Source organism: Caulobacter sp. FW305-C-30-S16 (assembly GCF_058783025.1).
Map to the genome: position 1 here is coordinate 53,447 of NZ_JBYSYH010000005.1, position 100,323 is coordinate 153,769.

The window sequence follows — 100,323 nt, forward strand, 5'->3', positions numbered from 1 at the left end:
CCCGCCATGACGTCCGCGCCCGCGCCGCCGTCGAGCGAGTCGCTGCCGGGGCCGCCGTTGAGCGTGTCGATCCCGGCGCCGCCGCTGAGGATGTCGTTCTGGGTGTCGCCATTCAGGGTATCGTCATCGTCGCCGCCATTCAGGACATCGTCCCCGCCGCCGCCGTTCAGGGTGTCGTTTCCGGCCAGGCCATTGAGGGTGTTGGCGACGCTGTTGCCGGTGATGACGTTGGCCAGTTCGTTGCCGGTCCCGGTCAGGGTCCCGCCGTTGCCGAGCGTCAGGTTCTCGATGGCCGCCGCGAGGGTCCAGTTGATCCGGCTGATCACCAGGTCGACGCCGTCGCCGCCGGTCTCGTCGGTGATGTCGCCGGCGTTGTCGACGACATAGGTGTCGTTGCCCAGTCCGCCCCGCATCGTGTCTGCGCCGAGGCCGCCCTTGATGTAGTCGTCGCCGTCGCCGGCATCGATGACGTCATCGCCCTCGCCGCCGTCGATGGTGTCGTTCCCCGCGCCGGCGTCGACCGTGTCGGCGCCCGCCTGGGCGTTGATCGAATCGTTGCCGCCCGTCCCGGTAAGGGTGTCGTCGCCGGGCGAAGGGGTGGTCGAGCCGCTCTCCGCGGTCGGCTCGATCGGCACCACCAGCGAGGTCGAGTCCGTGCCGCCGGCGCCATCATCGGCCGCCAGCGTGACGGTCGCCGAGGCCGGCGGGGTGTCGGTGTCGGCCAGGAATATGACGGTGCTGGTCGCATCGGTGTTGAGCAGGGCGGCGATCTGCGCCGCGGTTCCGGTGAGCGTCACACTGGCCGTCCCCGAGCCGGAGACCGACGCGCCGCTGGTTCCGGCGGTGACCGTGAGCAGACCGTAGGTCGTCGACAGGGTGACGGTCAGAATGTCGCCGGCGTCGGGATCGGTGATGGTGAAGCCGGCGTTCTTCAGGTTCGCCGGAATCTGTTCGACAGCCGTCGGCGAGCCGAGGTTGAAGACCTGCGCCCGGACCGCCAGGTCCGAGTCGTCCGGAAGGGTCAGACTTTCGTCCCGCCAGGTGATCACGAATCCGCCGTTGGACAGGGCGGTGATCTCCGGGATGCTCTGATCGCCCGTCGTCAGCGTGTTGACGAGGATCTCCGTTCCCAGCGTCGATCCGTCAGCGTTGAAGACCTGCGCCCGGATGGCGGAGAAGCTCGTGTCGCCGCCGCTTGCGCTGTCGTCCTGCCAGGTGATCACAAACCGGCCGTTGGCCAGGGCGGTGACCTGTTGCGATTGCTGGTTGCCCGCCGTGGTCGTGTTGACGAGGATTTCGGTCCCTACCTTCGTCCCGTCGGACTGGAAGACCTGCGCATACACCGCGATGCCGGACTGATCCGGCCCGAACGCGCCGAAGTGCCCCCAGCTGACGACGAACCCGCCGTTTGAGAGGGCGGTGATCACCGGGGACGACTGGGTGCCGCCCGTCGTCGTGTTGACGAGGATCTCGCTTCCGCTGGCGGCGCCGGCGGCCGTGAAGACCTGCGCCCGGACGGCTCCGTTGCTCGTGTCCGGCGCCGTGTTGCTCGGGTCGTACCAGGTGACCACGAACCCGCCGCCGGAAAGGGCGGTAATCTGGGGCGAGGACTGATTGGCGGTGATCGCCGTATTGACGAGGATCTCGCCGCCGACCGTCGCGCCGCCCGCCGTAAACACCTGCGCCCGGACAGCGGAGCCGTCCGTATCGGGGGCTGTCCGGCTGGAGTCCTGCCAGGTGATCACGAACCCGCCGTTCTGCAGGGCGGTGATCTTGGGGAAGGTCTGGCTCAGCGCCGTGGCGGTGTTGACCAGGATTTCGGACCCGATCATCGCACCGGCGGCGCTGAACACCTGCGCCCTGACGGCGCCGCCGTCCGTGTCGGGGGCGGTGTTGCTGCCGTCGCGCCAGGTGACCACGAATCCGCCGCCGACGAGGGCGGTGATCTGGGGGATGCTCTGGCTGCCAGAGGTGGTCGAATTGACGAGAATTTCGCTCCCGACCGTCGCCCCGGCGGCGTCGAAGACCTGGGCCCGGATGGCCTGACCGCTGGTATCGCCGCCGGTGGCGCTGGCGTCCGTCCAGGTGATCACGAACCCGCCGTTGGTCAGGGCCTTGATCTGTTGGCTGTTCTGGGCGCCCGCCGTGGCGGTGTTGACGAGGATCTCGGTCCCGACCGTCTGCCCGCCGGCCGTAAAGACCTGCGCCCTGACAGCGTGGCCGCTGGCGTCGCCGCCGCTGCCGCTGCCGTCGGTCCAGGTGATGACGAACCCGCCGTTGGACAGGGTGGTGATCTTCGGCACGTACTGAATGCCTGTCGTGGCGGTGTTGACTAGGATTTCCCCGCCCGTCCGGACGACGACAGTCTCCACGTTCACGCTCGGCCCGCCCGTGCCGGCGAAGCGCTGGGGTTGCTCGCCGCCCTTCGGGTCCGAAATGAGCGCCCCGGCTGTGAAGGCGGCAGCGGGAGACAAGGCCCCGTCTGCAGGGAGCCCGGCGTTCAGACCGCGTCGGTCCGTGTCAGAGCCAATGACTGCAAAGGCGAAATCCGCCCCAAAATCCGCGCGACGCACAAGCCACTCCGATCCTGGGCGCAAGCGCCCGCAAAGCCTGATGCCGGGAACGGGGCGACGGGGCCCGCACGATCGCGCGCCCGATGTCCGCCCCCAGGCAAAGGACACTGCTTCAATTCTGGCTTGGCCTTCGACGACCTTGCAACATCGCCGACGCCGATTCAGCGATTGCTGTTACCCGAACTGTGGAATCCGCGGCCGCGGAAGGCGTGCGACCGATGCCGGCAGGCGTTGATGGATTGCCAACCGGCCTGTCGCCCCCTCAAATCCGGAGACGTCGTTCCGAAGGATCCCGTCCCGCATGACCCGCAAGCCCAACGTCATCATCATCATGGCCGACGATCTCGGCTACGGGGACCTCGGCTGCGACGGCGGGACGATCATCCGCACGCCGAACCTCGACCGGATGGCCGCGGAGGGGACGCGGTTCAGCGACTTCTACGCCAGCGCCAACCTTTGCACGCCGTCGCGGGCGGGCCTGCTGACGGGGCGCTATCCGGTGCGGATGAACCTTGCGCATGAGGTCATCCAGTCGCCCGAGGATCGCGGCCTGCCGCTCAGCGAGCTGACCATCCCCAAGGCGCTGAAGCCGCTCGGTTACGCCACCGCCCTGATCGGCAAGTGGCACCTCGGCCATCGCGGGCAGTACTGGCCGCCCAATGTGCACGGCTTCGATGTCTTCAAGGGCCTGCCCTACAGCCACGACATGCAGCCGCTGGCCTACTACGAGAAGGATGGCGAGGCGCCGCTGACCGAGAGCCCGGTCGACTTCCCCAAGCTGACCCAGACCTTCTTCGAGGAGACCCTGGCCTTCGCCGAAGCCAACCGCGACCGGCCGTTCTTCGCCCTGCTGGCCCTGACCGCGCCGCATGTGCCGCTGATCCGCAATGACGACGCGGCCTGGGACTCCCCCGCGGGCGCCTATGGCGATGTGGTCGAGGAGGTCGACCGCAACGTCGGCCTGCTGCTGGACCGGCTGAAGGCGCTGGGTCTGGACGACGACACCCTGGTGATCTTCACCTCGGACAACGGCCCCTGGTTCGAGGGCTCGTCCGGGCCGTTCCGCGACCGCAAGGGCGGGGCGGGCTTCGACGGCGGCTATCGCGTGCCGTTCATCCTGCGCCAGCCGGGAACCGTGCCCGCGGGCGTGGTCACCGACGCCATCGCCAGCAACCTCGACCTGCTGCCGACCCTGACGCGGCTGGCCGGCGGGACCCTCCCGGCGGATCTGGAGCTGGACGGCGCGGACATCGCCGACGTGATCCTGACCGGCGCCGCCTCGCCGCACGACCAGATCCTGCTGTTCGACAACACCAAGGTCGCGGCGATCCGCACCCCGGACTGGAAGTTCGTCACCCGGGTCAACACCCGCGTCTGGCACATCAATCTGGGGCGCTTCAACTACCCGCTGCTGTTCGATATCCGCCGCGATCCCGGCGAGAACTACAGCGTCGCCTCACTGCATCCTGATGTCGTCAGCGACCTGAAGGCCCGCCACAAGGCCGCGCGGGACAAGTACGAGACGATGGTCGACCTGTTCCCGCCCTGGGTCCGCCCCTCGATCGCCGACTGGCATCCGGACTAGGGCCTGCCCTCTACAGCACCCAGCCCCCGTTCACATCGCCGGCGCCGGTGTAGAGGTTCAACTGCGAGGCGGTGAGGTTGCCGTTGATCTCGACGATCAGGTCAGCCTTCTTGTCGCCGTCGACGTCGAGCGACAGGACGCTCCGTCCGCCGACAAACTTCAGGGTGGCCTGTCCGGCGACGCCGCTGAAGTAGCTGGCGAACTTGAAAGCCTGGTCGTTGGCCAGATTGACGTTGGCGTCGATGGCCGAAAGGTCGATCCCCTCGCCGGCGGCAAAGTTTACGTCGAGGATCTGGTCCTTGTCGGCAACCAGCCCGAACCCGGGCCCGGTGCGGCGGATGTCGGCGTTGGTGAACACGAATGTGTCGACGCCCGTCCCGCCGGTAAGGCGGTCCTGTCCCGCGCCGCCGGAGAGGCTGTCGTTGTCGGCCCCGCCGTCGAGGGCGTCGGCGCCGTTTCCGCCCAGCAGGCTGTCGTTGCCCGCCAGACCGTTCAGGATGTCCGCTCCGTCGCCGCCGTTGAGGACGTTCGCGCCGCCATTGCCGGTCAGGGTGTTGGCGAGCGTGTTCCCCGTCCCGTTGAGATCGTCCGACCCTGTCAGGGTCAGGCTTTCGACCTCGGCGGTCAGGCTGTAGCCGATGGAGGCGGATACCGTGTCGGTTCCGGCGCCCCCGCCTTCGGTGACCGTATCGCCGGCGTCGTCGACGACATAGCTGTCGTTGCCCGCCCCGCCGGACATGACGTCCGCGCCGGCGCCGCCGTCGAGCACGTCGCTTCCGGCCCCGCCGTTCAGCGTATCAGCGCCTGCGCCGCCGTTGAGCGTGTCGTTCTGGGTGTCCCCGTTCAGGGTGTCGGCATCGTCGCCGCCGTTGAGGACATCGTCGCCGCCGCCGCCGTTGAGCGTGTCATTGCCCGCCCCGCCGTTCAGGGTGTTGGCGACGCTGTTTCCGGTGATCACGTTGGCCAGGGCGTTGCCCGTGCCGCTGATCGTCCCGCCGTTGCCGAGGTTGAGGTTTTCGATCCCTGCCCCCAGGGTCCAGCTGATCCGGCTGATCACCAGATCGATGCCGTCGCCGCCGGTTTCGTCCGTCGTGTCGCCGGCGTCGTCGATGACATAGGTGTCGTTGCCGAGGCCGCCCAGCAGGGTGTCGGCGCCCAGCCCGCCCTTGAGGTAGTCGTCGCCGTCGCCGCCGTTGATGATGTCGTCGCCGGCGCCGCCGTCGATAAGGTCATTGCCGGCCCCGCCTGACGGCAGGGTGGCGACGAAAATGTCGCCCACGGCGTTGGTGTCGCCGGCGACAATGTTGGTCGCACCGGAGGCATAGGCGATCTTTGAAGCGTCCGCGGCGATATCCGTGGCGCCCACATCAGCGCCGGTCGGTTCGCTCCCGTCGTGGGTAAGGGACAGGCGGGTGATGGCGCCGGTGGTGAGGTTTTTCAGATAGATGTCATCGCGACCATTCGTGTCGCCGGCCACCAGGTTGGTCGCCGAACTGCGGAAGATGATCGAGCCGCCGTCGCTGGTGAACCGCGGGTTCTGCGACGAGCCGTCTGCCAGACCCCCGCCCGCGTCGGTCGAGACCAGCGTCACAACGCCGGTCGCCAGATCCACCACGAAGATGTCCTGCCGCCCGTTGGTGTCGCCGGCCACCAGATTTGACGCGTTGCTCTGGAACGCGACCTTTGTCCCGTCCGCCGAGATCACCGGGTTGACGGACAGGTTGTCGCCGATCGTTCCCCCGACGGACTTGGACACCAGGGTCATGGCGCCGGTGGTCAGGTTCTTTACGAAGATGTCGCTGGTGCCGTTGGTGTCCCCGGCGACCAGCGCGGAACTGAAGCTGGATATGACCGCGAGCGTACCGTCGGCCGAGAGGCCGCCGCCCTGGTTCGGCGTCGTACCGCCGACGTTTCCAAACGCCCCGGCCGCCGAGGTCGAGACCGCCGTGATCGCGCCGGTGACGAGGTCCTTCAGGAACACATCATTGGAGACATTGGAGTCGCCCGAGACCCAGTTGGTGGAGGCGCTCGCGAAGAGCACCTTCGTGCCGTCAGCGGAAAACGAGCCGGCGAAGCTGTTTCCGTTCCCCTGGGCGCTGGAGGAATCGATCGAAACCAGCGTCACGGCCCCGGTCACCAGATCCTTGATGAAGGTGTCGTTCACGCCATTGGCGTCACCGGCAACCAGGTTCGACGCCGAAGACGTGAACATCACCTTCGTGCCGTCGGGAGAGAAGACGGGCGTGCCGCTGTTTCCATTGCCCAGAGACCCGTCCGCGGCCGTGGAGATCAGCGTCACTGCGCCGGTGGCCAGATTGACGACGAAGATGTCGGTGACGCCGTTGGTGTCGCCCGCGACCAGATTGTTCGCCGCGCTCGAAAACACGACCATGGTCGCGTCGGGCGACAGTTTCGGACTCGTCGAGGCGCCATTCCCCTCGGCGCCGCTGCTGTCGGTCGATACGCGGGTCACGGTCAGGGAGCCGCCGCCGCCCCCGCCGCCGGTGTCGCCGGTCAGGGTGTCCGCGCCGTCGCCGCCACTGATGATGTCATCACCGCCGGTTCCCGTGAGGGTGTCGTCGCCCGTTGTGCCTGTGACCGTCGCCATGCCCGCCCCGTAACAAGGTTCGTTAAGACTTTGGTCAGCCCTCTCCCGGGCCGTCAAGCAGCGGCCTGTTCCCGCGCTCACCGACGCTCACCCCGGGTTGAATCCCGCGTCAGAACGGCGATCGGTGCGCGGAATGGGCGCAGGCCGGGCCGCGGCAGGCTGAAGGAGGATGCCAGGATTGCGCTGATCTCCGGCGCTACAGCGCCGCCGCGATCCTCAGCGCCTGGACCGTCTCGCGCACGTCATGCACCCGGACGGCCGCCACGCCGGCCCGGGCGCCCGCCAGCGCGGCAGCCAGCGAGCCTCCCAGGCGGTCGCCCGCGTCCGTCGCCGTCGGGTCCAGCGCGGCGATGAACCGTTTGCGGCTGGCGCCGAGCAACACGGGGAAGCCCAGCGCTACAAAGCGGGGCAGGGCGCGCAGCAGGGCGAGGTTGTGCTCCAGGGTCTTGCCGAAGCCGATGCCGGGGTCGAGCCACAGCCTGTCGCGCGCCACACCGGCGGCCAGGGCGACCTCGACGCGGGCCAGCAGGAAGGCCTCGACCTCGGCGACCACGTCGTCATAGCGGGGCGCGTCCTGCATCGTGCCGGGCTCGCCCAGCATGTGCATCAGCACCACCTCGCAGCCGAGCGCGGCGGCGACATCCGGCGCATCGGGGGCGCCGCGCAGGGCTGTCACGTCGTTCCAGAGCGTCGCCCCGGCCGCCACGGCCGCGCGGGCCACGGCGGGCTTGAAGGTGTCGATGGAGATCGGCGCGGCGCTCTCCGTCCGGATCGCCGTGATCAGGGGGATGACCCGCTCCAGCTCCTCGGCCTGCGGCACCGGCGTGGCGCCGGGCCGCGTGGACTCGCCGCCGATGTCGAGGATGTCGGCCCCCTCGGCGATCAGCCGGCGGGCATGGGCCAGCGCCGCGTCCGGCGCCACAAAGCGTCCACCGTCGGAGAAGCTGTCGGGGGTCGCGTTGACGATCCCCATGACGCGCGCCGTCGGCCCGGCCATGGCCGCCGCTCCCTTCAGGCTACCAGTCGATGAAGACAGCGAAGTCGGCCAGCATGTCGGTCCAGATGGCGAAGTCGTCGTTCAGCCCGGCCATCGTGCGGCCGGCGTCCAGATTGACGTCGAACTCGACATAGGGGTCCATCTCGTCGTCGAGATAGGTCTTCAGATAGCGGTGCTTCTTGTTCCACTCGTTGGCCTTCGCGAGCGTCATGCCGTCGCCGAGGTCAAAGCCGGACGAGAACTGCAGCGCCCGGCAGCGGTCGTTCTTGCAGTCGTAGAACAGCACCGTGAAATTGACCCCGCCCGAAGCGCTGCGGATCATCGGGTCACCGGTCTTGTCCCTGGAGAGCTCGGCCTTGTAGCCCGCACCCTGCAGCCAGGCGGCGACTTCCGGGCCGGTCATGCCGTCTTTGTTGATCAGGTCGCCTGCGGCCGCGCCTGTCCCGCCGGCGAGACTGAGAGTCACCGCGGCGGCGAGCGCCATGATTGTCGATTTCACCTGCAACACCTCTGCACCTCGCCTCGAAACGCGGGGTGGACGCTAGGCCCACTCCCGCGTCTCGCCAAGGGCGGAACGGCGCCGGCTCAGGCCGTCACGCCGCCGGGACGGGGCGACAGCGGCACCGAGGCGCTCGGACCGCTCGGGCGCTTCTGCTCGGGCTCGTCGCGGTTGGGCATCACGCCCTTGAGGACGTTGGTGATTTCCTCGCCGCTGAGGGTCTCGAACTCCAGCAGGGCCTTGGCGACCTTGTGCAGGTCTTCCAGCCGCTCGGTCAGGATCCGGCGAGCCTCGTCGAGGCCCTCCTGCACCAGACGCTTGACCTCGCTGTCGATCAGCCGGGCGGTCTCTTCCGAGACGTTCTGGGTGCGGGCGACCGAATGGCCGAGGAACACCTCTTCCTGGTTGTCGCCATAGGCCACGGTGCCGAGCTTGTCGGAGTAGCCCCACTGGGTGACCATCGCCCGGGCCAGACCCGTGGCGGCCTTGATGTCGCTGCTGGCGCCGGAGGTGATGTTCTCCTTGCCGAAGATCAGCTCCTCGGCGACGCGGCCGGCCATCATGATCGCCAGGCGGCTGGTCATCTGGGCGTATTTCATCGAGTAGCGGTCGCCTTCCGGCAGCTGCATGACCATGCCCAGCGCCCGGCCGCGCGGGACGATCGTCGCCTTGTGCACGGGGTCGGCGCTCGGGACGAGCATCGCCACCAGGGCGTGGCCGCCCTCGTGATAGGCGGTCAGCTTCTTCTCTTCCTCGTTCATCGCCATCGACCGGCGCTCGGCGCCCATCATGACCTTGTCCTTGGCCATCTCGAAGTCGTCGTGGGTGACCATGCGGCGGTTCTTGCGCGCGGCCAGCAGGGCGCCTTCGTTGACCAGGTTGGCGAGGTCCGCGCCGGAGAAGCCGGGGGTGCCGCGCGCCAGGGTGCGGACGTCGACGTCAGCGGCCAGCGGCACGTTGCGCATGTGCACGCGCAGGATCTTCTCGCGGCCGGTGACGTCGGGGTTGGGCACCACGACCTGGCGGTCGAAGCGGCCCGGACGCAGCAGGGCCGGGTCCAGCACGTCGGGACGGTTGGTCGCGGCGATCAGGATGATGCCTTCGTTGGCCTCGAAGCCGTCCATCTCGACCAGCAACTGGTTGAGGGTCTGTTCGCGCTCGTCGTTGCCGCCGCCCACGCCGGCGCCGCGATGGCGGCCGACGGCGTCGATTTCATCGATGAAGATGATGCAGGGCGCGTTCTTTTTGGCCTGTTCGAACATGTCGCGGACGCGGCTGGCGCCGACGCCGACGAACATTTCCACGAAGTCCGAGCCGGAAATGGTGAAGAAGGGCACGCCCGCCTCGCCGGCGATGGCGCGCGCGAGCAGCGTCTTGCCGGTGCCCGGAGGGCCCACCAGCAGCGCGCCTTTGGGGATCTTGCCGCCGAGACGCTGGAACTTGCTGGGATCCTTCAGGAAGTCGACGATCTCGGTCAGGTCGTCCTTGGCCTCCTCGACCCCGGCGACGTCCTCGAAGGTGATCTTGTTCTTGTTCTCGGTCAGCAGCCGGGCCTTGGACTTGCCAAAGCCCATGGCGCCCCGGGCGCCGCCCTGCATCTGGCGCATGAAGAACACCCAGACCGCGATCAGCAGCAGGATCGGGAAGGCCTGGATCAGGATGCTGACCAGCAGGTTCCGTTCGCCCGTCTTGAAGGTGATCTTGACGCCTCGCGCCTCCATCCGCTTGACCAGATCGGCGGAGTCGGTGGGGGCGACCACGGTGTAGGGCTTGCCCTCGGCGCCGGTGACCTCGACGTTCGCGCCGCGGAACACGGCCGATTTGACCGAGCCTGAGTCCACCTGGTTCAAAAGCGTGGAGTAGGCGACCTCGGTCGGCGCCGTCGCGCCGGTCGTCCCACCGGGCCGCACGACCATGCTCCAGACGCCGGCGGCGATAATGACGACGACCGCCCAGATGGCCAGGTTCCGCAGGTTCATTCGCTCAGACTTCCTGTTCTTACCAACCCCCTAGATAGGACGGCCGGGCCGGTTTCGCCACGCGCGCGATTCGTCACGGGGCAGGTTCGCTCTCTACGCGCCCTGTGGCCGCCTCGAAACGGGGCAATGCCAGCGCACGGACGCGCGTTGAAGACCGCTCTGCAAGGATCGGGCAACTCACGACGCCATCGGCGTCAAAAATCAGCGGCAGGGTCGGGCGGGCGGCCGGGGGCAGGGTCTTCAGCCGGCTTTGCTGCGACCGGGGCAGCCGCGAGGCCTCGCCGGCCAGCATCCGCACCTTCAGGCCGGGCCGGCTGGCGACCAGTTCGAACCGGCCGTCCCAGACGACAGCGCGGCCCGGCGGCAGGTCCATCGCCGGCGGCGGGCGGCGCGTGAACTCCCCGGCCTCGCGCATGACGCGGATCTCGGTCCAGTCGACGTCGATCCGCGCCCCGGCCAGGCTGGCGACGAACGGATCGCCGCGCCGCAGGCCGTCAATGATCCGCGACAGGCTCTCCCCGCGCGGCGGCCGGTCGGTGCCCGCGGCGCACAACGCTGCCGCGGCGATCTCGCGGGGCGAGGCGGTGCGAGGCAGCGTCAGTCCTCCCCACGATGTGGGGAGGGGGACCATGCGGAGCATGGTGGAGGGGTCGGCGGCGGTCTGTCCCGAGAGACCGGAATTCAGGAGGGGGCCGCTGGCGTTCGCGCCGCCCCCTCCACCGCTCTCCGAGCGGTCCCCCTCCCCTCTGCGAGGGGAGGATTGCAGATGCCGCGCGCGCGCCCTTGCAAACCGGACATCCTCATTCGCCGGGTCGTCGATCCAGGTCTCGCCGGCGCCCTGCAGAAAGTCCCGCAGCGCAGCGCGCGAAACGCCGAGCAGCGGCCGCAGGATGAACACGTCCCGTCCCTCGGGCCAGGCCGGGGAGGGCGCCCACTCCCGCGCATCCGGCACGGTCGAGCCGTCGGCGCGCATGGCGGCGGACTCGGTCAGGTCGTCGGCCGTATGGCCCATCAGCAGGACCTTCGCGCCGGCCTCGCGCGCCGCATCCGCCAGCAGGGCGTGGCGCGCGGCGCGGGCGGCGGCGGGCAGGCCGGTCGCGGGCTTCTCGCCGGTCCAGGCCAGGGCCTGGAAGGCGACGCCGAGCCGCTCGGCGGCCTCGCCGCAGAAGGCGGTCCAGTCGGCGCTGTCGGGGTTGAGGCCGTGATCAACCGTCAGGGCGATGACCGGCCGGCCGCGCGCCCTGGCCCAGGCCTTCACCATCAGCAGCAAGGCCAGCGAATCCCCGCCGCCCGACAACGCCACGGCCAGCGGCGCCGGCGAGGCGGGGCGCAGGCGGCGGTCGAGAACGGTGAAGACTGACGGAAGGGTCACGCCTCACCCTAGGCGATTGATCAGAGCTGTCCCATCGCCGGCGTCAGCCAGGGTCAGGTCAGGCGGCGCATTTCGCCTGACCGCGGACCGCCTGGGCGCGGGTCATGACCGTGGCGGGCGCCTTGGGATATTTGCGCGCCAGTTCATCAAGGGTCTGGCAGGCGTCGGCGGGCTTCTTCAGCGCCACCAGCGCCCGCGCCAGTTCCAGCGTGGCGTCGGGCGCCCAGCTGGTCTTCGGCCAGCCGCGGATTGCGCCGATGAAGGCACCGGCGGCGTCGGCGTTGGCGCCGCGCACCGACAGGGTCTTGCCCAGCCAGTAGCGGGCCTCGGGGCCCTTCTCGGTGTCGCCGTAGCGTTTCACGAACGCCTGGAAGGCCGTCTCGGCGGAATCGTAGTCGCCATCGAGCATGAACTTGCGCGCCCGGGCGAAGTCGCCGTCCGGATCGCCCGCGGCCTCCTGGGCGTCGTCTTCTTCCGACGCGACCGGCTGCTGACTGGCCACGGAGGCCTCGATCTGGGTGGCCCGCCCCTCGAGCGCGGCCAGGCGGTCGCCGAGGCTGCGATTGGCTGCATCGGACGCGGCCAGCGCCTTGCGCGCCTGCTGCAGTTCGTAGGTCAGGGTCTCGTTGGCCCCGTTCAGCCGGGTCAGGGTCTCCTCGAGATCCGAAACCCGGTCGGTCAGGGCCTGGATCTGGGAGTCCGTCTCGGCCGGCATGACCACGACCGGCTTGCCGCTGTCCCGGCCCTGGAAGACGATCGAGCGCAGCTCGCGGACGACCTTTTCCATCTTTTCGAGCCGCTTCACGGAGCGGTCGTCGAGCGGATCAGGCATCGGCGTCTGGGACCAGGCGGTCGCGGCCGCGAGCATAAGCGTCAGGGCGGAAGCGGCGGCGAGAAGGGTGTGTCGCGTCATGGCTCGATCGTGCGTCTGTTGCGGCGTCGAAATTACGGCGGGGGCCTTACAGGGGCCTTAAACGCAAGAAGGGGACCGCGGATCGCGGCCCCCTCCCGGCTTTACGCTGATCGGGGCTGCGTTACCGCGCGCCCTCGATGATGACCGTGTGGCCGTTGCGGTTACGCGCCCAGGCGTCTTCGTTGGAGCCCGGATCGACCGGCCGTTCCTTGCCCCACGACAGGGTGGTGATGCGGCTGGAGGCCACGCCGCGGCTGGCGAGGTAGTCGCGCACCGCGTTGGCGCGGCGGGCGCCGAGCGCCAGGTTGTACTCGCGGGTGCCGCGTTCGTCGCAGTTGCCTTCGATCCGCACCTTCACGTTCGGATACTGGCGCAGCCAGGCGGCCTGGGCGTCGAGCACCGGCATGGCGTCGGAGCGGACGTCATAGCTGTCGAGGTCGAAATAGACGAAGTCGCCGACGTTGATGACGAAGTCCTGCACCGATCCGGGGATCGGGCGGGTGTCGATCGGACCGGACGGTCCGGGGCCGCGCGGGCCGGCCGGGCCGGGGCCCGAGGGTCCGGGACCAGGTCCAGGGCCGGGGGCGGGCTTCGTGGCGCAAGCGGCCATCGAAGCGGTCGCGGCGACGATCAGCGCCAGTCTAACGGCGTGTTTGGCGTCGAAGCTCATGTGGCGTCCTCCTTAGGAGACGGATTGTTGCGCCAATAGTGACGCCAGATTGCGGACCAACGCGACTGAAAACTCTGACTGGACCTCACAATGGCGCCAGTCTGCGACTCAACAACAACAATCACCACTCAGTTGAGCAAGGGTGACCATGCGGGGTCCGAGCCGGACCCCTGGTACGGCGCCGGGCGCAGGATCCGGCCGGTGATGTCCACCGTCCACAAACGCGGCGCCCCGCCGGGGGTTTCCCGGAAGAACATCAGCACCCGGCCATTCGGCGCCCAGGTGGGGCCTTCATCGAGATAGCTGGAGGTCAGGATCCGCTCGTCGGAGCCGTCCGGGCGCATCACGCCGATGTGGAACTGGCCGCCGGCCTGTTTGGTGAAGGCGATGAAGTCGCCGTTCGGGCTCCAGACCGGGGTCATGTAGCGGCCCGAGCCGTAGGAGATGCGCCGCGCGCCGCCGCCGTTGGCGTCCATCACGTAAAGCTGCGGGCTGCCGCCGCGGTCGGAGTTGAACACGATCCGCCCGCCGTCCGGCGCGAAGCTCGGCGAGGTGTCGATGCCGGGGTCGGAGGTCAGCTTCACCTGCGACCGGGTCGCCAGATTCATCAGCCAGATGTCGCTGTTGCCGCCGCGCTCGACCGAGAAGGCGACCTTGTTGCCGTCGGGCGAAAAGCGCGGGGCGAAGACCATGCCCGGGAAGCGGCCCAGCGTCTCGGAGCGGGCCGTCTCGATGTTGAACAGATAGATGCTGGAGCCGGTCGGCCGCAGCGCCATGTAGGTGATTTCCTGGCTCGTCGGCGAGAAGCGCGGGGTCATCACCACGTAGCTGCCGTCGGTCAGGCTGGAGGGGTTGGCCCCGTCCTGGTCCATGATCATCAGCCGCTTGACGCGATTGCCGCGCGGGCCGCTCTCGGCGACGAACACCACGCGGGTGTCGAAATAGCCCTTCTCGCCGGTCAGTCGCTCATAGATCAGGTCGCTGATCTTGTGCGCCACCCGCCGCCAGTTCTCCGGCGTCGAGGTGAAGGTCTGGCCGGTCAACTGCTCGCCGGTGAACACGTCCCACAGGCGGAAATCGACGCGCAGCTTGCCGTCGGCCTCGACGGTGATCGCGCCGTTGACCAGCGTCTGGGCGTTGATCGCTTTCCAGCCGGCGAAGTCGGGCTGAATGCCGATGTCGAGATTGCGCTCGGGGAAGGCCGCGCCGTCGATCGGGGCGAACAGGCCGGAGCGTTCCAGGTTGCCGGTGATGACCTGGGCCATTTCCGCGCCGCGGCCCACGCCGGTGAATCCGGGTACGGCGATGGGCATCGGCCGCACGTCGCCCTGGTTGACGTCGATCTCGATATCCGCCCGCGCGAGGCCGGGCAGGGCCGCGGTCGCCACGAACAGGGCGAAGAGGGCGGCGAAGACAGCTTTGAGGGTCATCGAGGCTCTCCGGTCAGCGGCTTGCGCAGACCTGGTTGGCGTTGAAGTTGACGGTGATCTTCTCACCGAAGAGTTCCGGCGGGAAATTAGGGAAGGGTTCTGTCATTCGTATGGCGCGAATGGCGGCGTCCGATCCGGCCCGTGTCAGCGATCCCACGGGCGCGCCGGAGCCGGACGAGGTCGGGTCTGCCAGCAGGCGGCCGTTCGACGAGACGATGAAGCTGACCTTGATGTTCACGTCGGCGCCGCCCTCGACCAGGCAGTTGGGCGTCCAGCGGCGGCCCAGGTCGCTGCCCAGCGTCAGCAGGTAGCCCTTGGCGCCGGCCGATGGCCCCGCGCTCGTACCGACGGCCAGCGTGCGGTCCTTCTTGCCGGTTCCGCCGCCGCCGCCGGGCTGGGTCCGCGGCGGGCGTCTGGAGCCCTGCACGTCGGCCAGCAGGCGGTCGAAGTCGAGATCGGCCTTCGGCTTCTTCGACGGCGTCGGGGCCGGCTTGGGCGGCGTCTTCGTCGGCGGCGTCGGCTTGGGATCGGGCAGGGGCGGCGCGACCGGCTCAGGCTCGGGCAGCGGCTCCGGCAGGATCTCGCCCGCGGACACCTCCTCGGTATCGCCCTGTTCGGCGTCGCGGGCCTGCGGCGGGCCTTCGCTGACGATGGTGATCGGCACCCCGCCGCCCATCGATTCCGGCTTCTTGAAATACATCCCGAGGATCAGCACCAGCACCGCGGCGCCGACATGCAGCACCAGCGACGCGAGGAGCGCCGGCGACAGGTTGGTGCTGGTGTTGCGCCGGGCCATCCGCGATCAGGTCCGGCCTGGGGAGGAGGGGCTCCGCATCATTTCGCCGGAGGCTCTGACGGGGCGGCGGCGGTCGCGCCCGAACTCGGACCGCCGGTGTCGGTGATCAGGTTGATCTTGCTGAACCCGCCGGTCGACAGTGCCGCCATCACCCGGGCGACCACCTCGTAGGAGGCCTTGCCGTCCGCGCGGACATAGATCGGCTTGTCATAGCCGCCGCTGGCCATCGCCGCGAGGCGCGGCTTGAGGGCGCTGAACGGGATCGGGGTTTCTCCCACAAACAGCGCGCCGTCCGCCTTGATGGTCAGGGTGATCGGCTCGGACTGGTCCTGCATCGCGCCGGCCTCGGTCTTGGGCAGCTCGATGGACACCCCGCTGGTCAGCAGCGGGGCGCTGATCATGAAGATGATCAGCAGCACCAGCATCACGTCCACGAGGGGCGTGACGTTGATCTCGCTCAGAGCGCCGCGCCGGCCGCGTCCCCTGCGGGAGCGGCGCTTGCCGACGGCGCCGAAGGCGTCGTTCGCGGACAGGGCCATGGCTCAGATCTTCTCCGCCAGGCGACGCTGGATGGCGGTCGACAGGTCGTCGGCGAAGCTCTCCAGCCGGGCGGCGAACTTGCCCGCGTCGGTCGAGAACTTGTTGTAGGCGATGTAGGCCGGGATCGCGGCGGCGAGGCCGATGGCGGTGGCGAACAGCGCCTCGGCGATGGCCGGCGCCACGACGGCGAGGGAGGTGTTCTTCTCGATCGCGATGGCCTGGAAGGCGTGCATGATGCCCCAGACGGTGCCGAACAGGCCGACGAAGGGCGAGGCCGTGGCGACGATGGCCAGGCTGCCCAGGCCGTCTTCGACCTTCTGGCTCTCGCGGGCGATGTTGCTGTCCAGCACCCGGTCGATCCGCTGGATCAGCAGGGCGGTCTGGGTGTCGCCGATGGCGCCCCGGCTGCGGGCTTCCTTCCACTCGCGCAGGGCGGCGTTCAGCAGTTTGGGCAGGGGATGCTTGGAACCGGCGGCCTCCTGGCCGACCTCTTCCAGCGGGCGTCCGCCGCCGACCTTGTCTTCAAACCGGTTGGCCTCGGCGTTCAGGGCGCCAAAACGGAACAGCTTGTCGATGATCACGGCCCATGACCACAACGAGGCGAGGGCCAGCCCGATCATCACCAGCTTCACCACCCAGTCGGCGTTCGACCAAAGGGTGATAATGGAAAACGTGTCGGCAGAGATCGTCTGGGCGTCCATACGGTCGCATCCCCCGAAGGCTTGTCTGGCCGCAATCCACCGCGCGGCTTTGGTAAAACTATGGCGCAGGCCTTAACGGGCCTTAACCCTCATCCTTGCAAAACCAGGGCCGCAGCGCATCCACAAGTCCCGCGGGCGGCTTGCGCGGCTTTCCGTCGAGACTGATGCAGGCGGCCGACACCTGGGCGAGCGCGATGAGCGCCTCGCCGCGGACGATGCGCTGGGCGATCTGCAGGCGCGCGCCCTTCGCATGATCGTAGGTCGTGATCACCTGCAGCGCGTCGTCGATCTTCGCCGGACGTTTGAAGTCGATCTCCATCCGCGTGACCACGAACGCCGCCGGATCGTGCCGCTCCAGCAGGTCGGTGTGCGACACCCCGGCCAGCCGCAGGAAGTCGCTCCGTCCGCGCTCGAAATAGCGCACGTAGTTGGCGTGATAGACGACGCCGGTGAAGTCGGTGTCCTCGTAGTAGACCCGCACCGGCAGGATATGCTCCCGGCCTTCAAAGCGGCCTGCGGTCGGGGAGTCGGGCGTCGGGGTGGCGGAGGTCACGCTGCGTCCTTCGACACGCGCCTTTCAGGCGCTGCTCAGGATGACGTTGGTAGTGGATTGAAGGCGCGGCGTCATCCCGCCGCTCCCCCTCCGGAACCGGCGCCGCTGCGAACGGTTGGGTCTGTGACCGGAGAAATGTCCATGACTGCGTCGCCAGCCCCAGAATCCCCCAAAGTGATCCTGATCGTCGAGGATCAACTGCTCATCGCCATGTCGGTGCAGGGGGCGTTGGAGGACCACGGCTACCGGGTGCTGGAACTGGCGGTGCGCCACCAGCAGGCGCTCGACCTGGTGCGGGAGACCCGCCCTGACATGGCCCTGGTGAACATCGATCTGGCCGGTGACGACGACGGGGCGGCCCTGGCGTGGGATCTCAAGGCCATGGGCATTCCGGTGATCTTCATCAGCGGACAGGTCGCGGCCGTCCATGAGGCGCGCGACGCCGCCCTCGGCGCAATGTGCAAACCCTATGACGCGGCCGATATGGTTCGGGCGGTGGACTACATGTTCCGCCATCTGGCCGGCGACGAGTCGCGGCCGCCGCCGCTCAAACTGGACCTGTTCGACCGCGACCCGCTGGCGCCGGCGGCCTGAAGCGCGGTCAGCCCTCGTCGAACAGGCCCGGCGCGGCCTTCGGCGCCGGCGGCTCCTTCAGCCCCAGATGCAGATACGCCTTCCCGCAGGCGACCCGTCCGCGGGGCGTGCGCTGGATGAAGCCCTGCTGCAGCAGGAAGGGCTCGATCACGTCTTCGACCGCGTCCCGCGCCTCGGCGATGGCGTAGGCGAGGGTCTCCACCCCGGCCGGGCCGCCGCCGTAGTTCTCGATCAGGGCGCGCATGTAGCGGCGGTCGAGGCTGTCGAGGCCCGCCTCGTCCACCTCCAGCCGCGCCAGCGCCCGGGCCGCGTGGCCCTTGTCGATCAGGGCTGCGCCGTCGGCGGCGGCAAAGTCGCGGACGCGGCGCAGAAGCCGGCCGGCGACCCGCGGCGTGCCCCGCGCCCGGGCGGCGATCTCGCCGGCGCCGTCCTCGCTGAGCGGCGCGCCCATCTTGCGGGCCGCGCCCAGCAGCACCCGTTGCAGCTCGGCGGGCGTGTAGAACTCCAGCCGCAGCGGGATGCCGAACCGGTCGCGCAGGGGCGTGGCCAGCAAGCCGGCCCGGGTCGTCGCCGCGACCAGGGTGAAGGGCGCCAGATCGATGCGGATCGACCGCGCCGACGGCCCTTCGCCGATGATCAGGTCGAGGACGTGGTCCTCCATCGCTGGATAGAGGATCTCCTCCACATTGGCCGGCAGCCGATGGATCTCGTCGATGAACAGCACATCGCGCGGTTCGAGATTGGTCAGGATGGCGGCCAGGTCCCCGGCCTTGGCCAGCACCGGCCCGCTGGTGGCGCGGAAGCCGACGCCCAGTTCGCGGGCGACGATCTGAGCCAGGGTGGTCTTGCCCAGTCCCGGCGGACCGAACAGCAGCACATGGTCCAGCGCCTCGTTACGGTCCCGCGCCGCGTCGATGAACACCTTCAGGTTGGCCTTGGTCTGCTCCTGCCCGACGAACTCGGCGAGCGTCTGCGGGCGCAGGGCCTTGTCCGTGGCCTCGAACGGGGCGGCCTCGGCCGAGATGATCCGCTCGTCGGTCACCGTCCGATCTCCCGCAGCGCGGCCTTCACCAGCGCGCCGACGTCCGCCTCATCCCCGAGCTGGCCCACGGCATGCTCGACCGCGCGCCGCCCGACCGGCTCGGCGATGCCCAGCCCCATCAGCGCCGCCACGGCCTCGCCGCTCGCGCTGGCCTTGTGGACCTTCGGCGGTTCCGCCCCGCTAGCGGGGCCGCTGCTGACCAGTCCGTCGCCGAGCGGCTTGCCCTTCAGCTCCAGCACGATGCGCTGGGCCAGCTTGGGGCCGACGCCGTTGGCGCGGGCGACCAGCGCCTGGTCGCCGCGCTGCACCGCACCGGCCAGTTCGGCCGGCGGCAGCACGTCCAGCACCGCCATCGCCGCCTTGGGCCCGACGCCTTGGATCGCCTGCAGAAGCACGAACACGCTGCGCTCCTCACGGGTGGAGAAGCCATAGAGGCGCGGCCCCTGGGCCTCGCTCCACTGGTGTTCGACATGCACCACGGTCTCGTCGCCGACGGCCGGCAGCCGGCCGAGCGTTCTTGACCCGCAGCGCACGACATAGCCGACCCCGCCGACGTCGATCAGCGCCTCTTCCTCGCCGATCTCGGCGACGATCCCGCGCAGCCGGCCGATCATGCGGCCGCTCCGAGCCTGCGGGCGCGGCGATTGTGGGCGTGGGTGATGGCCACGGCCAGGGCGTCGGCGGCGTCCTGCGTCGGGCCGCCGGCGGTCGGCAACAGCCGGGCGATCATGAAGGCGACCTGGGTCTTGTCCGCAGCGCCGGTGCCGACGACGCACTTCTTGACCTCGCGGGCGGCGTATTCGGCGACCGCCAGGCCCGCCTTCGCCGGCGCGATCATCGCGGCCGCGCGGGCCTGTCCCAGCTTCAGCGTCGACTGCGGGTTGCTGTTGACGAAGGTTTCCTCGACGGCGGCCTCGTGGGGCGCGTGCGCGTCGATCACCGCCCCGATGCCGTCGAACAGGCTCAGAAGCCGCTCGGCCAGCGGGGCCTTGTCATCGGAGGTGATGACCCCGTGTGCGACCCAGGTCAGGCGCGAACCCTCAACCGCGATCACGCCCCAGCCGGTGCGCCGCAGGCCTGGATCGAGCCCGAGAATCCGAATCGCGTTCATCATGTGTTCTACCAATGTGGCCGAACCCTGAACGAACTGCAAAGACCGATGCTCCCCATCGGGGGAGCTGTCGGCGAAGCCGACTGAGGGGGTCACCCGAAATCTGAGCGGACCCCCTCCGTCTCGCCTGCGGCGAGCCACCTCCCCCGATGGGGAGGATCACGCGTTCCTCGGCTCGATCTCGAACTCGATGACCTTGTGGTCGGCGCGCAGTTCGGCGGCCAGGCGGTCGATGGCGCTGCGGTTCAGGGCGCTGACGGTGGCGCCGTGCTCGATGTACTGGCCCTTCTTCAAAAGACGCTCGCTGAGCGGCGCCGACTTCAGGCCGAGCGCCTTGAGCCGCTCGCGCAACTCCTCGGCGCCGGGCGCCGCGCCGCGGGCGTAACGGATGGTGACATCGGCCAGCGACTGCTGCGGCAGCCGCTGGTCGATCAGGCGGAAGCCGGCCAGGACCAGCAGGGCCAGCACGGTGCCGGTGACCGCCACCTGCCAGAATCCGATGCCGAACAGGATGCCGATGCAGGAGGTGGTCCAGACCGAAGCCGCCGTGGTCAGGCCGTGAACGTTGAAGCCGGTCCGGAAAATCACCCCGCCGCCGAGGAAGCCGACGCCGGTGAGGATGCCGTGGGCCATGCGGACAGGGTCGATGCGGATCACGTCCGCCGGCGTGCTGGGACCGATCCACGCCATCTGGTGATTGGCCGCGACCATCAGCAGCGCCGAGGTCAGGGCCAGCAGGCTGTGGGTGCGAAAGCCCGCCGGCTGACCGCGAAAGCCGCGTTCAAAGCCGATGCAGCCGCCCGCGACGAGCGCCCCGAGCAGGGGGAGAATGTACTGCGGATTCAAGGCGGTGTTCAGAAACTGGTCCATCAAAATCCTCCGAACCCGGAACAATGCTCTGATTGGGCGCGGATGCAAACCATCGGGGACATGTACCGCCTTCGGTACGTGTCCCGGCAAGGCGACAGCGGTAGGGTACACGTACCGAAGGCGGTACATGTCCCCTTGCGCGGCAAGGGCCGAACGGTGTGAAACTGCGCTTTCAGTCGAGGGGAACGAGTCATGCGGTTTTGGCGGAAGATGATGGCGGGCGCGGCCCTGGCGGCGGCGCTGCCCGGACTGGCCGGCGCGCAGCAGGCGACCCCCCGTCCCGACCAGCTGGCGTTCCGGGCGATCTACAAGGAGCTGGTGGAGATCAACACCACCCTGTCGGTGGGCAGTTGCACCCTGGCCGCCGAGGCGATGGCCGCGCGGCTCAGGGCGGCGGGCTATCCCGATAAGGACCTGCACATCATCGTCGATCCGTCCCGTCCGCGCGAAGGCAACCTGGTCGCGGTGCTGCCGGGCGCCGATCCGAAGGCGAAGGCCATCCTGATGCTGGCCCACATCGACGTGGTCGAGGCCAACCGCGCCGACTGGACGCGGGACCCCTTCACCCTGATCGAGGAGGACGGCTGGTTCTTCGCCCGCGGGTCCTCCGACGACAAGGCCCAGGCCTCGATCTGGGTCGACACCCTGATCCGCTTCAAGCAGGAAGGCTTCAAGCCCCGCCGGACGGTCAAGATGGCCCTGACCTGCGGCGAGGAGAGCGAAGGCGCGCTGAACGGCGCCGAGCTGCTGGTCACCAAATACCGCGACCTGATCGACGCCGAGTTCGCCCTCAACGAAGGCGCCGGCGGCCTGCTGGGCGATGACGGCAAGCCCGTGTCGCTGTCGATCCAGTCCGGCGAGAAGGTCTACCAGGACTTCACCCTGACCACGACCAATCCGGGCGGCCATTCGAGCCGGCCAGTGCCTGACAACGCCATCATTCACCTGGCCGGGGCGCTGGTGCGGATCGGCGGCTACACGTTCCCGGTCCAGTTGAACGAGACGACGCGCGCCTATTTCACGGCCATGGCGCCGCTGGTCGACGCCGAGACGGGCGCCGCCATGACGGCGATCGTCGCCGATCCGACCAACGCTGACGCGGCCGCGATCATCTCCCGAAACCCCACCTGGAACAGCATGCTGCGCACCACCTGCGTCGCCACCATGGCCAGCGCGGGACATGCGCCCAACGCCCTGCCGCAGCGGGCCGAGGCGAACGTGAACTGCCGCATCTTCCCGGGCGTGCCGGTGGAGTCGGTGCTGGCGCAACTGACCGCGCTGGCGGCGGATCCCAAGGTCTCGGTGGCCGCCGCCGCGACGACCCGCCTGACGCCGCCGCCGCCGCCGCTGACGGCCGCGCTGATGAAGCCGATCCGCGTCCAGGCCGACAAGCTGTGGCCTGGCGTGCCGATCGTGCCCTTCCAGTCGACCGGCGCGACCGACGGCAAGTATCTCAACAGCTACGGCATCCCGACCTACGGCCTGACGGGGATCTTCAGCGGAAACGAGAGCAACGGCGCGCACGGCCTGAACGAGCGGGTGCGGGTCAAGTCGCTCTATGATGCCCGCGACTTCCTCTACGGCCTGATGAAAACCTACGCTTCGGCGAAGTGAGGACCGCGATCATGATGTTCAGACGCGGATTTCTGGCGACCTCGCTCGCCCTCTGCCTCGGCGGCGCGGCGACAGCACAGGTGGCGACGCCGCCGGCGACGGTCCGGCCAGACCAGCTGGCGTTCCGGGCGATCTACAAGGAGCTGGTGGAGATCAACACCACCCTGTCGGTCGGCAGCTGCACCCGGGCCGCCGAGGCGATGGGCAAGCGGCTGACGGATGCCGGCTATCCCGCGTCCGATGTCCAGGTGGTGATCAACCCGGACCACCCGCGCGAGGGCAACCTCGTCGCCGTCCTGCGCGGCGCGGACCCGAAGGCCGGCGCCATGCTGCTGCTGGCGCACATCGATGTGGTGGAGGCCAATGCGGCGGACTGGACCCGCGACCCGTTCACCCTGATCGAGGAGAACGGCTACTTCTTCGCCCGGGGGACCTCGGACGACAAGGCGCAGGCGGCGATCTGGGTCGACAGCATGATCCGGCTCAGACAGGCCGGGTTCAAACCGCGTCGCGACATCAAGATGGCCCTGACCTGCGGCGAGGAGAGCGAGGGTTACAACGGCATCGAGGATCTGCTGGCCAACCACCGGCCGCTGGTCGACGCCGCCTTCGCGCTCAATGAGGGCGCCGATGGCCTGCTCGACGAGAACGACCGGCCGGTCGCGCTGGAGGTCCAGGGCGGCGAGAAGGTCTATCAGGACTTCACCCTGACCCTGACCAACCCCGGCGGCCATTCCAGCCGCCCGGTGCGCGACAACGCCCTCGACCGCCTGTCGGCCGCCCTGCTGAAAATCGCCGCCTACGCCTTCCCCGTGGCGCTGAATGACGCCACGCGCGGCTATTTCACCCGCATGACCTCGCTGGTCCCGGCCGAGAAGGGCGCGGCGATGCGGGCGCTCATCGCCAATCCCGACGACCCGGCGGCGCAGGCGGCGGTCGCGGCGGATCCGACCTGGAACGCCATGCTTCGCACCACCTGCGTGGCGACCATGGTCTCCGCCGGCCATGCGCCCAACGCCCTGCCGCAGAAGGCCACGGCGAACATCAATTGCCGTATCCTGCCCGGCGTGCCGGTCGAGGCGGTGCGTCAGCAACTGCTCGCTCTGGCCGCCGACCCCGGCATCGCCGTCACCCTCGCGCATGAGCCGAGCCAGGCCTCGCCGCCGCCGCCGTTGACGCCGTTCATCATGGGGCCGATCGAAAAGCGCGCCGCGGAGCTCTGGCCCGGCGTCCCGGTGGTGCCGATCCTGCTCGTCGGCGCGACCGACGGCGTCCACACCAACGCGGCGGGCATCCCGACCTACGGCGTCAGCGGCCTGTTCAGCAGTTCCGACGGCGACGGCATGCACGGCCTGAACGAGCGCGTCCGGGTCAAGTCGCTCTACGACAGCCGCGACTTCCTGTTCGCCCTGGTCAAGGACTACGCGACCGCAAAGGACGCCCCGACGACGATGGGCAAGAAGCCCGGCCTGATGGGACGCATGCTGGGCAAACTGAAGGGCTGAAGCGCGGGGACATGCGCGTCAGCGCGTGTCCCCTGCATCAACGCCCGTCGTCTCAGGGCTGGTGCGCCCACAGCCAGCCGGCGCGCACCTGGCCGAGGAACACCTGGCGATACTGGACGATTTCGGCCAGCGCCGCGGTCTGGTTGCCGGCCACCCGGCGATCGAGGCTGCGCTCGCGGGCGACCTGGCCCGAGAACTTCAGGCGCTCATAGGCCGCTTCGCCGCGCTCTTCGTTGATGTCCTGCAGACCGAGCAGCATGTTGACCATCAGGGCGGTCCGCGACCGGGCCAGTACGGGATCGGCCCGAAGTCGCTTGTCGGCGCTGCGGAGGTCCTCGAAGGCCTGCCGATAGGCCAGCCGGCCCTCCTGCGTCGTGCCGCCTGTCTCTGCGGCGCTCAGCGACATCTGGGCCAGCATCAGCATGTTCAGCAGAACGGCCGGGGCCGTGTCGCCCTGGACGACGGACCGTCGCAGCATGATGTCCCGCATCAGGGCCATCGACCTCGCGCGCTCGGCCGGGTCAGCCGACTTGAAGCCCGTCGTGGCCAGCAGTTCGCCCTGGGAGAAGGCCAGAAGGTCGTCGGGGCCGCGCAGCCGGACGAACGAGTCATAGACCTCGCGCCGGAGCGCCATGGCCTTGTCGAGGATCTCGAGATTGTCATAGGCCGTCGCCAGCTCACCCTTGGCGCGCAGCGTCCGGCTATGGTCAGGCCCGTAGTCGGCGTTGAAGCGGGGCATCAACGTCTCGCCGAGGTCCCGCGCTTCCGGATAGCGATGCTCCTCGATCAGCAGGCTCAGCTGAAAGCCGGCGGACAGCAGCTCCTCGGCCTTGTCGGCGCGCGGTCCCGGCGGCGCGGCGATCTGGCGGCGGATCGTCAGGGCGTCGCTCATCAGACCCGCGCCCTGGCTGGCTTCCACCAGCAGGTCGCCCGTCTGGCGGGTCGGCACGGCCGTCGGCCCCATGAGCTTGATCATGCCCTGGTAGGCGGCCGTCAGATGGGGCACGGCCTCCTCGTACTGGCCGGCCATGCTCAGGGCCACGCCATAGCCGCCGCGGACGACGATGACGACGGGATCATCCGGGCCCCGGGGCGCGGCCAGCCGGTAGGCCTCGGAGGCGCTCTTCAGCGCGCCTTCCTTGTCGCCGGCATAGGCCTTGGCCGGGGCGAGGGCGCCGATGACCATCAGGCCCTCGGGCGAGTTGGGGCCGTCCCGGGCGATCATGACATCGCGGAAGTGTTCCAGATGAACGGCCGCGGCCTTGTAGTCGTCCCGGCTGGCCAGCCAGGTCGCCAGGTTGATCTCGGCCATCAGGGCCCGGTCGTCGGTCGGGCCGTAGCGGGCGACGGCGGCATCGTAGGCGGCCTGGGCCGGGGACGGCGCCGCGGCGACCGCGGGACTGGTCGCCAAAAGGGCGGCGGCGATCGCGATGGAGGCCCAGAGGCGCATGGTCCTAGCCCCCGAGCTTCGCCATGTCTTCGTCGCTGATGTCGACGTTCGAGTAGACGTTCTGCACGTCGTCATCGTCCTCGAGCGCGTCGAGCAACTTCATCACGGTGCCGGCCTGGTCGCCGGTGACCGGGACGAGCGACTTGGGCCGCCAGACGATCTTGGTCGACGCCGCTTCGCCGAACTGCTTCTCCAGCGCCTGGGCGACCTCGTTGAGGTCCTCGAAGGCGGTGAACACGGTGTGGCCCGAGCCGTCCTCGCCCAGATCCGCCTCGACGTCCGCGGCGCCGGCCTCGATGGCCGCCTCCATCATCGCGTCTTCGCTGGCGGCCTTGGCCGGGTATTCGATCTGGCCCATCCGGTCGAAATTGAAGGTCACCGAACCGGTGGCGCCCATGTTTCCGCCCAGCTTGCCGAAGATGGTCCGCACATTGGCGGCGGCGCGGTTCTTGTTGTCGGTCAGCACCTCGACGATGATCCCGACGCCGGCGGCGACGCCCTCGTAGCGGATCTCGGTGTAGTCGGCGGCGTCACCCATCTGCGACTTCTTGATCGCCCGCTCGATGACGTCCCGGGGGACCGACTCGGCCTTGGCGTTGGCCACCGCCAGGCGCAGGCGCGGGTTCATGTTGGGATCGGGCAGGCCCGCCTTGGCCGCCACGGTGATTTCCCGCGACAGCTTGGAAAACAGCTTCGACCGCACCGCGTCGGCGCGGCCCTTGCGGTGCATGATGTTCTTGAATTTTGAGTGGCCGGCCATGGGGCGGAGTCGGTCCCGGTGTTGAAAGGGTGCGGGGTTTTAGCCTTCGTCGCCGTCAGTTTCCAGCGGCAGGCAGTCGATCCGTTCAATCCGACCACCGGCGAGACGAAATACGGCGTCCTGCGGCACGTCCAGCTTCAGCGTCTCGTTGCGGTCAAGGCCGGCATAGAGGCCGCGAATGACCCTGCCGGCGACGCCGTGCGAGACCGCCACCAGCGGCCTCTCCGATGCGGTCGCCTCGCCCAGCCACTCGCTCAGCCGCGCGGCTATGGCCTCGTAGCGCTCGCCGTCGGGGGCGGCGAAGTACCAGTCCCAGCGGGTGGTGCCGTCGCGCGCGCCGGGGAAGGTGAAATCGATGTCCTCGTCGGTCATGCCGTCCCAGACGCCAAGGCTGACTTCGGCGAGGCGAGCGTCGAAGGTCGGCAGTGAGAGGCTTCCGGTTTCGGCGATGATCTCCGCCGTATGGCGGGCGCGGCCGAGGGGACTGGAAACGATCGGTGTTTCGGCGGGGACCAGGGTCGCCAACAGCGCGCCCATCCGCCCTGCCTGCTCGACGCCCAGCGACGTCAGTGGCGAATCCAGCGCGCCCTGATAGCGGCGGGCGAGGTTGAACTCGGTCTGACCGTGCCGGACGAGATAGAGGCTCACGCCCTCGCCATCTCCACCACCGGCACCGTCTCGCTCAGCCGGCCGCCAATGCGGATCGGCTCGATACGGCGGGCCAGGCCCGTGCGGTCGTCGGTCTCGACGAACACGCCGCAGACCGTCGCCGGGCCCGAGGCGGGCTGATAGCGGCCCTGGCTGATCTTGGTGGTGAACCGGCGCAGCGGCTCTTCCTTCTGGTTGCCGATGACACTGTCGTAGTCGGCGCAGGCGCCGGCGTCGGTCTGGTAGGCCGTGCCGCCGTTGAGGATCTGGGCGTCGGCGGTCGGCACATGGGTGTGGGTGCCCACGACCAGCGAGGCGCGGCCGTCGCAGTAGTGGCCCATGGCCATCTTCTCGGACGTGGCCTCGCAGTGCATATCGACGATCACCGCGTCGGCGACCTGGCTCAGCGGCGCCTTGTCCAGCTCGCGGTCGGCGGCGGCGAAGGGGTCGTCCATGGCGTCCATGTGCACCCGGCCGAGCAGGTTGACGACGAAGATCGTCTTGCCGCTTTCGGTCTGGAACAGGTGGCTGCCCCGGCCCGGCGCGTCGGACAGGATCGGGTAGTTGGCGGGCCGGATCAGGCGCGGCTCGCGGACGATGTAGGTCAGCGCTTCCTTCTGGTCCCAACTGTGGTTGCCGAGCGTCAGGCAGTCGGCGCCGGCCTCGAACAGCTCACGCGCGGTGTTCTCGGTGATCCCGAACCCGGCGGCGGCGTTCTCGGCGTTGACGATGACGAACTCGAGGCCGAGGCGGCGGCGAAGTCCCGGCAGATGGTCGGCCAGGCCGTCGCGGCCGGATTTGCCGACGACGTCGCCGAAGAAAGCAAAGCGCATTCAGGTGTCCTTTCGGACCGCTATATACCCCGCCTCGGTCAGAATCCCATCGAGCGGCTGATCATGCGGCTCGCGGGGCAGGCCGGGGGTCTCCTGGCCGCTGTAGGCAAAGCCCACGGCCGACGGCGGATTGGGTCCCGCGCGCAGGTCGGCGAGGGTCCGGTCATAGTGGCCGCCGCCCTGTCCGAGCCGTCCGCCGGTCCGGTCGAACGCCAGCAGCGGGACCAGCACCAGGTCGGGTCGAACCTCCGGCGCGGAGGCCAGCGGCGCGGGCAGGCCGGTCAGGTCGTGGGCCAGCCGCTCGCCGGGCTTCCAGGCCCGGAACACCAGCGGCCCGTCCTCGACCTCGACGGCGGGCAGGGCGAGCGTCCAGCCCTGCTTGACGAGCAGGTCGCCCAGCGGCCGGGGATCGAGCTCGGCGCCCAGCGCCTTGTAGATGGCCAGCACGCCCGCGCGGCGCAGGCCCAGCTCTGCGATCATCTCGCCGGCCTTGTCGGCGGCCATCCAGTCGGCCTCGGGATGCTGCACCAGCAGCGCCTTGCGGCGCGCGCGCGCCTCCATCCGGAGGGTGACTTTCTGTGAGGCGAGGAGGGGATCGGTCATGATCAGGAAAAAGTGTGGCGGCGCCGCAAGAGCCGTGAAGGTCGGTTCTATCCCCTCGACCTGGCTAGCCAGGTGGGCGCCGAGTGCCCAACCCCACGGGGAAGGACAGGGTCAGCTCCCTTAGAGAGAATTAAGGTCGCTGGGATGTGTTGCCTTCGACGAGAGCCGCAGCAGGACCCGCCGCTGCACAAGGTAGGGCTTCGGGGGGTGGAAAGAAAGGGCCGTCACCCCGCCGCGATCTTCTCGATCCGCTTGGCGGCGTTTTCCAGCGCCGCGACAGCCTTGACCTCGGAGCGGGACTGATCGGCCTGCAGCCGGGTCAGCTCGCCCTGGATGTGCTGCAGCCGCAGCTTGAGGTCAGCCATCTCGTCCGCCAGCAGCAGGGCGCCCATCAGGAACAGGCGCGTCTCGCCGAGGTTGCCGACGTCCTGGCTGACCTGGTGGACCTGCTGGTCGAACAGTTTGGCGATCTCGATCAGATGGCGTTCCTGGCCGTCCTCGCAGCCGACGCTGTAGGGCTTGCCGTTAACCTGCACGGTCACCTGGGCCATCGGTCTAGCCCTCCGTGCCGGTTGCGGGTTCATCACCCAGGGCGGCGCGGATTTCCTCGATGGCGCGGCCGAGCGCCTGCGACGCCTGGGCTCCCGCTTCTTCCAGCGCCCGTTCGCGGGCGCGGGCGGCGTCCAGTTCGGCGGCCAGCCGCGAGCGGTCCTGGTCGAACAGCCCCCCGGCTTCCGCGCCGGCTTCGGCCATCCTGTCGGACATCCGACTCTCGAGCATCGCCACCGCGCGCTCCAGCCGGCGCACGGCCAGGTCCAGGGCGCTTCCCTCGGCCTCTCCCGTCATGGTCTCGGCTCTCCTGATCGAAGTCCTTTCTATAGACCGCACCGGGGCGTGACAGGAAGGCGGGTTGAAACGATCCTTCCCACGTGCGAACGGGCGCCCATCCCTACGCGAGTCGAGAGAGCCAAAAATGTCCGTCAGCCCGGTCAAGATGGCCGACGCCATCCGCGTCCTTTCGATGGACGCCGTCCATGCCGCCAAATCCGGCCACCAGGGTGCGCCCATGGGTCTGGCCGATGTCGCCACGGTGCTGTGGACCAAGTTCCTGCGCTACGACGCGAGCAAGCCGGACTGGGCCGACCGCGACCGGTTCGTGCTGTCCGCCGGCCACGCCTCGATGCTGATCTACAGCCTGCTGCACCTGACCGGCTCAAAGGCCGTGACGATGGAGCAGATCCGCAACTTCCGTCAGTGGGGCAGCAACACCGCCGGCCACCCGGAGTACGGCCACACCCCGGGCGTCGAGGTCACCACCGGCCCGCTGGGCCAGGGCATCGCCACCGCCGTCGGCATGGCCATGGCCGAGCGCTCGATGAACGCCCGCTACGGCGACGCCCTCGTCGACCACCGCACCTGGGTCATCGCCGGCGACGGCTGCCTGATGGAAGGCATCAGCCATGAGGCCATCAGCCTCGCGGGCCGGCTCAAGCTCGGCAAGCTGACCGTCCTGTTCGACGATAACAACACCACCATCGACGGCGCCGCGACCATCGCCGAGACCGGCGACCAGGTCGCCCGCTTCAAGGCCGCCGGCTGGGCGGTGAAGAGCGTCGACGGCCACGACCACGGCAAGATCGCCGCCGCCCTGCGCTGGGCGACGAAACAGTCGGTCCCGACGATGATCGCCTGCAAGACCGCCATCCTGAAAGGCGCCGGCCCGAAGGAAGGCGACGTTCACGGGCACGGCTATTCGCTGTTCGACGAGGAAGCGACCCTGGCCCGCAAGGCCATGGGCTGGCCGCTGCCGCCGTTCGAGCTGCCGGAAGACATCGTCGAGGCCTGGCGCAAGGCCGGCCGCAAGGGCGGCTCGCAGCGCCGCAAGTGGGACGCCCGCCTCAAGGCCAGCGACCAGCGCGCCGACTTCACCCGCGCCATGAAGGGCGACCTGCCCGCCGACGCTTTCAAGGCGCTCGACGCCCACATCGAGAAGATGCTCGCCGAGCCGGCCGTCAACGCCACCCGCGTCCACAGCGGCGCGGCGTTGTCGGTCCTGACCCCGGCGATTCCGGAGATGATCGGCGGCTCGGCCGACCTGACCGGCTCCAACAACACCTACGTCAAGGGCATGGTCCCGTTCGACCTGCCCGACTACGCCGGCAAATACGTCCACTACGGCGTACGCGAGCACGGTATGGCGGCGGCGATGAACGGCATGGCGCTGCACGGCGGCGTGATCCCCTACAGCGGGGCGTTCATGGTCTTCTCCGACTACAGCCGCGCCTCGATCCGTCTGGGAGCCCTGATGGGCGTCCGCGTGATCCATGTGATGACGCACGACTCGATCGGCGTCGGCGAGGACGGCCCGACCCACCAGCCGGTGGAACACGTGGCCAGCCTGCGGGCGATGCCGAACCTGCTGGTATTCCGCCCGGCGGACGTCGTCGAGGCCGCCGAATGCTGGCGTATCGCCCTCGAGCACAAGACCACCCCGTCGGTCATGGCCCTGTCGCGGCAGAAGACCGGCGTGGTCCGCACCCAGGGCGGCAACCTGTCGGCCAGGGGCGCCTACGAAGTCGCCAAGGCCGACGGCGAGGCCCAGGTGACCATCTTCGCGTCCGGCTCGGAAGTGCCGATCGCGCTGGCCGCCCGCACCCTGCTGCAGGCCGACGGCGTGGCCACCCGCGTCGTCTCGACCCCCTGCTGGGAGCTGTTCGAGCAGCAGACCCCGAAGTATCGCGCCGAGACCATCGGCAAGGCGCCCGTCCGCGTCGCCGTCGAGGCGGCGGTCAAGTTCGGCTGGGAGCGGTTCATCGGCGAGGACGGCGTCTTCGTCGGCATGACCGGCTTCGGCGCCAGCGCTCCGGCCGAGCGGCTGTACAAGGAATTCGGCATCACCGCGGAAGCCGTCGCGGCCGCGGCGAAGGCGAAGCTCTGAAACCCTGCGTCCTTCGAGACGCGGACCTGAGGGTCCGCTCCTCAGGATGACGTGGAGAGGCGGGCTGCAATACTATTCGTCATGGTGAGGAGCGAGCCTCGAGCGAGCGTCTCGAACCACGCAACAGGGACCCAACCATGAAACTCGGCACCCCACTGTCTCCGTCAGCCACGCGCGTCATGCTCCTCGGCTGCGGCGAGCTCGGCAAGGAAGTGGCCATCGAGCTGCAGCGGCTGGGGGTCGAGGTGATCGGCGTCGACCGCTACGCCGACGCGCCGGCGATGCAGGTGGCCCACCGCAGCCATGTGGTGACCATGACCGACGCGGATGCGCTGCGGGCCGTCATCGCGCTTGAGAAGCCGCACCTGATTGTGCCGGAGATCGAGGCCATCGCCACCGAGGTGCTGGCCGAGGTCGAGGCGGCGGGCGAGATTGTCTGCATCCCGACCGCCCGCGCCGCCCAGCTGACCATGAACCGCGAGGGCATCCGCCGGCTGGCGGCCGAAGAGCTCGGCCTGCCGACCAGCGCCTACGCCTTCGCCGCCTCCCGAGAGGCGCTGGAAGCGGGCGCGGAGGCCGTCGGCTACCCCTGCTTCGTCAAGCCGGTGATGAGCAGCTCGGGCAAGGGCCAGTCCTACGTCGAGAGCGCCGCCGACATCGGCGCCGCCTGGGACTACGCCCTGTCCGCCGGCCGCGTGGAGACCGCGCTGGTCATCGTCGAGGGCCGCATCGATTTCGACTTCGAGATCACCCTGCTGACGGTCCGCTCGGTCGGGGCGAACGGCGAGATCGTGACCTCGTTCTGCGCGCCGGTCGGCCACCGCCAGGTAAAGGGCGACTATGTCGAGAGCTGGCAGCCGCAGGCGATGACCGCCGCCGCCCTCGCCAGCGCCCAGGACATCGCCGGCAAGGTCACCGCCGCGTTGGGCGGCCGGGGCCTGTTCGGCGTCGAGCTGTTCGTGAAGGGCGACAAGGTCTGGTTTTCCGAGGTCAGCCCCCGTCCACACGACACGGGCCTGGTCACCCTCGCCACCCAGACGCTCAGCGAGTTCGCGCTGCACGCCCGCGCGATCCTCGGCCTGCCCGTCGACGCCAGCCTGCGCGAGCCGGGCGCCAGTGCGGTGATCTACGGCGGCATGGAGGCCAGAGGCGTGGCCTATGAGGGCGTCGCTGAGGCGCTGTCCGGTCCGGACATCGACCTGCGCCTGTTCGGCAAACCCGAAGCCTTCGAGCGCCGCCGGATGGGCGTCGCCCTCGCAAGAGCCGCCGACACCGATACCGCCCGCGCCAACGCCGTCGCGGCGGCGAGCAAGGTGCGGGTGGTGAAAGGCTAGGACCTTCCTCTCCTCCCCGCTTCGCGGAGAGGTCTGACTCCACCTTACCCCGAATTCACTACCCGAAACGGGCAGGGCGGCGCATGTCCGGAACCCGACATAGCGGTGGCGCGTTGTCGGCTGCGCCGCGGTCATCAGGAAGGTAGCCGCGCGCCCGGACACCAGGTCCGGTGTTGAGGGGGAGCGAGACCGGAATGAACACGACGCTGGGCGCGGTGACGCCGGTTTTTCGCATCTTCGACGTGGCCAAGGCTCTCGAGTTCTACGTCGACTATCTCGGGTTCTCGGTCGAATGGGATCACCGGTTCGAGCCGGGCATGCCGCTCTACATTGCGGTCCGCCGCGACGGCCTGACCCTGCACCTCAGCGAACACTACGGCGACGGCGCGCCCGGCGCGTCGGTGCGCGTCGCCGCCTCGGGCCTTGAAGCGCTGCACGCCGAGTTGGCCGCGAAGGGCTACGGCTACCTGCGTCCGGCCCTGCATCGCGGCGACGATGAACTCGAGCTCTGCCTCCTCGACCCCTTCGGCAATCGCATCACCCTGATCGAGACGCCTTAGCCGGCCAATGCCCTGTTCCCCTTCTCCCGCGAGGGACGAAGGACCTGGATTGCGAGCCATCCGTCACAATCCCTCACCCGTTGTGACCGCGCCAAATCCCGCTGCGGGGTTGACTCAAAGCGCCCTGACCGCAAAACCCGCGCCCAATCACAAACATTGCCGCCGGGAGCGCTTCACCCATGACCCTTCGCGTCGCCATCAACGGATTTGGCCGGATCGGCCGTCTGGTTCTGCGCTCGATCGCCGAGCACAACCGCACGGACATCGAGGTCGTGGCGATCAACGACCTGGGTCCGGTGGAAACCAACGCCCACCTGTTCCGCTATGACAGCGTGCACGGCCGCTTCCCCGGAACAGTGACGACCGGCGAGGACTGGATCGACATCGGCCGCGGCAAGATCAAGGTCACGGCGATCCGCAACCCGGCCGAGCTGCCGCACAAGGAACTCAACGTCGACATCGCGTTCGAGTGCACGGGCCTGTTCACCTCGAAGGAAAAGGCCTCGGCCCACCTGACGGCCGGCGCGAAGCGCGTGCTGGTCTCGGCCCCGGCCGACGGCGCCGACAAGACCATCGTCTACAAGGTCAACCACGAGACCCTGACCGCCGACGACATCGTCGTCTCCAACGGCAGTTGCACCACCAACGCCCTGGCCCCCGTGGCCAAGGTGCTGAACGACCTGTTCGGCATCGAGCGCGGCTACATGACCACCATCCACGCCTACACCGGCGACCAGCCGACGCTCGACACCATGCACAGCGACCTCTACCGCGCCCGCGCGGCGGCCCTGTCCATGATCCCGACCTCCACCGGCGCGGCCAAAGCGCTCGGCCTGGTGCTGCCGGAACTGAAGGGCAAGCTGGACGGCTCCTCGATCCGCGTCCCGACCCCCAACGTCTCGGTGGTCGACCTGAAGGTCGTCGCCGCCCGCGACGTGACCGTGGAAGAGATCAACAACGCCCTGCTGGCCGCCGCCGCCGGCCCGATGTCGGGCGTGCTGGCCACGACCAGCGAGCCGCTGGTCTCGATGGACCTGAACCATGTGCCCGCCAGCTCGACGGCGGCCCTGAAGCAGACCCAGGTCGTCGACGGCAAGCTGGCCCGCGTGCTCAGCTGGTACGACAACGAATGGGGCTTCGCGACCCGCATGAGCGACACCGCTCTGGTGATGGCGAAGTTCCTCTAAGGCCCTGCGTGGTTCGAGACGCGATCCTGACGGATCGCTCCTCACCATGACGAACAGGGGTGCGTTTCACAGCTGTCCGTCATCCTGAGGAGCGGCGAAGCCGCGTCTCGAAGGACGCACAATGCGAGATGCACCCCATGACCTTCCGCTCCCTCGAAACCGCTGATCTCGCCGGCAAGCGCGTGCTGGTGCGCGTGGACTTCAACGTGCCGATGGAGGGGGGCGTCATCACCGACGACACCCGCCTGCGCTCGGCCCTGCCGACGATCCACTTCCTCAGCAGCCGGGGGGCGAAGGTCATCCTGCTGGCCCACTTCGACAGGCCCAAGGGCAAGCGGGTGCCGGAGATGAGCCTCGCGCCCGTGGTCGCGCCGCTGTCGGTGCTGCTGGGCCAGCCGGTGCTGTTCGGCGAAGACTGCATCGGCGAGGCCGCCTTCAAGGCCGTCGCCGCGCTCCAGGACGGCGATGTGGCGGTGCTGGAAAACCTGCGCTTCCATCCGGGCGAGGAAAAGAACGACCCGGCCTTCGTCGCCGAGCTCGGGGCCATCGGCGACCTCTTCGTCAACGACGCCTTCAGCGCCGCCCACCGCGCCCACGCCTCGACCGAGGGCCTCGCCCGCCTGCTGCCGGCCTATCCGGGCCTGGCCATGCGGCGCGAGCTGGACATGCTCGACGCGGCGCTGGGCAAGCCGGTCAAGCCTGTGCTGGGCATCGTCGGCGGGGCCAAGGTCTCGACCAAGCTGGACCTGCTGAACAATCTGGTGCGCAAGCTCGACCGCCTGGCCATCGGCGGCGGCATGGCCAACACCTTTCTGGCCGCCCAGGGCCACGACGTCGGCGGTTCCCTCTGCGAGCACGACCTGGGCGACACCGCCCGCGAGATCATGGCCAGCGCCAAGGCCGCCGGCTGCGAACTGCTGCTGCCCGTCGACGTGGTGGTGGCGCGCGAGGTAAAGCCGGGCACGGCGACCCGCACCTGCGGCCTCGACGACGTCAAGGCCGGCGACCTGATCCTCGACGCCGGCCCCGAGACGGTGAAGCGTCTGCTGGCCGCCATGGACGCGAGCAAGACCCTGATCTGGAACGGCCCGCTGGGCGTGTTCGAAGTCCCGCCGTTCGACATGGCGACGGTGGCGGCGGCGAAGCACGCGGCTGAGCTGGCGACGGCCGGAAAGCTCACCGCCGTGGCCGGCGGCGGCGACACCGTCTCGGCCCTCAACCACGCGGGCGTCGCCGACGACATGACCTTCGTCTCGACCGCGGGCGGCGCCTTCCTCGAGTGGATGGAAGGCAAGGAGCTTCCGGGCGTCGCCGCCCTTGAAATCTGACCTTCCTCTCCGCACAGCGGGGAGGGGGACCATGCGGAGCATGGTGGAGGGGCGGCGCTGGCGTCAGACGAATGACCGCCGTGCACTACGCCTGATCCTGAGAGGCCCGTGCTGCCCCTCCACCGCCGTCCCGGCGGTCCCCCTCCCCCTGCGGGGGAGGAATGAGGCGTCCAGCGGGCTGACGTTCCCGTGATCCGATGGTAAGACCCCCGGAAAATCAGAACACCAGCGCAAGAGAGTCCGACCGTGGCCCGTATCACCCTCCGACAGCTTCTCGACCACGCCGCCGAGCACGACTACGCCGTGCCCGCGTTCAACATCAACAACATGGAACAGGGTCTGGCGATCATGGAGGCGGCCGAGGCCGTCGACGCGCCGGTGATCATCCAGGCGTCGCGCGGCGCGCGCAGCTACGCCAATGACATCATGCTCGCCCGGCTGATCGACGCCCTGGTCGAGATCTATCCGAACATCCCGGTCTGCATGCACCAGGACCACGGCAACGGCCCGGCCACCTGCGCCACCGCCATCCAGTACGGCTTCACCAGCGTGATGATGGACGGCTCGCTGGAAGAGGACGCCAAGACCCCCGCCAGCTACGAGTACAACGTCGACGTCACCCGCCGGGTGGTCGAGATGGCCCACAGCTGCGGCGTCTCGGTCGAGGGCGAGATCGGCGTGCTGGGCTCGCTGGAGACCGGCATGGGCGAGGCCGAGGATGGCCACGGCTTCGAGGGCAAGCTTGACCATTCCTCGCTGCTGACCGACCCCGACCAGGCGGTCGAGTTCGTCGCGGCGACCCATGTTGACGCCCTCGCCATCGCCATGGGCACCAGCCACGGCGCCTACAAGTTCACCCGCAAGCCGGACGGCGACATCCTGGCGATGAACGTCATCGAGGCGGTGCACAACCGCCTGCCCAACACCCACCTGGTGATGCACGGCTCGTCCTCGGTGCCGCAGGACCTGCAGGACATCATCAACGAGTTCGGCGGCGAGATGCCCCAGACCTGGGGCGTGCCGGTCGAGGAGATCCAGCGCGGCATCAAGCTCGGCGTGCGGAAGATCAACGTCGACACCGACAACCGCATGGCCATGACCGGCGCGATCCGGAAGGTGCTGATGCAGAAGAAGGGCGAGTTCGATCCGCGCGCCTATCTCAAGCCCGCCAAGGAAGCCATGCGCGCCGTCTGCCAGGCCCGTTTCGAACAGTTCGGCGCCGCCGGCTGGGCCGGCAAGATCAAGCCGATCGCCACCGCGGCCATGGCCAAGCGCTACCTGACCGGCGAGCTGAACCCGAAGATCGGCGTCAGCAAGGTCGCGGCGGAGTAGGGCGCGCTACCAGCCGCCGTACACCGGGCTGAACCGCGCCCGCAGGCGGCTCAGTTCGCGGTCGGCCTGGTCGCGGGCGTCGATGGCCTGACGGCGGTCTTCGCCGGCGCTGTAGCGGTCGTCGCGCAGGGCCTTGAGCCGCTCGCGGATCGCCCGCTTCTCGTCGTCGGTGACGGTCGCGTCGGCCAGGCGCGTCTCGGCCTCGCGCATCTGGCGGTCGATGTCGTCGGCCCGCCGCTCGGCGTCATTGATCGCGGTCTCGGCTCGGTCGTAGCGTTGCTGGACGTCCCAGACGAGCCGGCCGTCGGAATAGGCGGCCAGGAACGGCCCTTCCAGCGATGCGGGGCAGACGCCGCCGTAGCTGGAGCCCTGCCGGCCGACCCGGAAGCCACGATCGGGCTGGCAATAGACGGTCAGGCCCCGTGCGCGGCCGGTCATGTAGACGGACTGCTCGGGCACCACGCCGTATTTCTCGCAGGCCTTCACATGGTCGCCGAAGCGTCCCGTGCCGTAGCCGGCGGCGCCGTCGCCGTAGCCGATGCCGGCCCAGTCGCCGGTCATGCACTGGTCTTCGCTGAGGCTTGCGCAGCTGCCGGCCAGTAACCCGCAGGCCGCGACAATGACGATCCAGACCGGTTTCATGCGTGGTTCCCCTGACGACCCAGGCGGCAGGATTTCGTGTTTCGTCGCGCCTGGGAAGGACCGAAAGGGGGGGCTTCAGCCCTCGATGTCGGCCCCGTTCATTTCCTTCACAAACAGGAATCCGACCACGGCCGTCACCGCCGCCACGACCACCGGGTACCAGAGGCCGTAGTAGATGTTGCCCGTCGCCGCGACCATGGCGAAGGCGGTGGTCGGCAGGAAGCCGCCGAACCAGCCGTTGCCGATGTGATAGGGCAGGCTCATCGAGGTATAGCGGATCCGGGCCGGGAACATCTCCACCAGGGCCGCGGCGATCGGGCCGTAGACCATGGTCACCAGCAGGATCAGGACGAACAGCACGCCGACCACCCTGGGCTTGTCGACCAGCGCGGCGTCGGCCTTCTCCGGATAGCCCTTCGCGTGCAGCGCGGCGCCAAGCGTCTTGCGCCAGGCGGTCTGCTCGGCGTTGAACGCCTTCGTCGCCATGTCCGCGCCCTCGAAAGCCGGCACCTGGGTTCCCCCGATGTCGACCGTGGCGCTGGAGCCCGCGACCGCCTCGCGCGTCTCGTAGGACACCCCCGCCGAGGCCAGGGCGGACTTGGCGATGTCGCAGGACGAGCGGAAGGCGGTCTTGCCGACCGGATCGAACTGGAACGAGCAGGTGTCCGGGTCGGCGATGACCGTCACGGGCGCGCGGTCGACCGCCGCCGCCAGCGCCGGGTTGGCGGCCACGGTCAGCACCTTGAACAGCGGGAAGAACGTCAGGGCCGCGATCAGACAGCCGGCCAGGATGATCGGCTTGCGCCCGACCTTGTCACTCAGCCAGCCGAACACGATGAAGAACGGGGTGCCCATCAACAGGGCGATCGCCACCAAGGTGTTGGTCAGGGCGCCGTCGACCTTCAGCATCTTCTCGAGGAAGAACAGGGCGTAGAACTGGCCGGTGTACCAGACCACCGCCTGGCCGGCGGTCAGGCCGACGAGCGCCAGCAGCACCAGCTTGAGGTTCGGCCAGCGCGCAAAGGACTCGGTCAGCGGCTGCTTGCTGACCTTGCCGTCGTCGATCATCCGCTGGAACACCGGGCTCTCGTTGAGCCGCAGACGGATCCACAGCGACACGCCCAGCAGCAGGATCGAGGCGAGGAACGGCACGCGCCAGCCCCAGTCGCCGAAGGCGTCCTCGCCGATGTTGGTCCGCACCAGCAGGATCACGATCAGCGACAGGAACAGGCCCAGCGTCGCCGTGGTCTGGATGAAGCTGGTGTAGAGGCCGCGCCGTCCGGGCGGCGCATGCTCGGCGACATAGGTGGCGGCGCCGCCGTACTCGCCGCCCAGCGCCATCCCCTGGATGAGGCGCATGGCGATCAGCAGCACGGGCGCCGCGACGCCGATCGACTCATAGGACGGCAGCAGGCCGACGACGAAGGTCGACAGGCCCATCAGCAGCATGGTGACCAGGAAGGTATTCTTGCGGCCCCAGAGGTCTCCCAGCCGCCCGAACACCAGCGCACCGAGCGGCCGCACCGCGAACCCCGCGGCGAACGCCAGCAGAGCGAAGATGTAGCCGGTGGTCTCGTTGACCCCGCTGAAGAAGTGCTTGGTGATGAACCCGGCCAGCGAGCCGTAGAGGTAGAAATCGTACCATTCGAAGATGGTGCCGACGGAGGCGCCGCCGATGACCATCCCGTGACTCTGCCGCGCCGCTGCTGGCTGCTCGTTCATCCCGTCCCCCTCCGGTATCGCCGGAGTCTAGCGCGGGAGCGGGGCGAGGCTCAATGGACGGTGGGGCGGTCGTGGTTGCGGCGCCAGAGTTCGCCGGTCAGCACATTGGCGAAGCCGATCCAGCCGACATAAGGCGCGACCATGCCGGCGGCCGGCGGGTCGACCTCTCTGGCCCGCCAGGCATAGGCGGCCGACGCGCCCAGCGAGAAGATCGCCGCGGTCAGCTGGCCGCCGAGCCGGCGAGGGCCAAGCGCCATCCAGACGGCGTTGAGCCCTTGAACCGCCCCCCAGAGGGAGAGGGCCTGGGTGCGGGCGGGACTCGCCGGGGCGTTCCAGACGCGCAGGCCCGACAGGGTCAGAGCCATGAAGAGCGGCGGCCAGATCACGGCGAACGCGGCCTTGGGCGGCGAGAAGCCCGGCTGCTCCAGCCGGTCGTAGGCCGTCTCGATGTCCGGATGATCGGGCGTCGGCGCATTGGCCCGCGCGATCAGGGCGGAGGCGAGCACCGCGCCGGCGGTCAGGCCGAGTCCGATCAGCAGATGCCGCGTCGACCGGCCCCTGCTGTTGGCCAGATCGTCGACGGCGTTTCGGGCGGCTTGGACGAGCATGGCGTTCTCCTGATGTCACAGCGGAGAACCTGTTCAGCGGGGGGAGGTTCCCCATTGTCGCTAGCGGCGCGTCTCCCAGGCCATCCAGAGGGCGATCGCCGCCAGCATCAGGGCGAAGACGGCCCGCAGGCCGCGGCGCCGACCGCTGTCCGGCATCACCAGCGACGCAGCGCGCCAGGTCAGCAGGACGATCGTGGTGTGGATGACGACGCTGACCGCGACGTGGGTCAGGCCGAGGGCCAGGGCCTGCGGCGCGAACGGCCGCGCAGGGTCGGTGAAGGCCGGCAGCAGCGTGATGTAGAACACCGCCGCCTTGGGATTGAGCAGGTTGGCCAGCAGGCCGCGGACCATGAACCTCTGTGCCGACGGCGCCTCGTCGATCCCCGCGACGTCGCCTTCAGGACTGCGCCAGACGTCGAGCGCCAGCCAGAGCAGGTAGGCGACACCCGCCCAGCGCAGCAGACTGTAGAGCCACTCGATCCGCAGAACGATGGCGGTCAGGCCGAACACCGCCGCCAGCATGTAGACGGTCAGGCCGGCGGTGACGCCCAGGATCGTGGTCAGGCCCGCGCGCCGCCCGTAGCGTGTCGCGACGATCGCCAGGTAGCCCATGTTCGGGCCCGGCGTCAGTTCCAGCAGCAGAACGGCCGCAAGGAAGGGCAGGAAGAGGTCCAGGCCGGGAAACACGACAGCCCCCGACGACTGTCGCTAGTGCCCGCCGCCGCCTTCGAGTTCGCCGAGCGCGCTCTGCAGGTAGTTCTGCTCGCCAAGCGACCGGACCAGCGACAACTGGGTTTCGAGGAAGTCGATGTGCTCCTCGGTGTCCGACAGGATTTCCTTGAAGATCTGGCGGCTGACGTAGTCGTGCGCCGTCTCTGCGGCCGTCACGCCGGCGATCAGGTCGGCGCGACCGCCGACTTCCACGGCCAGATCAGCGGCGAGGCATTCCGGGACCGTCTCGCCGATCTTCAGCTTGTTCAGGTCCTGCAGGTTGGGCAGGCCTTCGAGGAACAGGATGCGCTTGATCAGCTTGTCGGCGTGTTTCATCTCGCCGATGGACTCGTCATAGGTGATCTTGCCGAGCCGCGCGAAGCCCCAGTCCTGGTACATGCGGGCATGCAGGAAATACTGGTTCACGGCGGTCAGCTCATTGGTGAGCACCGCGTTGAGCAGCCTGATGATCGCCGCATCGCCCTTCATGGCGCGCTCCTTCAAATTCGAATCGAATTGACCCTGAACTGGCCCGATCCGGGCCGCAACCGCTTTATCTGCAAGTGTTTCGCGCTTTCAAAGATAAGGCGCGAGATGGCGTCCGGGACGCTATTCGGCGGCGAAGCGGAGGGCCTCGCGCGACTCGTCGATCATCTCGCGCATCTCGCAGACGCAGCGGGCGCACTGAACCTTGCAGCCGTGGATCTTGAACACCTCGGCCGGACGGGTCGCGCCCGCCTCGATGGCGGCGCGGACCTGACGTTCACGGATGCCGTTGCAGTTGCAGACGTACACAGGAGGTTCCCGACTTGCGAACGAGACGCATTTAGCGATTCCCAGATGTCGTTGCAAGTCATTTGCATCTGATGGGTGGGCGGTCTGCGACGGCATGTCGCTGCAACCCATGTTGCACTGCCGGCGTTGTGAGCGTTGGGTATCGGCGTTCCGCCGAAAGGGGCGAGTGATGGACTTTGATGCGGTGCTTCTCGCGAGGCTCCAGTTCGCCTTCACGATCGCGTTTCACATCATCTTCCCCAGCTTCACGATCGGGCTGGCCAGCTTCCTGGCCGTGCTCGAGGGGCTGTGGCTGGGAACCCGTCGGGAGGTGTTCCGCAATCTCTACCTCTATTGGGTCAAGATCTTCGCGCTGAGCTTCGGGATGGGCGTCGTGTCGGGCGTGGTGATGAGCTACGAGCTCGGCGCCAACTGGGCCGAGTTCTCCAAGGCCGCGTCGCCAGTGATCGGGCCGCTGCTCGCCTTCGAGGTGCTGACCGCCTTCTTCCTCGAGGCCAGCTTCCTCGGCGTGATGCTGTTCGGCTGGAAAAAGGTCGGACCCCGGCTGCACTTCACAGCCACGGTGCTGGTGGCGATCGGCACGCTGATTTCGGCCTTCTGGATCATCTCCGCCAACAGCTGGATGCAGCACCCGACCGGGTTCGTGATCCTGCCGGATGGCAGCCTGCGGGCGACCGACTGGATGGCGGTGATCTTCTCGCCGACCTTCCCCGCGCGGCTGGCCCACATGAGTCTTGCCGCCTACCTGACCACGGCCCTGGTGGTCGGGGCGGCCAGCGCCTGGATCCTGCTGAAGGATCGTGCACAGCCCGAGTCGCGCATGGCCCTGCGGATGGCTATCGGCATGTTCGCCATCGTCGCTCCGCTGCAGCTGGTGGCCGGCCATGAGTCGGGCCTGCTGGTGCTCGAGCATCAGCCGCTGAAGACCGCCGCGATCGAGGCCTACTGGAAGAGCGGACCTGATCAGCCCCAGAGCCTGGTCGGGTTGCCGGACCGGGGCGCGGCGAAGACCCATTTCGAGATCGCCGTTCCAGGCCTCGGCAACCTCGTCCAGGGCGTGCCGAAGGACCGAGTGATCCAGGGGCTCGACGCTTTTCCGCGAGAGGACTGGCCCGTGGTCGGGCTGGTCTACTGGGCCTTCCGCGTCATGGTCGGGCTCGGTCTGGCGATGATCGGGCTCGGCGTCTGGGGCGTGTGGCTGATCGCGCGCCAGCGGCTTGAGGCGTCATCGTGGTTCCTGCGGGCCGCCGTGGCCATGGGACCGGCCGGATTTGTCGCGGTCATCGCCGGCTGGATCGTCGCGGAGGTCGGACGCCAGCCCTGGACGATCTACGGCGTTCTGCGGACGGCGGACTCGGCCTCGCCGGTCGGCGTGGGTCAGGTCAGCGCGTCCCTGCTCGCCTTCATGGTCATCTACGCCATCGTGTTCAGCGCCGGCGCCGTCTACATCCTGCGCCTGATCGCCAGGGGACCCGCGCCTGGACCTGAACCTGCGCCGGATGGCGAGGGCAGGGCGCCCGGAACGCCGCTGGCCGCCGTTCCGCCCGAGCCGGAGGCCTGAGATGACCCTCGATCTTCCCCTCATCTGGGCCGGCCTGATCGCGGTCTCGGTACTGCTCTACGTGCTCCTCGACGGCTTCGACCTGGGCGTCGGCATCCTGTTTCCGTTCGCGCGCTCGCCGCAGGACCGCGACACGATGATGGACAGCATCGCGCCGGTCTGGGACGGCAACGAGACCTGGCTGGTGCTGGGCGGCGGCGGTCTGTTCGCGGCCTTCCCGCTGGCCTACGGCGTCCTCGCGCCGGCCGTCTATCTGCCGCTGATCCTGATGCTGCTGGCGCTGATCCTTCGCGGCGTGGCGTTCGAGTTCCGCCTGCATGGCCGCAAGCGCGGCAAGGCCTTCTGGACGGCGGCCTTCGCCGGCGGATCGCTGATGGCGACCGTGGCCCAGGGCCTGGTGCTGGGCGGTTTCATCCAGGGCGTCACGGTCAGGGACGGGCGATTCGCCGGCCAGCCATTTGACTGGCTGACGCCCTACAGCCTTCTGGTCGCGGCCGGTCTGGTGGCCGGCTACGCCCTGCTCGGGGCCTGCTGGCTGATCTGGAAGACGAAGGACGAACTGCACGGCGACGCCCGCCGCTGGGCCTGGCTGGCCGGCGGCGCGACCGGGGTTCTGCTCGCCGCCGTCAGCGTCGTCACCCTGTTCGTGCATCCGCGCGTGGCCGCGCGCTGGGGGTTCGAGGACGGACGCTTCACGGCGAACCTGTTGCCCTTCCTGCCGATCCCGATTCTCGGCGCGGCGGGTCTGCTGATCGTTGCGGAAGGTCTGCGCCGGAAAGAACACGGCATGCCCTATGCGGGCGCGGCGCTGGTGTTCCTCTCGGGATACCTCGGGCTGGCGGTAGGCTTCTTTCCGGCCATCGTGCCGTACGACATCGACTTCAGGGAGGCGGCCAACGCCGACAACGCCCTGGCGCTGATGCTGGTCGGCGTCGCGATCATGCTGCCGCTGATCCTCGGCTACACCGCCTGGGTCTACTGGCTGTTCCGCGGCAAGGTCGGGGGCGATGAAGGTTACCATTGAACCTCCGCCCGGTGAGGACGAGCCCTTGCCGCCGCTGATGCACCGGCTCGGCTGGTTTATCGGCATCGCCCTGGCCTCGACGGTGGCTGTGGCGGCTGTCGCCTATGCCCTGAAGGCCCTGCTGGTGTAGGGACGGTCTCATGACCGCCAAGCCCGCACATGACTGCCGCCTCTATCTGATCACGCCGCCGCGCATCGACGACCTCGCCGTCTTCGGCCGGACGCTGGCCGCAGCGCTCGACGCCGGCGATGTCGCCGCGTTGCAGATCCGGCTCAAGGACGCGCCCGACGATGTGATCGCCGCAGCGGTCGAGGTGCTGGGCGTCATCGCCCGCTCCCGTGATGTGGCGGTGATCCTCAACGACCGCCCCGACCTGGCCGCGAGGCTCGGCTGCGACGGCGTGCATGTCGGCCAGTCCGACGCCTCCTGCGCCGAGGCGCGGCGGATCATGGGCAAGGACGCGATGATCGGCGTCACCTGCCACGACAGCCGCCACCTGGCCATGGAGGCGGCGGAAGCGGGGGCGGACTACGTCGCCTTCGGCGCCTTCTTCCCGACCACGACCAAAGAGGTCACCGCCCAGGCGGATCCCGAAATCCTGTCGATCTGGCAGGAGACAATGTCCCTGCCCTGCGTCGCCATCGGCGGGATCACGGCCGACAACGCGGCGGAACTGGCGGCGGCGGGCGCGGACTTCCTGGCGGTCAGCGCCGGGGTCTGGGCCCATCCGCAAGGCGCCGCCGCCGCCGTGAAGGCGCTGGACGCCGCCATCGCGCGGGGATTGACCCAGCGGTGACGTGCGGGCCGTTGCCTGACACGGCCGCAGCCCCTACCCATACGGACCACCTCGGGGAGCACCGATGAAGGCCTATCGTGGCGACATTGACGGACTGCGGGCCATCGCCGTCCTGGCCGTCGTCCTGTTCCATGCGGGCGTTCCCGGCTTCACCGGCGGCTTCGTCGGCGTGGACGTCTTCTTCGTCATCTCCGGCTTCCTGATCAGCTCCATCCTCATCGACGATGCGCGGCAGGGACGCTTCTCGCTGCTGACCTTCTATGGACGCCGGGTCCGGCGGATCTTCCCGGCCCTGTTCCTGGTGCTGATCGTCACGACCCTGGCGGCTCTGGCGCTGCTCGCGCCGACCGCTCTGGCCAGCTACGGCAAGAGCCTGGCGGGCACCGGCCTGTTCGCCTCCAACTGGGTGTTCTTCCTCCAGAGCGGCTACTTCGCCGACAACGCCCACCAGCAGCCGCTGCTCCACACCTGGTCGCTGGCGGTGGAAGAGCAGTACTACATCGTCTGGCCGCTGCTGCTCTGGCTGCTGCTGCGACCGGCGCTGAAGCCGTTCGCCGGCCTTGCCTGCGCCGCCCTCGTCGTCATCGGTTTCGCCTTCTGCGTCTGGCAGACCGGACGCAATCCGGACGCCGCCTTCTACCTGCCGTTCGCGCGCATGTGGGAGTTGCTGATCGGCGCGATGCTGGCGCTGCGGCCTCCGCCGGTCCTGTCGCGGCCGGTCAGCGAGGCGCTCGGCTGGACGGGCCTCGCCCTGATCGCGGTGGCGGTGTTCGGCTTCAACGAGAGCATGGCCTTCCCCGGCTGGATCGCAGCGGCGCCCTGTGTCGGGACGGCGCTGCTGCTGGTCGCCAACGCGCGGCCGGAGACGACCACCGCGCGCCTCCTGTCGACCGCGCCGATGCGCGGCGTCGGGCTGGTGTCCTATTCCTTCTACCTCTGGCACTGGCCGGTCATCGCCTTCGCGACCTACCTGCTGATGGGCTCGCCGTCCTGGCCCGTCGGGCTGGCGCTGATGGCCCCCGCGCTGGGCATGGCCTGGGTCTCCTGGCGCTATGTCGAGCGGCCGTTCCGCAAGCACGCGAGCGATCCCGGCGCGACGCGGCGAAGCCTGTACATCGCCGCCGCCTGCTGTCTCGCCGCGGTCGCAGTCGGCGCGGGCCTCTGGCGCAGTGAGGGGGTGCCCCAGCGCGTGCCGGCCGACATCCGCAAGGCCGTGTCCGGTCCCGCCGAATGGAAGGCGTTCGCCAGGCTCTGCCCGCCCACCCGGACCGACGGCGTCTGGACCGTCAGCGACGCCTGCCGGATGGGCCCGGCCGGTGCGCCGCTCAAGGTGCTGGTCTGGGGCGACTCCCACGGCGCCGCCCTGGCGCCCGCCATCAAGGACGCCCTGGCCGGGTCCGGCCGCGCCGGCGGGCTCGTCAGCCGCGCCAGCTGCGCGCCTCTGGTCGGGGTGGCGTCTTCCGCCCGGTCCGGGCAGACGGACGGCTACGGCTGCAAGGCCATCGCGGACGACACCCTCGCGGTGCTGCGCGACAACCCCGCGATCGACACGGTGGTGATTGTCGCGCGCTGGTCCTTCTATGAGCAGACGAGCGGAACCGGCGTCGATGCCGCCAGCCGGGTGTTCATCAGCGGGCGCGGCGGGCCGGCCAGCGCAGGCGTACTCGAACAGGGTCTGCGACAATCCCTTGCCGACATCCGCGCGCTGCGGGGCGACGCGGTGCGCATCGTCCTTGTGGGCCAGGCGCCCGAGCCGGGCTTCGTCGCGTCGGAGTGCATCACCTTCCGCCGCATGCTCCACCTGTCCACGGCCCGCTGCGAGGCCTTCCCGCGCAAGCCGTCGGACGATCGACAGGCTGTTGCGGAGGCGATCCTGGCGCGGGTTGCGGCGGAGGTTCCGAACGTCAGCGTTCTACCCCTCGGCGCGGAGATGTGCGGCCCGGAGACCTGCTCCACCTGGCGGGACGGCAAGGTGCTCTACCGCGACGATGACCACCTCAGCCCGGCGGGCGCGGCCCTCTTCACGCCCGGCCTGGCGGCTCTCATCGCGGCACCGCGATGATGCGCTGGCCGCCCGCCTTGCTATCGGGCGGTCCCGCCGCTAGGTTCCGCCGCCATTTCCCGACCCCTTTGCGGCGAACCCATCCATGTCAAAGATCAACGGCAACACCATCAAACCCGGCATGGTGCTCCAGCACGAGAACGGCCTCTGGGTCTGTGTGAAGGCTTCCCACGTGAAGCCCGGCAAGGGCGGCGCCTTCGCGCAGGTCGAGCTGAAGAACCTCATCGACGGCCGCAAGCTGAACGAACGCTTCCGTTCGGACGACAAGGTCGAGCGCGTGACGCTCGAGCAGCGGGACAACACCTACCTCTACGCCGAGGGCGAGATGCTGGTGTTCATGGACATGCAGAACTACGAGCAGATCAGCCTGCACCAGGACTTCGTCGGCGAAGACCAGGTGCGGTTCCTGCAGGACGGCATGACCGTCTCGGTGGAATTCCATGAGGATCGTCCGATCGGCATTTCCCTGCCCGAGCAGGTGGTGCTGACCATCGTCGAGGCCGACGCCGTGGTGAATGGCCAGACCGCCTCGTCCTCCTACAAGCCGGCGAAGGCCGACAACGGCATGCGCATTCTGATCCCGCCCTACATGGAAGCGGGCGAGCGCGTGCTGGTCTCGACCGAGACGGGCGAATACCTGCGCCGCGCCGACTGACGTGGCCACAGCCTCCGCACTTCTCACCGTCATGATCGACGCCGCCCGCAAGGCGGCCAAGGGTCTGGCGCGCGACTTCGGCGAAATCGGCGAGCTTCAGGTCTCGAAGAAGGGGCCGGGCGACTTCGTCTCCGCCGCCGACATCAAGGCCGAACAGGTGCTGTTCGAGGCGCTCGAAAAGGCGCGCCCCGGCTACAGCTTCCTGGGCGAGGAGCGGGGCCTGATCGAGGGCACCGACAAGAGCCACCGCTGGATCGTCGACCCGCTCGACGGCACGACCAACTTCCTGCACGCCATTCCGCACTTCGCGGTCAACATCGCGCTGGAGCGCGAGGGGACCATCGTGGCGGCGGTGACCTACAACCCGATCACCCACGACACCTACTGGGCGGAAAAGGGCAAGGGCGCCTTCCTCGGCAACGAGAAGCGCCTGCGCGTCGCCGCCCGCACCCGGATGGACGAGGCCCTGCTCGGCACAGGCGTGCCGTTCATCGGCAGGCCCGGCCACGGCCAGTTCCTCAAGGAACTGCACCAGATGACCCAGCGCGTCTCGGGCATCCGCCGCTTCGGCGCGGCGGCCCTCGACATGGCCTGGGTCGCCGCCGGTCGCCTGGACGCCTTCTGGGAGCGCGGGCTGCAGCCGTGGGACGTTGCTGCCGGCATGCTGCTGATCACTGAATCGGGCGGCAAGGTCACGAACCTTGACGGCGGCGACTACCAGCTCGGTGACGAGGGAATCCTCGCCGCCAACCTCGAACTGCACCCGCTGGTGCTCGAGAAGCTGCAGGCCGCTCAGTAGCCGTCGGGGACATGTACCAAAGGTACGTGTCCCCCAATCGAACCGCTCCAGAACCTGGATCAGGGGACACGTACCTTCGGTATATGTCTCCCGGGCAGCATCACGCTCGCGATCACGCCGACCACCGACACCGCCCAGGCCAGGCCGATCAGCCAGGTCAGCAGCCCGATGTCGAAATTGCCCGGATTGCTCGACGACGGTTCGATCAGCTTGCCGAAGAAACTACCGTACAGCATGCCCGCGTTGGCGCCCCAGCCGGCGGCCAGCAGCGCGCGGTTGCGAAGGTTGTCGGTCTTCATGGCCAGGGCGCCTGCGAGCAGCAGGGCCGAAATCCAGTAGTCGTCGATCACGAACAGCCAGTGGCGGCCCGCGCCCCAGCTCCGGTAGGTCTCGCCGATGATCAGCGAGAGCGCCTGGATGACGGCGATGATGCGCAGGATCAGCATGGCGACGGCTCCCTCCGTTTCGCGGAGGGTGGCCGATTTTTGCGAGCCTGTGGAGACGTCCTGGCCGAAGAGCTCGAAGCCGCGCTTCAGGCGACCGGCACAAGCCGGTCGCCTTCCAGCCGGGACAGTCCGCCCGTGTGGATGTCGAAGCGGAAGCCGTGCAGGTCCAGCTTGCCGGCCTGAACCGCGCTCTTGATCCAGGGAAAGGTCCTGAGGTTCTTCAGCGAAAGGTCGATGACCGCTGCCTCGAGGCGCGCAAAGGCCTCCGCCGCGGGAACCGGGCGCGGGATCGGCCACATCACCGGCTCTGCAATCTCCATCCAGCGCGTGACAAAGTCCCGGGCTTCCGGAGGCGCACCCTCGACCATCGCCTGAACGCCGCCGCATTGGGCATGCGCCAGAACGACGATGCGCGACACCTTCAGCACGCGCACCCCGAACTCAAGCGCGGCGCTGGTGCCGTGGTATCCGGCATCCGGTTCATACGGCGGCACGAGCGCCGCGACGTTGCGGATGACAAACAACTCGCCCGGCCCGGCCCCGAAGACGGTCTGCGGATCGACCCGTGAATCCGAGCAGGCGATGACCAGGGTTTCCGGCCTTTGTCCCCTGGCAGACAGGGCTTCGTAGCGGGCGCGTTGTTCCGGCCAGACGTCGGTGCGGAAACGGCGGTAGCCATCAAGCAGCTGCTTCATGTGGCGCCTCAGTCGAAGATGTCGAACAGGTCGAAGCCGCGCTTCTTGCGACGGTGATGATGGTGGTCATCGTCGTCTTGATCGCGACGGTAGCGCGGGTCATCGTACCGCGGCTGGGGGGCATAGCCCGGCTCCGGCGGACGCGACTGCACGGGCTGCGGTCCAGGCGCGCCGCCGCGGCTGGCCTCCATCAGCTTTTCCAGTTCGCCACGGTCCAGCCAGACGCCCCGGCAGGTCGGGCAGAAGTCGAATTCTACGCCCGACCGCGAGACGGTCTGCATCGCGGCGTTATCGTTGGGACAGACAAGCAGGGGCATCAGTGATCTCCGGTTGTTGAAGGGGCGGGATGGGCGCCGCGGGTCTTCCACAGCGAATAGAGGACGCCGCCCGCGAGGATGGCGAAGGTGATCCCCAGCGACCATTCGGCCGGGAATTTGCCGAGGCCGAGCAGGTCGGCGACGAAGATCTTCGAGCCGATGAACACCAGCAGCAGGGCCAGGGCCTGTTTGAGGTAGGCGAAGCGGTGCAGCACGGCGTCGAGGGCGAAGTACAGGGCCCGTAGACCCAGAATGGCGAAGATGTTCGAGGTGTAGACGATGTAGGGGTCGGTGGTGATCGCGAAGATCGCCGGCACTGAGTCCACGGCGAAGATGACATCGGCGATCTCGATCATCACCAGCGCCAGGAACAGCGGGGTGATCCACAGGACCGCCTTGCCGCCGCCCGGAAGGGGCCGCCGCACGAAGAACCGTTCGCCGACCAGCTGATCGGTGACCCGGAACCGGCGACGCATCCACTTCAGCAGCGGATTGTCCGCCAGATCCTTCTCCTTGCCGCCGGGCCAGAGCATCTTGACGCCGGTGATCACAAGGAACGCGGCGAAGACGTACAGGACCCAGGCGAACTCGCTGACGAGCGTCGCGCCGACGCCGATCATCACCGCGCGCAGCACGATGACGCCGAGGATGCCCCAGAAGAGCACCCGGTGTTGCAGGTCCCGGGGAATGGCGAAGAAGCCGAAAATCAGCGCGATGACGAACACATTGTCCATCGCCAGGCTCTTTTCGACGATGAACCCGGTGACGTACTCGACGCCGGCCTGCGCCCCGAGCTGCGCCCAGACGAAGCCGCCGAAGGCCAGGCCGATCGCGATGTAGCCCGCCGAAAGGACGAGGCTCTCCCGCACGCCGATCGCCCGGCTGCCGCGGTGCAGGACGCCCAGGTCCAGCGAGAGCAGAAGCGCGACCAGGCCCATAAAGGACAGCCACATCCACAGCGGCTGCCCCAGCATTGATACAAACAGAAAATCCAAGTCGCCCTCCCATCAATGGAGGGTGGCGCGATACGGCCCGTCTTGGAAAACCATCCGGACCCGGCATCGAGCTCACCCGATGCGGTCCGACATCACGCGCTTTCGCTGCGTCAGAGGGGCCCGGCCCGCAGGCGGCAGGTAGGTTGCGACTGAAACGACCGCAAGGGCGCCGTTCCGAAAAATTCCCGATCGCCGCCGACGACTTGACGAACCCGCCCTGCGACCCGGCTAATCCGGCCCCATGAACCCTACCCGCAGATCCCTCACCGTCGCCGGACTCGCCATGGCCGCCAGTTCCACCTTGGGCAGCCCCGCTTCGGCCTGCATGCCGAAGCCCATCGTCATCGGCCATCGCGGCGCCAGCGGCGATCGGCCGGAACACACGCCGATGGCTTATCGTCTGGCGATCACCCAGGGCGCAGACTTCATCGAGCCGGACCTCTGCATCACGAAGGACGGCCACCTCGTCGCCCGACATGAGAACGAGATCGGCGGCACGACCGACGTGGGCGGACGCGCCGAGTTCGCCGCCCGCAAGGCGACGAAGGTCATCGACGGCCAGTCGGTCAGCGGCTGGTTCACCGAGGATTTCACCCTCGCCGAGCTGAAGACCCTGCGCGCGCGCGAACGCCTGCCCCAACTGCGTCCCGCAAACACAGCGTTCGACGGCCGGGAGGCGATCCCGACCTTCGCCGAGGTCGTGGCCATCGCGAAGGCGGCCGGCGTCGGCGTCTATCCGGAGATGAAACACCCGCGCTACTTCGCCTCGATCGGCCTGCCGTTTGAGCAGCGCATGGCCGACGCGCTCAAGGCGGAGGGCCTGAATTCGCGATCCGCGAAGGTGTTCGTCCAGTGCTTCGAAGTCGGGCCGCTGAAGACGCTCCGCCGCCTGACGAAGGCGCCGCTCGTCCAGTTGGTCGACAGCGAGGGCTCGCCCGCGGACCTGCCCGCGCTCCGCTATGCCGACATGGTCACCGCAGCGGGCCTGAAGGCCATCGCCGTCTATGCCGACGGAGTGGGGCCGGACAAGTCGTACGTCGTCCCCACGGACGGCGAGCGGCTGCTGCCGGCCACGTCGCTGGTGAAGGACGCCCATGCGGCGGGTCTGAAGGTCCATCCGTGGACCGTGCGGGCGGAGAACTACTTCCTGCCGAAGGACCTGCAGGTGCTGCCCGCGTCCCTGCGCCCCGACGCGCCCCGGCTTCACGGCGATGTTGAGGCGATGTTCGAGGCGCTCTACGAGGCGGGGATCGACGGCGTCTTCAGTGATTTCCCGGGCCTCGCCGTCGCGGCCCGCAAGGACATGTTCGGATGATCCGTCTTGCTCTGGCCGCCCTGGCGGCCTGTCTCGTCTTCACCACGCCGGTTCAGGCCAAGTCGCCGCTGGACCCGCTGGCCGAGCAGTACGTCAAGCTGAGCCTGGAGATCGGCGAGAAGGAAGACGGCTACATCGACGCCTTCTACGGCCCGGCGGAATGGCAGGCGGCCGCGAAGGTCGCGCCCCGCGATCTGCCCGCCCTGAAGGCTGAGGTCGCCGCCCTGTCTCTGGCCGTGACCCGCATCAAGCCGGGCTGGCTGGTCGCGGAGGAGAAGCGTCGGCGGGTTTTCCTGCTCGCCCAGCTGAAGGCGGCGGAGACCCGTCTGCGGATGATGTCCGGCGAGACGCTCAGCTTCGAGGACGAGGCCGAGGGTCTGTTCGGCGTGCGGCCGGTGCTCAAGCCTCTGTCGGCCTATGATCCGGTGCTGAAGGAGATCGAGGCGCTCGTCCCCGGCGAGGGGCCGCTGTGGCAACGGGTCGACACGTTCAGCGACCGGTTCATCATCCCGCCTGACCGCCTGCAGGCGGTGATGGACGCGGCCATCGCCGAGTGCCGCAAGCGCACGGCCGCCCACATCGCCCTGTCGACCGATGAGCGGTTCACCCTGGAGTTCGTCACCGGCAAGTCCTGGTCCGGCTACAACTGGTACAAGGGTGGCGCCACCAGCCTCATCCAGATCAACACCGACCTGCCCGTGCGCCTGAGCCGCGCGGTCGATCTGGGCTGTCATGAGGGGTATCCCGGCCACCATGTGCTGAACATGCTGCTCGAGGAGCGCCTGACGAAGGCGCGAGGCTGGGTCGAGTTCAGCGTCTATCCGCTCTATTCGCCGCAATCCCTGATCGCCGAGGGCAGCGCCAACTACGGCATCGAGCTGGCTTTCCCGGGTGACGAAAAGCGCGCGTTCGAGGTGGCCGTCCTCTATCCGCTGGCCGGCCTGGACCCGAAGGACGCGGCCCGCTTCGACGCCCTGCTGCAGGCCCAGAAGGCGCTCGCCGGCGCGCGGTTCACCATCGCCAGCGAGCTGCTGTCAGGCCGCATCACGCGTGAGCAGGCCATCGCCCTGACCCAGACCTACGGCCTGGTCTCCGCCAAACGCGCCGCCCAGACCGTGTCCTTCAGCGAACAGTACCGCAGCTATGTGATCAACTACGGTCTGGGGCTGGATATGGTGCGGGCCTACGTCGAGGGCGCGGGGCCGGGCCAGGCGGAGCGCTGGAAGCGCATGGAAGCGGTGATCAGCGAACCGACGCTGCCGGGTGATCTGATCCGGCCCTGACATCGGGCCCGGTTGATGCAGATCATCACGGCGCGCGTTGATCGAGCGTCAGGTGCCGGGCCACGGAAAGGCCCCGCCATGCCAGACCCTACGCGTCTCGCGCTCGTGTTGATGCTCGCACTCGGACTTGCCGCCTGCGCAACGTCCGGCGAGGCGCCCCCCGGGCGCAACGGTTCCGCCAGGATGGAAGGCGCGATGACGCGGCCGCTCCGGGACCTGGGGATCATGCGCAGGGCGATTCCCGATGTTCTGGCCGGCGCGACCGCCGCGCCTTACGGCCTTCAGGGCCCGGTCCGTTGCGGGGATATCGCTGCCGAGATCACCCGCCTGGATACTGCGTTGGGGCCGGACCTGGACGCGGAGCACGTCAAGCCCGGCGGCGCGGCCGGCGAGATGCTGTTCGACGCCTTTCAGGGCGCCCTGGATATTCCCTTCCGGGGGCTGGTTCGTCGCGTTTCCGGAGCCGAGTCGCGAGATCGGGCCCGGGCCGCGGCGGTGCTCGCCGGCATGGTGCGCCGCGCGTGGCTCAAGGGCGTGGCCTACGACGCGGCCTGCGTGGCTCCGACGCCGGCCCCTTAGGCCGCTTCCACCCCGAACTGCAGCTGGGCCAGCTTGGCGTAAAGGCCGCCGGCCTTGCTCAGCGCCGTGTGGGTGCCTTCCTCGACGACGCGGCCCTCGTCCATCACCACAATCCGGTCGGCCCGCAGGACGGTCGCCAGACGGTGGGCGATGACCAGCGTGGTGCGGTCGCCCATGGCGCCTTCGAGGGCCTTCTGGACCAGCCGCTCGTTCTCGGCGTCCAGCGCGCTGGTGGCCTCGTCCAGCAGCAGGATCGGCGAGTTACGGACCAGCGAACGCGCGATGGCCAGCCGTTGCTTCTGTCCGCCGGACAGGGTCTTGGCCCGCTCGCCGACGGGCGTGTCGAAGCCTTCCGGCAGGGCGTTGATGAAGGCCTCGGCCTCGGCGGCCCGGGCTGCGGCGTGGACCTCCTCCAGGGTCGCGTCCTCGCGGCCGAAGCGGATGTTGTCGAGCGCCGAGCCCGAGAACAGCGAGGCGTCCTGGGCGACCAGCGCCATGCGCGCGCGGACCTCGCCGGGATCGGCGTCCTTTAGGTCGACGCCGTCCAGCAGGATGCGGCCGGCCTGGGGGTCATAGAATCGCAGCAGAAGCCGCAGGACCGTGCTCTTGCCTGCGCCGGAGGGGCCGACCAGCGCCACGGTCTCGCCGGGCCGCACGGTCAGGTCGAAGCCGCGCAGCGCCGGCAGGTCCGGACGGCCCGGATAGGCGAAGGTCACGCCCTCGAAGGCGATCTTGCCGCGCGCGGGGACCGGCAGGGCGCGCGGCGCGGCCGGGGCGGCGATCAGGGTCCGTGAGGCCAGCAGCTCGAAGATCCGCTGCATCGCGCCGGCGGCCTGTTGCACGACGCCCCAGACCTCGCCCAGCGCCCCGACCGAGGCGCCGGCGAACACCGACAGGGCCAGGAACTGGATCAGCTGGCCGGGTGACATGGTCCCGTTGACCACCGCGTGGGCGGCCGTCCACAACAACAGGCCGATGCCGCCGAACACCAGGCCGATGACCACCAGGGTCATCATCGACCGGGCCATGACCCGCTTGAGGGAGGTGCGGAAGGCAGTCTCGACCGCGTCGCCGAACCGGGTGTCTGCCATTTTCTCACGACCGAACGCCTGGACGGTCTCGAGCGCGTCGAGGCTCTCGCCCGCGAAGCCGACGGCCTGGGCGAACCGGTCCTGGGTCTTGGTCGACAGGGATCGGACGCGCCGTCCGAAGATGAACATCGGGGCGATCAGCAGCGGGGCCATGACCATGACCCACAGGGTCAGCTTCGGGGACACGACCGCCAGCATGACGGTCGCGCCGATCAGGCCGAGGATGTTGCGCAGGGCGATCGAGGCTGCCGAGCCGACGAGATTTTCGATGATCGTCACGTCCGTGGTCATCCGCGACAGCACTTCGCCGGTGCGCGTCTTGAGGAAGTAGGACGGATCGAGCGTCAGGACGTGGCGGTAGAGCGCCTTGCGCAGGTCGGCCACGACCCGCTCGCCCAGCACGGTGATGAAATAGAACCGCGCGGAGGTGGCCAGGGCCAGGACCAGCACGACCAGGCCCGCCAGGCCGAAATAGCGGTTGAGGTTGTCGGCCGACAGAAAACCCTTGTCGACGACCAGCCGCAAAGCCTGGGTGATGCTCAGCGTCGCGCCGGTGGAGAACAGCAGGAAGAAGCCGGCCGCGGCGGCATGCCGCCAGTGGGCGGTGATGAACGGCAGCAGGTGGACCAGATTTTTGACGTCGCGACTCTTCGGACGGCGGGCCGCCGCTTCGCTCAGGGTCGCGGCCAGTTCGGCTCCCGCGCTGGGCCGTCCCTCGGCCACGGCGTCGACCGCGTTGGTGTCACTCATGCTGCGCCCCTTGCCTTCATCGCGGCCCTTCTGTATAGCCGCGCGTCTTCGGTGGCCCCACTAATCGGTCGCCAGATCCATTTTCCTCTCAAGTCGGTTGGACCGCCCGATGAAACAAGACACCCATCCCGACTATCACTTCATCACCGTGGTGATGACGAACGGCACGACGTACCAGACGCGCTCCACCTACGGGAAGGAAGGCGCGACCCTGAATCTGGACATCGATCCCTCCACGCACCCGGCCTGGACCGGCGGCAACGCCCACCTGCTGGACCGCGGCGGCCGCGTGTCGCGCTTCAACGCCAAGTTCGCCGGCTTCACCGCGAAGAAGTAGGCGTCGGCGTCAGCCAGCGGAATTCGAAAAGGCCGGCAGGGGAAACCCCGCCGGCCTTTTTGCTGTCTGGCTGTTGCGTGGTTCGAGACGCTCGGCCGGGGCCTCGCTCCTCACCATGACGAACATGGGTGCAATCAGACCCAGCCGTCATCCTGAGGAGCGATCCCTCAGGATCGCGTCTCGAAGGACACCATCAGTTCGCGCCGGCCCCGAAGGCGTCCCGAAGGCGGTCCATCTGGGACAGCACCGGATGGGGGGCGGTCTCGACGCTGGCCTCGACGTACATGCGGCGGTCCAGGTGACGGACCCGGTCATACAGCCGCGCCGACCGGTCGAGCAGTTCCAGCAGCCCGAGCGGCAAATCGTGCAGGGCTTCGGCCTCGCTGACCGAGGTGTCCTCGGCGTCCAGACGGTAGCGGCTCTCGCAGGCGGCTTCCGGCGCCATGTCGCCCTCGCGCACGGCGCGCTGCACCAGCAGCCAGGACGCGACCCGCATCAGGCGGGTGGTCAGGCGCATGCTCTCGGAGGCGTAGGCGAGCGCGGCGTTGCGCGACAACAGCTTGGAGTCCTGGCGACCGCCGCCGTCGAGATAGGCCGCGGTCTCCTCGACCAGGTCCATGCCCTCGAGAAAGGTGCGGTCGAACAGCTCCGAGCGGGCGAAGTCGGAAATCACATTCGCTCGCCACGGCGCCGTTGCGGGCGCGCCGAGTTCATTCATGGACAAGATCGCCCCTCACCAAAACGCGCGGGATCAACTTCCCGCCAGACCCAACGGCTGCAACGGACGTGCCAAGCGGCGGCGTCAGTCGTTGCCGAACTTGAAAAACGCATCCGCGGCCGACTTGCTGGCCTGCTTCTTCTCGATCTGGCCCCGGGTGCGGGCGATTTCGGACTGCAGCAGCCCGACCCGCTCTTCCAGGTCGCCCACGCTGTAGAGTTCGAGATCCTCGCGCAGCGCGAGCGAGAGCGCCTCGCCCCTGTGTCCGCGCGGCTCAGCCGGTTCTTCGCTCATCGCCGGGGCCTCCCTATCGCATCCGAGGTCTTTCACGATATCAGACGCTCGCGGACGATAACACGCAAGTGCAGGAGCGAGACCATGGCCGAGCCCACGATGACCGCCATCGCCGTCGACGGCGGCAAGGGACCGGCGGATGCGCTCAAGCCCGTTCCGGCGCCGCGGCCTGTTCCGCAGGACGGTGAAATCCTGATCCGGGTCAGGGCGGCCGGGGTCAATCGTCCCGATCTGCTCCAGCGCATGGGCTTCTACCCGCCGCCCCCGGGCGCCCCGGCCACGCTGGGCCTTGAAGTCGCCGGCGAGGTGGTCGCGGGCGCCGGGCGCTGGAAGGCGGGCGACACGGTCACCGCCCTGCTCGGCGGTGGCGGCTATGCGGAATACGCGGTGGTCGACGCGCGCCACGCCCTGCCGATCCCGGCGGGTCTCGACTTCAACCAGGCCGCCGGCCTGCCCGAGACCGTCTTCACGGTGTTCGCCAACGTCTTCGAGCACGGGGGGCTGAAGGCCGGCGAGACCTTCATGGTCCACGGCGGCACCTCCGGCATCGGGGTCACGGCGATCCAGATGGCCAAGGCGGCGGGGGCGAAGGTCATCGCCACCGGCCGCGGCGCCGACAAGGCGGCCCAGGCGCTGGCCATCGGCGCCGACATCGCCGTCGACACCACGACCCAGGACTTCGCCGAGGCCGCGCTGGCCGAGGGCGGCGTCGATGTGATCCTCGACATGGTCGGCGGATCCTATTTCGCGAAGAACCTCCAGGCGCTGAAGACCGGCGGGCGGATCGTCTACATCGCCTCGCTCGGCGGCGGCACGCTGGAGGTCCCGGTCCTGGCGCTGATGCAGAAGCGGGCGGTGCTGACCGGCTCGACCCTGCGGCCCCGCTCCGCCGACGAGAAGGCGCGTCTGGCGGCCGAGATCGAGCGGATCGTCTGGCCGTGGGTCGAGGCCGGCAAGGTCAAGGCCGTGGTCGACCGTACCTTCCCTCTGGCGCAGGCCGCCGCCGCGCACGCCTTCCTCGAGGCCGGCGCCCACGTCGGCAAGGTCATTCTGGAGGCCTGACGTGAGCACGCCCGGACAGCCTGTCGACGCCCGCGCCCTGGTCCAGCAGGCCATCGAGGCCCTGCGCAAGGGTGACCCGGCGACCGCCCGCGACCGCTTCCAGCAAGTGATCGCTTCGGGCGTCGCCGACGCCTCGGTCTGGCTGGGTCTGGCGCTCGCCCTGCGCGGCACCAACGACAAGGAGGGCAGCCTCGTCGCCATCGAGCAGGCGCTGAAGCTGGAGCCGCGCAACATCCGCGCCCGGGTGATGAAGGCTGACCACTACGCCGAACTGGGCGACGCCCGCGCGGCCTCGGCCTTCTACGCCTCGGTGGTTCGCGCCGCCCCGCCCCCGGAGCAGTTGCCGCCGGAACTGCGCAACGAAGTCGCCCGCGCCGAGGTGATGAGCCGCCGCTACGCCGCCGACTACGAGGTGTTCCTGCGTGACCGCCTGTCCGGCCTGGCCTTCGCGGACGACAGCGCCTTCGCCCAGTCGCTCGACCTGATGCTGGGCAAGAAGCAGATCTATCTGCAGCAGCCGAAGCACTTCTACTTCCCGGGCCTGCCCCAGACCCAGTTCTATGACCGGGCGCAGTTCCCCTGGCTCGACGCGGTCGAGGCGGCGACCGACGCGATCCGCGCCGAGTTGCTCGAGGTGATGAAGGACCACGCCGCCTTCACCCCCTATCTGGAAAGCCGCGCGGACCGGCCGTTCCAGGACGTCCACGGGATGCTCGACAACCCGGACTGGAGCGCCTTCTACCTGTGGAAGAACGGCGAGCCGGTCGCCGACAACATCGCCCGCTGCCCGAACACCATGGCCGCCCTGGCCGGCGCGCCGCTGGCGCGGATCAAGGGCCGCACGCCGTCGGTGCTGTTCTCGCTGCTGCGGCCGGGCGCGGTGATCCCGCCGCACCACGGCTTCGTCAACACCCGCCTGATCTGCCACCTGCCGCTGATCGTGCCGGAGGGCTGCGCCTTCCGGGTCGGCAACGACACCCGGCCCTGGCGGGAGAGCAAGGCCTGGCTGTTCGACGACACGATCGAGCACGAGGCCTGGAACCGCAGCAGCGAAACCCGCGTCATTCTGCTGTTCGACGTCTGGCGCCCGGAACTGTCCGACGAGGAGCGCGCGCTGGTCGCCGCCATGTTCGAGGCCATCGACGACTACGGCGGCGGGGGCGGGGAGTGGAGCGTGTGAGACTATTTGCCGGCCGTAGAAGGCGCGGCAAATGAACGCCGTTTCCTTTGTCCGGGAACGGCTCTATATGACCAATCCAACATCCCGCCCGGCCGAAAGGCCGGGCGCCGTCGTATCTGGAGCACGACATGTCCGACCAAATCCTGATGCCGAAGGCGACCGCCGTCTGGCTCGTGGACAACACCTCGCTGACCTTTGAGCAGATCGCCGACTTCTGCGGCCTGCACCGTCTGGAAGTCCGCGGCATCGCCGACGGCGAAGTGGCGCGCGACATCCGCGGCGCCGACCCGATCGCCAACGGCCAGCTGAACCGCGAAGAGCTCGACAAGGCCGGCGCCGACCCCAAGTACCGCATGGTCGCCCAGAAGAGCCGTCACGCCGAGCTGCTGAAGCCGGTCAAGAAGGCCCCGCGCTACACGCCCGTGTCGCGTCGTCAGGATCGTCCGGACGCCATCAAGTGGTTCGTCACGCACCACCCGGAAGTGACCGACGCCCAGATCGCCCGCCTGCTCGGCACGACCAAGTCGACCATCGAGTCGGTCCGCACGCGCGGCCACTGGAACAGCGCCAACATCAAGGCGGTGGACCCGGTGACGCTCGGCCTGACCACCCAGATCGACCTCGACGCCCTGGTGCGCAAGGCCGCCGACAAGAAGGCCAAGGACGACGCCCGCAAGGGCATCGTGGCTCCGGACGGCGCGACCCTGAAGGCCGCCGCTGAAGTGGAAGCCGAGCCGGAAGTCGAGACCGACGAGGAAATGGCCGGTCACGTCGACCTGAAGAACGTCTTCCAGGATCGCGACGACGACGACGGCGACGAGGACTAGTCAGTCCGGTGGGGACATGGGCTTCCGTCTGTGTCCCCAGCCGCTGTGTCCCGACCGCAGGGATAGCCACGCTTCGCGAAACAGTCCCTGTTCCGCGCTATCCGGGTGTCAGATCACCCCGACGAGCCGGGCCGTCTGGTAGCCCGCGAGCAGCAGCACCAGCACGCCGACGGCGCAGGTCAGGATCCTGACCGGCACGAGGCGGACCACGTAGCCGGCCAGCGGCGCGGCCAGCAAACCCCCGACAATCAGTCCGCCGACCGCCGTCGCATGCGACGCCAGTTCGCCTGCGTCCTGCCAGTGACCCGTCAGCAGAGCTGCGAGGAAGGTGGCGGAGATGGTGGCGGTGACGAAGAATTCGGCCGTGTTCGCTGTGCCGATGCTCTGCCGCGGCTCCGCGCCGGCGCCGACCATCGTGCTGGTCACAGTGGGACCCCAGCCGCCGCCGCCGACCGCGTCAAGGAAGCCGCCGACAACGCCGAGCGGCCCGCTCAGACGCACCGGGAAGGGGCGCGCCGCGACGGTCCGCCAGGCCCGGTACAGGATCGCCACGCCCATCAGCGCCAGGTAGCCGGTGATGAACGGCTTGAGGACATTGCCGTCGATGGAGGTCAGCACGAAGGCGCCCGCGGCGCCGCCGATGCAGCCGCCGAGGGCCAGCGGCGCAAAGAGCTTCCAGTTGACGTTCCGGTTCACCGCATGGGAGCCGGCCGAGGCCGCCGTGGTGAACACCTCGGCGGCATGGACGCTGGCCGAGGCCATCGCCGGCGGGACGCCGAAGGCCAGCAGCACCGTCGATGAAATAACGCCGTACGCCATGCCCAAGGCCCCATCGACGGACTGGGCCAGGAAACCGACGAGAAGGAACAGAAGAAACACTTCCATGAGCCGCGCTCCGATTGAAGGGCGACTCTAGATTTAAAGCCTACCAATCCGACAGGGATAAAATCTTTAAAGGTATCCAGCGGCGCTCATCGGCCCCGTGTCACGACGATTGTCTTGATCGGGCCAGCACACGCTCATGGCGCAAGGGAATTTGAGAACAAAGCCTGCCCGCGCCTCGCCCCATGGTGGGGGCGAGGCTGGACAATCGCACTGGCCCTTCAGCCGACCGCAGCCGGCTGTCCGGTTAGTGCACCTGCAGACGCAGGGATTCGATTTCCTCTTTCAGGCGCAGCTTTTGTCGCTTGAGTTCCTTGAGGCGGAGCTCATCCGCCGAAGGCCGTCTCATCTCGTCGTGGATCAACCGCTCGAGAGTCTGATGACGATTACCAAGTTCGCGAATGCGAGCATCCAGCGCCATTCCTCGGCTCCTCTTCTGTGACAACAGGATTGAACACCCGTCTCAGGCGAGAGTCAGATCACAAAGGGTTGCGCTTGGTGTCGCAGGCGTTGCGGGCTTTCCCGCGTTCATGTGTGCGCGTAGAGGGTTGGGGAGATGGCTGAAAACGCGCGAAAAAAACTTGTGGTGGGAATCTCCGGGGCGTCCGGCGTGGCCTACGGCCTGCGGACACTCGACGCCTGCCGCGAGCTGGGAGTCGAGAGCCACCTGATCCTGTCGAAGGCGGCGGTCCTGACCCTGACGCAGGAAACCGACCACACGCTCGCCGAGGTCAACGCCATGGCGGACGTGGTGCACAAGGTCGGCGACGTCGGCGCCTCGGTGGCTTCCGGCTCGTTCCGCGCGCTGGGCATGATCATCGCACCCTGTTCGGTGCGGACGATGAGCGAGATCGCCACCGGCGTGACCTCCAGCCTGCTGACCCGCGCCGCAGACGTGACGCTCAAGGAGCGCCGGCCGCTGGTGCTGATGGTCCGCGAGACGCCGTTCCACCTGGGCCATCTGCGGACCATGGTCCGGCTGGCCGAGATGGGCGCGACCATCGCCCCGCCCTTGCCGGCCTTCTATGCCATGCCGCGGTCCATCGCCGAGATGATCGACCAGTCGGTCGGCCGCGCGCTCGACCTGTTCGGCCTCGACTGGAAGCCGGTCAAACGCTGGGGCGAGGACCTCGATCCGATCGTGAGTGGACAGTGAGCCTCTGGACCTGGACACTCGCCGCCTACGATCGACCGGGCGTGCCCGAGGCGACGCTGGCGTTGCAGGATGAGCACGGCTTCAACACCGCCTATCTGCTCTGGGCGGTCTGGGCCGACCCTGATCGCGAGACCCTCGCCAACGGTGTCCAGACGACCGTGCTGTGGGACGAGACGGTGCTCTGGCCGCTGCGCAACGTCCGGCGCGCGCTCAAGGGCCATCGTCCGCCGTTCGCCGACGCGCCGCGCGAAGGTCTGCGCGAGGACGTGAAGGCGGCCGAACTGCGCGCTGAACGGACTCTGATGGAGACGCTGGAGTCGTTCGGCCCCGCGGCGACGAATGTCGACGTCATGGCGACCCTGACCCGCGCGGCGATGGCCTGGTGTGGCCAGGCGCCGGCCGCGCCCCTGAAACGCCTCGCGGAAGCTCTGGCGTGACGCGAACGCCGGCTGTATTTTCACCGGCGGTGAGGGAGCGCGCAGACCATGAATGACGACGATGGGCTGTACGTCATGCCCAACATGGAGGTGCGCGGCCGCCTGATGGAGCTGCGCCAGCGGCACCAGGATCTCGATGCCGCCGTCGCCGCCCTGATCGAAAAGCCGCTGCCTGACCAGCTCCAGATCGCCCGGCTGAAGAAGCAGAAGCTGATCCTGCGCGACCAGATCACCAAGCTTGAAAACCAGCTGACCCCCGACATCATCGCGTAGATCTTGTGATAGCCTCCCCGAAACAGACCCTGGGGAGGGACGACCGATGAACCTCGAAACCATCTTCTCCGTCATGAGCATGCTGGCCATGGCCGGCTGGATCTGTCTGGCGCTGGCGCCGTTGCGCCGGCCTGTACTGATCGCGGCGGCACGTGTGATCGCGGCGCTGCTGAGCGTGGCGTATGTCGTCCTGATCTACCGCGGGCTGACGACGCCGGGCGGGCCCGAGGGCGGCGGCTTCGACTCGCTGGCCAAGGTCATGATCCTGCTGTCGGTCCCGGCGACCATGCTGCCGGCCTGGATCCATTTCCTCTGTTTCGACCTGTGGGTCGGGACATGGGAGGCCGAGGACGCGCCGAAATCGGGCGTGCCGCACTGGCTGATGCTGCCGGTCTTCTTCCTGACCTTCATGTATGGCCCGGCCGGCCTGCTGCTCTATCTCGTCCTGCGCGCTGTCGCCGGGCGGATGAAGCCGAAAGCGGCCTGATAGAGGATCCTCCCCATCGGGGGAGGTGGCCCTGCGTAGCCTTGGCGAAGCAGGGACGGAGGGGGGCCGCTCCGGTCTCGGGTGACCCCCTCAGTCGGGTTCGCTGACAGCTCCCCCAAGGGGGGGGGAGCATCCAGAGCGGCGCTATCAGCTCTTCGGCGTCACCTTGGCCGCCGTCGCCTTCGCTTCCGTGATCGTCATGATCTGGCCGGTGAAGTAGGGGCTCTGGCCGTTCTTCTTCAGGTAGGCGTCGAAGTCCTGCAGCAGCTTGATCGCTTCGTCATGCTTGCCCTGCTTGACCAGTTGCTGGGCGAGCGTGCCACGGACGTCGACGAGGTTGGGCACCAGCTCCAGCGTCTTGCGATTCCATGTGATGGACTCGTCGGCCCTGCCCAGAGCGTCAAGGCTGATGGCGTAGCCGGCGAACAGGTCGTAGGTCCCCGCGCCCTCCTTCAGCACCTGAACGTACTGAGGAACGGCGATGGCGTGCTGTCCGGACCTGGTCAGGGCGATGGCGTAGATTGCGCGGGTGTCGGTCTCGGTCGGATAGAGCTTGAGATAGCCGTAGTAGTTCAGCGCGGCGCAGCGGTAGTCCCGGTCGCGGTAACAGGCCTCAGCGTCGGTCTTGCTGGCCGGCGCGGGCGCGGGCGGCGCGGCCTTCTCGCACCCGGCAAGGGCGAGAACCCCGATCAGGGCGGCGTAAGCGAGCTTCATCGACATTCCCCCGTAGCGATGCAGGCAGTCCACAACGCTACAATGGCGATGGGTTTCAGATAAAGCCGTCATGGACGAGGGGACAGGCACTGAAGTGCATGTCCCCGCGCCTCACCAGCTGTCCACCCAGCGCCGCGCCGGCTTCGTCCGGGCCGGGCAGCTGTCGAGGCCGCGGGTGATCCAGCGGCGGGTCTCGGCGGGGTCGATCACCGCGTCGATCTCGAGCGCGGCCGCCATGCTGGTCGCCTTGCCGGCGGCGTAGAGCCGACCGACCAGCTGCTCGAACAGGGCCTTGTTCTTCTCGGGGTCGGTCTCGGCGGCCAGCTCCTTGCTGTAGCCGAGCCGCACGGCGCCCTCGAGGCCCATGCCGCCGAACTCGCCGGTCGGCCAGCTGGCGATGAACACCGGGGCGTGGAAGCCGCCGCCGGCCATGGCTTGGGCGCCGAGGCCGTAGCCCTTGCGCAGGACGATGCAGAACAGTGGCGTTCCCAGCTTGGCGCCGGCGATGAACTGTCGGCTGACGCGGCGCACGGCGCCGGCGGCCTCGCTGTCCGGCCCGACCATGAAGCCCGGCGTGTCGCACAGGCTGACCACGGGCAGGTCGAAGGCGTCACAAAGCTGCAGGAAGCGCGCGGCCTTCTCGGCGCCGTCACAGTCGATGGCCCCGCCCAGATGCCGCGGATCGTTGGCTATCAGCCCCATCGGCCGGCCCTCGATCCGCACGAAGCCGGTGATCATGCCGGCCGCGAAGCCGCGCCGCAGCTCCAGGAAACTGCCCGCGTCGGCCAGGGTCTCGATCAGCGGCCGGATGTCGTAGACCCGCAGGCGGTTCTCGGGGATGGCCCGGCGCAGATCGCGCTGGTCAGGCGCGGTCCAGTCGGCGAGCCGTCCCTGGAAGGTCGACATGGCCTGTTTGGCCAGGGCCGTGGCGTGCGCCTCGTCGTCGGCGAGGATGTCGATCACCCCGTTGGCCCATTGCACGTCGCTGGGGCCGATGTCGTCCGGCTTGAAGACACCCAGGCCGCCGCCCTCGATCATCGCCGGACCGCCCATGCCGAGGTTGGAGTCCCTGGTGGCGATGATGATTTCCGAAAGGCCGGCGATGGCCGCGTTGCCGGCGAAGCAGCGGCCGGCGACGATGGCGATCTTGGGCATCTCTCCCGACAGGGAGGCGAACTTGCCGAAGGTGGTGACATCGAGGCCCGCGACCCCCGTGCCGTCGGTGTCGCCCGGCCGGCCGCCGCCGCCCTCGGCGTACCAGACCAGCGGCAGCTTCTGGTCCTCGACGATGTGCAGCAGACGGTCGGTCTTCTTGTGGTTCATGTGGCCTTGAGTGCCGGCCAGGACGGTGAAGTCGTAGCTGAGCGCCGCGACCCGTGCCTTTTCCGGCGGGAACAGATGGCCGTTGATCGCGCCGATGCCGGCGATCAGGCCGTCGGCGGGCGTGGCCTTGATCAGGTCTTCCAGCGTCCGGCGGCGGCGCTGGGCCGCGATCGTCAGGGCGCCGTATTCGATGAAGCTGCCTGGATCGAGCAGGTCGTCGATATTCTCGCGCGCCGTGCGGTGGCCGGTCTTCCGGCGTTTGGCCACGGCTTCGGGTCGGTTGGCGTCCAGGGTGAAGGCGTGCCGGTCGATGACCTCCTGCAGGTCGGGCCGAATGTGGTCGGGGTCGACCAGCGCCGCCTCGGCCGCCGCGTCGGCGGCGACGTCGGCGGGTTCGAGGAACAGGATCGGCTGGCCCTTCATCAGGGTCTCGCCCTTGCTCGCGGCGATGCGCACCACCCGGCCGCCCTCCGGGGCGGTGACGACGTGCTCCATCTTCATCGCTTCGAGGATGGCGACGGTCTGGCCGGGCGCCACCAGGTCGCCCTCGGCGACCTCGATGACGCCGACGGTCGCCTGCAGCGGCGCCGTGATGTCGATGGCGCCGTCGAGGCTCTCGAACGCCGCCTCCGGACTTCCGGGCGAGGCCTCGACGATCCGGGCCTCCGGCGCCGGCAGTTTCGCGAGCAGTTCGGGCAGGCTGGTTTCCAGGAAGCGCGTCGTCGCGGTCCCGCCGGTAACCGATGGTTCGGCCAGCACGGCGCGCAGCAGCGGGGCGTTGGTCTCCACGCCGTCCAGGCGGAACTCGCCCAGCGCGCGGGCCGTCCGGGCGCAGGCGGCGATCATGCTCTCGCCCCGACCGATAACCTTGGCCAGCAGGCTGTCGTAGGCCGGGCTGGTGACGTAGCCGGCATAGCCGTAGCCGTCGACGCGTACGCCCGGACCGCTCGGCGGCTCATAGACGGCCAGCCGTCCGCCGCCGGGCAGGGTCGAGCCATCGGCGGTCAGGGTCTCCAGGTTGACCCGCGCCTGCACGGCGAAGCCGCGCGGCTTCGGCGCCTCGGTCAGGCCCAGCTGGACGAGGGTCCTGCCCGCCGCCAGCTCGAACTGGGTCCGCACCAGGTCCAGCCCCGTGACCTCCTCGGTGACCGTATGCTCGACCTGCAGCCGGGCGTTGGTCTCGATGAAGGCGAAGCCGCCCTTGCTGTCGACGAGGAACTCGACGGTGGCGAGGGTGCGGTATTTCACGGCGGCGCAGAGCTTCTCCGCCGCCTCGTGCAGCGCCTTGCGCAGGGGCTCGGGCAGGATCGCCGGAGCGCTCTCGACGAGTTTCTGGTTACGCCGCTGGACCGAACAGTCGCGGTCACCGACCGCCAGTACGGCGCGGCCGTCGGCGACGATCTGCACCTCGATGTGACGGGCCTGGTCGACCAGCCATTCGGCGTAGACCGCGCTGTCGCCGAACGCCGCCTGTGCTTCTCGCGCACAGGCGGCCAGGGCGAACTCGATCTCCGCCTCGGTCCGCACGATGCGCATGCCGCGCCCGCCGCCGCCGGCCACGGCCTTGAGCATCATCGGGCCGTTCTTCCTGAAGAAGGCCTTGGCGCCGGTCAGGTCGATGGGGCCCGTGCCGGCCAGCACCGGAACCTTGGCCTTGGCCGCCAGCGCGCGGGCCTTGGCCTTGTCGCCGAACAGCTCCAGCGCCTCGGGGGCGGGGCCGATGAAGGCGATCTTCGCGGCGGCGCAGGCCCGGGCGAAATCGGCGTTCTCCGACAGGAAGCCGTAGCCCGGATGGATCGCATCACACTTCGCCGCCTTCGCCGCGGCGATAACCCCGTCGATGTCGAGGTAGGCCTTCACGCCGGAGCCGTTCAGGGCGACGGCTTCGTCCGCCGACCGGACGTGCAGCGAGGCGGCGTCGTCCTGCGCATGGATGGCGACGCTGACGATCCCCAGCTCCGCCGCGGCCCGGGCGATCCGGATGGCGATCTCGCCGCGGTTGGCGATCAGCACGCGCTTGAAGCTCAAGGGAAACCTCCGTCGGCTCATACGGCCGTTTGAACGCACCATAGCGTCCCGGCTTGACTCTCCAACCCCGCAGCGCGAGAACAAAAGTAGAACATTGGAGAACAGTCATGCCGGCGTCGCGGCTCGCCCGCCTCGCGGCCGTGAAGGGCCAGATCGCCGCTCTGGAAGCGGGGACTCGGACTCCATCCGCGGTTCTGCCGTTCGGCGACGCCCGCGTCGACGACTGCCTGCCGGGCGGGGGTTTGCCGCTGGGCCGCTGGCATGAACTGACCGGAAGCGGGATGGAAACGGAGACCGGCGCAGCCACCGCCGGCTTCGCCGCCCTGCTGGCGTTGCCCCTGACGGCGCAGGGGGCGGTGGTCTGGATCCTGCGGCGGGACGATCTCTATGCGCCGGGTCTGGAGACGCTGGGCTTTCCGGCCCGACGGCTGATCCAGGTGCGGGTCCGCGACGAGACCGCAGCCCTGATGGCCCTGGAGGACGCGCTCGGCTCGGCCGGCGTCGCGGCCGTGGCCGCCGAGATTGAGGACGTCGATCTGACCGCCGGCCGCCGGTTGCAACTGGCCTGCGAGAAGCACGGGGCGACCGGGTTCGTGATCCGCAGACGGCCGTTTGGCGGCGCATCCCGCAAGGCTACGACCGGCTCGGCGGCTTCCACCCGCTGGCGGGTCAGCGCCGCGAGCAGCGATCCGCCGCCGGGCGAACCGGGACTGGGGCCGCCCCGCTGGACCGCGGCTCTCGAACGCTGCCGGGGCGGTCGTCCCGGCGAATGGACCTTTGAATGGCGGCAGGAGGCTGACCATGGCTCGCATCCTCTCGCTGTGGCTTCCGGACTGGCCGGTGACGGTGTGGCGGCGGAAGACCGCGTCCGCCTCCGGGCCTGATCCCAAATCCGCTCATCCCGGCGAAGGCCGGGACCCGGGTGTTTTCGGGACAGGTCAGGCTGGCTCGGGCAGGTCAGAAAAAGCCTGGGTCCCGGCCTTCGCCGGGATGAGTGGTGATAAAAATCCCCTGGCCCTCCTCATCACCGAGCACGGAACCCGCCGCCTCCACGCCCTGGACGCCGCAGCCCGGGCGCTCGGCCTCTATCCCGGCCAGAAGGCCACGGACGCCGCCGCGCTGGTTCCCGAACTGCAGACCCACGACGCCGACCCCGAGGGCGACGCGGCGGCCCTGAAGGCGCTGGGCGACTGGTGCGTGCGGTTCTCGCCCGCCGTGGCGCTTGACGGGACGGACGGCCTGTTCCTCGACATCACCGGCGTCTCCCATCTGTGGGACGGCGAGGCGGCCATGCTGGAGGACCTGCTGGCCCGGCTGGCCGCCAACGGCATCCGGGCCCAGGGCGCGGTCGCCGACACCGCCGGCGCGGCCTGGGCCCTGGCGCGGTATGGCGAGGGCCCTGTGGTGATCCCGTCGGCCGGCCAGTCCGCTCTCCTGGCCCCCCTGCCGGTGGCCGCCCTGCGGCTGGACGCGGCCGCCACCGCCCAGCTTCCGCGCCTCGGCCTGACCCGCATCAACCGTCTGCTAGGCCTGCCGCGCGCGCAGCTGACGCGGCGGTTCGGGCCGCTGGTGGTGCGTCGGCTGGACCAGGCCCTCGGTCACGCCGAGGAGGCGCTGGTCTATCGTCGCCCGCCCACGCCCTGGTTCGACCGGCTGGCCTTCGCCGAGCCGATCAGCCAGCTGGATGACCTGGTCCGGGTCGCCGGCGACATCGCCGAACGGCTTTGCGAGCGGCTGCGGACGGAGGCGCGCGGCGCGCGGCGGTTCACGCTGACCTTCCACCGGCTCGACGGAAAGGCCTTCCCCGTCAGCGTCGGCCTCTCGACCCTGGGCCGTGACGCCCGCGCCCTGACCCGGCTGTTCGCGCCGAAGCTGGAGACCATCGATCCGGGCTTTGGCATCGAGATCGTGACTCTGACGGCCGACGGGGTCGAGCTGGTCTCCGCCGCCCAGGGCCAGCTCGACAACAGCCGCGCGGCGATGGCCGAGGAGGGGCTGACGGCGCTGGTCGACCGGCTGAGCAACCGGCTGGGCGAGGCCCAGGTCTGGCGCGCCGAGGTGTTCGAGAGCCATGTGCCCGAGCGCGCCGTCCGCGCCGTCGCGCCGATGACGCCGGCGGCCGCCACGCGCTGGAGTCCGGACCGGCCAAGACCCCTGCGGCTGCTGGCGCATCCCGAGGCGATCACCGCCGTGGCCGAACTTCCCGACGAGCCGCCGGTCGCCTTCACCTGGCGCGGCCGACGCCATCGGGTGCGACTGTCGGAAGGCCCCGAACGCATCGCGGAGGAATGGTGGCGCAAGCCGATCGACGAGGTCAGCACGGGCCTGGTCCGCGACTATTACCGTGTCGAGGATGATGCCGGCGGCCGGTACTGGATCTTCCGCGCGGGTCTCTACGGCGACCCGGCGGTCACGGTGCGCTGGTGGCTGCACGGGGTGTTCGCGTGACCTCTCCCCTTTGCCGGGATGAACGGGTTTGGGGGGGCTTCGCGTGACCCGCCCCCCGACCCGCTACGTCGAGCTCCAGACCACCACCAACTACAGCTTCCTCGAAGGCGCTTCCCATCCGGGAGAGCTGGCCGTGACGGCGCATGCGCTGGGCATGCCGGCGCTGGGGATCACGGACCGCAACAGCCTGGCCGGGGTGGTGCGGGCCTGGGCGCGGGCGCGGGACCTGAACACCCGCAGCCTGACCGGGTGCCGCCTGGACTTCAGCGACGGCTCGCCCAGTCTGCTCTGCTACCCCTCCGACCGCGAGGCCTACGCCCGGCTGACCCGGCTGCTGACGATCGGCCAGAGCGGGGCGGAGAAGGGCGACTGCATCCTCCTGCTCGACGACTTTCTCGACCAGTCGGAGGGACAGCTGTGCCTGATCGCGCCGCCCGCCCGCCTTGATGAGGCCTTCGAAAGGCAGGCCCGCCGGCTGCGCGGCGAGCTGGGGGATCGCGTCTGGCTGGCGGCGTCGCGGAGCTATGGCGCGCGGGACGTCAAACGGCTTCACCAGCTGGCCGATCTGGCCCGGCGCATCAACACGCCGATGGTCGCCACGGGCGACGTCCTCTACCACGCGCCCGAGCGGCGGCCGTTGCAGGACGTGCTGACCTGTATCCGCGAAGGCTGCGCCATCCAGCAGGCCGGCTTCCGGCTGGAGGCCAACGCCGAGCGGCATCTGAAATCACCCGACGAGATGGCGCGGCTGTTCGCCCGCTGGCCGGGCGCGGTTGAGCGCTCCGTCGAGATCGCCGACCGCATCGCCTTCGACCTCGGCGCGCTGCGCGAGGAATACCCCGACGAGCCGGTCCCGCCCGGCAAGACCGCGATCGAGCATCTGACCGATCTGGCCTGGGCCGGCGCCGACTGGCGCTATCCGCAAGGCGTGCCGCAGAAGGTCATCGACCTGATGAACAAGGAGCTTCGGCTGATCGCCGAGCTCGACTATCCCAACTACTTCATCACCGTGCACGACATCGTCCAGTGGGCGCGGGCGCGACCGGTCCCGATCCTCTGTCAGGGGCGCGGCTCGGCGGCCAACTCGGTGGTCTGCTTCTGCCTCGGCGTCACCGCCGTCGACCCGACGCAGGAAGACCAGGATCTGCTGTTCGCCCGCTTTCTGTCGAAAGAGCGCGGCGATCCTCCCGACATTGATGTCGATTTCGAGCACGAGCGGCGCGAGGAGGTGATGCAGTATGTGTTCCGGCGCTACGGGCGGCACAGGGCGGCCATCTGCGCCACGGTGATCCACTACCGGCCGCGCAGCGCGATCCGCGATGTCGGCAAGGCGCTTGGTCTGACCGAGGACATCACCGCAGCCCTGGCCAACACCGTCTGGGGCAGCTGGGGCGATGGCGTCCCGGATGAGCATATCCGCCAGGCCGGTCTCGACCCGGAAAATCCCGAAATCCACCGCGCCATCACCCTGGCGACCGAGCTGCTGAAGTTTCCCCGCCACCTGTCCCAGCACGTCGGGGGCTTTGTACTGACCAAGCGGCGGCTGGACGAGACCGTGCCCATCGGCAACGCGGTGATGAAGGACCGCACCTTCATCCAGTGGGACAAGGACGACATCGACGCCCTGGGGCTGATGAAGGTCGATGTGCTGGCGCTGGGCATGCTGAGCTGCATGAAGCGCAGCTTCGACCTCCTCAACCTGCACCATGGCGAGGCGCTGGAGCGCGACCACGGGCGGCGGTCGTTCACGGACATCGCCCACGTCCCGCAGCAATGCGCGCAGACCTACGAGATGCTCTGCCGCGCCGATTCCATCGGCGTCTTCCAGGTCGAAAGCCGGGCGCAGATGTCGATGCTGCCCCGGCTCAAGCCGCGGAAGTTCTATGACCTTGTCATCCAGGTGGCGATCGTCCGGCCCGGGCCGATCCAGGGGGACATGGTCCATCCCTATCTGCGGCGGCGGGACGGGATCGAACCGGTGACCTATCCCTCGCCCGCTCCGCCCCACGACCGCGATGAGGTGAAGGGCATCCTGAAGAAGACGTTCGGCGTGCCGCTGTTCCAGGAACAGGCGATGCGGCTGGCCATTACGGCGGCGGACTTTTCGGACGAGGAAGCCAACCTGCTGCGGCGCGCGATGGCGACCTTCAAGAATCTCGGCGATCTGGAGGACCACAAGGAGCGGTTCATCGGCGGCATGGTCGGCCGCGGCTATGATCTCGACTTCGCCACCCGCTGCTTCGAGCAGATCAAGGGCTTCAGCCACTACGGCTTCCCCGAGAGTCACGCGATCAGCTTCGCGCTGCTGGTCTACGCCTCGTCCTGGGTGAAGCGCTGGTATCCGGATGTGTTCTGCGCCGCGATCCTCAATTCCCAGCCGATGGGCTTCTACCAGCCGGCCCAGCTGGTCCGGGACGCCAGGGAACACGGGATCGAGGTGCGGGCGCCCGACATCCTGCACAGCCACTACGACTGTACGCTGGAGCCGTCTTCCGATCCGGCCGCGCGGCTGAAGGCGGTCCGCCTGGGACTGAGGGAGGTGAAGGGGCTCAGGCGGGACGAGGCCGAGCGTCTCGTCGCGGCCCGCGAGGCCGGCGCCCGGACCCTGACGGAGCTCGCCCGCGCCGCCGCGCTATCGCGCCGGTCGCTGGAACTGCTGGCGGAGGCCGACGCCTTCCGGTCGCTCGGCATGGACCGGCGCGAGGCGCTCTGGGCGGTGAAGGGCGAGGCGGCGGAGGCGGCGCGGGACGACAGCGCGATGCTGGCCGGCCTGCCGCTGTTCGAGGCGGCGGTGAACCTGCCGGCCATGACGCTGCCGCAGCATGTGGCCGAGGACTACCGGACCACGGGCCTGTCTCTGAAGGCGCATCCCTGCCGGTTTTTCCGCGCCGCGCTGAACCGGATGGGCTGCACGCCGGCCGGTGATCTGCCCGGCGTGAAGAGCGGCGCCCAGGTCGCCGTCGCGGGCCTGGTGCTGATCCGTCAGCGGCCCGGCACGGCCAAGGGCGTGATGTTCATCACCCTGGAGGACGAGACGGGTCCGGCGAATGCGGTGGTCTGGAAGGACGTCTTCACCGCCAATCGGCGGCTGGCCATGAGCGCCTCCTTCATCGTCGTACACGGCAAGGTCCAGCGCGACTGGGACGCGAAGAACAATCGCGAGGGCCAGGTCATCCACATCGTCACCGAGCGGTTCACCGACCTGACGCCACAGCTGTCGCGCATGCGGGAGGAGGGGGGCGTCGAACCTCGTCCGGGCGAGGCGGTCCGGTCACGCCTGGTCCGCAGCCGGGACTTCCACTGAAACCAGGACAGCATCCCGGCGGGCGGGAAAGTCAGGCCGCCGCGACCGCTTCGGGTTCGCTCCGCGCCGCGGCGTCGGACAGGGCGGCGAACAGCTCGGCCAGATCGATCGGCTTGCGCACCACGCCGTCAGCGCCGGCGGCGCGATAGCGGGCCACATCGTCCTCGAAGACATTGGCGGTCAGCATCCAGACCGGTGTCATCGCGCCCGGCCCGCCTGTGGCCCGGATCGCGCGCAGCGCCGTCAGCCCGTCCATCACCGGCATATTGGCGTCCATGAGCACGATGTCGAAAGCTTCGCGGGCCATGGCGTCCACGGCCTCGCGACCGTTCTCGACCAGGGTCAGGGTGACGGCCAACGGTTCCAGCAGCACCCGCAGAACATGCCGGTTGGCCGCATTGTCCTCGGCCGCCAGCACGCGCAGCGGACGAACGCTGTCCAGCGCCGGCGCACCGCGGTCGACCGGCGCTTCCACGTCCACGTCGCTCGCCGGACCGATGAAGCTGAAGCGGAAGGCCGCGCCGCCGCCCGGCGCCTCATCGACCGAAAGGGCTCCGCCGATCAACGCGACATTGCCGGCGCAGATCGCCAGACCCAGGCCCGCGCCGCCCAGGGCGCGGCCTTCCGTCGTCTGTTCGAACGTCTCGAAGATGCGCGTGCGGTCCTCGGCGGGAACACCGGCCCCCTGGTCGAGCACCTCGGCGGTCACGGCCAGGTCGCCGGCCTGCGCCGCCGCCGACAGGCGGATCGTCACCACGCCGCCGCGCGGCGAGAATTTCAAGGCGTTGGACAGCAGGTTGACCAGCACCTGCTCAACCTTGCCGCCATCGGTCACCAGACCGCAGGGGTCGGGCAGGCCTTCGATATCGAGAACCAGGGAAACGCCGCGTTCGGCCGCCCGGGGCGTCCAGATCCGCACCACGGTCGTCGCCATGCGGCGCAGATCGAACGGCGCGGCCTCGACAGTCATCTTGCCGGCCTCGATGCGGGTGATGTCCAGCACCGCATCCAGAAGCCGTTTGAGCAGCGCCCCGGCTTCGAGGACGCCGGCGGCCATTTCCTTCTGACCGGCCGTCAGCCGGGTCCGGTGCAGCGCTTCGGTGAGGCCCAGGACGGCGTTCAGAGGCGTACGGATTTCGTGGCTGGTCATGGCGAGGAAGTCGGACTTGGCCCGGTTGGCGGCCTCGGCCTGAGCGCGGGCGGCTTCGGCCTCGGCGACCATCGCGGTCAGGGCGAAGTTCTTTTCCTCGAGGGCGAGCCGAACCGCCGACAGGCTGCGGTCGGTTGATTGTTGGCGCCAGCTGGCGGCGACCACCGCGACGACGAACAGCAGCACCGCGGCGCCGAAGTGGGCGCTGGGCATCTGCTGCTTCTGGTCAATGCCGATCCACAGCATCGCGCCGATCGAGGGCGTGATGGCCGCCAGATACCCCAGCCGGCTCATGTGCACCTGCAGGGCGGTGAACATCAGCACGCCGATGATCAGCAGGCCCGACTCGGTGCGCACGATGCCCGAGGTCGCCGCGCCGCGAATTTCCATCGCCATCCAGCAGGCGTGCAGGGAGATCAGGAAGACGATCAGGCCGGTGCGGACCGTCAGATCGCGCAGGGCGCCACGGGCATCGGGATTTCGCGCCGCGACCTCGACCGACCAGGCCAGGCAGGCGTAGAGCGCCACATGCAGAAGGCCGAAGCCGATCGTAAACGTCGGTGGCGCAACGGTCGCCAGCAGGCCGGTCAGACCCAGCGCCATCGCGAAACGCACGAAGGCCATGCCCCGGTAATGCTGGACGTAACCGTCGAGCCGCAGGCCGTCTGCAGTGAATGATGTCCCGGTCATGACGCAGTAAATGACCACGGGGATGTGAATATCCGCCTAAGCGGGCCGCGCCTTCCATGCCGTGGACCGGATACGGTCCGGGGTGCGTCAGGCCCGGTCCAGCCTCAGGATGTCCACGGTCTCCCCGCGCTGTGCGGCCGGCGCGCCGGGCAGTCTTCGCAACAACGCGTCAGCGGCGGCAAACACCGTCACCAGCGAGCTGTCCTGATCGGGGAAGGCGGTCACGCCGTCGGGACCCAGTCGCGCCCGCATCCAGTGTTCGCGCGGGCCATTGGCGGGCAGGGGCTCGGCCAGGCGCGCCGCCTCCATCCTGTGTGGCCGGGTCGCCCCCTGCAGGGCCAGCACCAGGGGCTTGAGGAACAGTTCGGCGCAGACGAAGGCGGAGGCGGGGTTTCCCGGCAGGCCCAGCACCAGGCGCCCGTCCCCCAGTCTGCCGAACCAGGTCGGCTTGCCGGGACGGACGTTGACCGTCTCGACATCGAGCGTGAGGCCCAGCGTCGCCAGCGCCGGCTTGACCAGGTCGTAGTCGCCGACCGAGGCGCCGCCCACCGTGACGATCACCGTCGCGGCCACATCACGAACCGCCTCGGCGATAGCGTGAGCGTTGTCGCCGGTCGGGGCGAGGCGGGTCGGCAGAGCACCCCAGCGCCGGATCATCGGCAGCAGGCCCGCAGCGCCGGACTCATAGATCTGGAACGGTCCGGCTTCGGCGCCGGGCGCGGCCAGTTCCTCGCCGGTGGCCAGGACGGCGATGCGCGGACGCCGCGCGACGCTCAATGCGCCCCGGCCCGCGGCCGCGGCCAGCGACAGCCGCCAGGGATCGAGACGCTCGCCGGCCTCCAGCAGCATCGTCCCGACCCTGAAGTCGCCCCCGCGCGGCCGGATGTTCGCACCGGCGTCGCCGACAGGGCCCATTGTCACATGGGCGCCGTCGCGCTGCGCATTCTCCTGGATGATGACGCAATCGGCGCCCTCGGGAACAGGGGCGCCGGTGAAGATGCGCACCGCTTCGCCCGGCCGCAGGGGCTCGGCATGCCCACGGCCGGCGGCGCTTTCGCCGGCGATGACGAGGGTCGCCTCCGTCTGGACGTCGGCGCGACGAACGGCCCAGCCGTCCATGGCCGAGGCGTCGAACGGCGGCTGGTCGCGGACGGCCGTCACAGCTTCGGCCAGCACCCGACCGTCGGCGTCCAGCGTTACGGTCTCGGCCGGCAGGGCGACTGCCCTGGCGAGAATCCGGTCGCGGGCCTCCTGGACGCTGAGGCCTTTCAGACGGGGGGCGGGATCAGCCGACAAAGGCCCGTTCGAGCACAAAGTCGCCCGGCTCGGCGTTCGAGCCTTCCGTCATGCCCTGGCTTTCCATCACCGCGGCCATGTCCTTGATGAACTCCATGCTGCCGCAGAGCATGACCCGGTCTTCCTCGGGATTGAAGCGATCCTCCGGGATACCGAGGTCGCGGAAGAACTGGCCGGAGTTGATCAGGTCGGGGAACCGGCCCTGATGCTCAAAAGGCTCGCGGGTGACGGTGCCGTAGTAGGTCAGCTGGGCCCGGGCTTCCTCGCCGACCAGCGGGTCGTCATGGATTTCGGTGGTGAACAGGTCGCGGTAGGCCAGTTCGTTCACCTGACGCACGCCGTGGCAGACATAGACCTTCTCGAAGCGCGAATAGGCGTCCGGATCGCGGGCCACCGACAGCCAGGGCGCCAGGCCCGTGCCGGTGCCGAACAGGAACAGCCGCTTGCCGCCCTTCACCGCGTCCAGCACCAGCGTGCCGGTGGGCTTCTTGCCCATCAGCACCGTGTCGCCGGGCTGGATGTGCTGCAGGCGCGAGGTGAGGGGACCGTCCTGGACCTTGATCGACAGGAACTCGAGGGTCTCCGACCAGGCCGGGCTGGCGATGGAATAGGCGCGCAACACAGGCTTGCCGCCGTCTTCGCCGGGCAGGCCGATCATCACGAACTCGCCCGAGCGGAACCGGAAGCTGTCCGGCCGGGTGATCGCGAAGCTGAACAGGCGATCTGTCCAGTGCTTCACCCACAGCACGGTCTCTTCGAAGAAAGGGCTCGCCTTCACGGGCGTCGCCGGGGCTTCGGCCGTCGTCATCACGCTGAGATTCCCTGAAGACCCGCACGGGGCCGCCGCGTCCTCCATGTGATGCGGCGCAGCATGATGTCAACGCGAGGAAGTCTTTGGCGGGTGTCAGCGATGCTGGTCCGCGCCCATGACTGGACGAAAAACCAGTGTTCGGCAAAACTGAATTCATGACTCGCGCCCTCCCATGCCTGCTCGCCCTCACGCTCCTGTTCAGCTCGTCAGCGGCGCTCGCCGATGCGCCTCCGACGGCGCGCCAGGCGGCGGTGACCGATGCTTACTTCGGCGAGCAGGTCGTCGATCCATACCGCTGGATGGAGGCGGTCGACGCGGAGTTTGTCGGCTGGGCGCGCGCCCAGGACGCCCTGACCCGCAGCGAACTGTCGGCGCTGCCCGGCTATCCGGCCCTCGCGGAGTCGGTGGCGGCCTTCAGCGGGGGGCTTGAGCCGGCGGGCTACGTCAAACGCGTGGGCGACGACATCTTCTACGTCAAACGCCCGCGCGGAACGGCGCAGAACCGCCTGTTCGTGCGCTCGCTCAAGACGGGCGTGGAGCGGGAACTGCTGGACCCCGTCGCCGGGCCCGGCGGCGGGCCGTTGATGTCGATTTCCTATTTCAGCCCCTCGATGGACGGAACCCTCGTTGCGCTCGGCCTTGCCAATGCCGGGTCGGAGGATGCCGACCTCGTCGTGCTGAGAGTCGCCGACGGGACGCTGTTGCCGGACCGGATCGACCGCGCCCGCTTCGGCAGCCCGAACTGGGATCCCGACGGCAGGAGTTTCTACTACGGCCGATTGCTGCCGTTCCCGCCGGACGGCGACCCTGCCAAGCGGTTCGCGGACATGCGGATCTACCGGCATGTTCTCGGGGACGATCCGGAGAAGGACGTCCAGGTTTTCCGGATCATGGACCATGACTCCGCGATCGGCGTCGATGGCGCCGCGGGCGTCGGGATTTCGGAAGACGGCCGGTACGCCTTCGCGATCGCCAATTCGGGCGTGTCGCTCTGGGGCGAGTGGTGGGTTTCGCCGATCGAGGCCGTTCGGGCCGGCAAGCCGACATGGCTGAAAATCGGCGATCTCGACGACCAGCTCCTGCAGGCGAGCGCCACGGGCAATGGCCTCCCGCCGGTGGTCGAGGGCGATACGGCGCTGTTCCTGACGCTCAAGGACGCGCCTCACGGCAAGCTTGTCCGGGTCAGCCTCACCAGGGCTGATGCGCCGGCCGAGACGGTTGTTCCGGAGGGCGAAGCCATCCTGACCCAGTTCGTGGCGGCGGCGGACGGCCTGTATCTGCTGCGCACGGGGCCCGTTGGCGCGGGTCTGACGCGGCTCAATACCCGCACCGGCGAAACCCTCGCGATTCCGGGGTCGGACACGGGCGCGATCATCGAGCTTGCGGCGGACATCCGGCGGCCGGATGTGATCTTCAGCCTCGAAACCTGGACACGTCCGGCCACCCTGCAGCTTTCGGCCGGCTCCCGGCCCCTGACGCCGCTTGTTCTCGGGAGCCCGTTTTCGTTCGACCTCTCACAGGTCGTCAGCGAGGAGACCACCATCACCGCCGCTGACGGCGTCGAGATCCCGGTGTCGATCATTCACCGCGCCGATCTGAAGCGGGACGGTTCGGCGCGGGCGATCTTCGAGGCCTACGGCGCCTACGGCTTCTCGATGGATCCGGCGTTCACGCCGCGCACCATTCCGTGGGTCCTGCAGGGCGGAATCTATGTCGTGGTCCATGTGCGGGGCGGCGGCGAGCGGGGCGAGCCCTGGCATCTGGCCGGCATGAAGGGGACCAAGCCCAACACCTGGCGCGACATGATCGCGGCGATCGAGACGCTGCAGAAGCGTGGCTACACCGGGCCTGGCCGTGTGGCGGTTACCGGGACCAGCGCCGGGGGCATCATGGTCGGCCGCGTGCTGACCGAGCGCCCGGATCTGCTGGCGGCGGCGATCATGAATGTTCCGATGGCGGACGCCTTGCGGAACGAACTGACCGAGGGCGGCCCGTCAAACACGGCGGAATTCGGTTCCACGAGCACGGAGCCCGGCTACCGGGCGCTGCGGGTGATGAGCCCCTACGCCAATGTCGTCGACGGGACGCGCTACCCCCCGGTTCTGGTGACCGGCGGTCTGAATGATCATCGGGTGCCCGTCTGGATGGCCGGCAAGATGGCCGCGCGGCTGCAGGCGGCGACTCCGGGCCCGGACGGCATACGCCTGAGAGTCGACTTCGATGCAGGCCACGGTGTCGGGTCAAACAAGGCGCAGCGGGACGCGACCATGGCCGACACCCTGGCCTTCATCCTGCGGGCGACGGGCCATCCTGACTTCCAGCCGGGTCGCTGACCTCGTTCGGGGCAGGATCGCGCCGGCGGGTCGACTCGGCGGCGCCGGCGGGTTCGGTGGCCGGCCGCGGCGTCTTTCCGTCACCGGCGGGCCTGAGGTTCTCGTTCTCGATTTCCGGGTTGCCGGGGCGGTCGTCGGGTTCTGTGGACATGATGCGGAAACGCGCGCGTCGGCGGTTTGCTCCGCTTGCCCCCAAAGGCGCCTCCTGCTACATCGCGCGGCTTCCGGTTGGCCGGGCGCGCCTCAGGGGATTCCCTCGGGCGTTCTTGGCGTTGCTGGAGGAGTGTAGCTCAGCTGGTAGAGCGTCGGTCTCCAAAACCGAAAGTCGTGGGTTCGAGTCCCTCCACTCCTGCCACCCTATATACGGGGCGCGATGGTCGCGCTCCGACCAGTTGAAAGAGTTTCAACCCGTCCGATGGCCAAGAAAACGGGCAACCTCGCCGCGATGAAACAGCGCGCCGCCAAGGCCGCCGCTGTCGTCGCCGCGCCTGCTGGACAAGCCGCCGCCGCACCCGCGACGCCGAAGAAGCCGTTCAACCCGGTGCAGTTCTTCGGCGAAGTCCGCGCCGAGGCGCGCAAGATCACCTGGACCAGCCGCAAGGAGACCTGGATCACCTCGGTGATGGTTTTCATCATGGTCCTGATCGCGGCCCTGTTCTTCTTTGTCGTGGACTGGCTGCTCAGCGGCGCCGTCGCGCTCCTCCTCAAACTCGCGAACGCGGGATAACGCCATGACCACCGAGACCACCGTCGAGGCCATCGTGAAGGCCCCGTCCAACCCGCATCACAAGTGGTACATCGTCCACGCCTACTCGAACTTCGAGAAGAAGGTCGCCGAGCACATCCGCGACCAGGCGAAGAACCAGGGTCTGGAAGACTGCTTCTCGGAAATCCTCGTCCCGACCGAAGACGTCGTCGAAATCCGCCGCGGCCGGAAGGTCAACGCCGAGCGCAAGTTCTTCCCCGGCTACGTGCTGGTGAAGATGGACCTGACCGACGAAGCCTATCACCTGGTCAAGAACACCCCGAAGGTCACGGGCTTCCTGGGCAGCGCGGCCAAGCCGATGCCGGTCTCCGAAAAGGAAGTGCAGCGCATCGTCGGCGCGATCGAGGAAGGCGTCGAACGCCCCAAGCCGACGATCAGCTTCGAGATCGGCGAGCAGGTCCGCGTCACCGACGGTCCCTTCGCCAGCTTCAACGGCACCGTCGAACAGGTCGACGAAGACCGCGCCCGCCTGCACGTGGCGGTCTCGATCTTCGGCCGGGCCACGCCCGTCGAGCTGGAATACAGCCAGGTCGAAAAGGTCGCCTGATCACAGGGGACATGTACCGCAGGTACGTGTCCCCCGATCGAGTGCAGCGGGTTTGGCGGACACGCACCCTTGCGGGTCTATGTCCCCGTCTGCTACACGCCGCCGCTTCCCGGGCCTGGCCCGGGATCAAATCCGTGGGAGGGGTCTGCCCGCACCACGGCCGCATAGGCGCTTTAACTAGCGCCGCTTAACGGAGACAGAGATGGCCAAGAAGATCTTGGGCTACATCAAATTGCAGGTGGCCGCCGGGTCCGCCACGCCTTCGCCGCCCATCGGGCCGGCGCTCGGCCAGCGCGGCGTGAACATCATGGGCTTCTGCAAGGAGTTCAACGCGCGCACCGAGAAGGAAGTGAAAGGCACGCCCCTGCCGACGGTCATCACCGTCTACCAGGACAAGTCCTTCACCTTCATCACCAAGACCCCGCCCGCGACCCACTTCATCAAGCTCGCGCTGGGCATCAAGTCCGGCTCGACCAAGCCGGGCCGCGAAAGCGCCGGCACGATCACCCGCACGCAGCTGCGCGAGATCGCCGAAGGCAAGATGAAGGACCTCAACGCCAACGACGTTGAGTCCGCCGCCCGCATCATCGAGGGCTCCGCCCGTTCGATGGGCCTGCAGATCGTGGAGGCCTAGGATCATGGCGAAGCAAGCAAAGCGCATTCAGGCCTGGACCGGTGACCGCGACGCGGTCCACGCGGTCGAAGCCGCTCTGAAGCTGGTCAAGGCCAACGCCACGGCCAAGTTCGACGAGTCGATCGAAATCAGCGTCAACCTGGGCGTCGATCCCCGTCACGCCGACCAGCAGGTCCGTGGCGTGGTCAGCCTGCCTTCGGGCACGGGCCGCGACGTCCGCGTCGCCGTCATCGCCAAGGACGCCAAGGCCGCTGAAGCCCTGGCCGCCGGCGCAGATGTCGTCGGCGCCGAAGACCTGGTGGAACGCATCCAGGGCGGCTTCATGGAATTCGACCGCGTCATCGCCACCCCCGACATGATGGCCCTCGTGGGTCGTCTGGGTAAGGTGCTGGGTCCGCGCGGCCTGATGCCCAACCCGCGCGTCGGCACGGTGACCCCGAACGTCGGTCAGGCCGTGAAGGACGCCAAGGGCGGCGCCATCGAGTTCCGCGTCGAGAAGGCGGGCATCGTCCACGCCGGCATCGGCAAGGCCTCGTTCACCGACGAAGCCCTGCTCGCCAACGTCAAGGCTCTGGTGGACGCCCTGTCCAAGGCCAAGCCGACCGGCGCCAAGGGCACCTACATCAAGCGCATCGCGCTGAGCTCGACCATGGGTCCGGGCTTCAAGGTCGATACCGCTTCGGTCAACCCGTAAGGGTCAGACCTGTCGCAAGACAACGGACGGGCGGGCTCGCAAGGGCCCGCCCGTTTTCGTTTGCGCTCACGCCGGCAGGGCGACGAAGTCCGCGCTCGCCCGCAGCTCCGCCGCCTTGAACACCGCGCTGGGCGCGACGGCCTTCCAGTAGCCGGCGTCCTCGAAGCGGCGCAGACCGGCGCGCTCGATGCAGCGCAGGCGGCGGGCGGCGGCGATCGTCAGCAGCTGGGCGTGGCGGCCACGCGGGGTCTGGACGGGTTCCGGCGCGAAGGCGCGCAAACGGCGCACATCCACGCCGGTCCAGGGTGTCGTCAGGCCCGGGGAGGGAGCCATTTTCATCGAACAGGCCTTCAACGGCGGCGGGGCGTTGCATTCGGCGCGCCCGCGTCGGCGTCTGATCGGCTTCGCGATCCTGATCCCCAAATTGGGATAACCTGTGGATAGTTCCACTCAGTGGCGAAATTCTGTCCCGATTCCAGCGGTTTAGGGCGCCGGAGGCTGTTTCACGACGAGAAGGCGGCTGGTGTCGTACCCAAGCGCCGCCGTGCGGGCGATCAGCGCGGCCAGGGCGGCGTCGCCCGGCGTCGCGTCGCGGCTGAGGATCCAGAGGTACTTTCGCGACGGCTCGCCGACGATCGCCCAGCTGTAGTCGTCGGCCCGGTCCAGCACCCAGTAGTCAGCCCAGAAGGGCCCGAAGAAGGCGACCTTCAGCTTGGCGCCGTCGGTGCCCTCCACGACCTTCGCCCGGCCTTCGGCGGTCTTCACCGGCCCGTCCGGCGCGCCCTTGCGGCAGGTATTGAGCACCCGCACCTTGCCGTCCGGCCGCATGGAGTATTCAGCGGTCACGCCTTCGCAGCCGCGCTCGAAGACCATGTCGTAGCGGGCCAGCTCATACCATTTGCCGAGATAGCGGTTCAGCTCCACCGGCTTGGCGGGCTGCGGGACGGCGCCCTGGCTGGAGGCGGGCGAGCAGGCGCCGAGGGCGGCGACGGCGGCGATCAGCAGGCTGGCGGCAAGTCTCGACATGGAGGGTTTCCGGCGGGGGTGTGAGCAGTCTACGCAAACGGCGGGCGGCTGGATTGGCTCCCTGGTCTCAGATAGAATTCAGCCAACGAGATTGATAGCTGTCCAGAACGGAGGGCCAGATGCGCAAGCTCATACAGTTCATCTTGGCATACGCAGCAATTGTCGGCTTGACGCTGCTGGTCCTAAATTGGACTGATCAAGGCCCGCATCGCGGTGAGAGTTGTTACGAGAAACTTCAACGCCTGCAGCGTGGGACTGAACGCTATTCTGGCGAGACGGAAGATGTCATCGATGAATGTAGGCCCGAGCGGCAGCCTATCGGTCCATCTGGCTACTAGGGTCCAGACCTAGGCGCTGGGCTTCTCGTCTTGCTTTCCGAATGCGTAGCCTAGAGCTCCGGCTAAAATGGCCGAAACGCCTTCGGTGAATGACCCATTCAGTGCTAATATCCCGGCAAGCGGCAAGGCGATCATGACCGTGTTGAAGCGGACTACTTGCCAGCCGATGCCTTTGCCGAGCCGAGTCCGATTCCAGATATCTCCGGCTACCCCGATCATAATCACGATAGCTAGAACGATGGATATCACTGCGTTGAACTCCATGGCCCCTCCCTGCGATCCACCAATCATAAGGCAGCGAAATCAACCTAGCGAGACCCATCATGGGTTTCTGATTTCAAACTGAACACCACCGATTGGCTCCCGGCTTGAGTTTCAACCCGTCTTCCTCTATACGCGCCCACTTCCGCAACCGGGCTCGCCCGGGAGCGACCTGTCCGAGAACTGCGCGGCGCTGGGGTCACCATCGTCGTAACCGAAGGGGAGCCCCCCTTCAGCGCAGGGAGGCGGGGATAGAGATGCACGCAGACTCCGCCCTCTGGCGCGGAGCGCTTCGGCTGAACTTCCTTGGGACAGGCCTACCGTAACCCGCCTTCGGGAGCGATCCCGCGTGCGGGTTGCACGCTTACCGGCGTCCGGATGGTCCGGGCGTCGTTGATCCAGGAGACCGCAATGAACCGCGCACAAAAAGCGGAATCGATCGAGACGCTCAAGGGCGTCTTCGCCGATGCCGGCGCCGTGGTCGTGACCCACTACATGGGTCTCACCGTTGCGGAAATGACCGACCTGCGCCTTCGCCTCCGCAAGGAGGGCGCGCAGATCAAGGTGGTGAAAAACACCCTGGCCCAGAAGGCTCTGGCCGGCTCGGTCGGCGAAGCGGGCGACGCCCTCTTCACCGGTCCGGTCGCCATCGCCTATGCGCCGGACCCTGTTTCCGCCGCCAAGGTCGTCACCCAGTACGCCAAGGACAATGACAAGTTCACTGTCGTCGGCGGCCTCATGGGTACGGACGTGCTCGACCAGAACGCCATCAAGGCGCTGGCCACCCTGCCGTCCCTCGACCAGCTGCGAGCCAAGATTATCGGCGTCCTGCAAGCTCCGGCCACCAAGGTGGCGGGCGTTATCCAGGCTCCGGCGTCCCAGCTCGCTCGCGTTCTTGGCGCTTATGCCGCCAAGGAAGCGGCCTGAACCCGGTCATCTCCGCCTATCTCTGAACCCCAAGGAAACTGACACATGTCGAAGCTTGATAAGATCGTTGAGGACCTGTCCTCCCTGACCGTGCTTGAAGCCGCTGACCTGGCCAAGCTGCTGGAAGAAAAGTGGGGCGTCTCCGCCGCCGCTCCGGTCGCCGTGGCCGCCGCTGGTCCGGCCGCCGCTGCTCCGGCTGAAGCCGCTGAAGAGCAAACCGAGTTCACCGTTGTTCTGACCGCCGGTGGCGACAAGAAGATCAACGTGATCAAGGAAGTCCGCGGCGTCCGTCCGGACCTCGGCCTGAAGGAAGCCAAGGACCTCGTCGAAGGCGCTCCGCAGAACGTCGTCGAGAACGTCTCGAAGCAGAACGCCGACGAAATCGCCAAGAAGCTGACCGAAGCCGGCGCGACCGTCGTCATCAAATAAGATGTGACGGCGTCAGCTCTGACGCTTTCAAAGATCGCGGGCCCGGGGGGAAACCTCCGGGCCCGTTTTCATTGGGCGGGAACCCGGCTCGCAGACCGGCGTTCCGGCTCCATGCTCAAACTCGCAGGCGTCTTCCTCGTCATCATGATCATCGCCGGGATCCTCGGCTTCGTCGTGGATGTGGCCGGTTTCGCGGCCAGGCTGGCCTTCTTCGTCTGCCTGATCGGCTTTGCCGGCGCGCTCGCGGTCAAGGCGCTGAAGAAGAGCTGACGGCCCCGGCCGCCGGCCCTTACAAAAGTCTGAAGACGGGCCTTCCCTTCCGTCCGGCTTTCCCCTATATCCGCTCCCTCGCGGAAAAACCGTTCAACTGAGAAGCGATTTTTCGCGCGCGTAGCCCGATGGCCCGGTCATAGCCCTCCGACCGGTGCGAAGGGGCGCTCCTGTAACGCCAGGAGCATCGTCTTGTGTCCGCTCCCGGTTATGCCGGGAGAGCCGAGGGTGGACGCGACAAGACACTTTACGCGCGGAGTCCCGCCGCGCACGCAGGGAAAAACATGGCGCAATCCTTCACCGGCAAGAAGCGGATCCGGAAGTCTTTCGGCCGTATCCCCGAAGCTGTGCAGATGCCGAACCTCATCGAGGTTCAACGCTCCTCCTACGAACAGTTCCTGCAGCGCGAAGTGCGCAGCGGCGAACGTCGTGACGAGGGCATCGAAGCCGTCTTCAAGTCGGTCTTTCCGATCAAGGACTTCAATGAGCGCGCGGTGCTCGAATACGTCTCGTACGAATTCGAAGAGCCGAAATACGACGTCGAGGAGTGCATCCAGCGCGACATGACGTACGCGGCGCCGCTGAAGGTGAAGCTCCGTCTCATCGTGTTCGAGATGGAAGAGGAAACCGGCGCCCGGTCCGTCAAGGACATCAAGGAGCAGGACGTCTACATGGGCGATATCCCGCTCATGACGGACAAGGGCACCTTCATCGTCAACGGCACCGAGCGGGTGATTGTCTCGCAGATGCACCGCTCGCCGGGCGTCTTCTTCGATCACGACAAGGGCAAGACCCACAGCTCGGGCAAGCTGCTGTTCGCCGCCCGCGTCATTCCCTACCGCGGTTCCTGGCTGGACTTCGAGTTCGACGCCAAGGACATCGTCTATGTCCGCATCGACCGCCGCCGCAAACTGCCGGCCACGACCTTCCTCTACGGTCTGGGCATGGACGGCGAAGAAATCCTGACGACCTTCTACGATGTCGTGCCGTTCGAAAAGCGCGAGGAAAAGAAGGGCAAGCCGGGCGGCTGGGCCACCCCGTACAAGCCTGAGCGCTGGCGCGGCGTGAAGCCGGAATTCGCCCTCATCGACGCCGACACGGGCGAAGAAGTGGCGCCCGCCGGTCAGAAGATCAGCGCCCGCGCGGCCAAGAAGCTCGCCGACGGCGGTCTCAAGACCCTGCTGCTGTCGCCTGACGCCCTGGTCGGCCGCTACCTGGCCCGCGACGAAGTGAACCCGGAAACGGGCGAGATCTACGCCGAAGCCGGCGACGAGCTCGACACGGCGGCCATCGAGGTCCTCGAGGAAAAGGGCTTCACCACCATCGACGTGCTCGACATCGACCACGTCACCGTCGGCGCCTACATGCGCAACACCCTGCGGGTCGACAAGAACGCCGTCCGCGAGGACGCGCTGTTCGACATCTACCGCGTCATGCGCCCGGGCGAGCCGCCCACCGTTGAAGCCGCTGAAGCGATGTTCAAGTCGCTGTTCTTCGACCAGGAGCGCTACGACCTCAGCTCGGTCGGTCGCGTGAAGATGAACATGCGCCTGGAACAGGACGTCGCCGACGACGTCCGCGTCCTGCGCAAGGAAGACGTGCTGGCGGTCCTGAAGGTCCTCGTGGGCCTGCGCGACGGCCGTGGCGAAATCGACGACATCGACAACCTCGGCAACCGCCGTGTGCGTTCGGTCGGCGAGCTGCTGGAAAACCAGTACCGCGTCGGTCTGCTGCGCATGGAGCGGGCGATCAAGGAGCGCATGAGCAGTGTCGATATCGACACCGTGATGCCGCACGACCTGATCAACGCCAAGCCGGCCGCCGCCGCGGTCCGCGAATTCTTCGGCTCCTCGCAGCTGTCGCAGTTCATGGACCAGACGAACCCGCTGTCGGAAATTACCCACAAGCGCCGCCTGTCGGCGCTTGGCCCGGGCGGTCTGACCCGTGAGCGCGCCGGCTTCGAAGTCCGCGACGTGCACCCGACCCACTACGGCCGGATCTGCCCGATCGAGACTCCGGAAGGCCCGAACATCGGCCTGATCAACTCGCTGGCCACCCACGCTCGGGTGAACAAGTACGGCTTCATCGAGAGCCCGTACCGCCGCGTGACGGACGGCAAGCCGCAGGCCGAGGTCGTCTACATGTCGGCCATGGAAGAGGCGAAGCACGTCATCGCCCAGGCCAACATCAAGATGGAGAACGGCTCCATCCTGGAAGACCTGGTCCCCGGACGTGTCAACGGCGAACCCGGTCTGCTCCAGCGCGAGCAGGTCGACCTGATGGACGTGTCGCCCAAGCAGGTCGTCTCGGTCGCCGCGGCCCTGATCCCCTTCCTGGAAAACGATGACGCCAACCGCGCCCTCATGGGCTCGAACATGCAGCGTCAGGCCGTGCCGCTGATCCAGTCCGACGCCCCGCTCGTGGGCACCGGCATGGAAGACGTGGTGGCCCGCGACTCCGGCGCCGTCGTGATCGCCCGCCGCAAGGGCGTGGTCGAGCAGATCGACGGTACGCGTATCGTCATCCGCGCCACGGAAGAGACCGACCCCACCAAGTCGGGCGTCGACATCTACCGTCTGTCGAAGTTCCAGCGTTCCAACCAGAACACCTGCATCAACCAGCGTCCGCTGGTGCGTGTGGGCGACCGGATCAACGCCGGCGACATCGTCGCCGACGGCCCCTCGACCGACCTCGGCGAACTGGCCCTGGGCCGCAACGCCCTCGTCGCGTTCATGCCGTGGAACGGCTACAACTTCGAGGACTCGATCCTGATCTCCGAGCGCATCGTACGCGATGACGTCTTCACCTCGATCCACCTCGAGGAATTCGAGGTCATGGCCCGCGATACGAAGCTCGGCCCGGAAGAAATCACCCGCGACATCCCGAACGTCGGCGAGGAAGCTCTGCGCAACCTCGACGAAGCGGGCATCGTGGCGATCGGCGCCGAGGTCCTGCCGGGCGACATCCTGGTCGGCAAGGTCACGCCCAAGGGCGAGAGCCCGATGACCCCGGAAGAGAAGCTGCTGCGCGCCATCTTCGGCGAGAAGGCTTCGGACGTTCGTGACACCTCGCTCCGCCTGCCGCCCGGCGTCGCCGGTACGGTCGTCGAAGTGCGCGTGTTCAACCGGCACGGCGTCGACAAGGACGAACGCGCCCTGGCGATCGAACGCGCTGAAATCGAGCGTCTGGGCAAGGACCGCGACGACGAGTTCGCGATCCTGAACCGCAACATGACCGCGCGTCTGCGCGAACTGATCGTCGGCAAGGTCGCCGTCTCGGGTCCCAAGGGCCTGGGCCGCGGTGAAGTGTCGGTCGAGAAGCTCGAAGAGATCGCGCCGGGCCTGTGGTGGCAGATCGCCCTCGACGACGAAAAGGCCATGGGCGAGCTGGAGGCCCTGCGCCGCCAGTTCGACGAAGCCCGCAAGCGTCTCGACCGTCGTTTCGAGGACAAGGTCGACAAGCTGCAGCGCGGCGACGAACTGCCCCCGGGCGTGATGAAGATGGTCAAGGTCTTCGTGGCCGTGAAGCGCAAGCTTCAGCCGGGCGACAAGATGGCCGGCCGTCACGGCAACAAGGGCGTCATTTCCAAGATCCTTCCGATCGAGGACATGCCGCACCTGGAAGACGGCACCGCCGTCGACGTCGTGCTGAACCCGCTGGGCGTGCCTTCGCGCATGAACGTCGGCCAGATCTTCGAAACCCACCTCGGCTGGGCCGCGGCGGGTCTGGGCAAGCAGATCGCGAACCTGCTCGAAGCCTGGCAGAACGGCGGGCAGAAGAAGGCCCTCCAGGATCGCCTGCGCGAGATCTACGGTCCGGATGAAGAGCTGCCCGACGACGAAGCCGAGCTGATCGAACTGGCCCGCAACCTGTCCAAGGGCGTGCCCTTCGCGACGCCGGTGTTCGACGGCGCCCACATCGGTGACATCGAGGATCTCCTCGCGTCGGCCGGTCTGGCGCGGTCGGGCCAGTCGGTGCTGTTTGACGGTCAGACCGGCGAGCAGTTCCGTCGCCCGGTCACGGTCGGCTACATCTACATGCTGAAGCTGCACCACCTGGTGGACGACAAGATCCACGCCCGTTCGATCGGCCCGTACTCGCTCGTCACCCAGCAACCGCTGGGCGGCAAGGCGCAGTTCGGCGGTCAGCGCTTCGGGGAAATGGAAGTGTGGGCGCTCGAAGCCTACGGCGCCGCCTACACCCTGCAGGAAATGCTGACGGTGAAGTCGGACGACGTGGCCGGCCGTACGAAGGTCTACGAGTCCATCGTGCGCGGCGACGACACGTTCGAGGCGGGCATTCCGGAAAGCTTCAACGTGCTGGTCAAGGAAATGCGCTCCCTCGGCCTGAACGTCGAGCTCGAGAACAGCTGACGGTTTTGAACCCCTCCCCGCAAGGGGAGGGGCGACCGCCCGTCTTGCTCTGAAATTTTCGCGGGGGATCCCGCAGAAGGAAAAAAGATGAACCAGGAAGTCCTGAACATCTTCAATCCGGTCCAGGCCGCTCCGACCTTCGACCGTATCCGCATCGCCCTGGCCTCGCCGGAGAAGATCCGTTCGTGGTCCTTCGGCGAGATCAAGAAGCCGGAAACCATCAACTACCGCACGTTCAAGCCGGAACGTGACGGCCTGTTCTGCGCGCGCATCTTTGGTCCAACCAAGGACTACGAGTGCCTGTGCGGCAAGTACAAGCGGATGAAGTACAAGGGCATCATCTGCGAAAAGTGCGGCGTGGAAGTCACCCTCGCCCGCGTGCGGCGCGAGCGGATGGGCCACATCGAACTGGCCAGCCCGGTCGCCCACATCTGGTTCCTGAAGTCGCTGCCCTCGCGCATCGCCATGATGCTCGACATGCCGCTGAAGGACATCGAACGCGTCCTGTACTTCGAGCACTACATCATCACCGAGCCGGGCCTGACCCCGTTGAAGCAGCACCAGCTGCTCTCGGAAGATGAGTACATGCGCTACTCGGAAGAGTTCGGCGACGACAGCTTCACCGCCGAGATCGGCGCCGAGGCCATCTTCGGCCTGCTCAAGGGCATCGATCTTCCCAAGGAAGCCGACCACCTGCGCGAAGAGCTCGCGGGCACGCCCTCCGAGATCAAGCAGAAGAAGTACTCCAAGCGCCTGAAGATCATTGAGGCCTTCATCGAGTCCGGCAACAAGCCGGAATGGATGATCCTGACGGTGGTCCCGGTCATCCCGCCCGAGCTGCGCCCGCTGGTGCCGCTGGACGGCGGCCGCTTCGCCACGTCCGACCTCAACGACCTCTATCGCCGGGTCATCAACCGCAACAACCGCCTCAAGCGCCTGATCGAACTGCGCGCGCCTGACATCATCATCCGCAACGAAAAGCGGATGCTGCAGGAAGCCGTCGACGCCCTGTTCGACAACGGCCGTCGCGGCCGGGTCATCACCGGCGCCAACAAGCGCCCGCTGAAGTCCCTCGCCGACATGCTGAAGGGCAAGCAGGGCCGGTTCCGCCAGAACCTGCTCGGCAAGCGCGTCGACTACTCGGGCCGTTCGGTCATCGTGGTCGGTCCCGAGCTGAAGCTGCATGAGTGCGGCCTGCCCAAGAAGATGGCGCTCGAGCTGTTCAAGCCGTTCATCTACGCGCGTCTGGACGCCAAGGGCCTGTCGGGCACCGTCAAGCAGTCCAAGCGCATGGTCGAGCGTGAGCAGCCGGCCGTCTGGGACGTGCTGGAAGAAGTTATCCGCGAGCACCCGGTCCTGCTGAACCGCGCGCCGACGCTCCACCGTCTGGGCATCCAGGCGTTCGAGCCGAAGCTGATCGAGGGCAAGGCCATCCAGCTGCACCCGCTGGTCTGCGCCGCGTTCAACGCCGACTTCGACGGTGACCAGATGGCCGTGCACGTCCCGCTGAGCCTCGAGGCCCAGCTGGAAGCGCGCGTGCTGATGATGTCGACCAACAACATCCTCAGCCCCGCCAACGGTCGCCCGATCATCGTGCCGTCGCAGGATATCGTGCTCGGCCTCTACTACCTCTCCGGCGCGCGCGACAAAGAGCCGGGCGAAGGCAAGATGTTTGCCGACCTGGGTGAGATCGAAGCCGCGATGGAGGCCGGGGTCGTGACCCTGCACGCCAAGATCAAGGCCCGCTTCACCGAGATGGACGCTGAGGGCAATCTGGTCCGCAAGGTGATCGACACCACGCCGGGCCGGATGAAGATCGCCTCGCTGCTGCCGCACCACCCGCAGGTTGGTCACCGCCTGATCGAAAAGGCCCTGACCAAGAAGGAAATCGGCAATCTGATCGACATCGTCTACCGCCACTGCGGTCAGAAGGCGACGGTCATCTTCGCCGACCAGATGATGGCGCTCGGCTTCAAGGAAGCGGCTCGCGCCGGCATCTCCTTCGGCAAGGACGACATCGTCATTCCCGAGCGCAAGACGCCGATCGTGGCCGAAACGCGCAAGCTGGCGGAAGAGTACGAGCAGCAATACGCCGACGGTCTGATCACCAAGGGTGAGAAGTACAACAAGGTGGTCGACGCCTGGTCCAAGGCTACGGACCGGATCGCCGACGAGATGATGCTCGAGATCTCGACCAAGAAGATCGGCGACGACGGCCGCGAGAAGGAGATCAACGCCATCTACATGATGGCCCACTCCGGCGCCCGTGGTTCGCAGGCCCAGATGAAGCAGCTCGGCGGGATGCGCGGCCTGATGGCCAAGCCGTCCGGCGAGATCATCGAGACCCCGATCGTCTCGAACTTCAAGGAAGGCCTGACCGTTCAGGAGTACTTCAACTCCACCCACGGCGCCCGCAAGGGCCTGGCCGACACCGCGCTGAAGACCGCCAACTCGGGTTACCTGACCCGTCGTCTGGTGGACGTGGCGCAGGACAGCATCATCACCGAGGAAGACTGCGGCACCACCCGGGGCATCACCCTGAAGGCCGTGGTCGAAGGCGGCGACGTGCTGGTTTCGCTGGGCCTTCGGGTCCTGGGCCGCTTCTCGGCCGAGGACATCAAGGATCCGACGAGCGGCGAACTGCTGATCCCGGCCGACACCTATCTGGTCGAAGACCTTGCCGACATCATCGACAAGGCCGGCGTCCAGAGCGTGAAGGTCCGTTCGGTCCTGACCTGCGAAGCCAACACCGGCGTCTGCGGCGCCTGCTACGGCCGCGACCTGGCCCGTGGCACGCCGGTCAACATCGGTGAAGCCGTGGGCGTCATCGCTGCCCAGTCGATCGGCGAGCCGGGCACCCAGCTGACGATGCGGACCTTCCACATCGGCGGCGCGGCGCAGGTGGCCGAGCAATCGTTCTTCGAGAGCAGCAACATCGGTACGGCCCGCATCGTCGGTCCGACGGTAAAGGCGTCGAATGGCGAGTTCATCGTCATGAGCCGCAACACCACCATCACCGTCCAGGTCGATGGCAAGGATCGCGAAGCCTACAAGCCGCCCTACGGCGCACGCCTGAAGGTCAAGGACGGCGACAAGGTCAAGCGCGGCGATCGTCTCGCCGAGTGGGACCCCTACACCGCCCCGATCATTACCGAAGTGGCCGGCCGGATCCGCAACGAGGACCTGGTGGACGGGTTCTCCGTCCGCGAGGAAACTGACGAAGCGACCGGTATCGCCAACCGCGTGATCACCGACTGGCGGACCTCGACCCGTGGTTCGGACCTGCGTCCGGCCCTGGCCGTGATCGACGCCGACGGCGCCTACAAGCGCCTGTCGAACGGCGGTGAAGCCCGTTACCTCCTGCCGGTCGGCGCGGTTCTGTCGGTCAGCGACGGCGACGAGGTGAAGCCGGGCGAGGTCATCGCCCGCATGCCCACCGAAGGCGCCAAGACGCGCGACATTACCGGCGGTCTGCCGCGGGTGGCCGAACTGTTCGAAGCCCGCCGTCCGAAGGACTGCGCGGTCATCGCCGAGATGGACGGTCGCGTCGAATTCGGCCGGGACTACAAGAACAAGCGCCGCATCAAGATCACGCCGGAAGATGGTGGTGACGCGGTCGAGTTCCTGATCCCGAAAGGCAAGCACATCACCGTCCACGACGGCGACGTGATCCTGCGCGGCGAATACATCATCGACGGCAACCCCGATCCGCACGACATCCTGCGCATTCTGGGCGTCGAGGCTCTGGCCAACTTCCTCGTCGACGAGATTCAGGAGGTCTATCGACTGCAGGGCGTGCCGATCAACGACAAGCACATCGAGGTGATTGTCCGGCAGATGCTGCAGAAGGTCGAAATCCTCGAGCCGGGCGACACGGGCCTGATCCGTGGCGACCACCTCGACAAGCCCGATCTCGATGTCGAGAACACCAAGGCCGTTGCGCGCGGTGGCCGTCCGGCCGTCGTCCAGCCCGTCCTGCTCGGCATCACCAAGGCGTCGCTGCAGACCCGCAGCTTCATCTCGGCGGCGTCGTTCCAGGAGACCACCCGCGTCCTCACCGACGCCTCGGTCCACGGCAAGGTCGATACGCTCGAAGGCCTCAAGGAGAACGTCATCGTCGGCCGGCTCATCCCGGCGGGCACGGGCTCCTACCTGCGCGGCCTGCAGCGCATCGCCACCCGTCGCGACGAGGCCCTCTCGGCCTCCCGCGAGGAGACGATGGAGCCGCTTCCGGCCGAGATCGCTCTCGACGTCGAGACGACCGACGCCTGAGGGGTCTGAGGACCCACTGATCTGCGAGACGGCCCGGGAGCGATCCCGGGCCGTCTTCGTTTGCGGCGTCAGTAGCCCAGGATGCCGATGCCGTTGGTCTTCTTGCCGCCGGCGTTGTCCGAAGGGTTCACGCCAGGCGGCGGCGGGGCCTCCTTGCGCTTGCGGACCCGCGCCTTGCGGGCGGCTTCGGCGTCGAAGGCGGCCCGCTTGCCGGCGTCCATCGGCGGTTCGATGAAGGGTTCGCCCTCGCGTCCGCGGGCGTAGGCTTCGTCGCAGGCCTCCCGCTCGCGCCGGGTCAGTCCCACCAGGTCACGATTGCCGCAGCCGACGGGCGAGCCGCGCAGGGCCCGCCGCAGGCCGTCCCGGTCCGGGGCGGGCAGGGGCGCGGGGTGAGCGCCGCCCGAGACGCCGGCGGACGGTCCGGCCGTCCCCACCGGGGCCGGCAGGGTCAGTGTCGGCACGTCGACCAACGGGACCGTGATGATCGCCTGTCGTGACGAAAGCGGCGAGGCGACGGCGGGCGCCGTGGCGCGCGAGGGGCGCCGCACGGGCGTTCTCGTCGACAGCCAGATCTCCACCGGAACAACCTCCGGCCCGCTCGTCCGGACCGTGGGCGGAGACCTGACGGTCAGGCCCAGCAACAGCAGCACCAGGCCATGACCAACCAGCGAGGCCGCCACGATGGCGGCCCGGCGCGTTCGTCCGCGATTGATGATCGTCTGGTTCAAGCTGCCCCCTGCGAGCGGCGCAGGGTTTTCGTCCGCAGGGGCGAAAGCGTGACCCCCTCGCGGCGCGGGCAAGGCGATCAGCGGCTGTATCGTGGCGGCGATAGGCCTGATAGCGTGCGGCGAGTTCGGGGGGATTATCGCGTGAAAGCTGTCGTTTCGATGCTGCTTGGGCTGATCGCCCTGGCCTTTGGGTCACTGGCGCAGGCCGCAGCCCCGCCCGTTTCGGCCTTCGCGCGTCTGCCCGCCATCGAGCGGGCGGAGATTTCCCCGGACGGGTCGCGGGTGGCCCTGCTGGGCGGACCGCCGGGCGAGCGGATCATCTTCCTTGCGCCCGTCGACGGGAAGGACGCGGTGACCGTCCGGCTCGGCCAGGTCTGGGTGCGAGACATCACCTGGGTCGGGAACGCCTATCTGGTCGTGAACTTCTCCATGCTGGACAAGGGCACCAACTTCTCCAACGGCCAGGAATACGCCTACGAGCTCAACCGCAACGTCGTGCTCGACATGCAGGGCAAGCTGGTGACGCCGCTGCTGGCGAACACGGAGTGGTCACGCTACGCGATTTCGCAGCCGATCCTGCGCGTGCTCGACGGCGCCAAACCATCGGTGCTGGTCCGGGGTCTGGACATGACGGTCGGCATCCGCACCGGCGGCGCCGGCACGCTGATCCAGCCGGACGGCGACAACCTGGTCTCGGCGATCTGGAAGGTGGACGTCGTGACCGGCGCGGCCAGCATCCACGAGAAGGGCTCGCCCTTCACCCAGAGCTGGACCCTCGATCTGTCCGGGCAGCCGCGGGTCCGGTGGGACTATGACGGCGAACTCGACGAAACCTCGCTCTTCGTGCGCGGCAAGGGCCGCACGAACTGGACGGAGCTGGATTTCTCATCCCTCGACTATCTCGGCTACTCCGATCCGCAGGACTCGATCTACCTGCTCGAACGCCACAAGGAGGGCGTGCGGCTTGTCCGCCGCAGCCTGGCGGACGGCACCGTCACCCCGCTCGAGATGCCGGCGACCACGGTCGATCCCGACCTGATGTGGGACAGCTACAGTCAGACGCCCGTCGCGATCATTACCCAGACGGACAAGCCGGCCTACCAGTGGCTGGACGCCGGCCTCGGCGCGGTTCAGGCCAAGCTGTCTAAGGCCTTCGCCGGGCGCGATGTCTATCTCGCCAGCTGGTCGAAGGACCGGACCCGCGTGGTGATCCGCGTCGCCGGCCCGGCAAGCCCGCCCTCCTGGTATCTGTTCGACACACGGACCAACCAGGCCTCGTCGCTGGGCGACTCCTATCCCGAACTGGCCGGCGCGCCGCTCGGAACGACAACCTGGATCACCTACAAGGCCCGCGACGGTCTGGAAATTCCGGCCTACCTGACCCTGCCGCCCGGTCTGGCGCCCGGTGCAAAGCCGCCGCTGATCGTGATGCCGCACGGCGGCCCCGCGGCGCGTGACGAGTTCGACTTCGACTGGTGGGTCCAGGCCCTCGCCACGCGCGGCTACGCGGTGCTGCAGCCGCAGTTCCGCGGCTCCTCAGGCTTCGGCGAGGCGTTCGAGAAGGCCGGTCACCTCGAGTGGGGCGGCAAGATGCAGGAAGACCTGATCGACGGCGTGCTGGCCGTGGGCGAGCGCGGCGACGTGGATGCAAAGCGGGTCTGTATCGTCGGCGCCAGCTACGGCGGCTATGCGGCGATGTTCAGCGCGACCGTCTATCCGTCGGTCTATCGCTGCGGCGTGTCGGTCAACGGCGTCTCGGACCTGGCGCTGCTGGTCGGATCCAAGTCCCGCGCTTTCGGCCGCGACACCGCCCTGATGAACGCGCTCGAGACGATGATGGGTGATTCCCGCGCCAACGCCGAAGCCTTCCGGCTGGCCTCGCCGGCGGCCCGCGTGACCCGTCTGGCCGCGCCGATTCTGCTGATCCACGGCCAAGAAGACACGACCGTGCCGATCCAGCAGTCGCGGACCATGCAGCGGGCGCTGCGGGACGCCGGCAGGCCCGCGGATCTGGTGGTGCTCAAGGGCGACGACCACCACCTGTCGAGCACCGCGAGCCGAACCCTGCTGCTGGAGTCGCTGTTCGGCTTCCTCGACCGTTGGCTGCCGGTCACACCGTGAGCGACGTGCGCGTCGCAACCCTTTCCAAAGCCTTGACCTTGAGGCCCTTCGCCAGTATTTAGCGCCCCTCTTTCGAGGCCGGTCCTTCTGGACCTGTCCCGATCAGCGGATGTCCCGCCAAGGACCGCCAGGCCCGCCGGAACGCATGAAAGCGCGTGCCGGCGAGTTTTCGCGTTCGCAGCGGCCATCCGGAAAGCCGGAAGATCAACAAGGACCCCGAGACGCTTCGGCCGAAAGGCACACGTCTCCACGAGCACGAAAAGAGCGAATGCCTACAGTTAACCAGCTCATCCGCAAGCCTCGCCAGCCGAAGCCGACGCGGAACAAGGTGCCTGCCCTGAAGGGCTGCCCTCAACGTCGCGGCGTTTGCACGCGCGTCTACACGACGACCCCGAAGAAGCCGAACTCGGCTCTGCGTAAGGTCGCCAAGGTCCGTCTGACCACCGGCATCGAAGCCGTGTGCTATATCCCGGGCGAAGGCCACAATCTGCAGGAGCACTCGGTGGTGCTCATCCGCGGCGGCCGCGTGAAGGACCTTCCCGGCGTCCGTTATCACATCCTGCGCGGCGTGCTCGACACGCAAGGCGTCAAGGACCGTCGCCAACGCCGTTCGAAGTACGGCGCGAAGCGTCCGAAGTAAGGAAGAGCAAGAATGTCCCGCCGCCGCCGCGCAGAGAAGCGTCAGGTTCTGCCCGATCCCAAGTTCGGGGACCTGATTGTCACGAAGTTCATGAACTACGTGATGTACGAAGGTAAGAAGGCCGTCGCCGAAAACATCATCTACGGCGCCTTCGACATCCTTGAAGCCAAGCGTAAGGACCAGGGTCCCCTGGAAACCTTCCACTCGGCCCTGGATAACGTCGCGCCCGCCATCGAGGTCCGGTCCCGCCGGGTCGGTGGCGCCACCTATCAGGTGCCCGTGGAAGTCCGTCCGGACCGCCGCCGCGCCCTGGCCATCCGTTGGCTGGTGACCGCCGCTCGCAAGCGTGGCGAAAACACCATGACCGAAAAGCTGGCCGCCGAGCTGCTGGACGCTTCGAACAATCGCGGCACCGCGGTGAAGAAGCGCGAAGACACGCACAAGATGGCCGAAGCCAACCGGGCCTTCTCGCACTACCGCTGGTAAGCACCCAGCCCACAACCTTCCAGGGCGCGGGCGGTTCTCCAAAACCGCCCGCGCTCAGTTTTATAGGCCGACAGGCAGACCGATATGCCCCGCACAACTCCGATCGAAGACTACCGTAACTTCGGAATCATGGCCCACATCGATGCGGGCAAGACGACGACGACGGAACGGATCCTCTACTACACCGGCAAGTCCCATAAGATCGGCGAAGTCCATGACGGCGCCGCGACCATGGACTGGATGGAGCAGGAGCAGGAGCGTGGCATCACGATCACCTCCGCCGCCACCACCGCCATGTGGAACGGCAAGCGCCTGAACATCATCGACACCCCGGGCCACGTGGACTTCACGATTGAAGTCGAACGTTCGCTGCGGGTTCTCGATGGCTGCGTCGCCGTTCTCGACGGCAACCAGGGCGTTGAGCCGCAGACCGAAACCGTCTGGCGTCAGGCCGACCGGTACGACGTTCCGCGCATCGTGTTCGTCAACAAGATGGACAAGACCGGCGCCGACTTCCAGATGTGCCTGGCGACCATCCGCGACCGTCTCGGCGTGAAGGCCGTGCCGATCCAGCTGCCGATCGGCTCGGAAGCGTCGCTCAAGGGCCTGGTCGACCTGATCCGCATGAAGGCGGTCGTCTGGGAAAGCGAAGGCCTGGGCGCCAACTACCACGACGAAGAAATTCCCGCAGACATGCTGGCCGCGGCTGAAGAGGCGCGCCACTACCTGGTCGAGAACGCCGTCGAACTCGATGACGAGGCGATGGAAGCCTATCTGGGTGGCGATCAGCCCTCGGAAGAGGTTCTGAAGAAGTGCATCCGCAAGGCCGTGCTGAGCGGTGCCTTCTATCCGATCCTCTGCGGCTCGGCGTTCAAGAACAAGGGCGTTCAGCCCCTGCTCGACGCCGTCGTCGACTACCTGCCTTCGCCGGTGGACATTCCCCCGACCCCGGGCATCGATTTCAAGACCGACGAAGCCACCGTGCGCAAGGCCTCGGACGACGAGCCCCTGTCGGTGCTGGCGTTCAAGATCATGGACGACCCCTTCGTCGGCTCGCTGACCTTCTGCCGCGTCTACTCGGGCAAGATCGAGACCGGCATGGGCCTGCTCAACTCCTCGCGTGACAAGCGCGAGCGGGTCGGCCGCATGCTGCTCATGCACTCGAACAACCGCGAAGACATCAAGGAAGCCTTCGCCGGCGACATCATCGCGCTGGCCGGCCTGAAGGACACCCGCACGGGCGACACCCTGTGCGATCCCCTGAAGTCGCCGGTCATCCTGGAGCGCATGACGTTCCCGGAACCCGTTATCGAGATCGCGATCGAGCCGAAGTCCAAGGCCGACCAGGAAAAGCTGGGCGTCGCGCTCGGCAAGATGGTCGCCGAAGACCCCTCCTTCACCGTCTTCACCGACCAGGAGTCGGGCCAGACGATCATGAAGGGCATGGGCGAGCTGCACCTCGACATCAAGGTCGACATCCTGAAGCGGACCTACAAGGTCGACGCCAACATCGGCGCGCCGCAGGTGGCCTACCGTGAAAGCCTCGGCCGCAAGGTCGATATCGACTACACGCACAAGAAGCAGACCGGTGGTACGGGCCAGTTCGCCCGCGTCATGATCACCTTCGAGCCGGGCGAACCGGCTTCGGGCTTCGTGTTCGAGTCGAAGATCGTCGGCGGCGCCATCCCCAAGGAATTCATTCCGGGCGTGGAAAAGGGCCTCGAGAGCATCAAGGACAACGGTCTTCTGGCCGGCTTCCCGCTGATCGACTTCAAGGCGACCCTGACGGACGGCAAGTACCACGACGTCGACTCCAGCGTGCTGGCGTTCGAAATCGCGGCCCGCGCCGCCTTCCGCGAACTGAAGGAAAAGGGCGCGCCCAAGCTGCTCGAGCCGATCATGAAGGTCGAAGTGCTCGTCCCCGACGAATACCTCGGCGACGTCATCGGCGACCTGAACAGCCGCCGCGGCCAGATCCAGGGCACCGACCAGCGCGGCAACGCCCAGGTCGTGACCGCCTTCGTGCCGCTCGCCAACATGTTCGGCTACATCGGCAACCTGCGCGGCATGTCGCAGGGCCGGGCGCAGTTCACGATGCAATACGACCACTACGAGCCGGTGCCGCAACACGTCGCCGACGAAGTGATCAAGAAGTACGCCTAACCCCCACCCCCAAACGTAAGGACCCCGATTGGGGGACCAGGAGCTAAAGATGGCCAAGGAAAAGTTCGAACGTAACAAGCCGCACTGCAACATCGGCACGATTGGTCACGTTGACCACGGCAAGAC

94 protein-coding genes, 1 tRNA gene and 1 other RNA gene (1 of these 96 running past the window's edge) are annotated in these 100,323 nt (G+C 68.2%); 47 read left to right on the top strand and 49 right to left on the bottom strand.

Annotated elements, in window-relative coordinates; all coding sequences use genetic code 11:
* Positions 1-2,474, bottom strand: partial view of a beta strand repeat-containing protein gene (locus AC3WJT_RS16635; RefSeq protein ID WP_492344251.1) — the 5' portion only. It extends 715 nt beyond the left edge of the window; 2,474 of the gene's 3,189 nt are visible here — the first part of the coding sequence; the start codon lies at positions 2,472-2,474; the stop codon falls past the left edge of the window.
* Positions 2,475-2,874: 400 nt separating this feature from the next.
* Between AC3WJT_RS16635 and AC3WJT_RS16640 the strand changes: the two genes are divergently transcribed.
* Positions 2,875-4,158 carry a sulfatase family protein gene (locus AC3WJT_RS16640; RefSeq protein WP_492344252.1) on the top strand — a complete coding sequence of 428 codons (1,284 nt, stop codon included), beginning with the start codon at positions 2,875-2,877 and terminating at the stop codon, positions 4,156-4,158.
* 10 nt (positions 4,159-4,168) lie between these two features.
* Here AC3WJT_RS16640 and AC3WJT_RS16645 read toward each other — a convergent pair whose 3' ends face one another.
* The 12 genes from AC3WJT_RS16645 to ybgC all read right to left on the bottom strand — a co-directional run bounded on the left by AC3WJT_RS16645 (position 4,169) and on the right by ybgC (position 17,216).
* Positions 4,169-6,766, bottom strand: a complete 2,598-nt coding sequence (locus tag AC3WJT_RS16645) for a beta strand repeat-containing protein (protein ID WP_492344253.1) — start codon at positions 6,764-6,766, stop codon at positions 4,169-4,171.
* 196 nt (positions 6,767-6,962) lie between these two features.
* The gene (gene folP / locus AC3WJT_RS16650; protein ID WP_492344254.1) at positions 6,963-7,763 is read right to left on the bottom strand and encodes a dihydropteroate synthase; all 801 of its coding nucleotides are present in this window, start codon (positions 7,761-7,763) and stop codon (positions 6,963-6,965) included.
* A 19-nt stretch (positions 7,764-7,782) separates the two neighbouring features.
* Entirely contained in the window at positions 7,783-8,247 is a 465-nt protein-coding gene (locus AC3WJT_RS16655; RefSeq protein ID WP_492344255.1) for a YbjN domain-containing protein, read from the bottom strand.
* Positions 8,248-8,348: 101 nt separating this feature from the next.
* Positions 8,349-10,241, bottom strand: coding sequence for an ATP-dependent zinc metalloprotease FtsH (gene ftsH / locus AC3WJT_RS16660; protein ID WP_492344256.1), 1,893 nt, complete (start codon positions 10,239-10,241; stop codon positions 8,349-8,351).
* A gap of 73 nt (positions 10,242-10,314) precedes the next feature.
* A complete protein-coding gene (tilS, locus tag AC3WJT_RS16665) occupies positions 10,315-11,613 on the bottom strand; it encodes a tRNA lysidine(34) synthetase TilS (protein ID WP_492344257.1) in 1,299 nt (432 codons plus the stop codon).
* A 58-nt stretch (positions 11,614-11,671) separates the two neighbouring features.
* Complete coding sequence (gene ybgF, locus AC3WJT_RS16670; RefSeq protein WP_492344258.1) at positions 11,672-12,526, bottom strand: tol-pal system protein YbgF; 855 nt, start codon at positions 12,524-12,526, stop codon at positions 11,672-11,674.
* Between the two features lie 121 nt (positions 12,527-12,647).
* Entirely contained in the window at positions 12,648-13,196 is a 549-nt protein-coding gene (gene pal / locus AC3WJT_RS16675; RefSeq protein WP_492344259.1) for a peptidoglycan-associated lipoprotein Pal, read from the bottom strand.
* Between the two features lie 128 nt (positions 13,197-13,324).
* Positions 13,325-14,626 (bottom strand): Tol-Pal system beta propeller repeat protein TolB, encoded by a 1,302-nt coding sequence (gene tolB, locus AC3WJT_RS16680; protein ID WP_492344260.1) that lies wholly within the window; start codon positions 14,624-14,626, stop codon positions 13,325-13,327.
* Positions 14,627-14,639: 13 nt separating this feature from the next.
* A complete protein-coding gene (locus tag AC3WJT_RS16685; RefSeq protein ID WP_492344261.1) occupies positions 14,640-15,422 on the bottom strand; it encodes a hypothetical protein in 783 nt (260 codons plus the stop codon).
* 38 nt (positions 15,423-15,460) lie between these two features.
* Positions 15,461-15,961, bottom strand: coding sequence for an ExbD/TolR family protein (locus AC3WJT_RS16690; protein WP_492344262.1), 501 nt, complete (start codon positions 15,959-15,961; stop codon positions 15,461-15,463).
* 3 nt (positions 15,962-15,964) lie between these two features.
* A complete protein-coding gene (gene tolQ / locus AC3WJT_RS16695) occupies positions 15,965-16,663 on the bottom strand; it encodes a protein TolQ (protein ID WP_492344263.1) in 699 nt (232 codons plus the stop codon).
* 82 nt (positions 16,664-16,745) lie between these two features.
* Positions 16,746-17,216: a tol-pal system-associated acyl-CoA thioesterase gene (ybgC, locus tag AC3WJT_RS16700; RefSeq protein WP_492344264.1), complete on the bottom strand. Its 471-nt coding sequence runs from the start codon at positions 17,214-17,216 to the stop codon at positions 16,746-16,748.
* Between the two features lie 174 nt (positions 17,217-17,390).
* On the opposite strand from ybgC, the gene AC3WJT_RS16705 reads away from it, so the two are divergent.
* Complete coding sequence (locus tag AC3WJT_RS16705) at positions 17,391-17,810, top strand: response regulator (protein WP_492344265.1); 420 nt, start codon at positions 17,391-17,393, stop codon at positions 17,808-17,810.
* Between the two features lie 7 nt (positions 17,811-17,817).
* Here AC3WJT_RS16705 and ruvB read toward each other — a convergent pair whose 3' ends face one another.
* From ruvB to AC3WJT_RS16725, 4 genes are all read right to left on the bottom strand, one after another.
* Entirely contained in the window at positions 17,818-18,852 is a 1,035-nt protein-coding gene (gene ruvB / locus AC3WJT_RS16710) for a Holliday junction branch migration DNA helicase RuvB (RefSeq protein WP_492344266.1), read from the bottom strand.
* Positions 18,849-19,466: a Holliday junction branch migration protein RuvA gene (gene ruvA / locus AC3WJT_RS16715; RefSeq protein ID WP_492344267.1), complete on the bottom strand. Its 618-nt coding sequence runs from the start codon at positions 19,464-19,466 to the stop codon at positions 18,849-18,851. Before ruvA ends, ruvB begins: the two co-directional genes overlap by 4 nt.
* Positions 19,463-19,966 carry a crossover junction endodeoxyribonuclease RuvC gene (gene ruvC, locus AC3WJT_RS16720; RefSeq protein ID WP_492344268.1) on the bottom strand — a complete coding sequence of 168 codons (504 nt, stop codon included), beginning with the start codon at positions 19,964-19,966 and terminating at the stop codon, positions 19,463-19,465. Before ruvC ends, ruvA begins: the two co-directional genes overlap by 4 nt.
* A gap of 156 nt (positions 19,967-20,122) precedes the next feature.
* Complete coding sequence (locus tag AC3WJT_RS16725) at positions 20,123-20,833, bottom strand: MgtC/SapB family protein (RefSeq protein WP_492344269.1); 711 nt, start codon at positions 20,831-20,833, stop codon at positions 20,123-20,125.
* 192 nt (positions 20,834-21,025) lie between these two features.
* On the opposite strand from AC3WJT_RS16725, the gene AC3WJT_RS16730 reads away from it, so the two are divergent.
* Together AC3WJT_RS16730 and AC3WJT_RS16735 are read left to right on the top strand one after the other, a co-directional pair.
* Entirely contained in the window at positions 21,026-22,447 is a 1,422-nt protein-coding gene (locus tag AC3WJT_RS16730; RefSeq protein ID WP_492344270.1) for a M20/M25/M40 family metallo-hydrolase, read from the top strand.
* 11 nt (positions 22,448-22,458) lie between these two features.
* Complete coding sequence (locus AC3WJT_RS16735) at positions 22,459-23,952, top strand: M20/M25/M40 family metallo-hydrolase (protein WP_492344271.1); 1,494 nt, start codon at positions 22,459-22,461, stop codon at positions 23,950-23,952.
* Positions 23,953-24,004: 52 nt separating this feature from the next.
* Here AC3WJT_RS16735 and AC3WJT_RS16740 read toward each other — a convergent pair whose 3' ends face one another.
* The 8 genes from AC3WJT_RS16740 to AC3WJT_RS16775 all read right to left on the bottom strand — a co-directional run bounded on the left by AC3WJT_RS16740 (position 24,005) and on the right by AC3WJT_RS16775 (position 29,092).
* Positions 24,005-25,402, bottom strand: a complete 1,398-nt coding sequence (locus AC3WJT_RS16740; protein WP_492344272.1) for a hypothetical protein — start codon at positions 25,400-25,402, stop codon at positions 24,005-24,007.
* Positions 25,403-25,406: 4 nt separating this feature from the next.
* The gene (locus AC3WJT_RS16745; protein WP_492344273.1) at positions 25,407-26,162 is read right to left on the bottom strand and encodes a YebC/PmpR family DNA-binding transcriptional regulator; all 756 of its coding nucleotides are present in this window, start codon (positions 26,160-26,162) and stop codon (positions 25,407-25,409) included.
* Positions 26,163-26,201: 39 nt separating this feature from the next.
* Positions 26,202-26,810 carry a histidine phosphatase family protein gene (locus tag AC3WJT_RS16750; RefSeq protein ID WP_492344274.1) on the bottom strand — a complete coding sequence of 203 codons (609 nt, stop codon included), beginning with the start codon at positions 26,808-26,810 and terminating at the stop codon, positions 26,202-26,204.
* On the bottom strand, positions 26,807-27,643 hold the full coding sequence (locus tag AC3WJT_RS16755; protein WP_492344275.1) for a TIGR00282 family metallophosphoesterase: 837 nt from the start codon (positions 27,641-27,643) through the stop codon (positions 26,807-26,809). The genes AC3WJT_RS16750 and AC3WJT_RS16755 overlap by 4 nt, the downstream gene beginning before the upstream one ends.
* Positions 27,644-28,246 carry a 5-formyltetrahydrofolate cyclo-ligase gene (locus tag AC3WJT_RS16760; RefSeq protein ID WP_492344276.1) on the bottom strand — a complete coding sequence of 201 codons (603 nt, stop codon included), beginning with the start codon at positions 28,244-28,246 and terminating at the stop codon, positions 27,644-27,646.
* A 16-nt stretch (positions 28,247-28,262) separates the two neighbouring features.
* Positions 28,263-28,423: non-coding RNA, 6S RNA (ssrS, locus tag AC3WJT_RS16765), on the bottom strand.
* 47 nt (positions 28,424-28,470) lie between these two features.
* Positions 28,471-28,797 carry a cell division protein ZapA gene (locus AC3WJT_RS16770; protein ID WP_492344277.1) on the bottom strand — a complete coding sequence of 109 codons (327 nt, stop codon included), beginning with the start codon at positions 28,795-28,797 and terminating at the stop codon, positions 28,471-28,473.
* Positions 28,798-28,801: 4 nt separating this feature from the next.
* Positions 28,802-29,092 carry a DUF4164 family protein gene (locus AC3WJT_RS16775; RefSeq protein ID WP_492344278.1) on the bottom strand — a complete coding sequence of 97 codons (291 nt, stop codon included), beginning with the start codon at positions 29,090-29,092 and terminating at the stop codon, positions 28,802-28,804.
* Between the two features lie 127 nt (positions 29,093-29,219).
* Between AC3WJT_RS16775 and tkt the strand changes: the two genes are divergently transcribed.
* The 6 genes from tkt to fba all read left to right on the top strand — a co-directional run bounded on the left by tkt (position 29,220) and on the right by fba (position 36,925).
* On the top strand, positions 29,220-31,184 hold the full coding sequence (tkt, locus tag AC3WJT_RS16780) for a transketolase (protein WP_492344279.1): 1,965 nt from the start codon (positions 29,220-29,222) through the stop codon (positions 31,182-31,184).
* Positions 31,185-31,321: 137 nt separating this feature from the next.
* A complete protein-coding gene (purT, locus tag AC3WJT_RS16785; RefSeq protein WP_492344280.1) occupies positions 31,322-32,518 on the top strand; it encodes a formate-dependent phosphoribosylglycinamide formyltransferase in 1,197 nt (398 codons plus the stop codon).
* A 194-nt stretch (positions 32,519-32,712) separates the two neighbouring features.
* Entirely contained in the window at positions 32,713-33,078 is a 366-nt protein-coding gene (locus AC3WJT_RS16790) for a glyoxalase superfamily protein (RefSeq protein WP_492344281.1), read from the top strand.
* Positions 33,079-33,257: 179 nt separating this feature from the next.
* A complete protein-coding gene (gene gap, locus AC3WJT_RS16795; protein ID WP_492344282.1) occupies positions 33,258-34,265 on the top strand; it encodes a type I glyceraldehyde-3-phosphate dehydrogenase in 1,008 nt (335 codons plus the stop codon).
* Between the two features lie 137 nt (positions 34,266-34,402).
* Entirely contained in the window at positions 34,403-35,593 is a 1,191-nt protein-coding gene (locus AC3WJT_RS16800) for a phosphoglycerate kinase (RefSeq protein WP_492344283.1), read from the top strand.
* Positions 35,594-35,839: 246 nt separating this feature from the next.
* Positions 35,840-36,925, top strand: coding sequence for a class II fructose-bisphosphate aldolase (gene fba, locus AC3WJT_RS16805; protein WP_492344284.1), 1,086 nt, complete (start codon positions 35,840-35,842; stop codon positions 36,923-36,925).
* Between the two features lie 6 nt (positions 36,926-36,931).
* Here fba and AC3WJT_RS16810 read toward each other — a convergent pair whose 3' ends face one another.
* From AC3WJT_RS16810 to AC3WJT_RS16835, 6 genes are all read right to left on the bottom strand, one after another.
* Positions 36,932-37,567, bottom strand: coding sequence for a DUF2799 domain-containing protein (locus AC3WJT_RS16810; protein ID WP_492344285.1), 636 nt, complete (start codon positions 37,565-37,567; stop codon positions 36,932-36,934).
* Between the two features lie 75 nt (positions 37,568-37,642).
* Entirely contained in the window at positions 37,643-39,289 is a 1,647-nt protein-coding gene (locus AC3WJT_RS16815; protein ID WP_492344286.1) for an MFS transporter, read from the bottom strand.
* Between the two features lie 50 nt (positions 39,290-39,339).
* Positions 39,340-39,897, bottom strand: coding sequence for a TspO/MBR family protein (locus AC3WJT_RS16820; RefSeq protein ID WP_492344287.1), 558 nt, complete (start codon positions 39,895-39,897; stop codon positions 39,340-39,342).
* 60 nt (positions 39,898-39,957) lie between these two features.
* A complete protein-coding gene (locus tag AC3WJT_RS16825) occupies positions 39,958-40,584 on the bottom strand; it encodes a LysE family translocator (RefSeq protein WP_492344288.1) in 627 nt (208 codons plus the stop codon).
* Positions 40,585-40,605: 21 nt separating this feature from the next.
* Positions 40,606-41,097, bottom strand: coding sequence for a bacterioferritin (bfr, locus tag AC3WJT_RS16830; RefSeq protein WP_492344289.1), 492 nt, complete (start codon positions 41,095-41,097; stop codon positions 40,606-40,608).
* A gap of 120 nt (positions 41,098-41,217) precedes the next feature.
* A complete protein-coding gene (locus AC3WJT_RS16835; RefSeq protein ID WP_492344290.1) occupies positions 41,218-41,403 on the bottom strand; it encodes a (2Fe-2S)-binding protein in 186 nt (61 codons plus the stop codon).
* A gap of 169 nt (positions 41,404-41,572) precedes the next feature.
* On the opposite strand from AC3WJT_RS16835, the gene AC3WJT_RS16840 reads away from it, so the two are divergent.
* The 7 genes from AC3WJT_RS16840 to AC3WJT_RS16870 all read left to right on the top strand — a co-directional run bounded on the left by AC3WJT_RS16840 (position 41,573) and on the right by AC3WJT_RS16870 (position 48,301).
* Entirely contained in the window at positions 41,573-42,964 is a 1,392-nt protein-coding gene (locus AC3WJT_RS16840) for a cytochrome ubiquinol oxidase subunit I (protein ID WP_492344291.1), read from the top strand.
* Position 42,965: 1 nt separating this feature from the next.
* Positions 42,966-43,988 (top strand): cytochrome d ubiquinol oxidase subunit II, encoded by a 1,023-nt coding sequence (cydB, locus tag AC3WJT_RS16845; RefSeq protein WP_492344292.1) that lies wholly within the window; start codon positions 42,966-42,968, stop codon positions 43,986-43,988.
* Positions 43,972-44,118 carry a hypothetical protein gene (locus AC3WJT_RS16850; protein ID WP_492344293.1) on the top strand — a complete coding sequence of 49 codons (147 nt, stop codon included), beginning with the start codon at positions 43,972-43,974 and terminating at the stop codon, positions 44,116-44,118. The genes cydB and AC3WJT_RS16850 overlap by 17 nt, the downstream gene beginning before the upstream one ends.
* A gap of 10 nt (positions 44,119-44,128) precedes the next feature.
* Positions 44,129-44,785: a thiamine phosphate synthase gene (gene thiE, locus AC3WJT_RS16855; RefSeq protein ID WP_492344294.1), complete on the top strand. Its 657-nt coding sequence runs from the start codon at positions 44,129-44,131 to the stop codon at positions 44,783-44,785.
* 64 nt (positions 44,786-44,849) lie between these two features.
* On the top strand, positions 44,850-46,847 hold the full coding sequence (locus AC3WJT_RS16860) for an acyltransferase family protein (RefSeq protein ID WP_492344295.1): 1,998 nt from the start codon (positions 44,850-44,852) through the stop codon (positions 46,845-46,847).
* 85 nt (positions 46,848-46,932) lie between these two features.
* On the top strand, positions 46,933-47,502 hold the full coding sequence (gene efp, locus AC3WJT_RS16865; protein ID WP_492344296.1) for an elongation factor P: 570 nt from the start codon (positions 46,933-46,935) through the stop codon (positions 47,500-47,502).
* Position 47,503: 1 nt separating this feature from the next.
* Positions 47,504-48,301, top strand: coding sequence for an inositol monophosphatase family protein (locus AC3WJT_RS16870; protein ID WP_492344297.1), 798 nt, complete (start codon positions 47,504-47,506; stop codon positions 48,299-48,301).
* Between the two features lie 59 nt (positions 48,302-48,360).
* On the opposite strand, the gene AC3WJT_RS16875 is transcribed toward AC3WJT_RS16870, so the two are convergent.
* The 4 genes from AC3WJT_RS16875 to AC3WJT_RS16890 form a co-directional block, all read right to left on the bottom strand.
* Positions 48,361-48,747 carry a hypothetical protein gene (locus AC3WJT_RS16875; RefSeq protein ID WP_492344298.1) on the bottom strand — a complete coding sequence of 129 codons (387 nt, stop codon included), beginning with the start codon at positions 48,745-48,747 and terminating at the stop codon, positions 48,361-48,363.
* An 86-nt stretch (positions 48,748-48,833) separates the two neighbouring features.
* On the bottom strand, positions 48,834-49,442 hold the full coding sequence (locus tag AC3WJT_RS16880; RefSeq protein WP_492344299.1) for a carbonic anhydrase: 609 nt from the start codon (positions 49,440-49,442) through the stop codon (positions 48,834-48,836).
* A gap of 8 nt (positions 49,443-49,450) precedes the next feature.
* Complete coding sequence (locus AC3WJT_RS16885) at positions 49,451-49,759, bottom strand: TFIIB-type zinc ribbon-containing protein (protein WP_492344300.1); 309 nt, start codon at positions 49,757-49,759, stop codon at positions 49,451-49,453.
* Entirely contained in the window at positions 49,759-50,733 is a 975-nt protein-coding gene (locus AC3WJT_RS16890; protein WP_492344341.1) for a TerC family protein, read from the bottom strand. The genes AC3WJT_RS16885 and AC3WJT_RS16890 overlap by 1 nt, the downstream gene beginning before the upstream one ends.
* 304 nt (positions 50,734-51,037) lie before the next feature.
* Between AC3WJT_RS16890 and AC3WJT_RS16895 the strand changes: the two genes are divergently transcribed.
* From AC3WJT_RS16895 to AC3WJT_RS16905, 3 genes are all read left to right on the top strand, one after another.
* Positions 51,038-52,069, top strand: coding sequence for a glycerophosphodiester phosphodiesterase (locus tag AC3WJT_RS16895; RefSeq protein ID WP_492344301.1), 1,032 nt, complete (start codon positions 51,038-51,040; stop codon positions 52,067-52,069).
* Positions 52,066-53,352: a hypothetical protein gene (locus AC3WJT_RS16900; RefSeq protein WP_492344302.1), complete on the top strand. Its 1,287-nt coding sequence runs from the start codon at positions 52,066-52,068 to the stop codon at positions 53,350-53,352. Before AC3WJT_RS16895 ends, AC3WJT_RS16900 begins: the two co-directional genes overlap by 4 nt.
* A 195-nt stretch (positions 53,353-53,547) precedes the next feature.
* Positions 53,548-53,931, top strand: coding sequence for a hypothetical protein (locus AC3WJT_RS16905; protein ID WP_492344303.1), 384 nt, complete (start codon positions 53,548-53,550; stop codon positions 53,929-53,931).
* Here AC3WJT_RS16905 and AC3WJT_RS16910 read toward each other — a convergent pair.
* Positions 53,928-55,772, bottom strand: coding sequence for an ABC transporter transmembrane domain-containing protein (locus AC3WJT_RS16910; protein WP_492344304.1), 1,845 nt, complete (start codon positions 55,770-55,772; stop codon positions 53,928-53,930). The two genes, AC3WJT_RS16905 and AC3WJT_RS16910, sit on opposite strands and share 4 nt — an antisense overlap.
* A gap of 109 nt (positions 55,773-55,881) precedes the next feature.
* Here AC3WJT_RS16910 and rpmE point away from each other — a divergent pair, with 109 nt between their 5' ends.
* Complete coding sequence (rpmE, locus tag AC3WJT_RS16915; protein ID WP_488899615.1) at positions 55,882-56,109, top strand: 50S ribosomal protein L31; 228 nt, start codon at positions 55,882-55,884, stop codon at positions 56,107-56,109.
* A 193-nt stretch (positions 56,110-56,302) separates the two neighbouring features.
* On the opposite strand, the gene rcdA is transcribed toward rpmE, so the two are convergent.
* Together rcdA and AC3WJT_RS16925 are read right to left on the bottom strand one after the other, a co-directional pair.
* Positions 56,303-56,827, bottom strand: a complete 525-nt coding sequence (gene rcdA / locus AC3WJT_RS16920; protein ID WP_492344305.1) for a protease adaptor protein RcdA — start codon at positions 56,825-56,827, stop codon at positions 56,303-56,305.
* Positions 56,828-56,911: 84 nt separating this feature from the next.
* The gene (locus AC3WJT_RS16925) at positions 56,912-57,121 is read right to left on the bottom strand and encodes a DUF1192 domain-containing protein (protein ID WP_492344306.1); all 210 of its coding nucleotides are present in this window, start codon (positions 57,119-57,121) and stop codon (positions 56,912-56,914) included.
* An 84-nt stretch (positions 57,122-57,205) separates the two neighbouring features.
* Between AC3WJT_RS16925 and AC3WJT_RS16930 the strand changes: the two genes are divergently transcribed.
* From AC3WJT_RS16930 to AC3WJT_RS16940, 3 genes are all read left to right on the top strand, one after another.
* A complete protein-coding gene (locus AC3WJT_RS16930; RefSeq protein ID WP_492344307.1) occupies positions 57,206-58,183 on the top strand; it encodes an NAD(P)H-quinone oxidoreductase in 978 nt (325 codons plus the stop codon).
* Between the two features lies 1 nt (position 58,184).
* The gene (locus tag AC3WJT_RS16935; protein ID WP_492344308.1) at positions 58,185-59,363 is read left to right on the top strand and encodes an aspartyl/asparaginyl beta-hydroxylase domain-containing protein; all 1,179 of its coding nucleotides are present in this window, start codon (positions 58,185-58,187) and stop codon (positions 59,361-59,363) included.
* Positions 59,364-59,491: 128 nt separating this feature from the next.
* Complete coding sequence (locus tag AC3WJT_RS16940; RefSeq protein WP_492344309.1) at positions 59,492-60,190, top strand: DUF1013 domain-containing protein; 699 nt, start codon at positions 59,492-59,494, stop codon at positions 60,188-60,190.
* Between the two features lie 108 nt (positions 60,191-60,298).
* On the opposite strand, the gene AC3WJT_RS16945 is transcribed toward AC3WJT_RS16940, so the two are convergent.
* The gene (locus AC3WJT_RS16945) at positions 60,299-61,075 is read right to left on the bottom strand and encodes a sulfite exporter TauE/SafE family protein (protein ID WP_492344310.1); all 777 of its coding nucleotides are present in this window, start codon (positions 61,073-61,075) and stop codon (positions 60,299-60,301) included.
* A 244-nt stretch (positions 61,076-61,319) separates the two neighbouring features.
* Positions 61,320-61,493, bottom strand: coding sequence for a YdcH family protein (locus AC3WJT_RS16950; protein ID WP_492344311.1), 174 nt, complete (start codon positions 61,491-61,493; stop codon positions 61,320-61,322).
* Positions 61,494-61,628: 135 nt separating this feature from the next.
* Here AC3WJT_RS16950 and AC3WJT_RS16955 point away from each other — a divergent pair, with 135 nt between their 5' ends.
* From AC3WJT_RS16955 to AC3WJT_RS16970, 4 genes are read left to right on the top strand one after another with little or no spacing between them, the layout of a single operon-like run.
* On the top strand, positions 61,629-62,228 hold the full coding sequence (locus tag AC3WJT_RS16955) for a UbiX family flavin prenyltransferase (protein ID WP_492344312.1): 600 nt from the start codon (positions 61,629-61,631) through the stop codon (positions 62,226-62,228).
* Positions 62,225-62,665 (top strand): TIGR02444 family protein, encoded by a 441-nt coding sequence (locus tag AC3WJT_RS16960; protein WP_492344313.1) that lies wholly within the window; start codon positions 62,225-62,227, stop codon positions 62,663-62,665. Before AC3WJT_RS16955 ends, AC3WJT_RS16960 begins: the two co-directional genes overlap by 4 nt.
* 48 nt (positions 62,666-62,713) lie before the next feature.
* A complete protein-coding gene (locus tag AC3WJT_RS16965) occupies positions 62,714-62,938 on the top strand; it encodes a YdcH family protein (protein ID WP_492344314.1) in 225 nt (74 codons plus the stop codon).
* Positions 62,939-62,984: 46 nt separating this feature from the next.
* Complete coding sequence (locus AC3WJT_RS16970; protein WP_492344315.1) at positions 62,985-63,425, top strand: ABA4-like family protein; 441 nt, start codon at positions 62,985-62,987, stop codon at positions 63,423-63,425.
* Positions 63,426-63,572: 147 nt separating this feature from the next.
* Here AC3WJT_RS16970 and AC3WJT_RS16975 read toward each other — a convergent pair whose 3' ends face one another.
* Together AC3WJT_RS16975 and AC3WJT_RS16980 are read right to left on the bottom strand one after the other, a co-directional pair.
* The gene (locus AC3WJT_RS16975) at positions 63,573-64,139 is read right to left on the bottom strand and encodes a hypothetical protein (RefSeq protein ID WP_492344316.1); all 567 of its coding nucleotides are present in this window, start codon (positions 64,137-64,139) and stop codon (positions 63,573-63,575) included.
* Between the two features lie 111 nt (positions 64,140-64,250).
* On the bottom strand, positions 64,251-67,490 hold the full coding sequence (locus AC3WJT_RS16980; protein WP_492344317.1) for an acetyl-CoA carboxylase family protein: 3,240 nt from the start codon (positions 67,488-67,490) through the stop codon (positions 64,251-64,253).
* A 107-nt stretch (positions 67,491-67,597) separates the two neighbouring features.
* On the opposite strand from AC3WJT_RS16980, the gene AC3WJT_RS16985 reads away from it, so the two are divergent.
* The 3 genes from AC3WJT_RS16985 to AC3WJT_RS16995 all read left to right on the top strand — a co-directional run bounded on the left by AC3WJT_RS16985 (position 67,598) and on the right by AC3WJT_RS16995 (position 73,242).
* Positions 67,598-68,374 (top strand): ImuA family protein, encoded by a 777-nt coding sequence (locus AC3WJT_RS16985; protein ID WP_492344318.1) that lies wholly within the window; start codon positions 67,598-67,600, stop codon positions 68,372-68,374.
* Between the two features lie 106 nt (positions 68,375-68,480).
* Entirely contained in the window at positions 68,481-69,938 is a 1,458-nt protein-coding gene (locus AC3WJT_RS16990) for a DinB/UmuC family translesion DNA polymerase (protein WP_492344319.1), read from the top strand.
* A gap of 43 nt (positions 69,939-69,981) precedes the next feature.
* A complete protein-coding gene (locus AC3WJT_RS16995) occupies positions 69,982-73,242 on the top strand; it encodes an error-prone DNA polymerase (protein ID WP_492344320.1) in 3,261 nt (1,086 codons plus the stop codon).
* Between the two features lie 31 nt (positions 73,243-73,273).
* On the opposite strand, the gene AC3WJT_RS17000 is transcribed toward AC3WJT_RS16995, so the two are convergent.
* The 3 genes from AC3WJT_RS17000 to AC3WJT_RS17010 all read right to left on the bottom strand — a co-directional run bounded on the left by AC3WJT_RS17000 (position 73,274) and on the right by AC3WJT_RS17010 (position 77,234).
* Complete coding sequence (locus AC3WJT_RS17000) at positions 73,274-75,082, bottom strand: response regulator (protein ID WP_492344321.1); 1,809 nt, start codon at positions 75,080-75,082, stop codon at positions 73,274-73,276.
* Between the two features lie 87 nt (positions 75,083-75,169).
* Positions 75,170-76,378: a molybdopterin molybdotransferase MoeA gene (locus AC3WJT_RS17005; protein ID WP_492344322.1), complete on the bottom strand. Its 1,209-nt coding sequence runs from the start codon at positions 76,376-76,378 to the stop codon at positions 75,170-75,172.
* Positions 76,368-77,234, bottom strand: coding sequence for a ferredoxin--NADP reductase (locus tag AC3WJT_RS17010; protein WP_492344323.1), 867 nt, complete (start codon positions 77,232-77,234; stop codon positions 76,368-76,370). Before AC3WJT_RS17010 ends, AC3WJT_RS17005 begins: the two co-directional genes overlap by 11 nt.
* Positions 77,235-77,344: 110 nt before the next feature.
* Here AC3WJT_RS17010 and AC3WJT_RS17015 point away from each other — a divergent pair, with 110 nt between their 5' ends.
* From AC3WJT_RS17015 to rplA, 6 genes are all read left to right on the top strand, one after another.
* Positions 77,345-79,522 carry a prolyl oligopeptidase family serine peptidase gene (locus AC3WJT_RS17015; RefSeq protein ID WP_492344324.1) on the top strand — a complete coding sequence of 726 codons (2,178 nt, stop codon included), beginning with the start codon at positions 77,345-77,347 and terminating at the stop codon, positions 79,520-79,522.
* Positions 79,523-79,801: 279 nt separating this feature from the next.
* A tRNA-Trp gene (locus tag AC3WJT_RS17020) sits at positions 79,802-79,877 on the top strand.
* Positions 79,878-79,937: 60 nt separating this feature from the next.
* A complete protein-coding gene (secE, locus tag AC3WJT_RS17025) occupies positions 79,938-80,249 on the top strand; it encodes a preprotein translocase subunit SecE (protein WP_492344325.1) in 312 nt (103 codons plus the stop codon).
* 4 nt (positions 80,250-80,253) lie between these two features.
* Positions 80,254-80,835, top strand: coding sequence for a transcription termination/antitermination protein NusG (nusG, locus tag AC3WJT_RS17030; RefSeq protein WP_492344326.1), 582 nt, complete (start codon positions 80,254-80,256; stop codon positions 80,833-80,835).
* Between the two features lie 202 nt (positions 80,836-81,037).
* A complete protein-coding gene (rplK, locus tag AC3WJT_RS17035) occupies positions 81,038-81,469 on the top strand; it encodes a 50S ribosomal protein L11 (RefSeq protein ID WP_492344327.1) in 432 nt (143 codons plus the stop codon).
* 4 nt (positions 81,470-81,473) lie between these two features.
* Entirely contained in the window at positions 81,474-82,163 is a 690-nt protein-coding gene (rplA, locus tag AC3WJT_RS17040) for a 50S ribosomal protein L1 (protein WP_492344328.1), read from the top strand.
* A 66-nt stretch (positions 82,164-82,229) separates the two neighbouring features.
* On the opposite strand, the gene AC3WJT_RS17045 is transcribed toward rplA, so the two are convergent.
* From AC3WJT_RS17045 to AC3WJT_RS17055, 3 genes are all read right to left on the bottom strand, one after another.
* The gene (locus tag AC3WJT_RS17045) at positions 82,230-82,496 is read right to left on the bottom strand and encodes a hypothetical protein (protein WP_492344329.1); all 267 of its coding nucleotides are present in this window, start codon (positions 82,494-82,496) and stop codon (positions 82,230-82,232) included.
* 150 nt (positions 82,497-82,646) lie between these two features.
* Positions 82,647-83,189: a lipocalin family protein gene (locus AC3WJT_RS17050; RefSeq protein WP_492344330.1), complete on the bottom strand. Its 543-nt coding sequence runs from the start codon at positions 83,187-83,189 to the stop codon at positions 82,647-82,649.
* A gap of 347 nt (positions 83,190-83,536) precedes the next feature.
* Positions 83,537-83,791, bottom strand: coding sequence for a hypothetical protein (locus AC3WJT_RS17055; protein WP_492344331.1), 255 nt, complete (start codon positions 83,789-83,791; stop codon positions 83,537-83,539).
* Between the two features lie 408 nt (positions 83,792-84,199).
* On the opposite strand from AC3WJT_RS17055, the gene rplJ reads away from it, so the two are divergent.
* The 5 genes from rplJ (at position 84,200) to rpoC (ending at position 94,059) form a co-directional block, all read left to right on the top strand.
* Complete coding sequence (gene rplJ, locus AC3WJT_RS17060) at positions 84,200-84,715, top strand: 50S ribosomal protein L10 (protein WP_492344332.1); 516 nt, start codon at positions 84,200-84,202, stop codon at positions 84,713-84,715.
* Between the two features lie 45 nt (positions 84,716-84,760).
* Positions 84,761-85,144: a 50S ribosomal protein L7/L12 gene (rplL, locus tag AC3WJT_RS17065; protein WP_492344333.1), complete on the top strand. Its 384-nt coding sequence runs from the start codon at positions 84,761-84,763 to the stop codon at positions 85,142-85,144.
* Positions 85,145-85,255: 111 nt separating this feature from the next.
* A complete protein-coding gene (locus AC3WJT_RS17070; protein WP_492344334.1) occupies positions 85,256-85,414 on the top strand; it encodes a hypothetical protein in 159 nt (52 codons plus the stop codon).
* Positions 85,415-85,698: 284 nt separating this feature from the next.
* Positions 85,699-89,787, top strand: coding sequence for a DNA-directed RNA polymerase subunit beta (gene rpoB, locus AC3WJT_RS17075; RefSeq protein WP_492344335.1), 4,089 nt, complete (start codon positions 85,699-85,701; stop codon positions 89,785-89,787).
* Positions 89,788-89,874: 87 nt separating this feature from the next.
* On the top strand, positions 89,875-94,059 hold the full coding sequence (gene rpoC / locus AC3WJT_RS17080) for a DNA-directed RNA polymerase subunit beta' (RefSeq protein ID WP_492344336.1): 4,185 nt from the start codon (positions 89,875-89,877) through the stop codon (positions 94,057-94,059).
* A gap of 68 nt (positions 94,060-94,127) precedes the next feature.
* Here the strand turns inward: rpoC and AC3WJT_RS17085 are convergent, their stop codons facing one another.
* On the bottom strand, positions 94,128-94,787 hold the full coding sequence (locus tag AC3WJT_RS17085) for a hypothetical protein (RefSeq protein ID WP_492344337.1): 660 nt from the start codon (positions 94,785-94,787) through the stop codon (positions 94,128-94,130).
* A 141-nt stretch (positions 94,788-94,928) separates the two neighbouring features.
* On the opposite strand from AC3WJT_RS17085, the gene AC3WJT_RS17090 reads away from it, so the two are divergent.
* From AC3WJT_RS17090 to AC3WJT_RS17110, 5 genes are all read left to right on the top strand, one after another.
* Positions 94,929-96,908: an alpha/beta hydrolase family protein gene (locus AC3WJT_RS17090; protein ID WP_492344338.1), complete on the top strand. Its 1,980-nt coding sequence runs from the start codon at positions 94,929-94,931 to the stop codon at positions 96,906-96,908.
* 268 nt (positions 96,909-97,176) lie between these two features.
* On the top strand, positions 97,177-97,548 hold the full coding sequence (gene rpsL, locus AC3WJT_RS17095; RefSeq protein WP_488899585.1) for a 30S ribosomal protein S12: 372 nt from the start codon (positions 97,177-97,179) through the stop codon (positions 97,546-97,548).
* Positions 97,549-97,560: 12 nt separating this feature from the next.
* Entirely contained in the window at positions 97,561-98,034 is a 474-nt protein-coding gene (rpsG, locus tag AC3WJT_RS17100; protein WP_488899584.1) for a 30S ribosomal protein S7, read from the top strand.
* A gap of 84 nt (positions 98,035-98,118) precedes the next feature.
* A complete protein-coding gene (fusA, locus tag AC3WJT_RS17105; RefSeq protein WP_492344339.1) occupies positions 98,119-100,197 on the top strand; it encodes an elongation factor G in 2,079 nt (692 codons plus the stop codon).
* A gap of 49 nt (positions 100,198-100,246) precedes the next feature.
* Positions 100,247-100,323 (top strand): hypothetical protein (locus tag AC3WJT_RS17110; protein ID WP_245158267.1); only part of this gene is annotated, 77 nt, incomplete at its 3' end.

What these genes read in the sequence shown, in the direction of transcription:
- AC3WJT_RS16745 (WP_492344273.1), bottom strand. Translation starts at nt 26,162, where the DNA reads ATGGCCGGCCACTCAAAATTCAAGAACATCATGCACCGCAAGGGCCGC.
- AC3WJT_RS16880 (WP_492344299.1), bottom strand. Translation starts at nt 49,442, where the DNA reads ATGAAGCAGCTGCTTGATGGCTACCGCCGTTTCCGCACCGACGTCTGG.
- AC3WJT_RS16790 (WP_492344281.1), top strand. Translation starts at nt 32,713, where the DNA reads ATGAACACGACGCTGGGCGCGGTGACGCCGGTTTTTCGCATCTTCGAC.
- AC3WJT_RS16895 (WP_492344301.1), top strand. Translation starts at nt 51,038, where the DNA reads ATGGCCGCCAGTTCCACCTTGGGCAGCCCCGCTTCGGCCTGCATGCCG.
- rpmE (WP_488899615.1), top strand. Translation starts at nt 55,882, where the DNA reads ATGAAACAAGACACCCATCCCGACTATCACTTCATCACCGTGGTGATG.
- AC3WJT_RS16940 (WP_492344309.1), top strand. Translation starts at nt 59,492, where the DNA reads ATGTCCGACCAAATCCTGATGCCGAAGGCGACCGCCGTCTGGCTCGTG.
- AC3WJT_RS16815 (WP_492344286.1), bottom strand. Translation starts at nt 39,289, where the DNA reads ATGAACGAGCAGCCAGCAGCGGCGCGGCAGAGTCACGGGATGGTCATC.
- fusA (WP_492344339.1), top strand. Translation starts at nt 98,119, where the DNA reads ATGCCCCGCACAACTCCGATCGAAGACTACCGTAACTTCGGAATCATG.
- tkt (WP_492344279.1), top strand. Translation starts at nt 29,220, where the DNA reads ATGTCCGTCAGCCCGGTCAAGATGGCCGACGCCATCCGCGTCCTTTCG.
- ftsH (WP_492344256.1), bottom strand. Translation starts at nt 10,241, where the DNA reads ATGAACCTGCGGAACCTGGCCATCTGGGCGGTCGTCGTCATTATCGCC.
- AC3WJT_RS16910 (WP_492344304.1), bottom strand. Translation starts at nt 55,772, where the DNA reads ATGAGTGACACCAACGCGGTCGACGCCGTGGCCGAGGGACGGCCCAGC.
- rplK (WP_492344327.1), top strand. Translation starts at nt 81,038, where the DNA reads ATGGCCAAGAAGATCTTGGGCTACATCAAATTGCAGGTGGCCGCCGGG.
- AC3WJT_RS16925 (WP_492344306.1), bottom strand. Translation starts at nt 57,121, where the DNA reads ATGAGCGAAGAACCGGCTGAGCCGCGCGGACACAGGGGCGAGGCGCTC.
- rpsG (WP_488899584.1), top strand. Translation starts at nt 97,561, where the DNA reads ATGTCCCGCCGCCGCCGCGCAGAGAAGCGTCAGGTTCTGCCCGATCCC.
- efp (WP_492344296.1), top strand. Translation starts at nt 46,933, where the DNA reads ATGTCAAAGATCAACGGCAACACCATCAAACCCGGCATGGTGCTCCAG.
- AC3WJT_RS16690 (WP_492344262.1), bottom strand. Translation starts at nt 15,961, where the DNA reads ATGGCCCTGTCCGCGAACGACGCCTTCGGCGCCGTCGGCAAGCGCCGC.
- AC3WJT_RS16860 (WP_492344295.1), top strand. Translation starts at nt 44,850, where the DNA reads ATGAAGGCCTATCGTGGCGACATTGACGGACTGCGGGCCATCGCCGTC.
- AC3WJT_RS16810 (WP_492344285.1), bottom strand. Translation starts at nt 37,567, where the DNA reads ATGAAACCGGTCTGGATCGTCATTGTCGCGGCCTGCGGGTTACTGGCC.
- AC3WJT_RS16885 (WP_492344300.1), bottom strand. Translation starts at nt 49,759, where the DNA reads ATGCCCCTGCTTGTCTGTCCCAACGATAACGCCGCGATGCAGACCGTC.
- AC3WJT_RS16890 (WP_492344341.1), bottom strand. Translation starts at nt 50,733, where the DNA reads ATGCTGGGGCAGCCGCTGTGGATGTGGCTGTCCTTTATGGGCCTGGTC.
- AC3WJT_RS16735 (WP_492344271.1), top strand. Translation starts at nt 22,459, where the DNA reads ATGATGTTCAGACGCGGATTTCTGGCGACCTCGCTCGCCCTCTGCCTC.
- tolQ (WP_492344263.1), bottom strand. Translation starts at nt 16,663, where the DNA reads ATGGACGCCCAGACGATCTCTGCCGACACGTTTTCCATTATCACCCTT.
- tolB (WP_492344260.1), bottom strand. Translation starts at nt 14,626, where the DNA reads ATGACCCTCAAAGCTGTCTTCGCCGCCCTCTTCGCCCTGTTCGTGGCG.
- AC3WJT_RS16850 (WP_492344293.1), top strand. Translation starts at nt 43,972, where the DNA reads ATGAAGGTTACCATTGAACCTCCGCCCGGTGAGGACGAGCCCTTGCCG.
- cydB (WP_492344292.1), top strand. Translation starts at nt 42,966, where the DNA reads ATGACCCTCGATCTTCCCCTCATCTGGGCCGGCCTGATCGCGGTCTCG.
- rplA (WP_492344328.1), top strand. Translation starts at nt 81,474, where the DNA reads ATGGCGAAGCAAGCAAAGCGCATTCAGGCCTGGACCGGTGACCGCGAC.
- AC3WJT_RS16755 (WP_492344275.1), bottom strand. Translation starts at nt 27,643, where the DNA reads ATGCGCTTTGCTTTCTTCGGCGACGTCGTCGGCAAATCCGGCCGCGAC.
- AC3WJT_RS16990 (WP_492344319.1), top strand. Translation starts at nt 68,481, where the DNA reads ATGAGTGGTGATAAAAATCCCCTGGCCCTCCTCATCACCGAGCACGGA.
- AC3WJT_RS16965 (WP_492344314.1), top strand. Translation starts at nt 62,714, where the DNA reads ATGAATGACGACGATGGGCTGTACGTCATGCCCAACATGGAGGTGCGC.
- AC3WJT_RS16770 (WP_492344277.1), bottom strand. Translation starts at nt 28,797, where the DNA reads ATGGCCCAGGTGACCGTGCAGGTTAACGGCAAGCCCTACAGCGTCGGC.
- AC3WJT_RS16970 (WP_492344315.1), top strand. Translation starts at nt 62,985, where the DNA reads ATGAACCTCGAAACCATCTTCTCCGTCATGAGCATGCTGGCCATGGCC.
- rpoB (WP_492344335.1), top strand. Translation starts at nt 85,699, where the DNA reads ATGGCGCAATCCTTCACCGGCAAGAAGCGGATCCGGAAGTCTTTCGGC.
- rpsL (WP_488899585.1), top strand. Translation starts at nt 97,177, where the DNA reads ATGCCTACAGTTAACCAGCTCATCCGCAAGCCTCGCCAGCCGAAGCCG.
- AC3WJT_RS16900 (WP_492344302.1), top strand. Translation starts at nt 52,066, where the DNA reads ATGATCCGTCTTGCTCTGGCCGCCCTGGCGGCCTGTCTCGTCTTCACC.
- secE (WP_492344325.1), top strand. Translation starts at nt 79,938, where the DNA reads ATGGCCAAGAAAACGGGCAACCTCGCCGCGATGAAACAGCGCGCCGCC.
- AC3WJT_RS16725 (WP_492344269.1), bottom strand. Translation starts at nt 20,833, where the DNA reads ATGGACCAGTTTCTGAACACCGCCTTGAATCCGCAGTACATTCTCCCC.
- AC3WJT_RS17050 (WP_492344330.1), bottom strand. Translation starts at nt 83,189, where the DNA reads ATGTCGAGACTTGCCGCCAGCCTGCTGATCGCCGCCGTCGCCGCCCTC.
- AC3WJT_RS16950 (WP_492344311.1), bottom strand. Translation starts at nt 61,493, where the DNA reads ATGGCGCTGGATGCTCGCATTCGCGAACTTGGTAATCGTCATCAGACT.
- AC3WJT_RS16645 (WP_492344253.1), bottom strand. Translation starts at nt 6,766, where the DNA reads ATGGCGACGGTCACAGGCACAACGGGCGACGACACCCTCACGGGAACC.
- ruvC (WP_492344268.1), bottom strand. Translation starts at nt 19,966, where the DNA reads ATGATGAACGCGATTCGGATTCTCGGGCTCGATCCAGGCCTGCGGCGC.
- pal (WP_492344259.1), bottom strand. Translation starts at nt 13,196, where the DNA reads ATGAGCTTCGACGCCAAACACGCCGTTAGACTGGCGCTGATCGTCGCC.
- folP (WP_492344254.1), bottom strand. Translation starts at nt 7,763, where the DNA reads ATGGCCGGGCCGACGGCGCGCGTCATGGGGATCGTCAACGCGACCCCC.
- purT (WP_492344280.1), top strand. Translation starts at nt 31,322, where the DNA reads ATGAAACTCGGCACCCCACTGTCTCCGTCAGCCACGCGCGTCATGCTC.
- AC3WJT_RS17070 (WP_492344334.1), top strand. Translation starts at nt 85,256, where the DNA reads ATGCTCAAACTCGCAGGCGTCTTCCTCGTCATCATGATCATCGCCGGG.
- ruvA (WP_492344267.1), bottom strand. Translation starts at nt 19,466, where the DNA reads ATGATCGGCCGGCTGCGCGGGATCGTCGCCGAGATCGGCGAGGAAGAG.
- rplL (WP_492344333.1), top strand. Translation starts at nt 84,761, where the DNA reads ATGTCGAAGCTTGATAAGATCGTTGAGGACCTGTCCTCCCTGACCGTG.
- AC3WJT_RS16640 (WP_492344252.1), top strand. Translation starts at nt 2,875, where the DNA reads ATGACCCGCAAGCCCAACGTCATCATCATCATGGCCGACGATCTCGGC.
- AC3WJT_RS16930 (WP_492344307.1), top strand. Translation starts at nt 57,206, where the DNA reads ATGGCCGAGCCCACGATGACCGCCATCGCCGTCGACGGCGGCAAGGGA.
- thiE (WP_492344294.1), top strand. Translation starts at nt 44,129, where the DNA reads ATGACCGCCAAGCCCGCACATGACTGCCGCCTCTATCTGATCACGCCG.
- rplJ (WP_492344332.1), top strand. Translation starts at nt 84,200, where the DNA reads ATGAACCGCGCACAAAAAGCGGAATCGATCGAGACGCTCAAGGGCGTC.
- AC3WJT_RS16685 (WP_492344261.1), bottom strand. Translation starts at nt 15,422, where the DNA reads ATGGCCCGGCGCAACACCAGCACCAACCTGTCGCCGGCGCTCCTCGCG.
- AC3WJT_RS16875 (WP_492344298.1), bottom strand. Translation starts at nt 48,747, where the DNA reads ATGCTGATCCTGCGCATCATCGCCGTCATCCAGGCGCTCTCGCTGATC.
- AC3WJT_RS16905 (WP_492344303.1), top strand. Translation starts at nt 53,548, where the DNA reads ATGACGCGGCCGCTCCGGGACCTGGGGATCATGCGCAGGGCGATTCCC.
- AC3WJT_RS16800 (WP_492344283.1), top strand. Translation starts at nt 34,403, where the DNA reads ATGACCTTCCGCTCCCTCGAAACCGCTGATCTCGCCGGCAAGCGCGTG.
- AC3WJT_RS16655 (WP_492344255.1), bottom strand. Translation starts at nt 8,247, where the DNA reads ATGGCGCTCGCCGCCGCGGTGACTCTCAGTCTCGCCGGCGGGACAGGC.
- AC3WJT_RS16955 (WP_492344312.1), top strand. Translation starts at nt 61,629, where the DNA reads ATGGCTGAAAACGCGCGAAAAAAACTTGTGGTGGGAATCTCCGGGGCG.
- ybgF (WP_492344258.1), bottom strand. Translation starts at nt 12,526, where the DNA reads ATGACGCGACACACCCTTCTCGCCGCCGCTTCCGCCCTGACGCTTATG.
- AC3WJT_RS17045 (WP_492344329.1), bottom strand. Translation starts at nt 82,496, where the DNA reads ATGGCTCCCTCCCCGGGCCTGACGACACCCTGGACCGGCGTGGATGTG.
- rpoC (WP_492344336.1), top strand. Translation starts at nt 89,875, where the DNA reads ATGAACCAGGAAGTCCTGAACATCTTCAATCCGGTCCAGGCCGCTCCG.
- AC3WJT_RS16985 (WP_492344318.1), top strand. Translation starts at nt 67,598, where the DNA reads ATGCCGGCGTCGCGGCTCGCCCGCCTCGCGGCCGTGAAGGGCCAGATC.
- AC3WJT_RS16775 (WP_492344278.1), bottom strand. Translation starts at nt 29,092, where the DNA reads ATGACGGGAGAGGCCGAGGGAAGCGCCCTGGACCTGGCCGTGCGCCGG.
- AC3WJT_RS16760 (WP_492344276.1), bottom strand. Translation starts at nt 28,246, where the DNA reads ATGACCGATCCCCTCCTCGCCTCACAGAAAGTCACCCTCCGGATGGAG.
- rcdA (WP_492344305.1), bottom strand. Translation starts at nt 56,827, where the DNA reads ATGAATGAACTCGGCGCGCCCGCAACGGCGCCGTGGCGAGCGAATGTG.
- gap (WP_492344282.1), top strand. Translation starts at nt 33,258, where the DNA reads ATGACCCTTCGCGTCGCCATCAACGGATTTGGCCGGATCGGCCGTCTG.
- nusG (WP_492344326.1), top strand. Translation starts at nt 80,254, where the DNA reads ATGACCACCGAGACCACCGTCGAGGCCATCGTGAAGGCCCCGTCCAAC.
- AC3WJT_RS17000 (WP_492344321.1), bottom strand. Translation starts at nt 75,082, where the DNA reads ATGACCGGGACATCATTCACTGCAGACGGCCTGCGGCTCGACGGTTAC.
- AC3WJT_RS17055 (WP_492344331.1), bottom strand. Translation starts at nt 83,791, where the DNA reads ATGGAGTTCAACGCAGTGATATCCATCGTTCTAGCTATCGTGATTATG.
- AC3WJT_RS16945 (WP_492344310.1), bottom strand. Translation starts at nt 61,075, where the DNA reads ATGGAAGTGTTTCTTCTGTTCCTTCTCGTCGGTTTCCTGGCCCAGTCC.
- AC3WJT_RS16740 (WP_492344272.1), bottom strand. Translation starts at nt 25,402, where the DNA reads ATGCGCCTCTGGGCCTCCATCGCGATCGCCGCCGCCCTTTTGGCGACC.
- AC3WJT_RS17010 (WP_492344323.1), bottom strand. Translation starts at nt 77,234, where the DNA reads ATGGAGGACGCGGCGGCCCCGTGCGGGTCTTCAGGGAATCTCAGCGTG.
- AC3WJT_RS16820 (WP_492344287.1), bottom strand. Translation starts at nt 39,897, where the DNA reads ATGCTCGTCCAAGCCGCCCGAAACGCCGTCGACGATCTGGCCAACAGC.
- AC3WJT_RS16840 (WP_492344291.1), top strand. Translation starts at nt 41,573, where the DNA reads ATGGACTTTGATGCGGTGCTTCTCGCGAGGCTCCAGTTCGCCTTCACG.
- AC3WJT_RS17015 (WP_492344324.1), top strand. Translation starts at nt 77,345, where the DNA reads ATGACTCGCGCCCTCCCATGCCTGCTCGCCCTCACGCTCCTGTTCAGC.
- bfr (WP_492344289.1), bottom strand. Translation starts at nt 41,097, where the DNA reads ATGAAGGGCGATGCGGCGATCATCAGGCTGCTCAACGCGGTGCTCACC.
- AC3WJT_RS16975 (WP_492344316.1), bottom strand. Translation starts at nt 64,139, where the DNA reads ATGAAGCTCGCTTACGCCGCCCTGATCGGGGTTCTCGCCCTTGCCGGG.
- AC3WJT_RS16730 (WP_492344270.1), top strand. Translation starts at nt 21,026, where the DNA reads ATGCGGTTTTGGCGGAAGATGATGGCGGGCGCGGCCCTGGCGGCGGCG.